This window comes from Pseudomonas sp. S2_E01 (assembly GCF_054668365.1).
In genome coordinates this window covers 56,619-169,516 of sequence record NZ_CP162762.1, presented here as the reverse complement: position 1 = coordinate 169,516, position 112,898 = coordinate 56,619, and the positions used below count along the sequence as shown (strand labels likewise).

Annotated in this window: 108 protein-coding genes, 4 tRNA genes and 1 pseudogene (2 of these 113 cut by a window edge); 50 read left to right on the top strand and 63 right to left on the bottom strand. The window is 59.5% G+C overall.

The window, feature by feature from the left end; genetic code table 11:
* The 6 genes from panD to AB4O36_RS00805 all read left to right on the top strand — a co-directional run.
* A protein-coding gene (gene panD, locus AB4O36_RS00830; protein ID WP_460120814.1) for an aspartate 1-decarboxylase crosses the window boundary here: on the top strand, window positions 1–248 show its 3' portion. 133 nt of this gene lie to the left of the window's left edge; the window shows 248 of its 381 coding nt (coding positions 134–381); the start codon falls outside the window, past its left edge; it ends in the stop codon at window positions 246–248.
* 217 nt (window positions 249–465) lie between these two features.
* Window positions 466–2,130, top strand: coding sequence for a glucose-6-phosphate isomerase (gene pgi, locus AB4O36_RS00825; protein WP_460140888.1), 1,665 nt, complete (start codon window positions 466–468; stop codon window positions 2,128–2,130).
* 228 nt (window positions 2,131–2,358) lie between these two features.
* Window positions 2,359–4,296, top strand: a complete 1,938-nt coding sequence (gene acs / locus AB4O36_RS00820) for an acetate--CoA ligase (protein ID WP_460120810.1) — start codon at window positions 2,359–2,361, stop codon at window positions 4,294–4,296.
* A 155-nt stretch (window positions 4,297–4,451) separates the two neighbouring features.
* Complete coding sequence (locus AB4O36_RS00815) at window positions 4,452–5,468, top strand: class I SAM-dependent rRNA methyltransferase (RefSeq protein WP_460120808.1); 1,017 nt, start codon at window positions 4,452–4,454, stop codon at window positions 5,466–5,468.
* Window positions 5,469–5,560: 92 nt separating this feature from the next.
* Entirely contained in the window at window positions 5,561–8,509 is a 2,949-nt protein-coding gene (locus AB4O36_RS00810; protein WP_460120806.1) for a DUF748 domain-containing protein, read from the top strand.
* Window positions 8,506–8,805 carry a DUF2845 domain-containing protein gene (locus AB4O36_RS00805; protein ID WP_460120804.1) on the top strand — a complete coding sequence of 100 codons (300 nt, stop codon included), beginning with the start codon at window positions 8,506–8,508 and terminating at the stop codon, window positions 8,803–8,805. The genes AB4O36_RS00810 and AB4O36_RS00805 overlap by 4 nt, the downstream gene beginning before the upstream one ends.
* Before the next feature lie 332 nt (window positions 8,806–9,137).
* On the opposite strand, the gene AB4O36_RS00800 is transcribed toward AB4O36_RS00805, so the two are convergent.
* Window positions 9,138–9,488: a BON domain-containing protein gene (locus AB4O36_RS00800; RefSeq protein WP_460120802.1), complete on the bottom strand. Its 351-nt coding sequence runs from the start codon at window positions 9,486–9,488 to the stop codon at window positions 9,138–9,140.
* A 321-nt stretch (window positions 9,489–9,809) separates the two neighbouring features.
* On the bottom strand, window positions 9,810–10,217 hold the full coding sequence (locus AB4O36_RS00795; RefSeq protein WP_460120800.1) for a pilin: 408 nt from the start codon (window positions 10,215–10,217) through the stop codon (window positions 9,810–9,812).
* A 225-nt stretch (window positions 10,218–10,442) separates the two neighbouring features.
* Here AB4O36_RS00795 and pilB point away from each other — a divergent pair, with 225 nt between their 5' ends.
* The 5 genes from pilB to yacG are packed head-to-tail and all read left to right on the top strand — an operon-like array spanning window position 10,443 to window position 15,051.
* Complete coding sequence (gene pilB, locus AB4O36_RS00790; RefSeq protein ID WP_460120798.1) at window positions 10,443–12,140, top strand: type IV-A pilus assembly ATPase PilB; 1,698 nt, start codon at window positions 10,443–10,445, stop codon at window positions 12,138–12,140.
* A 2-nt stretch (window positions 12,141–12,142) separates the two neighbouring features.
* On the top strand, window positions 12,143–13,360 hold the full coding sequence (locus AB4O36_RS00785; RefSeq protein ID WP_460120796.1) for a type II secretion system F family protein: 1,218 nt from the start codon (window positions 12,143–12,145) through the stop codon (window positions 13,358–13,360).
* 1 nt (window position 13,361) lies between these two features.
* Window positions 13,362–14,234, top strand: a complete 873-nt coding sequence (locus tag AB4O36_RS00780) for a prepilin peptidase (RefSeq protein WP_460120794.1) — start codon at window positions 13,362–13,364, stop codon at window positions 14,232–14,234.
* A complete protein-coding gene (gene coaE / locus AB4O36_RS00775; protein ID WP_460120792.1) occupies window positions 14,231–14,854 on the top strand; it encodes a dephospho-CoA kinase in 624 nt (207 codons plus the stop codon). Before AB4O36_RS00780 ends, coaE begins: the two co-directional genes overlap by 4 nt.
* The gene (gene yacG, locus AB4O36_RS00770; protein ID WP_460120790.1) at window positions 14,851–15,051 is read left to right on the top strand and encodes a DNA gyrase inhibitor YacG; all 201 of its coding nucleotides are present in this window, start codon (window positions 14,851–14,853) and stop codon (window positions 15,049–15,051) included. The genes coaE and yacG overlap by 4 nt, the downstream gene beginning before the upstream one ends.
* Window positions 15,052–15,060: 9 nt before the next feature.
* Here yacG and AB4O36_RS00765 read toward each other — a convergent pair whose 3' ends face one another.
* From AB4O36_RS00765 to AB4O36_RS00755, 3 genes are all read right to left on the bottom strand, one after another.
* Window positions 15,061–15,276 (bottom strand): hypothetical protein, encoded by a 216-nt coding sequence (locus tag AB4O36_RS00765; RefSeq protein WP_460120788.1) that lies wholly within the window; start codon window positions 15,274–15,276, stop codon window positions 15,061–15,063.
* Window positions 15,277–15,340: 64 nt separating this feature from the next.
* Window positions 15,341–16,030: an energy-coupling factor ABC transporter permease gene (locus AB4O36_RS00760; RefSeq protein ID WP_460120787.1), complete on the bottom strand. Its 690-nt coding sequence runs from the start codon at window positions 16,028–16,030 to the stop codon at window positions 15,341–15,343.
* Window positions 16,027–16,494 carry an FAD/FMN-containing dehydrogenase gene (locus AB4O36_RS00755; protein ID WP_460140887.1) on the bottom strand — a complete coding sequence of 156 codons (468 nt, stop codon included), beginning with the start codon at window positions 16,492–16,494 and terminating at the stop codon, window positions 16,027–16,029. The genes AB4O36_RS00760 and AB4O36_RS00755 overlap by 4 nt, the downstream gene beginning before the upstream one ends.
* A gap of 129 nt (window positions 16,495–16,623) precedes the next feature.
* Here AB4O36_RS00755 and AB4O36_RS00750 point away from each other — a divergent pair, with 129 nt between their 5' ends.
* The 5 genes from AB4O36_RS00750 to AB4O36_RS00730 all read left to right on the top strand — a co-directional run bounded on the left by AB4O36_RS00750 (window position 16,624) and on the right by AB4O36_RS00730 (window position 19,983).
* Entirely contained in the window at window positions 16,624–17,250 is a 627-nt protein-coding gene (locus AB4O36_RS00750; protein WP_460120784.1) for a DUF1780 domain-containing protein, read from the top strand.
* Complete coding sequence (locus AB4O36_RS00745; RefSeq protein ID WP_460120783.1) at window positions 17,247–17,774, top strand: MOSC domain-containing protein; 528 nt, start codon at window positions 17,247–17,249, stop codon at window positions 17,772–17,774. The genes AB4O36_RS00750 and AB4O36_RS00745 overlap by 4 nt, the downstream gene beginning before the upstream one ends.
* Window positions 17,775–17,842: 68 nt before the next feature.
* Window positions 17,843–18,016 (top strand): DUF3094 domain-containing protein, encoded by a 174-nt coding sequence (locus tag AB4O36_RS00740; protein WP_460120781.1) that lies wholly within the window; start codon window positions 17,843–17,845, stop codon window positions 18,014–18,016.
* 60 nt (window positions 18,017–18,076) lie between these two features.
* Window positions 18,077–19,375 (top strand): NAD(P)/FAD-dependent oxidoreductase, encoded by a 1,299-nt coding sequence (locus AB4O36_RS00735; RefSeq protein WP_460120779.1) that lies wholly within the window; start codon window positions 18,077–18,079, stop codon window positions 19,373–19,375.
* Window positions 19,376–19,584: 209 nt separating this feature from the next.
* Window positions 19,585–19,983, top strand: coding sequence for an HvfA family oxazolone/thioamide-modified RiPP metallophore (locus tag AB4O36_RS00730; protein ID WP_460120777.1), 399 nt, complete (start codon window positions 19,585–19,587; stop codon window positions 19,981–19,983).
* Between the two features lie 59 nt (window positions 19,984–20,042).
* Here the strand turns inward: AB4O36_RS00730 and AB4O36_RS00725 are convergent, their stop codons facing one another.
* The 8 genes from AB4O36_RS00725 to rluD all read right to left on the bottom strand — a co-directional run bounded on the left by AB4O36_RS00725 (window position 20,043) and on the right by rluD (window position 26,918).
* Window positions 20,043–21,668, bottom strand: a complete 1,626-nt coding sequence (locus AB4O36_RS00725) for a methyl-accepting chemotaxis protein (protein WP_460120775.1) — start codon at window positions 21,666–21,668, stop codon at window positions 20,043–20,045.
* Window positions 21,669–21,825: 157 nt separating this feature from the next.
* Window positions 21,826–21,902, bottom strand: a tRNA-Pro gene (locus AB4O36_RS00720).
* Between the two features lie 95 nt (window positions 21,903–21,997).
* Window positions 21,998–22,073 (bottom strand) — tRNA-Lys (locus AB4O36_RS00715).
* A 5-nt stretch (window positions 22,074–22,078) separates the two neighbouring features.
* Window positions 22,079–22,155, bottom strand: a tRNA-Pro gene (locus AB4O36_RS00710).
* A 9-nt stretch (window positions 22,156–22,164) separates the two neighbouring features.
* Window positions 22,165–22,240 (bottom strand) — tRNA-Asn (locus tag AB4O36_RS00705).
* A gap of 298 nt (window positions 22,241–22,538) precedes the next feature.
* On the bottom strand, window positions 22,539–25,103 hold the full coding sequence (gene clpB, locus AB4O36_RS00700) for an ATP-dependent chaperone ClpB (protein WP_460120774.1): 2,565 nt from the start codon (window positions 25,101–25,103) through the stop codon (window positions 22,539–22,541).
* Window positions 25,104–25,233: 130 nt separating this feature from the next.
* Window positions 25,234–25,959 carry a peptidoglycan editing factor PgeF gene (gene pgeF / locus AB4O36_RS00695; RefSeq protein WP_460120773.1) on the bottom strand — a complete coding sequence of 242 codons (726 nt, stop codon included), beginning with the start codon at window positions 25,957–25,959 and terminating at the stop codon, window positions 25,234–25,236.
* Window positions 25,956–26,918, bottom strand: coding sequence for a 23S rRNA pseudouridine(1911/1915/1917) synthase RluD (rluD, locus tag AB4O36_RS00690; protein WP_460120771.1), 963 nt, complete (start codon window positions 26,916–26,918; stop codon window positions 25,956–25,958). Before rluD ends, pgeF begins: the two co-directional genes overlap by 4 nt.
* 151 nt (window positions 26,919–27,069) lie before the next feature.
* Between rluD and AB4O36_RS00685 the strand changes: the two genes are divergently transcribed.
* The 4 genes from AB4O36_RS00685 to AB4O36_RS00670 all read left to right on the top strand — a co-directional run bounded on the left by AB4O36_RS00685 (window position 27,070) and on the right by AB4O36_RS00670 (window position 31,366).
* The gene (locus AB4O36_RS00685; protein ID WP_460120769.1) at window positions 27,070–28,092 is read left to right on the top strand and encodes an outer membrane protein assembly factor BamD; all 1,023 of its coding nucleotides are present in this window, start codon (window positions 27,070–27,072) and stop codon (window positions 28,090–28,092) included.
* Between the two features lie 127 nt (window positions 28,093–28,219).
* The gene (locus tag AB4O36_RS00680) at window positions 28,220–28,453 is read left to right on the top strand and encodes a PP0621 family protein (protein WP_460120767.1); all 234 of its coding nucleotides are present in this window, start codon (window positions 28,220–28,222) and stop codon (window positions 28,451–28,453) included.
* A complete protein-coding gene (locus AB4O36_RS00675) occupies window positions 28,443–30,032 on the top strand; it encodes a sensor histidine kinase (RefSeq protein ID WP_460120765.1) in 1,590 nt (529 codons plus the stop codon). The genes AB4O36_RS00680 and AB4O36_RS00675 overlap by 11 nt, the downstream gene beginning before the upstream one ends.
* A 2-nt stretch (window positions 30,033–30,034) precedes the next feature.
* On the top strand, window positions 30,035–31,366 hold the full coding sequence (locus tag AB4O36_RS00670; RefSeq protein WP_460120763.1) for a sigma-54-dependent transcriptional regulator: 1,332 nt from the start codon (window positions 30,035–30,037) through the stop codon (window positions 31,364–31,366).
* 528 nt (window positions 31,367–31,894) lie between these two features.
* Here AB4O36_RS00670 and thiO read toward each other — a convergent pair.
* From thiO to AB4O36_RS00635, 7 genes are read right to left on the bottom strand one after another with little or no spacing between them, the layout of a single operon-like run.
* Complete coding sequence (gene thiO, locus AB4O36_RS00665) at window positions 31,895–32,995, bottom strand: glycine oxidase ThiO (protein ID WP_460120761.1); 1,101 nt, start codon at window positions 32,993–32,995, stop codon at window positions 31,895–31,897.
* 57 nt (window positions 32,996–33,052) lie between these two features.
* Window positions 33,053–33,460: a type IV pilin protein gene (locus tag AB4O36_RS00660; RefSeq protein ID WP_460120759.1), complete on the bottom strand. Its 408-nt coding sequence runs from the start codon at window positions 33,458–33,460 to the stop codon at window positions 33,053–33,055.
* A 14-nt stretch (window positions 33,461–33,474) separates the two neighbouring features.
* Window positions 33,475–36,585, bottom strand: coding sequence for a pilus assembly protein (locus AB4O36_RS00655; RefSeq protein WP_460140886.1), 3,111 nt, complete (start codon window positions 36,583–36,585; stop codon window positions 33,475–33,477).
* Window positions 36,572–37,054 carry a pilus assembly PilX family protein gene (locus tag AB4O36_RS00650; protein ID WP_460120755.1) on the bottom strand — a complete coding sequence of 161 codons (483 nt, stop codon included), beginning with the start codon at window positions 37,052–37,054 and terminating at the stop codon, window positions 36,572–36,574. The genes AB4O36_RS00655 and AB4O36_RS00650 overlap by 14 nt, the downstream gene beginning before the upstream one ends.
* An 11-nt stretch (window positions 37,055–37,065) precedes the next feature.
* Window positions 37,066–37,791, bottom strand: coding sequence for a PilW family protein (locus AB4O36_RS00645; protein ID WP_460140885.1), 726 nt, complete (start codon window positions 37,789–37,791; stop codon window positions 37,066–37,068).
* Window positions 37,788–38,237, bottom strand: coding sequence for a type IV pilus modification protein PilV (gene pilV / locus AB4O36_RS00640; RefSeq protein ID WP_460140884.1), 450 nt, complete (start codon window positions 38,235–38,237; stop codon window positions 37,788–37,790). Before pilV ends, AB4O36_RS00645 begins: the two co-directional genes overlap by 4 nt.
* A complete protein-coding gene (locus tag AB4O36_RS00635; RefSeq protein WP_460140883.1) occupies window positions 38,234–38,707 on the bottom strand; it encodes a GspH/FimT family pseudopilin in 474 nt (157 codons plus the stop codon). Before AB4O36_RS00635 ends, pilV begins: the two co-directional genes overlap by 4 nt.
* A gap of 128 nt (window positions 38,708–38,835) precedes the next feature.
* Here AB4O36_RS00635 and AB4O36_RS00630 point away from each other — a divergent pair, with 128 nt between their 5' ends.
* Entirely contained in the window at window positions 38,836–39,354 is a 519-nt protein-coding gene (locus tag AB4O36_RS00630; protein WP_460140882.1) for a GspH/FimT family pseudopilin, read from the top strand.
* A gap of 1 nt (window position 39,355) precedes the next feature.
* On the opposite strand, the gene ispH is transcribed toward AB4O36_RS00630, so the two are convergent.
* The 5 genes from ispH to ribF are packed head-to-tail and all read right to left on the bottom strand — an operon-like array spanning window position 39,356 to window position 45,056.
* The gene (gene ispH, locus AB4O36_RS00625; RefSeq protein WP_460120746.1) at window positions 39,356–40,303 is read right to left on the bottom strand and encodes a 4-hydroxy-3-methylbut-2-enyl diphosphate reductase; all 948 of its coding nucleotides are present in this window, start codon (window positions 40,301–40,303) and stop codon (window positions 39,356–39,358) included.
* 19 nt (window positions 40,304–40,322) lie between these two features.
* Window positions 40,323–40,775 (bottom strand): FKBP-type peptidyl-prolyl cis-trans isomerase, encoded by a 453-nt coding sequence (fkpB, locus tag AB4O36_RS00620; RefSeq protein ID WP_460140881.1) that lies wholly within the window; start codon window positions 40,773–40,775, stop codon window positions 40,323–40,325.
* Window positions 40,768–41,280: a signal peptidase II gene (gene lspA, locus AB4O36_RS00615; RefSeq protein ID WP_460120744.1), complete on the bottom strand. Its 513-nt coding sequence runs from the start codon at window positions 41,278–41,280 to the stop codon at window positions 40,768–40,770. Before lspA ends, fkpB begins: the two co-directional genes overlap by 8 nt.
* A complete protein-coding gene (gene ileS, locus AB4O36_RS00610; protein ID WP_460120742.1) occupies window positions 41,273–44,104 on the bottom strand; it encodes an isoleucine--tRNA ligase in 2,832 nt (943 codons plus the stop codon). The genes lspA and ileS overlap by 8 nt, the downstream gene beginning before the upstream one ends.
* A gap of 13 nt (window positions 44,105–44,117) precedes the next feature.
* Entirely contained in the window at window positions 44,118–45,056 is a 939-nt protein-coding gene (gene ribF / locus AB4O36_RS00605; RefSeq protein WP_460120740.1) for a bifunctional riboflavin kinase/FAD synthetase, read from the bottom strand.
* On the opposite strand from ribF, the gene AB4O36_RS00600 reads away from it, so the two are divergent.
* Window positions 44,964–45,218, top strand: a complete 255-nt coding sequence (locus tag AB4O36_RS00600; protein ID WP_460126901.1) for a hypothetical protein — start codon at window positions 44,964–44,966, stop codon at window positions 45,216–45,218. The genes ribF and AB4O36_RS00600 overlap by 93 nt on opposite strands.
* Here the strand turns inward: AB4O36_RS00600 and murJ are convergent.
* Window positions 45,186–46,724, bottom strand: coding sequence for a murein biosynthesis integral membrane protein MurJ (gene murJ / locus AB4O36_RS00595; protein ID WP_460140880.1), 1,539 nt, complete (start codon window positions 46,722–46,724; stop codon window positions 45,186–45,188). The genes AB4O36_RS00600 and murJ overlap by 33 nt on opposite strands.
* A 252-nt stretch (window positions 46,725–46,976) precedes the next feature.
* Here murJ and rpsT point away from each other — a divergent pair, with 252 nt between their 5' ends.
* Together rpsT and AB4O36_RS00585 are read left to right on the top strand one after the other, a co-directional pair.
* On the top strand, window positions 46,977–47,255 hold the full coding sequence (gene rpsT / locus AB4O36_RS00590) for a 30S ribosomal protein S20 (protein ID WP_368555431.1): 279 nt from the start codon (window positions 46,977–46,979) through the stop codon (window positions 47,253–47,255).
* 296 nt (window positions 47,256–47,551) lie between these two features.
* Window positions 47,552–48,487 (top strand): IS110 family transposase, encoded by a 936-nt coding sequence (locus AB4O36_RS00585; protein WP_460121494.1) that lies wholly within the window; start codon window positions 47,552–47,554, stop codon window positions 48,485–48,487.
* A gap of 53 nt (window positions 48,488–48,540) precedes the next feature.
* Here the strand turns inward: AB4O36_RS00585 and AB4O36_RS00580 are convergent, their stop codons facing one another.
* The 5 genes from AB4O36_RS00580 to rplU all read right to left on the bottom strand — a co-directional run bounded on the left by AB4O36_RS00580 (window position 48,541) and on the right by rplU (window position 52,303).
* On the bottom strand, window positions 48,541–49,005 hold the full coding sequence (locus AB4O36_RS00580) for a CreA family protein (RefSeq protein WP_460120737.1): 465 nt from the start codon (window positions 49,003–49,005) through the stop codon (window positions 48,541–48,543).
* Between the two features lie 12 nt (window positions 49,006–49,017).
* Window positions 49,018–50,136, bottom strand: coding sequence for a glutamate 5-kinase (gene proB / locus AB4O36_RS00575; protein ID WP_460120735.1), 1,119 nt, complete (start codon window positions 50,134–50,136; stop codon window positions 49,018–49,020).
* A gap of 140 nt (window positions 50,137–50,276) precedes the next feature.
* Complete coding sequence (gene cgtA, locus AB4O36_RS00570; protein ID WP_460120733.1) at window positions 50,277–51,500, bottom strand: Obg family GTPase CgtA; 1,224 nt, start codon at window positions 51,498–51,500, stop codon at window positions 50,277–50,279.
* 195 nt (window positions 51,501–51,695) lie between these two features.
* Window positions 51,696–51,953 (bottom strand): 50S ribosomal protein L27, encoded by a 258-nt coding sequence (gene rpmA, locus AB4O36_RS00565; protein WP_003176049.1) that lies wholly within the window; start codon window positions 51,951–51,953, stop codon window positions 51,696–51,698.
* Between the two features lie 35 nt (window positions 51,954–51,988).
* Complete coding sequence (rplU, locus tag AB4O36_RS00560; RefSeq protein WP_003176051.1) at window positions 51,989–52,303, bottom strand: 50S ribosomal protein L21; 315 nt, start codon at window positions 52,301–52,303, stop codon at window positions 51,989–51,991.
* 239 nt (window positions 52,304–52,542) lie between these two features.
* Between rplU and AB4O36_RS00555 the strand changes: the two genes are divergently transcribed.
* From AB4O36_RS00555 to AB4O36_RS00545, 3 genes are all read left to right on the top strand, one after another.
* Window positions 52,543–53,511: a polyprenyl synthetase family protein gene (locus AB4O36_RS00555; RefSeq protein ID WP_460120731.1), complete on the top strand. Its 969-nt coding sequence runs from the start codon at window positions 52,543–52,545 to the stop codon at window positions 53,509–53,511.
* A gap of 102 nt (window positions 53,512–53,613) precedes the next feature.
* Window positions 53,614–53,955, top strand: coding sequence for a zinc ribbon domain-containing protein YjdM (locus AB4O36_RS00550; RefSeq protein WP_460120729.1), 342 nt, complete (start codon window positions 53,614–53,616; stop codon window positions 53,953–53,955).
* 205 nt (window positions 53,956–54,160) lie between these two features.
* Entirely contained in the window at window positions 54,161–54,418 is a 258-nt protein-coding gene (locus AB4O36_RS00545; protein WP_460120727.1) for a PA4570 family protein, read from the top strand.
* A 134-nt stretch (window positions 54,419–54,552) separates the two neighbouring features.
* On the opposite strand, the gene AB4O36_RS00540 is transcribed toward AB4O36_RS00545, so the two are convergent.
* The 3 genes from AB4O36_RS00540 to AB4O36_RS00530 all read right to left on the bottom strand — a co-directional run bounded on the left by AB4O36_RS00540 (window position 54,553) and on the right by AB4O36_RS00530 (window position 56,204).
* A complete protein-coding gene (locus tag AB4O36_RS00540; RefSeq protein WP_460120725.1) occupies window positions 54,553–55,170 on the bottom strand; it encodes an FKBP-type peptidyl-prolyl cis-trans isomerase in 618 nt (205 codons plus the stop codon).
* Window positions 55,171–55,290: 120 nt separating this feature from the next.
* Window positions 55,291–55,602, bottom strand: a complete 312-nt coding sequence (locus AB4O36_RS00535) for a DUF6482 family protein (protein WP_460140879.1) — start codon at window positions 55,600–55,602, stop codon at window positions 55,291–55,293.
* Window positions 55,603–55,715: 113 nt separating this feature from the next.
* Window positions 55,716–56,204, bottom strand: a complete 489-nt coding sequence (locus AB4O36_RS00530) for a TIGR00645 family protein (RefSeq protein ID WP_175378846.1) — start codon at window positions 56,202–56,204, stop codon at window positions 55,716–55,718.
* Window positions 56,205–56,361: 157 nt separating this feature from the next.
* Here AB4O36_RS00530 and AB4O36_RS00525 point away from each other — a divergent pair, with 157 nt between their 5' ends.
* Window positions 56,362–58,191: a hypothetical protein gene (locus AB4O36_RS00525; RefSeq protein WP_460140878.1), complete on the top strand. Its 1,830-nt coding sequence runs from the start codon at window positions 56,362–56,364 to the stop codon at window positions 58,189–58,191.
* Between the two features lie 12 nt (window positions 58,192–58,203).
* On the opposite strand, the gene AB4O36_RS00520 is transcribed toward AB4O36_RS00525, so the two are convergent.
* A complete protein-coding gene (locus tag AB4O36_RS00520; RefSeq protein WP_460120720.1) occupies window positions 58,204–58,533 on the bottom strand; it encodes a PA4575 family protein in 330 nt (109 codons plus the stop codon).
* A gap of 294 nt (window positions 58,534–58,827) precedes the next feature.
* A complete protein-coding gene (locus AB4O36_RS00515) occupies window positions 58,828–61,266 on the bottom strand; it encodes a Lon protease family protein (protein ID WP_460120718.1) in 2,439 nt (812 codons plus the stop codon).
* Window positions 61,267–61,540: 274 nt separating this feature from the next.
* Here AB4O36_RS00515 and AB4O36_RS00510 point away from each other — a divergent pair, with 274 nt between their 5' ends.
* The 4 genes from AB4O36_RS00510 (at window position 61,541) to AB4O36_RS00495 (ending at window position 65,106) form a co-directional block, all read left to right on the top strand.
* Entirely contained in the window at window positions 61,541–62,029 is a 489-nt protein-coding gene (locus AB4O36_RS00510; protein ID WP_192309054.1) for a DUF3015 domain-containing protein, read from the top strand.
* 92 nt (window positions 62,030–62,121) lie between these two features.
* Window positions 62,122–63,975, top strand: a complete 1,854-nt coding sequence (locus tag AB4O36_RS00505) for an Lnb N-terminal periplasmic domain-containing protein (RefSeq protein WP_460140877.1) — start codon at window positions 62,122–62,124, stop codon at window positions 63,973–63,975.
* Between the two features lie 209 nt (window positions 63,976–64,184).
* Entirely contained in the window at window positions 64,185–64,541 is a 357-nt protein-coding gene (locus AB4O36_RS00500) for a hypothetical protein (protein WP_460120715.1), read from the top strand.
* Between the two features lie 70 nt (window positions 64,542–64,611).
* Window positions 64,612–65,106 (top strand): GreA/GreB family elongation factor, encoded by a 495-nt coding sequence (locus AB4O36_RS00495; protein WP_460120713.1) that lies wholly within the window; start codon window positions 64,612–64,614, stop codon window positions 65,104–65,106.
* Here AB4O36_RS00495 and gdhA read toward each other — a convergent pair.
* Together gdhA and ettA are read right to left on the bottom strand one after the other, a co-directional pair.
* Window positions 65,103–66,440 (bottom strand): NADP-specific glutamate dehydrogenase, encoded by a 1,338-nt coding sequence (gene gdhA / locus AB4O36_RS00490; protein WP_460120711.1) that lies wholly within the window; start codon window positions 66,438–66,440, stop codon window positions 65,103–65,105. The two genes, AB4O36_RS00495 and gdhA, sit on opposite strands and share 4 nt — an antisense overlap.
* 287 nt (window positions 66,441–66,727) lie before the next feature.
* Entirely contained in the window at window positions 66,728–68,392 is a 1,665-nt protein-coding gene (gene ettA, locus AB4O36_RS00485) for an energy-dependent translational throttle protein EttA (RefSeq protein WP_460120709.1), read from the bottom strand.
* 281 nt (window positions 68,393–68,673) lie between these two features.
* Between ettA and AB4O36_RS00480 the strand changes: the two genes are divergently transcribed.
* The 4 genes from AB4O36_RS00480 (at window position 68,674) to AB4O36_RS00465 (ending at window position 75,275) form a co-directional block, all read left to right on the top strand.
* Window positions 68,674–72,522, top strand: a complete 3,849-nt coding sequence (locus tag AB4O36_RS00480; RefSeq protein WP_460140876.1) for a sensor domain-containing protein — start codon at window positions 68,674–68,676, stop codon at window positions 72,520–72,522.
* Between the two features lie 196 nt (window positions 72,523–72,718).
* Entirely contained in the window at window positions 72,719–73,972 is a 1,254-nt protein-coding gene (gene glyA, locus AB4O36_RS00475; RefSeq protein WP_460120705.1) for a serine hydroxymethyltransferase, read from the top strand.
* 189 nt (window positions 73,973–74,161) lie between these two features.
* Complete coding sequence (locus AB4O36_RS00470; protein WP_460140875.1) at window positions 74,162–74,689, top strand: hypothetical protein; 528 nt, start codon at window positions 74,162–74,164, stop codon at window positions 74,687–74,689.
* A 22-nt stretch (window positions 74,690–74,711) separates the two neighbouring features.
* Window positions 74,712–75,275, top strand: coding sequence for a hypothetical protein (locus tag AB4O36_RS00465; RefSeq protein WP_460140874.1), 564 nt, complete (start codon window positions 74,712–74,714; stop codon window positions 75,273–75,275).
* A gap of 66 nt (window positions 75,276–75,341) precedes the next feature.
* Here AB4O36_RS00465 and yjiA read toward each other — a convergent pair whose 3' ends face one another.
* The 3 genes from yjiA to AB4O36_RS00450 form a co-directional block, all read right to left on the bottom strand.
* Window positions 75,342–76,313, bottom strand: a complete 972-nt coding sequence (gene yjiA / locus AB4O36_RS00460; protein WP_460140873.1) for a GTPase — start codon at window positions 76,311–76,313, stop codon at window positions 75,342–75,344.
* Window positions 76,314–76,507: 194 nt separating this feature from the next.
* Entirely contained in the window at window positions 76,508–76,705 is a 198-nt protein-coding gene (locus tag AB4O36_RS00455; protein ID WP_460120698.1) for a YbdD/YjiX family protein, read from the bottom strand.
* Window positions 76,706–76,719: 14 nt separating this feature from the next.
* Entirely contained in the window at window positions 76,720–78,786 is a 2,067-nt protein-coding gene (locus tag AB4O36_RS00450) for a carbon starvation CstA family protein (protein WP_460120695.1), read from the bottom strand.
* A 159-nt stretch (window positions 78,787–78,945) separates the two neighbouring features.
* Between AB4O36_RS00450 and AB4O36_RS00445 the strand changes: the two genes are divergently transcribed.
* The gene (locus AB4O36_RS00445; protein ID WP_460140872.1) at window positions 78,946–79,314 is read left to right on the top strand and encodes a PilZ domain-containing protein; all 369 of its coding nucleotides are present in this window, start codon (window positions 78,946–78,948) and stop codon (window positions 79,312–79,314) included.
* Window positions 79,315–79,326: 12 nt separating this feature from the next.
* On the opposite strand, the gene radA is transcribed toward AB4O36_RS00445, so the two are convergent.
* Window positions 79,327–80,694, bottom strand: coding sequence for a DNA repair protein RadA (gene radA, locus AB4O36_RS00440; RefSeq protein ID WP_460120691.1), 1,368 nt, complete (start codon window positions 80,692–80,694; stop codon window positions 79,327–79,329).
* Window positions 80,695–81,297: 603 nt separating this feature from the next.
* Here radA and mscL point away from each other — a divergent pair.
* Entirely contained in the window at window positions 81,298–81,714 is a 417-nt protein-coding gene (gene mscL / locus AB4O36_RS00435; protein WP_460120689.1) for a large-conductance mechanosensitive channel protein MscL, read from the top strand.
* Window positions 81,715–81,756: 42 nt separating this feature from the next.
* On the opposite strand, the pseudogene AB4O36_RS00430 reads toward mscL, so the two are convergent.
* Window positions 81,757–82,532 (bottom strand): annotated as a pseudogene (locus AB4O36_RS00430) (ferredoxin--NADP reductase).
* Between the two features lie 317 nt (window positions 82,533–82,849).
* Between AB4O36_RS00430 and AB4O36_RS00425 the strand changes: the two are divergent.
* Both AB4O36_RS00425 and AB4O36_RS00420 read left to right on the top strand, forming a co-directional pair.
* Window positions 82,850–83,575 carry a LuxR family transcriptional regulator gene (locus AB4O36_RS00425; RefSeq protein WP_460120685.1) on the top strand — a complete coding sequence of 242 codons (726 nt, stop codon included), beginning with the start codon at window positions 82,850–82,852 and terminating at the stop codon, window positions 83,573–83,575.
* A 161-nt stretch (window positions 83,576–83,736) separates the two neighbouring features.
* Window positions 83,737–84,861, top strand: coding sequence for a methyltransferase (locus AB4O36_RS00420; RefSeq protein ID WP_460120683.1), 1,125 nt, complete (start codon window positions 83,737–83,739; stop codon window positions 84,859–84,861).
* Window positions 84,862–84,934: 73 nt separating this feature from the next.
* On the opposite strand, the gene AB4O36_RS00415 is transcribed toward AB4O36_RS00420, so the two are convergent.
* From AB4O36_RS00415 to AB4O36_RS00405, 3 genes are all read right to left on the bottom strand, one after another.
* Entirely contained in the window at window positions 84,935–85,102 is a 168-nt protein-coding gene (locus tag AB4O36_RS00415) for a DUF2474 domain-containing protein (RefSeq protein WP_460126889.1), read from the bottom strand.
* 63 nt (window positions 85,103–85,165) lie between these two features.
* The gene (cydB, locus tag AB4O36_RS00410; RefSeq protein WP_460120681.1) at window positions 85,166–86,173 is read right to left on the bottom strand and encodes a cytochrome d ubiquinol oxidase subunit II; all 1,008 of its coding nucleotides are present in this window, start codon (window positions 86,171–86,173) and stop codon (window positions 85,166–85,168) included.
* Between the two features lie 3 nt (window positions 86,174–86,176).
* Window positions 86,177–87,619, bottom strand: coding sequence for a cytochrome ubiquinol oxidase subunit I (locus tag AB4O36_RS00405; RefSeq protein ID WP_460140871.1), 1,443 nt, complete (start codon window positions 87,617–87,619; stop codon window positions 86,177–86,179).
* Between the two features lie 355 nt (window positions 87,620–87,974).
* Between AB4O36_RS00405 and AB4O36_RS00400 the strand changes: the two genes are divergently transcribed.
* A complete protein-coding gene (locus AB4O36_RS00400; protein WP_460120677.1) occupies window positions 87,975–89,213 on the top strand; it encodes an MFS transporter in 1,239 nt (412 codons plus the stop codon).
* Here the strand turns inward: AB4O36_RS00400 and AB4O36_RS00395 are convergent.
* The 5 genes from AB4O36_RS00395 to AB4O36_RS00375 form a co-directional block, all read right to left on the bottom strand.
* Complete coding sequence (locus AB4O36_RS00395) at window positions 89,210–91,411, bottom strand: xanthine dehydrogenase family protein molybdopterin-binding subunit (protein ID WP_460120675.1); 2,202 nt, start codon at window positions 91,409–91,411, stop codon at window positions 89,210–89,212. The genes AB4O36_RS00400 and AB4O36_RS00395 overlap by 4 nt on opposite strands.
* Window positions 91,411–92,397 carry an FAD binding domain-containing protein gene (locus tag AB4O36_RS00390; protein WP_460120673.1) on the bottom strand — a complete coding sequence of 329 codons (987 nt, stop codon included), beginning with the start codon at window positions 92,395–92,397 and terminating at the stop codon, window positions 91,411–91,413. The genes AB4O36_RS00395 and AB4O36_RS00390 overlap by 1 nt, the downstream gene beginning before the upstream one ends.
* Window positions 92,394–92,927: a (2Fe-2S)-binding protein gene (locus tag AB4O36_RS00385; RefSeq protein WP_460120671.1), complete on the bottom strand. Its 534-nt coding sequence runs from the start codon at window positions 92,925–92,927 to the stop codon at window positions 92,394–92,396. Before AB4O36_RS00385 ends, AB4O36_RS00390 begins: the two co-directional genes overlap by 4 nt.
* Window positions 92,928–93,177: 250 nt before the next feature.
* Window positions 93,178–93,729 carry a DJ-1 family glyoxalase III gene (locus AB4O36_RS00380; protein ID WP_460120669.1) on the bottom strand — a complete coding sequence of 184 codons (552 nt, stop codon included), beginning with the start codon at window positions 93,727–93,729 and terminating at the stop codon, window positions 93,178–93,180.
* Between the two features lie 66 nt (window positions 93,730–93,795).
* Window positions 93,796–94,242 (bottom strand): DUF4879 domain-containing protein, encoded by a 447-nt coding sequence (locus tag AB4O36_RS00375; protein WP_460140870.1) that lies wholly within the window; start codon window positions 94,240–94,242, stop codon window positions 93,796–93,798.
* A 220-nt stretch (window positions 94,243–94,462) separates the two neighbouring features.
* Between AB4O36_RS00375 and AB4O36_RS00370 the strand changes: the two genes are divergently transcribed.
* Window positions 94,463–95,758, top strand: a complete 1,296-nt coding sequence (locus tag AB4O36_RS00370; protein ID WP_460120666.1) for an NCS2 family permease — start codon at window positions 94,463–94,465, stop codon at window positions 95,756–95,758.
* Window positions 95,755–96,834: a tRNA (uridine(54)-C5)-methyltransferase TrmA gene (gene trmA / locus AB4O36_RS00365; protein WP_460120664.1), complete on the top strand. Its 1,080-nt coding sequence runs from the start codon at window positions 95,755–95,757 to the stop codon at window positions 96,832–96,834. Before AB4O36_RS00370 ends, trmA begins: the two co-directional genes overlap by 4 nt.
* Before the next feature lie 54 nt (window positions 96,835–96,888).
* On the opposite strand, the gene AB4O36_RS00360 is transcribed toward trmA, so the two are convergent.
* Window positions 96,889–97,335, bottom strand: coding sequence for a DUF2442 domain-containing protein (locus AB4O36_RS00360; protein WP_460120662.1), 447 nt, complete (start codon window positions 97,333–97,335; stop codon window positions 96,889–96,891).
* Entirely contained in the window at window positions 97,332–97,760 is a 429-nt protein-coding gene (locus tag AB4O36_RS00355) for a DUF4160 domain-containing protein (protein ID WP_460120660.1), read from the bottom strand. The genes AB4O36_RS00360 and AB4O36_RS00355 overlap by 4 nt, the downstream gene beginning before the upstream one ends.
* A 214-nt stretch (window positions 97,761–97,974) precedes the next feature.
* Here AB4O36_RS00355 and AB4O36_RS00350 point away from each other — a divergent pair, with 214 nt between their 5' ends.
* Entirely contained in the window at window positions 97,975–98,886 is a 912-nt protein-coding gene (locus AB4O36_RS00350; RefSeq protein WP_460120658.1) for a LysR family transcriptional regulator, read from the top strand.
* A gap of 11 nt (window positions 98,887–98,897) precedes the next feature.
* On the opposite strand, the gene AB4O36_RS00345 is transcribed toward AB4O36_RS00350, so the two are convergent.
* The gene (locus AB4O36_RS00345; RefSeq protein WP_460120656.1) at window positions 98,898–99,575 is read right to left on the bottom strand and encodes a TetR/AcrR family transcriptional regulator; all 678 of its coding nucleotides are present in this window, start codon (window positions 99,573–99,575) and stop codon (window positions 98,898–98,900) included.
* A gap of 184 nt (window positions 99,576–99,759) precedes the next feature.
* Entirely contained in the window at window positions 99,760–100,638 is an 879-nt protein-coding gene (locus tag AB4O36_RS00340) for a DMT family transporter (RefSeq protein WP_460120655.1), read from the bottom strand.
* Window positions 100,639–100,908: 270 nt separating this feature from the next.
* On the opposite strand from AB4O36_RS00340, the gene ypfJ reads away from it, so the two are divergent.
* Window positions 100,909–101,802 (top strand): KPN_02809 family neutral zinc metallopeptidase, encoded by an 894-nt coding sequence (ypfJ, locus tag AB4O36_RS00335; protein ID WP_460120653.1) that lies wholly within the window; start codon window positions 100,909–100,911, stop codon window positions 101,800–101,802.
* Window positions 101,803–102,762, top strand: a complete 960-nt coding sequence (locus AB4O36_RS00330) for an alpha/beta hydrolase (protein WP_460140869.1) — start codon at window positions 101,803–101,805, stop codon at window positions 102,760–102,762.
* 33 nt (window positions 102,763–102,795) lie between these two features.
* Here AB4O36_RS00330 and AB4O36_RS00325 read toward each other — a convergent pair whose 3' ends face one another.
* The 3 genes from AB4O36_RS00325 to AB4O36_RS00315 all read right to left on the bottom strand — a co-directional run bounded on the left by AB4O36_RS00325 (window position 102,796) and on the right by AB4O36_RS00315 (window position 104,946).
* The gene (locus AB4O36_RS00325) at window positions 102,796–103,404 is read right to left on the bottom strand and encodes an HAD family hydrolase (RefSeq protein ID WP_460120650.1); all 609 of its coding nucleotides are present in this window, start codon (window positions 103,402–103,404) and stop codon (window positions 102,796–102,798) included.
* Entirely contained in the window at window positions 103,401–104,270 is an 870-nt protein-coding gene (gene tesB, locus AB4O36_RS00320) for an acyl-CoA thioesterase II (protein WP_460120648.1), read from the bottom strand. Before tesB ends, AB4O36_RS00325 begins: the two co-directional genes overlap by 4 nt.
* Window positions 104,271–104,376: 106 nt before the next feature.
* Window positions 104,377–104,946, bottom strand: a complete 570-nt coding sequence (locus AB4O36_RS00315) for a GNAT family N-acetyltransferase (RefSeq protein ID WP_460120646.1) — start codon at window positions 104,944–104,946, stop codon at window positions 104,377–104,379.
* Window positions 104,947–105,032: 86 nt separating this feature from the next.
* Here AB4O36_RS00315 and AB4O36_RS00310 point away from each other — a divergent pair, with 86 nt between their 5' ends.
* Window positions 105,033–105,953, top strand: coding sequence for a histone deacetylase family protein (locus AB4O36_RS00310; RefSeq protein ID WP_460140868.1), 921 nt, complete (start codon window positions 105,033–105,035; stop codon window positions 105,951–105,953).
* 280 nt (window positions 105,954–106,233) lie between these two features.
* A complete protein-coding gene (locus tag AB4O36_RS00305; RefSeq protein WP_460126887.1) occupies window positions 106,234–107,478 on the top strand; it encodes a TIGR03862 family flavoprotein in 1,245 nt (414 codons plus the stop codon).
* Window positions 107,479–107,555: 77 nt separating this feature from the next.
* Here AB4O36_RS00305 and AB4O36_RS00300 read toward each other — a convergent pair whose 3' ends face one another.
* Together AB4O36_RS00300 and yedA are read right to left on the bottom strand one after the other, a co-directional pair.
* Window positions 107,556–108,893, bottom strand: coding sequence for a DEAD/DEAH box helicase (locus AB4O36_RS00300; RefSeq protein WP_460120642.1), 1,338 nt, complete (start codon window positions 108,891–108,893; stop codon window positions 107,556–107,558).
* A gap of 54 nt (window positions 108,894–108,947) precedes the next feature.
* Window positions 108,948–109,874 carry a drug/metabolite exporter YedA gene (yedA, locus tag AB4O36_RS00295; protein WP_460120641.1) on the bottom strand — a complete coding sequence of 309 codons (927 nt, stop codon included), beginning with the start codon at window positions 109,872–109,874 and terminating at the stop codon, window positions 108,948–108,950.
* 163 nt (window positions 109,875–110,037) lie between these two features.
* Here yedA and AB4O36_RS00290 point away from each other — a divergent pair, with 163 nt between their 5' ends.
* Window positions 110,038–110,493, top strand: coding sequence for an Lrp/AsnC family transcriptional regulator (locus tag AB4O36_RS00290; protein ID WP_460120639.1), 456 nt, complete (start codon window positions 110,038–110,040; stop codon window positions 110,491–110,493).
* Window positions 110,494–110,526: 33 nt separating this feature from the next.
* Here AB4O36_RS00290 and AB4O36_RS00285 read toward each other — a convergent pair whose 3' ends face one another.
* The 3 genes from AB4O36_RS00285 to AB4O36_RS00275 form a co-directional block, all read right to left on the bottom strand.
* The gene (locus tag AB4O36_RS00285; protein ID WP_460120637.1) at window positions 110,527–111,138 is read right to left on the bottom strand and encodes a 3'-5' exonuclease; all 612 of its coding nucleotides are present in this window, start codon (window positions 111,136–111,138) and stop codon (window positions 110,527–110,529) included.
* 21 nt (window positions 111,139–111,159) lie between these two features.
* Entirely contained in the window at window positions 111,160–111,639 is a 480-nt protein-coding gene (locus AB4O36_RS00280) for a LabA-like NYN domain-containing protein (protein WP_460140867.1), read from the bottom strand.
* Between the two features lie 120 nt (window positions 111,640–111,759).
* Entirely contained in the window at window positions 111,760–112,488 is a 729-nt protein-coding gene (locus AB4O36_RS00275; RefSeq protein WP_460140866.1) for a DUF2076 domain-containing protein, read from the bottom strand.
* Between the two features lie 179 nt (window positions 112,489–112,667).
* Between AB4O36_RS00275 and AB4O36_RS00270 the strand changes: the two genes are divergently transcribed.
* Window positions 112,668–112,898, top strand: the 5' portion of a protein-coding gene (locus AB4O36_RS00270; RefSeq protein ID WP_460120632.1) for a YciC family protein. 444 nt of this gene lie beyond the right edge of the window; the window shows 231 of its 675 coding nt (coding positions 1–231); its start codon is at window positions 112,668–112,670; its stop codon lies beyond the right edge, outside the window.

Genomic DNA, 112,898 nt, shown 5'->3' with positions numbered 1-112,898 from the left:
AGATCTACAACGTCGACAACGGCGAGCGCTTCACCACTTACGCGATTCGTGGCGAAGAAGGATCGCGCATCATTTCAGTCAACGGCGCCGCAGCCCACAAGGCCAAGGTCGGCGACCGCGTGATCATCTGCGCCTATGCGCAGTACAGCGAAGCCGAGCTCGCCCACTTCAAGCCGCGCATGCTCTATATGGCCCCAGGCAATGAGCTGAGCCACACCAGCAACGCCATCCCCGTCCAGGTCGCCTGAGCCAATTCCCCCGTTTGTCGGACCGTTCCCTATCCCATGTACAAAAAAGTACCGGGAACGGGTCAGACAAAGTCAAGACAGATCGCAGCGCGAGGTTTACTGTAGTCGCCCTGTGCCATGAAATCGTGTCGACGCAGTTTGACCGGGCGCCCACCCATGGCGCTCCGGGACTTTTAGTGTTCAAAAGGCCGTTCAAGTAAAAAGGAAACCCGCAGCGATGGCGTATTACCGTACTCCTCAAGACGTGACCGCACTGCCCGCTTGGCAGGCGCTGAAAGAACACCGCCAAGCCATGCAGGATTTCAGCATGCGCGAGGCCTTTAATGCCGATCCGCAGCGCTTTACTCAATTCACCCTCAGCAGCTGCGGCCTGTTTCTCGACTACTCGAAGAACCTGATCAACGCCCAGACGCGTGACCTCCTGGTCGGCCTGGCCAAGGAAGTCGACCTGCAAGGCGCGATCAAGGCGCTGTTCGAAGGCGAGATCGTCAACTCGTCCGAAGGCCGCCCGGCCCTGCACACCGCGCTGCGCCGCCCGGTCGGCGACAAGCTGTCGGTCAACGGCGTCAACGTCATGCCGGAAGTCCACAAGGTGCTGAACCAGATCACCGACCTCGTCGGCCGTATCCACGACGGGTTGTGGCGCGGTTACACGGAAAAGCCGATCACCGACGTGGTCAACATCGGCATCGGCGGGTCCTTCCTCGGCCCGGAGCTGGTATCCGAAGCGCTGCTTTCCTACGCGCAAAAAGGGGTGCGCTGCCACTACCTGGCGAACATCGACGGCAGCGAGTTCCATGAGCTGACCATGAAGCTGCGCGCCGAAACCACGCTGTTCATCGTCTCGTCGAAATCCTTCAACACGCTCGAAACGCTGAAAAATGCCCAGGCCGCTCGTGCCTGGTACTTGGCGCAGGGTGGTTCGGAAGCCGAGCTGTACCGTCACTTCATCGCCGTTTCCAGCAACAACGCGGCGGCGGTCGCCTTTGGTATTCGTGAAGAAAACATCTTCCCGATGTGGGACTGGGTCGGCGGGCGTTACTCGCTGTGGTCGGCCATCGGCTTGCCGATCGCCCTGGCCATCGGCATGTCGAACTTCAAGGAGCTGCTGTCCGGTGCCTACACCATGGACCAGCATTTCCAAAGCGCGCCGTTCGAACAGAACATGCCAGTGCTGCTGGCCCTGCTCGGCGTCTGGTACGGTAATTTCTGGGGTGCGCAAAGCCACGCGATCCTGCCGTACGATCACTACCTGCGTAACATCACCAAGCACTTGCAACAGCTGGACATGGAATCCAACGGCAAGAGCGTGCGCCAGGACGGGACCTCGGTGTCCACCGATACCGGTCCGGTGATCTGGGGCGGCGTCGGCTGCAACGGCCAGCACGCGTATCACCAGTTGCTGCACCAGGGCACTCAACTGATCCCGGCCGACTTCATTGTGCCGATCGTCAGCTTCAACCCAGTGTCCGATCACCACCAGTGGCTGTACGCCAACTGCCTGTCGCAAAGCCAGGCGTTGATGCTCGGCAAGACCCGCGCCGAGGCCGAGACCGAACTGCGCGACAAGGGCATGGCCGAAGCCGATGTACAGAGACTCGCGCCGCACAAGGTGATCCCGGGCAACCGTCCGAGCAACACTCTGGTGGTCGAACGCATCAGCCCGCGTCGTCTCGGCGCTCTGGTGGCGATGTACGAACACAAGGTCTTCGTGCAAAGCGTGGTCTGGGGCATCAATGCCTTCGATCAGTGGGGCGTGGAGCTGGGCAAGGAACTGGGCAAGGGCGTCTACAACCGCCTGGTCGGCAGCGAAGAAACCGCGGCCGAGGATGCGTCTACCCAGGGCCTGATCAACTACTTCCGCGGTCGTCACCGCGGCTGATCCTTAGCCCCACTGCTATGCCCCCTGTGGGAGTGGGCTTGCCCGCGATAGCGGTGTGTCATTCAGCGTCTATGTTGACTGACACACTGCAATCGCGAGCAAGCCCGCTCCCACAGTCGTTTTCCCTGGTTGTTTTGCTGTGAGTCCGGAATTCGGGCAACCCGGTTGAACCCTTCCCCATCTCGGTCCATCTTTACTCTTGTCGCAAAACAAGAATAAGGAACCGTCATGTTCGATATCAGCACGTTCCCCAAAGCCGATGCCGTCCGCCAGGCTGCACAGTTGAGTCAAGACGACTACAAGCGCCTTTACCGCCAATCGGTCGAACACCCCAGCGACTTCTGGGCCGAGCAAGCCCGGCACTTTCTGGACTGGAGCAAACCCTGGGACACCGTCCAGCGCTACAACCTGAAAACCGGTGAAGCCAGCTGGTTTGCCGGTGGCCAGTTGAACGTCAGCTACAACTGCATCGACCGCCACCTGGCAGAACGCGGCAATCAGGTCGCCATTGCCTGGGAAGGCGACGACCCGGCCGAATCCGCGCAAATCACCTACAAAAAACTCCACCATCACGTGTGCCGCCTCGCCAATGTGCTCAAAAGCCGAGGCGTCAAGAAAGGTGACCGCGTGTGCATCTACATGCCGATGATTCCCGAAGCGGCCTACGCGATGCTCGCCTGCACGCGCATTGGCGCGGTGCATTCGGTGGTGTTTGGCGGGTTTTCTCCCGACTCGGTGCGTGACCGGATTCTCGACGCCGACTGCCGCACCGTGATCACCGCCGATGAAGGCGTGCGCGGCGGCAAGTTCGTTTCACTCAAGGAAAAAGTCGACAAAGCCCTGCTCAGTTGCCCGAATGTCAGCACGGTGATCGTGGTGGAGCGCACCCAGGGCCAGGTGAACTGGGTAGAGGGCCGCGACCTGTGGTATCACCAGGCGCTGCGCGACGTCAGTGATGATTGCGCGCCGGAGCCGATGGATGCCGAAGATCCGCTGTTCATCCTCTACACCTCCGGCAGCACCGGCAAACCCAAAGGCGTGCTGCACACCACCGGCGGTTACCTGCTGCAAGCCGCCATGACCTTCAAGTACGTACTCGACTACCGCGACAAGGAAGTCTTCTGGTGCACCGCCGACGTTGGCTGGGTCACCGGTCACAGTTACATCGTCTACGGTCCACTGGCCAATGGCGCGACCACGCTGATCTTCGAAGGCGTCCCGAGCTACCCGACCAGCTCGCGCTTCTGGCAGGTCATCGACAAACACAAGGTGAACATTTTCTACACGGCTCCGACCGCCCTGCGCTCGCTGATGCGCGAAGGGGCCGAACCGTTGAAGGAAACTTCGCGGGCAAGCCTCAGACTGCTCGGCAGCGTCGGCGAGCCGATCAACCCGGAAGCGTGGGAGTGGTACTTCAATGCTGTCGGCGAACAGCGTTGCCCCATCGTCGATACCTGGTGGCAGACCGAAACCGGCGGCATCATGCTCAGCCCCCTGGTCAGCGCACAACGGATCAAACCCGGCTGCGCCACCCAACCGATGTTCGGCGTGCAACCGGTGTTGCTGGATGAAACCGGTAAGGAGATCAAAGGAGCCGGTAGCGGCGTGCTGGCGATCAAATCCAGTTGGCCGGCGCAGATCCGTAGCGTGTACGGCGACCCGCAGCGAATGGTCGACACCTACTTCAAGCCCTACCCCGGTTACTACTTCACCGGCGACGGTGCACGCCGCGATGAGGACGGCGACTACTGGATCACAGGACGTATCGACGACGTCATCAACGTGTCTGGCCACCGCATCGGCACCGCCGAAGTCGAAAGCGCCCTGGTGCTGCACGACAGCATTGCCGAGGCCGCCGTGGTCGGTTACCCCCACGATGTCAAAGGCCAGGGTATCTATGCGTTCGTTACCCCCATGAACGGTATCCAGCCCAGCGACGAGCTGAAAAGAGAGCTGCTGGCCCACGTCAGCGAGGAAATCGGCAGCTTCGCCAAGCCAGACCTGATCCAGTGGGCGCCGGCTTTGCCGAAAACCCGTTCGGGCAAGATCATGCGACGGATACTGCGCAAGATCGCCTGCAATGAACTGGACAGCCTGGGAGATACGTCGACGCTGGCGGACCCGAGCGTGGTGCAGGATCTGGTCGATAAGCGGCTAAACCAGTAAAAGCACCGCGAGCAAGCTCGCTCCTACAGGGAATCTGCGCACGCCCCCTGTAGGAGCGAGCTTGGCGAAACGTCGCACCGTCGCGATCGCTTCACCTCGGTCTGACGTCAAACTGCTAAACTTCCGCGCCCCATTCCTCCAGCAAGGCGCCCAGCATGTCTTCCTTGAACCAGGCGCTGCGCGCCGCCCTTGATCATCGCCAGGACCTGCTGGCCGAACTGCATCAGCAGGGCACCGACTGCTATCGCCTGTTCCACGGCAGCCAGGAAGGCGCCGGTGGCCTGACCATCGACCGCTACGGTCCGCAATTGCTGGTGCAGAGCTTTCACCAGACGCTGGAACGTGAAGACCTGCTGCACATCCACGCCGTCATCAATCAACATCTGGGGCTCGACACCTTGCTGGTCTACAACGACCGTTCGCGGGGCAATTCGCGGATTGATCGCGAGGACACGGTCTACAAGGCCGATGACGCCGCCCTGCAAGACCTGGTGGGTCATGAATGGGGTCTGAACTATCGGGTACGCGGCCGCCACGCCGGCCAGGACCCGCTGCTGTTTCTCGACCTGCGTAACGCCCGTGGCTGGGTCAAGGACCATAGTCGAAACAAAAGCGTGCTGAACCTGTTCGCCTACACCTGCGGCGTCGGCCTGAGCGCAGCGGCTGGCGGGGCGCGCGAGGTGTGCAACCTGGACTTCGCCGAGGGCAACCTGGCCGTCGGCCGGGAAAACGGCCTGCTCAACCCGGATCTGCCGACCATGCAATTTATCCAGTCCGATTATTTCCCGGCTATCCGCCAACTGGCCGGGCTGCCCGTCAGCCAGCGTCGCGGACAAAAGCTGCCGAGCTACCCACGCCTGGAACAACGCCAATACGACCTCGTATTGCTGGATCCACCGGCCTGGGCCAAGAGTGCATTCGGCACCGTCGACCTGCTGCGCGACTACCAGAGCCTGCTTAAACCTGCCCTGCTGACCACCGCAGAGGATGGCGTGCTGATCTGCTGCAACAACCTGGCAAAAGTCAGCATGGATGACTGGCGCGAACAGGTCTTGCGTTGTGCCGAGAAGGCCGGGCGTCCGGTACGCGAATGGACAGAGATGAAGCCGGCAAGGGATTTTCCGTCGATGGACCAACAGCCCCCTCTGAAAACCCTGATCCTGCAGCTCTGAAACACGTCAGACAAATCTGAAAGTGGTGTGCAGCTCATTTGCTTCGGAACCGCAAACGCGTGCCATACTCCAAGGCACTCCGATTCAGACAGATGAAGCTGCACATGCACAAAGGATTGATTCGCGCCGTCGGCGCCTTGTTGACTGCCCTGGCCCTCTACAGCCTGCTGGGGTTTCTGATTCTGCCGGGCATAGCCTTGCGTGTAGCCAATCAACAATTGGCCAATTATGCGACGACACCCGCCACGCTGCAGCGAATCGAACTCAATCCCTTCAGCCTTGAAGTGACGCTGTGGGGCCTGACCATTGGCGAGCCGGGCAAGGAACAGGTCGGCTTCGAGCGCTTGTACGCCAACCTGCAGCTCGACAGCCTGTGGACCAAGGCGCTACACCTGGCCGACATCGAACTGGACAAACCCAAGACGGAGATTCTTTTTGACAAGGACGGCAAGCTCAACTTGCTGGGCCTGTTCAAGTTGCCGGCGAGTGAGCCAACGCCAGCCAATCCCGACGCCAAGCCCTTTCCATTGCGCATCGAGCGCATCAACCTGGCCGGTGGCGCCGTGCACTTTCTGGACGAACGCCCCAGCGAGCCTATCGAATTCGTCTACGACAAACTGGACTTCGAGCTGAAAAACCTCAGCACCCTGCCCGAAGACAGCGCCGACATGACTCTGGTGGCTGTCGGGCCCAACGGCGGACAGATCGACTGGTCCGGTAACTTCAGCCTGATCCCGATTGCCTCCGAGGGCACGCTGAAAATTACTGACGGCAAGATGAAAGCCTTTTGGCCCTACGTGCGCGACGCCGTGCCGCTGGTGCTCGAAGACGGCGTTGTCAGCCTGAGCACCGACTACAAACTCAATCTGGCCAAGCAAACCGAACTGCTGCTCAGCAACGTCGCGGTCAGTGTGGCGCCGTTTGCCATCAAGGCCCCGGATGGCCGGCAACTGGCAAAACTCGAGCGACTGGATGTCACCGACACCACCGTGGACCTGGCCAGGCAACAAGTGGTGGTCGGCAAGATCCGCAGTCAGAAGCTCGAAACCTGGGCCGCCCTGGAAGCCGATGGCCAACTCGACTGGCAAAAACTGTTCGCCAGCCAACCGTCCAAAGCTGCCGTCAAGGCCAAGGCCGAACCCGCTGACACACCGGCGGCGGCCGACTCGCCGAAGGCGCCGCAAACGCCCGGCAAGCCGTGGCAAGTGTTGTTGAAGGACGTGCAGTTGCGCGACTACCAGGTGCATCTGGCTGATCGAAAGGCGCAACCCGCTGTCGAGCTGGATTTGAAACCGCTGAACCTGGACCTGCAGAACTTCGACAGCCTCAATGGTTCGCCCTTTACCCTCAAGCTCGACGCCGGCGTCGGCAAGCAAGGCAAAGTCAACGCTGAGGGCGAGGTCAACCTGGCGCCGGTGAGCGCCAGACTGAAGGTGCAAACCAAAGACATCGACCTGCGTGTTGCGCAGTCCTACATCAATCCGTTCATCCGCCTCGAACTGCGCAGCGGCATGCTCGGCAGCGATCTGGCGGTCGACCTGAAGAGCACCGAGCCGCTGGCACTCAGCGTCACCGGACGGGCGCAGATCGATCAGTTGCACACCCTCGATACCCTGAAAACCCGCGACTTCCTCAAGTGGCAGCAGGTGGTGGTCGAAGGCTTGAACTACCAGCATGGCGACAGCGTGTCGATCGACCGCATCAACCTGTTCCAGCCCTATGTGCGTTTCATGATCAACGACGACCGTACCACTAACGTCGATGACCTGCTGATTCCACAACCGGCCGATTCCGGCGGCAAAACCGCAGCGGCCAAACCGGCGAGCAAAGACAAACCGCTGGGCATCCACATCGGTGGCATTGCGATCAACGACGGCTCGGCCAACTTCGCCGACTTCAGCCTGACGCCGAATTTCGCCACTGCGGTTCAACAGCTCAACGGCCAGATCGGCACCATCGACAGCCGTCAGGCGAAACCGGCGACCGTAGACGTCAAGGGCAAGGTCGACCGCTACGCCCCGGTGACCATCAAGGGCGCGGTCAATCCGTTTGACCCGATGGCGAGCCTCGACATCGCCACCAGCTTCAAACGCGTAGAACTGACCACGCTGACGCCCTACTCCGGCAAGTTCGCCGGCTACCGCATCCGCAAGGGTCGGCTCAACCTCGACCTGCATTACCTGATCACCAAAGGCCAATTGAAGGCAGAAAACAAAGTGGTGGTCGAGCAGTTGCAGCTCGGTGAAAAGGTCGACAGCCCCGATGCGGTCAGCCTGCCATTGAAGCTGGCGATTGCCTTGCTCAAGGACGTCGACGGCAAGATTTCCATCGAACTGCCGGTGACCGGCGACCTGAACAATCCACAATTCAGCGTCATGCCAATTGTCTGGCAGACCCTGCGCAACCTGATCGTCAAGGCCGCCGCCGCACCGTTCAAGATGATCGGCGGGCTGATCAGTGGCGGTGGTTCCGAGGATCTGGGCACGGTGTCGTTCGCGCCGGGTTCCAGCGACCTGAGCAAGGATGCGGAGGGTTCACTGGTCAAACTGTCCCAGGCCCTGAAGGAACGTCCGGCGCTGCGCCTGGAGATCGAGGGCACGGCGGCCGCCAGCAGCGATGGCCCGCTGATTGCCGAGCAGCGCCTGGAACGCGAATACCAATACAACTACTACAAAATGCTCCAGCGTCGCGGCGACAAGGTGCCGGCGCAGGCGTCGCTGCTGCAAGTCCCGGAGGGCGAGAAAGGCCCGCTGCTCGAAGGCATCTACCGTACCCGCCTGAAAACCCAGCCACCGGCTGAATGGGCCGACCTTGGCAAGGAGGAGCGCACGGCGAAAATGCGCGCCGACGTCATCAAGTTCTGGAGCTCCAGCGACGTGCTGTTGCGCCAGTTGGGCCAGGACCGCGCCAGCAGCATCAAGGACTACCTGGTCGACAAGGGCCAACTGGCAGATGATCGTGTGTACTTCATCGACGCCAGCCTCGGCGAGGCTGAAAGTGACGGTCGGGTAGTGACACCGATGCACCTGGACGCCGAATGAGGGTCCGGGAGGTTCTGTTCGGCCTGACACTGGCATTGGGTACAACCCACGCCTGGGCTGCCGATACCCTGCGTTGCGGCAGCCAGTTGATCAGCGTCGGGGATCGGTCCAGCGAGGTGCTGCAAAAGTGCGGCGAGCCCGTCAGCCGCGATCTTTTGGGTTACAAGCGCAGCGCCAACCGGCGCGAAGAATTCCAGGTCGAGGAATGGACCTACGGGCCCAATGGCGGGATGTATCAGTACCTGCGGTTCGAGGGTAACCGGCTGAGGCAGATCACCAGCAAGCGTGGGAACTGATTGCGCTGAGTACTCGGCTTGACTCACTCATTTGTGGAGCTTGTCGAATCGTCGCACCGCCGCGATAGCGTCGTATCAGGCGCCATCCATGTGGCTGACACACCGTCATCGCGAGCAAGCCCACTCCCACAGTTTTGTTTTTGTGTAGCCAGACAGAACAAGCCCCCTACCCGCCTTTGTGCCCCCCAAAATAGAACAGGCCCCGAGCACGAATGCCCGAGGCCTGTAATGGCCACATCCTTATGGCCGTCGCATGAACTCCAAAGTGGCGGCAGACGTATGACTCGGCCCGTCTACCGCACCTTCTCCCGGTCCAGGCGAGAAGTCTTGCCTTACTCGGCTTTCAGGCCGTCAGCGGAGACCGCTTTGACGCCTTTGATTTTCTTGGCGATGGCCACGGCGGTGGCTTTCTGCGATTCAGTCACAGCAGTAGTGGACGACAGGGAAACCACGCCTTTGTTGGTTTCTACCTTGATGTCAGTACCAGGAATGCCTTTCTCGGTAACCAGGTCAGCTTTGACTTTGGTGGTGATCCAGGTATCGGAAGTGGCTTCCTTGGCTTCGGTAACTTCACCAGCGGCCAGCATCATTGGGGCCTGGGTAGCCTGAGCAGCGAAAGCGGCGTTGGCCATGGTCAGGGTCAGCGCGGTAGCAGCAGCGGAAGCGATTACGAACTTCTTCATACGAGTAACTCCTGTTTTTCTGGAAAATCTGCTGGATGTCTTGTCAGCAGGTTACCCAGTACATTGCGAACGCTGTGCCAGTTTTGAAACAAGAATAAAACCTATATATATCAATCACTTATAAATTTAGTAGATTTTCGAAATCATGCAATTTGCATGACTTGTCATTTATCGACTTGCAAGTTGCCGGTTTTCGCGTGGGCCTAAGGCCATGAATTTGCGAAGGTTTTGCAATTACGCAGGGGGCGCGGTGGAATTGAGCCTATACGGCAAAAAAAACCCGCCTCAGAAGGCGGGTTTCGGTCAGCAGACAGGGATCAATCATGTGCCTGTAGGGCAGCCCGCTGGAGCGTAATCGGCCGTTGCGCTGGTTTTGCACGACCATCCGCTGGTCGCATCACGAGTGAGCGTGATCGTCGCGTTGGCGACAACCGTCGGCGCCCCCTTGAGCGTGCAGACAATCCCGTTGCTTGGCGCTGCCAGGACACTGATAGTGCAGTGCTGCGACGTGGTACTGGCACCGATATCAGTGGTAGACGGCGCCGCCGTGCCCGAATTGAGCTTGTCTTCATAAGCCACTTTCAACGCCGAAATCTCCGCCAACCCCGCCGTCACCTTCGCCCGCGCCTGGTATTTGGAGTACGCCGGAATCGCGAACGTCGCCAGGATCCCGATGATCGCCACAACGATCAGCAGCTCGATAAGGGTAAAACCTTTTTGATTATTCATAGACAGGCTCCATGCATGAGTCGGAATCTCATGATCTGAATGGCCTTCAGCACAGCCCGTGCCAGATCTTTCAACCCCTGCAATGAAGGCCCCCCGCCCAAAACTCGCGATGGGCGCCCCCCGGAATCCGCACTAACTGACACTTTTTGTCACTTCAAAACCACTGGTTTGGCTCGACCGGTTGACTAGGCTATAAGTCATGAATTGTTCGCGTCCGGTACTCCCATGAATGACATCGCTCTAAGCGGCCTGGCCAAGCAATTGGTCCTCGCCGAACTGCTCACTGACAAAAGCGCGCAACAGGCCTATCAACAGGCGCAACGCCAAAAAATCTCGCTGGTCAGCTATCTGGTGCAGAACAAACTGGTCAAGAGCCGCCAGGTGGCCGAGATCGCTTCGGAGCACTTCGGGATGGCCCTGCTCGATCTTCATCGGCTCGACAAGGATTCCCAGCCCAAAGATCTGGTCAGCGAAAAACTGGTGCGCCTGCATCACGTGCTGCCTCTGTGGCGACGTGGCAACAAACTGTTCGTCGGGGTGTCCGACCCGACCAATCATCAGGCCATCAACGATATCCAGTTCAGCACCGGACTCACCACCGAAGCCATCCTGGTCGAGGAAGACAAACTCAGCGACGCCATCGACAAATTCTTCGACAACCACGCCACCGGTCTGGAGGAGATGGCTGACGTCGATCTTGATGGCGTGGACATCGAAGCAATCGACGAACGACAGGACGGCATCGCCGGTCAGGATGCCGACGACGCGCCGGTGGTGCGCTTCGTTCACAAGATGTTGCTCGACGCCATCCGCGGCGGCTCCTCCGACCTGCACTTCGAACCCTACGAAAAAACCTACCGCGTACGGGTGCGCACCGACGGCATGCTGCGCGAAGTGGCCAAGCCGCCGATCCAGTTGGCCAGCCGCATCGCTGCGCGCCTGAAGGTCATGGCCAGTCTCGACATCTCCGAACGGCGCAAGCCCCAGGATGGTCGCATCAAAATGCGCCTTTCCAAGAGCAAGTCCATCGATTTTCGGGTCAACACCCTGCCGACCCTGTGGGGTGAAAAGGTGGTGATCCGGATTCTCGATCCGTCCAGCGCGCAGATGGGCATCGACGCCCTGGGCTATGAGCAGGATCAGAAAGAACTGTACATGGAGGCCCTGAAACAACCGCAGGGGATGATTCTGGTAACCGGGCCCACCGGGTCGGGCAAGACCGTATCCCTTTACACCGGGCTGAACATTCTCAACACCGTGGACATCAACATCTCCACCGCCGAAGACCCGGTGGAAATCAACATGGAAGGGATCAACCAGGTCAACGTCAATGCCAAACAGGGGCTGGGGTTTCCCCAGGCCTTACGCTCTTTCCTGCGGCAGGACCCCGACGTGATCATGGTCGGCGAGATCCGCGACCTGGAAACCGCCGAAATCGCCATCAAGGCCGCCCAGACCGGTCACCTGGTGCTCTCGACCCTGCACACCAACAGCGCGGCCGAAACCCTGACCCGTCTGCACAACATGGGCATCCATGGGTTCAATATCGCCACCTCGGTGAGCCTGATCATCGCCCAGCGCCTGGCGCGCAAGTTGTGCAGCCACTGCAAGAAGCCCCTGGATGTTCCCCGCGAGGCGTTGCTCACGGAGGGCTTCCCCGAGGAACGCATCGGCCAGTTCACGATCTATGAACCGGTCGGTTGCGAGCATTGCAACGCAGGCTACAAGGGACGCGTGGGGATTTATGAGGTGGTGAAGAACACGCCAGCGCTGCAACGATTGATCATGGCCGACGGCAACGCGCTGGAAATTGATATCCAGATGCGCAAGGACGGGTTCAACGACCTGCGCACTTCGGGCCTGATCAAGGCCATGCAGGGCATTACCAGCCTTGAAGAAATCAATCGGGTGACCAAGGACTGATCATGGCGGCCAAGGCAGCAAAAATCAGCGTATATGCCTGGGAAGGCACCGATCGCAAAGGCACGAAAATGTCCGGCGAGCTCAGTGGCCAGAACCCGGCACTGGTCAAGGCTCAACTGCGCAAGCAAGGCATCAACCCCGGCAAGGTGCGCAAGAAGTCTGCCTCGATTCTCAGCTTCGGCAAGCGAATCAAGGCCCAGGACATCGCCCTGTTTACGCGGCAGATGGCGACCATGATGAAAGCCGGCGTGCCGCTGTTGCAGTCGTTCGACATCATCGGCGAAGGCTTCGATAACCCGGCCATGCGCAAGCTGGTGGACGAGGTGAAACAGGAGGTGGCAGCGGGTAACAGCTTCGCCGCCGCCCTGCGCAAGAAGCCGGAGTATTTCGACGAACTCTACTGCAACCTGGTAGACGCCGGTGAACAGGCTGGTGCGTTGGACACCCTGCTTGAGCGGGTCGCCACCTACAAGGAAAAGAGTGAAAGCCTCAAGGCCAAGATCAAGAAAGCCATGACCTACCCGACAGCGGTGGTGGTCGTCGCGATCATCGTCACCGGGATTCTGCTGGTCAAGGTGGTGCCGCAGTTCGAGTCGGTGTTCCAGAATTTTGGTGCTGAGCTGCCGGCGTTCACGGTCATGATCATCGGCCTTTCAAAGGTTTTGCAGGAATGGTGGTGGGTTGTCCTGGGCTTGATGATGGCGACCATCTTCGGCGTGCGTCGAGCGCTGAAAACATCCCAACGCTTTCGCGACACGATGGACACTTGGCTGCTGAAACTGCCATTGATTGGCACTTTGCTGTACAAATCCGCCGTGGCCCGTTTTGCCCGTACGCTGTCGACCACCTTCGCCGCCGGTGTGCCCCTGGTCGAAGCGCTGGATTCGGTGGCCGGCGCGACCGGCAATGTCGTATTCAAGCGTGCGGTGCAGCGGATCAAGCAGGATGTATCGACGGGAATGCAGCTGAATTTTTCCATGCGCACCTCCGGCATTTTTCCCAACATGGCCATTCAGATGACCGCCATTGGCGAAGAGTCCGGCGCCCTTGACGACATGCTCGACAAAGTCGCGAGTTTCTATGAGGCCGAAGTCGACAACATGGTCGATAACCTCACCAGCCTGATGGAACCGTTCATCATGGTGGTCCTGGGTGTTATCGTCGGCGGTTTGGTGGTGGCGATGTACCTGCCCATTTTCCAACTCGGCGCTGCGATCTGACATGCTCTGGAATGAAATTCTCACGATTTACCCGCTGGCATTCGTGGTCATGGCGCTGGTACTGGGCCTGCTGGTTGGCAGTTTTCTCAATGTGGTGGTCTGGCGCCTGCCGAAAATGCTCGCCCGTGAATGGCGATTGCAGGCCCAAGAGATCCTCGGTTTGCCGGATGAAACGCCCCTGCCCACCTACAACCTGCTGCTGCCCCACTCCCAGTGCCCGCGATGCGGGCACCGCATCCGGGCCTGGGAAAACATACCGCTGCTCAGTTATCTGCTCTTGCGCGGACGTTGCTCGCATTGTGCAACGCCGATCGGCAAGCGCTACCCCCTGACCGAACTGGCTTGTGGCCTGCTCTGGGCCTTCGTCGCCTGGCATTTCGGCTTCGGCTGGCAGGCGCTGCTGGTCATGGTGTTGAGCTGGGGTCTGCTGGCCATGAGCTTGATCGACGCCGAGCACCAACTGCTGCCGGACGCACTGGTGCTGCCGCTGCTGTGGCTGGGGCTGATCGTCAACAGCTTCGAGCTGTTCGTGCCGTTGCACGAGGCATTGTGGGGCGCGATCGCTGGCTACACGGCCCTGTGGACGGTGTTCTGGGTGTTCAAGCTGATCACCGGCAAGGACGGCATCGGTCACGGCGATTTCAAGCTGCTGGCCATGCTGGGCGCCTGGGGCGGCTGGCAGATTTTGCCGCTGACGATACTGTTGTCGTCGCTGGTGGGCGCGGTGGTGGGCGTGATCGTGCTCAACCTGCGCAACGCAAAAACATCAACGCCACTGCCCTTCGGACCCTATCTGGCAATTGCCGGCTGGATTGCCTTGCTCTGGGGTGGTCAAATAACCGACTTCTATTGGCAGTTTGTCGGTTTGAAATGAATACCCCTGTGGAAAAACCCTGGATTCTCGGCCTGACCGGCGGCATCGGCAGCGGCAAAAGCGCGGCGGCGCAGCACTTCATCGACCTCGGTGTTCACGTGGTCGATGCTGATCACGCGGCGCGCTGGGTCGTGGAACCGGGTCGTCCGGCGCTGGCGAAAATTGCCGAACATTTCGGTCCCGGCGTACTGCATGCCAACGGACAGCTCGATCGCACGGCGTTGCGCAAGCTGATTTTCGAAGACCCCAACCAGCGCCTGTGGCTTGAAGCGCTGCTACACCCACTGATCGCCGAGGAAATTGCCGAACACCTGGGCAAGGCACAATCGCCTTACGCGATTCTGGTATCGCCCTTGCTGATCGAGTCCGGGCAGTACGCCATGACCCAGCGCGTGCTGGTCATCGATGCGCCCGAACAGCTGCAGATCGAACGCACCCTGCAACGTGACCAGACCAGCGAGCAACAGGTCCAGGCGATCCTCAAGGCGCAATCCAGCCGTCAGGATCGCGTGAGCCATGCCGACGACGTGGTGGTCAACGACCGCGACCTCGCCTGGCTGCACAGCGAGGTCGAGCGCCTGCATCATTTTTACTTAACATTGCGTGGAGGCCAGTCATGAGCCAGACCCCAACCGTCAATTGCCCGACCTGCGGCGCTCCCGTCGAATGGGCACCCGATAGCCAATTCCGGCCGTTCTGCTCGGACCGCTGCAAATTGATCGATCTCGGTGCCTGGGCGTCGGAAGAACACAAGATCCCGGTCGGCCCCGACGCTGAGGACGATCTGTTCAGCGAAGACTTCGAACCCCGTCACTAAGGCCGAAGGTCAGGGCCGCATGAAACCGTAGTCCTGACCGTCATCGAGGTTCTCGGCGAGAAACTGCAACTCGTCCGCCAGGTCCTCGACACTGCGCACCGCCTTGCTCTGCTGAACAACCGCACTGAGCATGGCGCGCAGGCTCAATCCCGGATCAAACCCAACTTCCTGCGCTGCATCCAGACTGTGGCGCAGTTCCTGCCTTGCCCATTCGTAGACACTCATTTCGATGCTCCTGAAGGTTTTGCGCGAGCATGGATTCGTCCGGTTTTTTTGCCTTTGATGTGGATCAAGATTTGGGATCGTCATCCTTCCAGGGCGCCGAAAGGTAGCGAGTGCGGTTGAAGGTCTCCAGCCACTCGGGGCAAAACACCACCAGTGCGCTGATCACCATGCCGTTGATGAACGCCTCGGGAAAAATGATCAACCACAGGTAGCCGACAAAATCTTCGAGCCAGTAGGGCATGGCAAACACGGCGTCAAACCACAGTAACCACAGTGCCAGCAGCAGACATAGCAACGCCGACAGCGCAGCGGCGAAGAAACCGGAAACGAAGATGTACACGAAGAGATTACGCGGCTGCGCCCGTTCCACCAGAAGCGCGCAGCATTCAGTGACCAGCACCGGTAGCACGATCAACAGGGCGCCGTTGACGCCAACGGCAGCGAGGTCCTGTCGTCCGAGCAACACCAGGCCAAGTTGCGCGACCAACCCGCCGACGATCGCCAAAGGCCAATCCAGCAGCAGGGTCACGGCCGTCATGCCGAGGAAATGGTAGGACACACCCGTATCGAAATCGCGCCGCACCAGCCACAGCATGAACAGCGCGAACACGGTGCCAAACAGCAGGTGTTGGCGGCGACGGTCGCTGAACAACTCGACCCAGGGCGCGCGCCAGATGGCCCAGAGAATCACCGGCAGGTAAATCAGCCAGCCAGTCGTCAGGCTTTCGGGTGACAGCAACGGCGCGCCTATCATCGGCCGGCCTTCTCCAGGGCCTCACGCAATTGCTCCGCCGTGGCAAATTCCTGTTGGCCCACCAGTCGCCCCTTTTCGAGCGTCAACCACAGCACCTTATCCACCGCACCGGGATAGCGCGGAGCCACTCGACCGTCCCGGTCAAGCATGATCCGATAGTCATAGCTGCGCATGGCGGGCACCGCGAACATTTTCGCAATCAGTCGGGGCATGCGCTCGATGTCCGCGACAAACACCACGTGGCGCGCTTCCAGGTACCCTTTGGGCTGTCCTTGCAGCGCGGCGTCGACCACCTTGGCCCCATCCATGCTCCGGGCCACCAGCAACGTCTGCGCCTGATCGTCGAGGCTGTAGGCGTGATCGAACTGGTCAAGCAACGTCCAGGGCGCCAACCGGTCGCCGACTTCCAACGCATGGGCCCACAGGGGCAAGAGGCTGAGCAGCAACAACGGCCAACATTTCACGTCTGATCCCTCGTTTGATCGCTTGCGCGCAATGGCCATCAGTCTACACCGCAGGCTCCAACTGCCCAGTGATGTCCTTTGCGGTCAAACGCTTTCAGCTTGTCGCAATTGAACGCTAAGCTTGGGCCTATGGATGACTCAGATTACCTTCGCCTGCTGACCATCGCGGCCGAGCAAGCCAACGCGTTCCTGTCCAATGCCCGCAAATGGGAGCGTGAGCGTTGGGTCTGCCAGCGCCTGCTGCAAGGCTTGAACATCCCCTACCGCGTCGATGAGTTCGCCCCGGCTGGCGAGCCACCGGACGTGCTGTTTCGCGACGCCAACTTCGAAGTGTTTTTCGTGCTCGACGAAGGAAGACGCCTCAACGATGAATGGCGAGACGAGTTGCAACGCCGGCGCACGGCGTTTTCCTTGAGTTCCCTGGTGCGCCGCGAGGCCAAGCCCCGGCGCATTCCGGCCAATGAGTACCTGCAGAGGCTGGCGCCGACGCTGCGCAAGAAAGCCCACAACTACAAGGAACGCGGCATGGACCTGGGCGAACTGGACATCATCGCCTTCACCAGCCTCAAGCGCGAAGTGCTCGACCTCAATAGCCACTTCCCCCCGCCTACCGAGTACCTGCGCCAGGGCTGGCGCTCGCTGTCGCTGGTGGGCCCCACGTTTGCCCGCGTCCTGTTTGCCCATCCGGACGCGCCGGACTTTCTACGCAGCAACCTGGGACGCAGCATCGTGTTCGATGTCGGTATCAGTCTGTGAGCCCCTTGCAGGATTTACTCGCCCATGTGCCCCAGCAGGGCTGCGTTCGCTGGATCGGCGTGCGGCCAGAGCGCCACGCGCCGATGATCGAACTCGACGCGGTAGAGGCACGCCTGGAAGCCGGCCTGACGGGTGATCGCGCCCGCCCGGGTATCCGCAATGCGCGCCAGGTGACATTGATCCAGTCGGAACACCTGGCTGTGATCAGTGCGCTGATGGGCCGTGCGCACGATCAGCCGGTATTGCCTCAGGATTTGCGCCGCAACATCGTCGTCAGTGGCATCAACCTGTTCAGCCTCAAGGGCCGGCGCTTCAGGATCGGCCAGGCGATTTTCGAAACCACCGGCTGGTGCCAGCCATGCGCACGCCTGCAGGACAACCTCGGCCCAGGCACCTTCCAGGCGGTTCGGGGGCATGGCGGAATCACCGCCCGGGTGTTACAAAGTGGAATCATTCGCCTGGACGATGCGGTCACGGTCGAGCCGATACCGGCAAGCGGCTATGCTCCCTTCAATGCGGGCTGAAGTATTGCACCGCAACCGGCATGTAGCTTCTACACATTCAGCAACGTCTACCCCCTGACGAGGCCAATATGACCAGCCGCCTGAACCCTGACGACCAAAAGCATGTCGAAGAGTATCTGCAGTTGTCCCAGCACCAAGTCGAGCGCCGGCCTTTTCGGCCCTGGATGCTCCTGGTGATGGTGTTGGCCGTGACCATCAGCCTGGGCCTGTTGAGCCGCTTTATCAGTTACCTGACGCTATGAGCTGCCTGGCGCTCGCTCGGGTAACCGCACCCGTTTCCTTTAGCCTTGCGAGTTATCCCCATGTCCCATCGTATTGTGATTGTCGGCGGCGGCGCCGGCGGCCTGGAGTTGGCTACCCGTCTGGGTAAGACTCTGGGCAAGCGCGGCACGGCCAGCGTGATGCTGGTCGACGCGAACCTGACCCACATTTGGAAACCGTTGCTGCATGAAGTGGCCGCCGGTTCCCTGAATTCCTCCGAAGATGAACTCAATTATGTAGCCCAGGCAAAATGGAACCACTTCGAGTTCCAGCTGGGGCGCATGAGCGGGCTTGATCGCACGCAGAAAAAAATCCAGCTGGCGGCCACCTACGACGAAGCCGGGCTGGAGCTGGTGCCGGCGCGTGAAGTGCCTTATGACACGCTGGTGATTGCCGTCGGCAGCACCACCAACGATTTTGGCACCCAGGGCGCGGCGCAGCATTGCCTGTTCCTCGATACCCGCAAGCAGGCCGAACGCTTCCACCAGCAACTGCTCAACCATTACCTGCGCGCGCATGCCGGGCAAACCGATGCAGTGCAGCAGATCAGCGTCGCCATCGTCGGCGCCGGTGCCACGGGCGTGGAACTGGCGGCCGAGCTGCATAACGCCGCTCATGAGCTGGCGGCGTACGGCCTGGACCGGATCAAGCCGGAAAACATGCACATCACCCTGATCGAGGCCGGCCCACGAGTGCTGCCAGCGCTGCCGGAACGGATCGGGGGGCCTGTGCACAAGACCCTGGAGAAACTCGGCGTCAACGTCATGACCAATGCCGCCGTCAGTGAGGTGACCGCCGACAGCCTGATCACCGCCGACGGCAATGTGATCAACGCCGGGCTGAAGGTCTGGGCCGCCGGCATTCGTGCGCCGGGTTTCCTCAAGGACATTGATGGCCTGGAAACCAATCGCATCAATCAACTGCAGGTGCTCCCGACCCTGCAGACCACCCGTGACGAAAACATCTTCGCCTTCGGCGACTGCGCGGCCTGCCCTCAGCCGGGTACCGACCGCAATGTCCCGCCGCGTGCCCAGGCGGCGCATCAGCAAGCGTCGTTGTTAGCCAAATCCCTGAAGCTGCGCATCGAAGGTAAATCGCTGCCTGTGTATAAGTACACCGACTACGGCTCGCTGATTTCGCTGTCGCGTTTCTCCGCTGTGGGTAACTTGATGGGCAACCTCACCGGCAGTGTGATGCTCGAGGGCTGGTTGGCGCGGATGTTCTACGTGTCGCTGTACCGCATGCATCAAATGGCGCTGTATGGCGCGTTCCGAACAGCGATGTTGATGCTGGGCAGCAAGATCGGCCGCGGGACGGAGCCGCGCCTGAAGCTGCACTGATTTACACCCTATCCCTGTGGGAGCGAGCAGGCTCGCTCCCACAGTTTTTTCAGTACCAGGCACAGTGTTTCTCAGTGTATCTGCCCCCACCCTTTCGCCCCTTCGCTTACAAACTCCCCCCTTGCGCGACACAGTAGCGATACACCCCGCCTTTTAAATGACCACATCCGAGCAAGGCACCCCGCCCGCTCAGGTGTAGGAGAATTTAAATGACCCGTACCACTAAAAACACTATCGGTCTGCTCGGCGCTGTCTTGGCTGGCGGCATGATGTTGTCAGGCACCACGTTCGCTTCGCAGCCCTTGAGCCAGGGTTATCTTCTGGCGTCGGCCGACCAGGTGGTGAAAACCCCTGAAGGCAAATGTGGCGAAGGCAAGTGCGGCGATGCTTCGATGGCAAAAACCGACACCGACGGCGACGGCAAGGTTTCGCGCGCTGAATTCCAGAAAGTCGCACCAAACTCCAACTTCGACAAAATCGACACCAACCACGACGGTTTCATCGATGAGCAAGAGGCGTACGACAACGTCAAAGCCAACTTCGAAGCCAACGGCAAGAAAATGCCAAAAGGCCTGTTCGAACATTTGAAAGACCGCGACGGCGCCTGAGCCTGAAAACGAAAAAGCCGCGCTTTCTCCCCAGAAAGCGCGGCTTTTTTGTTTACGATTTACACCCGGAAGCGCTGGACCATGCCCTGCAAGGTGTTGGCCAATTTTGACAGCTCGTGGCTGGAGGTGCTGGTCTGATCGGCGCCTGTGGCAGAACGCACCGACAGGTCGCGGATGTTCACCAGGTTACGGTCCACTTCCCGTGCCACTTGTGCCTGCTCTTCGGCGGCGCTGGCGATCACCAGGTTACGCTCGTGGATCTCGTGCACCGACGATGTGATAGCGACCAACGCGTCACCCGCCCGTTCTGCCAGTTCCAGGGTGCTGGCGGCGCGCGAGGCACTGGCGTTCATCGATTCCAGCGCCAGGCTCGAACCGCTGCGCATGCCCTGGACCATTTGTTCGATTTCCAGGGTCGATTGCTGGGTACGATGCGCCAGGGCACGTACTTCATCGGCGACCACAGCAAATCCACGCCCGCTCTCCCCAGCTCGCGCCGCTTCAATGGCCGCGTTGAGCGCCAGCAGATTGGTTTGCTCGGCGATGGCCCGAATGACTTCCAGTACCTTGCCAATGTCTTGGGACTGGTTAGCCAGCGATTGCACCAATTCGCCGGTGTGTTGCACTTCACTGGCCAGGGCACTGATGGCGTTTGCCGTTTCGCTGACCCGTTCCTGCCCCAAATGCGCCGATTCACTCGACTGACGGGTCGCATCAGAGGTCGACACTGCATTGCGCGCCACCTCTTCCACCGCCGTGGTCATTTCATTGACCGCCGTGGCCGCCTGCTCGATCTCGTTGTTCTGCGCTTGCAGACCCTGTGTGCTGTCGAGGGTGACGGCGTTCAGTTCATCCGCCGCCGCGGCCAGTTGCGTGGCCGAACCGCTGATGGCTTGCAGGGTTTCGCGCAGGTTTTGCTGCATGGTTGCCAGGGCCTTGAGCAAGCGACTGACTTCATCGTTGCCATGCGTTGCAATCGGCTGGGTCAGGTCACCCTGGGCGACGCTTTCAGCGGCGCCCAGGGCTTCGCTCAATGGACGCACGATGCTGCGGGTCAACAACATGGCCAGCGCCACGGTCGCCAGCGCCGCGAGGGCAATGAACAAGCTGACAATGGTTCGCGACGTTTCGTAGTGCGCTGCAGACTTCTCGCTTTCCACGACGACCTGCTTGGCAAACAGTTCCGCCAGGTCATTGAGTTGCTTGCCGGAACCATCGACCACGGTCTTCATGTCGACCAGCAGCAATTTGGTCAACTCGTCACGGCGCCCCTGCTCGGCCAAGGTGAAAGACTGGGCAATGCCGGTGCGATAGGCCGCGAACGTGGTTTTGAACTGGTCATACAAGGCCCGGCCTTCAGGAGTGTCGACCAAATGGTCATAGGCCGCAATTTTCTCGCCCAGCTCTTTGTCGCGTGTGTCCATCTGGCCGCGGTAGACCGGGATGTTCTTGGGGTCCTGGTCCAGCGCCATGCGCAGGGAAATGGTGCGGATACGCAGCATCAATTCGCGAATTTCGTCACCGCCGCGAATGCTCGGCAACCATTGCTTTTCCACTGCCACCTCGCTTTCGCGGATGCTGGACATCTGCCCCAGGGCGAAGATACCGAGTAACGCCACCAGCACGGCGATCAAAGCGAACCCCAGAGCCGCCCGAGGAGCGATATTCAACTGACGAAGCAACATGACGAGCGACCTTTTTTCTTGTAATGACCAGGAGTTGGGGGTGTTGTTCGGCAGTCCCCCATTGCCTGTTTATCGGCAACTTGTATGACGACTTAAGTGATCACTTTGTCGCAGGCAAAAAAAATCCCCGTATCTTTCGATACGAGGATTTTTAATATGGTCGGGGTAAGGGGATTCGAACTCCTGACATCCTGCTCCCAAAGCAGGCGCGCTACCGGACTGCGCTATACCCCGGTAAAAAAAAGGCACCTTCAAAAGGCGCCTTCTTCGATCAGCGCTTTTGGCCTCTGATCTTAAGATTCGATTCCAGTGTTACCTGGTTTCAAAAATGGTGGGTCGTGTGGGATTCGAACCTACGACCAATTGGTTAAAAGCCAACTGCTCTACCAACTGAGCTAACGACCCAAATATGGTCGGGGTAAGGGGATTCGAACTCCTGACATCCTGCTCCCAAAGCAGGCGCGCTACCGGACTGCGCTATACCCCGGTTTGAAATTGGCTCCGTGACCAGGACTCGAACCTGGGACCCAATGATTAACAGTCATTTGCTCTACCGACTGAGCTATCACGGAACTGCATATTTCAAGTTACAACTTTACAGCTTGTTTCACCTCTTCGACCCGTTCGCATCGCTGCGTTCGTGTGTCTGAGGCGCGCTATTCTACAATCCTAAGCGCCTCTGTCAACCCCCTAAATTGCTTTCAAGTTAATGATTTGCAACTTAATTCAGATTTCTGCCCAGTGAGCTGAAACCCTTCGAGGTGACCTACTGCGGGGCGCACTTTACAAGCCTTTTCCTTTGAGTTCAACAACCTGACGAAAAAAAGGCCCCGCAATGCAGGGCCTTTTCATTTTTGCTACCAGCGGGAATCAGGCGAAGACAATCTCGTCGTTCTCCACCACCCCTTTGGCGACGTCGCCAGGCATGAAACGCCCCGACAGGATCAACTGCGCCAGCGGGTTTTCGATCCAGCGCTGGATCGCTCGTTTGAGCGGCCGTGCACCGTAGACCGGGTCGTAACCCACCGCAATCAGCTTGTCCATGGCCTCTGGGCTCAGTTCCAACTTCAACTCCCGCTCTGCCAGGCGACTGCGCAGACGACCCAGCTGGATCTCGGTGATGCCCGCGATCTGATCCCGCGCCAACGGCTCAAAGATCACCACTTCATCGACCCGGTTGATGAATTCAGGACGGAAGTGGACGGAAATCGCATCCATCACTGCCGCGCGCTGCGCTTCACGATCACCCACCAGCTCCTGGATCTGTGCCGAGCCCAGGTTGGAGGTCATGACGATCACGGTGTTCTTGAAGTCCACGGTGCGGCCATGGCTGTCGGTCAGACGGCCATCTTCCAGCACCTGCAACAGGATGTTGAACACATCCGGGTGGGCCTTCTCGACCTCATCCAGCAGAATCACCGAATAAGGCTTGCGACGTACCGCTTCGGTCAGGTAACCGCCCTCTTCATAGCCCACGTAGCCCGGTGGCGCACCGATCAGTCGAGCAACGGAGTGCTTCTCCATGAACTCGGACATGTCGATCCGCACCATCGCCTCTTCGGTATCGAAGAGGAATTCGGCCAGCGCCTTGCACAGCTCGGTTTTACCGACACCGGTCGGGCCGAGGAACATGAACGAGCCGCTTGGGCGATTGGGGTCGGACAGCCCCGCGCGTGAGCGCCGCACCGCATTGGACACCGCGACCACCGCCTCTTCCTGGCCGATGACGCGCTGGTGCAACAGACTTTCCATTTTCATCAGCTTGTCGCGCTCACCTTCGAGCATTTTCGACACCGGAATGCCGGTCCACTTCGACACGACTTCAGCGATCTCTTCCTCGGTGACCTTGCTGCGCAGCAACTGGTTCTCACTGTGACCATGCTGGTCGACCATTTGCAGGCTGCGCTCCAGGTCCGGGATGACCCCGTATTGCAGCTCGGCCATGCGGTTCAGGTCACCTTTGCGCCGGGCCGCTTCCAGTTCCTGGCGGGACTGCTCGATTTTCTGCTGGATCTGCGCGGAGCCTTGGACTTCGGCTTTCTCCGAGTTCCAGATTTCCTCCAGGTCCGAATACTCGCGCTCGTGACGAACGATTTCTTCCTGGAGCTTTTCCAGGCGCTTGATCGCCGCTTCGTCGCTTTCTTTCTTCAGTGCCTGGGACTCCACCTTCAACTGGATCAGCCGGCGTTCCAGACGGTCCAGCACTTCCGGCTTGGAGTCGATTTCCATGCGGATACGGCTCGCCGCTTCGTCGATCAGGTCGATGGCCTTGTCGGGCAACTGACGATCGGTGATGTAGCGATGGCTGAGCTTGGCCGCGGCAATGATCGCGCCGTCGGTAATCGCCACTTTATGGTGAACTTCGTAGCGCTCTTTGAGGCCACGCAGGATGGCGATGGTGTCTTCTTCGCTCGGTTCGTCCACCAGGACTTTCTGGAAGCGCCGCTCGAGGGCCGCATCTTTCTCTATATATTGGCGGTACTCGTTGAGCGTGGTCGCACCGACGCAATGCAGCTCGCCGCGTGCCAGTGCCGGCTTGAGCATGTTGCCGGCATCCATCGAGCCCTCGCCTTTGCCCGCACCCACCATGGTGTGCAGTTCGTCGATGAACAAGATGATCTGCCCTTCCTGCTTGGACAGCTCATTAAGCAGGGATTTGAGGCGCTCCTCGAACTCGCCACGGTACTTGGCACCGGCGATCAATGCCCCCATGTCCAGGGACAACAGGCGCTTGCCTTTGAGGCCGTCCGGCACTTCACCGTTGATGATGCGCTGGGCCAGGCCTTCGGCAATGGCGGTTTTACCCACGCCAGGCTCACCGATCAGCACCGGATTGTTCTTGGTGCGGCGTTGCAGCACCTGGATGGTACGGCGAATCTCGTCATCACGACCAATGACCGGGTCGAGCTTGCCGTCTTCCGCGCGCTTGGTCAGGTCGACGGTGTATTTATCCAGCGCCTGGCGCGATTCTTCGTGGTTGGCATCATTGACTGCTTCACCGCCACGCAGGTTGTTGATGGCATTTTCCAGGGCTTTCTTGCTCACACCCTGGCCAAGCAGCAATTTGCCCAGCTTGCTGTTTTCGTCCATCGCTGCCAGCAGCACCAGCTCGCTGGAGATGAACTGGTCGCCTTTCTGCTGCGCCAGGCGATCAGCCTGGTTGAGCAGGCGCGCCAGATCCTGCGACATGTTCACGTCGCCGGTCGGGTTCTGGATTTTCGGCAGTTGGTCGAGCTCTTTGGTCAGCTCTTTACGCAGGCTGTTGACGTCGAAACCGACCTGCATCAGCAGGGGTTTGATCGAACCACCCTGCTGTTCCAGCATGGCCTGCATCAAATGTGCGGGCTCGATGCCGGGATGATCATGGCCGACGGCCAGCGATTGGGCATCGGACAGGGCTAACTGCAATTTACTGGTTAAACGATCTATTCGCATGGTTCACCTTCCTATGGAGCAGGCCGGACCAATAAAACATCCTGAATGAAGAAGCCTGCCAGATACCGTTATAGATGCGGTCGATTCTGGGAGTTTCAAGCGTCCTGATGTTGATGCAGATCAGCCTAGTCTAGCGTTCGAGCCAGACCAGGGAGGCGAACCGACCGGTGCGCGGGTTGCGGCGGTAGGAAAAGAAGCGAGGATCGGTCACGGTGCAGAAACCGCCGCCGTATACAGCGCTGACGCCACGGGTCGCCAGGCGCAGGCGCGCCAGCTCGTAGATGTCAGCCATGAACTTGCCTTCGTTGCGACTGGGGATAAAGGCCTTGGTGGCATGCGGCATTTGATCGACAAAGGTTTGCCGTACTTCCGGGCCGACTTCGAAGGCTTGCGGGCCGATGGCGGGGCCGAGCCAGACCAACACGTTTTCGGGGGCAACGGCCAGGGCGTCGAGTGTCGCTTCCAGCACGCCAGCCGCCAACCCGCGCCAGCCGGCATGGGCCGCCGCAACCCGAGTACCGGCGCGATCGCAGAACAACGCTGGCAGGCAATCGGCCGTCATCGCCGCACAGGCTATGCCAGGGGTTGCCGACCAACTGGCGTCAGCGGTGGCGACCAGGCTGGGATCGGCGTGGGCCACGGCGATGCCGTGGACCTGCTTTAACCAGGCCGGCGCGATGGAAAAGTGATCGGTGAGGCGTCGACGGTTCTCGGCCACGGCTTCAGGCCTGTCCTCGACATGATCGCCAAGGTTAAGACTGTCGAACGGCGCCAGGCTGACGCCGCCCGTGCGGGTGGTCACACAGGCTTTTACCCCGGCAGGCGCTGGCCAGTCGGGAATCAGCCAGTCACTCATCCGACAAACGCCTCGCGATCCTGCTTGAGCAGGGTCAGCAGCCACACGAAGTCTTCCGGCAGAGGCGACTCCCAGCTCATGCGCTCGCCGGTAGTCGGATGCTCCAGCTCCAGGAACCGTGCATGCAGCGCCTGGCGGGGGAAAGTCTTCAATGACTCGACCATGGTCGGGTTCGCGGCCGGAGGAATGCGGAAACGACCACCGTAGGCCGGGTCGCCGACCAACGGGAAGTTAATGTGCGCCATGTGTACGCGAATCTGGTGGGTCCGACCCGTTTCCAGCTTGACCCTCACGTGGGTGTGGGAGCGGAACCGCTCGAGCACCCGGTAGTGGCTGACGGCTTGCTTGCCACCTTCCATCACGGCCATGCGTTGGCGCTGCTGGCCATGACGACCGATGGGCGCGTTGATCTTGCCGCCAGCGGTCACCACGCCGATCACGATGCATTCGTAGATACGGCTGACGCTGCGACTCTGCAGTTGTGCAACGAGCTTTGTCTGCGCCTGAATGGTCTTGGCCACCACCATCAATCCGGTGGTGTCCTTGTCCAGGCGATGCACGATACCGGCGCGCGGGACGTTGATGATGTCCGGCACATGGTGCAGCAAGGCGTTGAGCAAGGTGCCATCAGCATGGCCAGCGGCCGGGTGCACGACCAGGCCTGCGGGCTTGTTGATCACCAGGATGTCGTCATCTTCATAGACGATGTCCAGCTCGATGTCCTGAGCGACCCATTCGCCCTGGGCTTCCTGCTCGGCGGTCAACTCAAGGACGGCGCCACCGTGGACGATGTCTCGCGGGCGGATTACCGCCCCATCCACAGTCAGGCGGCCTTCTTTGATCCAGGCGGAAAGGCGCGAGCGCGAGTGCTCGGCGAAGAGTTGTGCGGCGACTTGATCGAGGCGTTGGCCGCCCAATTCGGACGGCACCTCTGCGCGAAGTTCAATTTTATCGGACATGCTCGGACTGGGCGTCGGCACAGCCTTTGGTTTCGGCTGCGCGCTTGTGGTTAAATACGGCGTCTTTTGCCCCGAGGCTATTCATCGGGGCGCTCATCATAACAGGACGGCCTCGCCCAAGACAGCGGCCGTCATAGGGACGCAAGCCGCCATGCAAGTGAAACACCTGCTGCTGATCGCCATCCTCGCATTGACCGCTGCTTGCTCATCGAAGGAAGTCGTAGACGAAAACCTCAGTGAAGTCGAGCTGTACCAGCAGGCTCAGCATGACCTGGACAACAACAGCTACACCGCTGCAACAGCCAAGCTGAAGGCGCTGGAGTCGCGTTATCCGTTCGGTCGTTATGCCGATCAGGCTCAACTCGAGCTGATCTATGCCAACTACAAGAACACTGAGCCAGAGGCTGCAAAATCAGCCGCCGAACGCTTCATTCGACTGCACCCGCAGCATCCCAACGTCGACTACGCCTACTACCTCAAAGGCCTGACCTCGTTCGACCAGGACGTCGGTCTTCTGTCGCGGTTCCTGCCGCTGGACATGACCAAGCGCGACCCGGGCGCTGCCCGCGACTCCTATAACGAGTTCGCCCAGCTGACCAGCCGTTTCCCGAACAGCCGTTACTCGCCTGATGCCAAGCAGCGCATGATCTACCTGCGCAACCTGCTGGCCGCCTACGAGATTCACGTGGCCGACTACTACCTGACCCGTCAGGCCTACGTCGCTGCCGCCAACCGTGGCCGTTACGTGGTGGAGAACTTCCAGGAAACCCCATCGGTCGGCGACGGCCTGGCGGTGATGACCGAAGCCTACCAGCGCCTTCACCTGGATGAACTGGCTGCCACCAGCCTGGAAACACTGAAGCTCAACTACCCGAACCATCCAAGCCTGGTGGACGGTCAGTTCGTACCGTCCATGGACGAAGCCGACAACCGTTCGTGGCTGAGCAAGGCGACTCTGGGCCTGATCGAGTCCCGTCCACCGCTGCCGCCGGGAGAAACCCGCGCCAACCAGGACGTGCAGAAGCAGTTCCAGGACGCCAAGGATGCGATTCCGAACGAGCTCAAGCCTAAAGATGAAAATGGCGACGTGATCGAAGAAGAAGAGCATGACGCGGCTGGCAACAACGAAGACCGCTCGTGGTTCAGCTACATGACCTTCGGCGTGTTCGACTAAGACCTGCGCGCAATACCGAAAAGGAGCCCTCGCCGGCTCCTTTTTTATTGTCTGTCGAGCGCTGTGGCTGTGCGCTGCCCATGTCCTTGGCTAAACTGCTGAATCTCTCGTCATAAAGCAGCTCATCATGCTTCGTTTATTGTTCTGGATCGCCCTGATTGCCGCTGCGGTATGGTTCTGGCGCAAGTTCAAGGGACCGACCGGCGTGCCAAAGTCCTCCGCCGAACTGGAAGCCGCACCGATGGTTCGCTGCGCCCACTGTGGTGTGCACCTGCCACGCGACCGCGCGCTGAATCTTCAACAACAGTGGTATTGCAGCCAGGCTCACCTTGAGCAAGGCCCGGGCTCCAGTGAGCGCTGAGGCTTCCAGCCCCGATAGCAAACAAGCCCAGCGACTGCTGCGCCTTTACCATCTCTACCGCTTGAGCATCGGCATCACGCTGGTGCTGCTGATTTCCAGCAACCTGGATAATCAGCTGCTGACCTCAACGAATGACAACCTGCTTCGCAATGGCAGCTGGTTGTACCTGGTGCTGAACATTCTGCTGGTCGTGTTCCTCGAGAACATCCGCCGCCCTGCTCAGCTTTTCAGCCTGGCACTGGTCGATGTCCTGCTGCTGTGCAGCCTGTTCTATGCCGCTGGCGGTGTCGCCAGCGCCTTCGGCAACCTGCTGGTGGTCACCGTGGCGATCGGTAACGCCCTGCTGCGGGGCCGCTTGGGCTTGCTGATAGCCGCTGTAGCCGCACTGGGCATTGTCGGACAGAGCTTCCTTCTGGGGCTCAGCCAACCCGCCAGCCCCAATGATTACTTGCAAGCCGCCACACTGGGCGCGCTGTGCTTTGCCGCGGCCCTGCTCGTGCAAGCGATGATGCAACGCGTGGAGGTGAGCGAGACCCTCGCTGAAAAGCGCGCCAGTGAAGTCGTGGAGCTTGAGGCTCTCAACGCGTTGATCTTACAGCGCATGCGCACCGGCATTCTGGTGCTCGATGATCAGCGACACGTGCAACTGGCCAACCACAGCGCCTTGGCCCTTTTGGGTCAAGACACGCTTGAAGGTCAATTGATCGACGACTGCTCCCCCACCCTGATCGAGCGCTTACACCTGTGGCAGAGCAACCCGACCCTGCGTCCCCAAAGCGTGAAAGTCGCCGGCAGCGGTCTGGAACTGCAACCGAGCTTCATTGCCCTGGACCAGAGCGCGAACCGCCAGACCCTGGTGTTTCTTGAGGACCTCGCGCACATCACCCAGCACGCGCAACAGCTCAAGCTCGTCGCCCTTGGGCGCCTGACCGCAGGGATCGCCCACGAGATACGCAACCCCTTGGGTGCCATCAGTCACGCCGCCCAGCTCTTGCAGGAATCGGAGGAACTCAACGGCGCGGATCGGCGTCTGACCCAGATCATCCAAGATCACTCCCAGCGCATGAACCGGATTATCGAAAACGTCCTGCAACTGTCACGCCGCCAGCAGACCGTGCCGCAACGGCTCGACCTGAAGCCGTGGCTGGAACGGTTCGTGGCCGAAAGCCGCGAGGGTGCGCTCGATAACCAGCAGATTCACCTGCGCATCGCAGAGGGTGATTTCAATACCCTGATGGACCCGAACCAACTCACCCAGATACTCGACAATCTGGTACGCAACGCCTGGCGCCACAGCGCTCAGCAGCACGAGCAGGCACAGGTCTGGCTCGATCTGTTCATCGATGCCGACACCCAACTGCCGATCATCGAGGTGCTGGACGACGGAGCCGGCGTGACCACCGAACAACAGGTCCATCTGTTCGAGCCGTTCTATACCACCAGCGCTCAAGGCACGGGGCTTGGGCTCTATCTGTCCCGTGAGCTGTGCGAAAGCAACCAGGCCCGCCTAGACTTCAAATCACGCCAAGGCGGCGGTTGCTTTCGCATCACCTTTGCTCACGGACGGAAACAAAGTTGAATATGAGCCCACAGCAAAAAGTCCTGATCGTCGACGATGAACCGGATATCCGCGAGCTGCTGGAAATCACCCTGGGACGCATGAAGCTTGACACTTTCAGTGCTCGCAACCTGGGTGAGGCGCAAGCGTTGCTCAAGCGCGAGACCTTCGACCTGTGTCTTACAGACATGCGCCTGCCGGACGGCACGGGCCTGGACCTGGTGCAACACATTCAGCGACGCTACCCGCAACTGCCAGTGGCCATGATCACCGCCTACGGCAACCTGGAGACGGCGATCAACGCGCTCAAGGCCGGGGCGTTCGATTTTTTGACCAAACCGGTGGATCTCTCCCGTCTACGCGAGCTGGTCAGCAGCGCGCTGCGCATGCCCGCACCAAGCAGCAGCGTCGATCGCCGCCTGCTGGGCGACTCACTGCCCATGCGCAGTTTGCGCAAACAGATCGACAAACTGGCGCGCAGCCAGGCACCGGTCTACATCAGCGGGGAGTCCGGCAGCGGCAAGGAGCTGGTGGCACGGCTGATCCACGAGCAAGGCGCGCGAGCCAATCAGCCGTTTGTCCCGGTTAACTGTGGGGCGATCCCGTCGGAGCTGGTGGAAAGCGAGTTCTTTGGCCATCGCAAAGGCAGCTTCAGCGGCGCCATTGAAGACAAACCCGGACTGTTCCAGGCGGCCCATGGCGGCACGCTGTTCCTCGATGAAGTGGCGGATCTGCCACTGTCGATGCAAGTCAAACTGCTGAGGGCGATTCAGGAAAAGGCTGTGCGCAGCGTAGGCGGCCAACAGGAAACCGTGGTCGATGTGCGTATCCTCTGCGCCACCCATAAAGACCTCGATGCCGAAGTGGCCGCTGGACGCTTCCGCCAGGACTTGTACTACCGGCTCAACGTCATCGAACTCAGGGTGCCGCCGTTACGCGAGCGCCGCGACGATATCGAATCGCTGGCCGGGCATGTTCTCAAGCGCCTCGCCGCAGTGACCGGCCAACCTGTGGCCAAACTCCATCCGAAGGCCCTCGACGCGCTCAAGGGCTATCGCTTTCCGGGCAACGTGCGGGAACTGGAAAATGTGCTCGAACGGGCGCATACCCTGTGCGAAAACAAACAGATCGAAACCGCAGACCTGCGCTTGGTCGAGGGCAACAGCAGCGCAGAAAACGGCGTGCCGGATCTGACGCAGATCGACAACCTGGAAGACTATCTGGAAAACGTCGAGCGCAAACTCATCCTCCAGGCCCTGGAGCAAACCCGCTGGAACCGCACGGCGGCGGCGCAGCGATTGAATCTGTCATTTCGGTCGATGCGTTACCGGTTGAAAAAACTCGGGTTGGATTGAGACTCGCTCCTACAGGAGGAGCTAGCTTGCTCGCGATGAATGCCCGGGCACCGCGGGCATTCAGACAGCCCGCGTCATCGTTAACGACCATCGCGAGCAAGCTCGCTCCTACAGACGTCTGTGTTCCCCTGTGGAGCGAGCTTGCTCGCGATGGGTGCCCGGGCAACGCGGGCATTCAGACGGCCCGCGTCATCGTTGACGACCATCGCGAGCCTGCTCGCTCCTACAGACGTCTGTGTTCCCCTGTAGGAGCGAGCTTGCTCGCGATGAGTGCCCGGGCAACGCGGGCATTCAGACGGCCCGCGTCATCGTTGACGACCATCGCGAGCCTGCTCGCTCCTACAGACGTCTGTGTTCCCCTGTGGAGCGAGCTTGCTCGCGATGAGTAACCGGGCAACGCGGGCATTCAGACAGCCCGCGTTATCGTTGACGACCATCGCGAGCAAGCTCGCTCCTACAGAGGTCTGTGTTCCCCTGTAGGAGCGAGCTTGCTCGCGATGAATGCCCGGGCACTACGGGCACTCGCTCCTACAGTCGTCCGATCGGGGCATAGGGGGCTGGATCGATGATGGGGGTGCGGCCCAGCATCACATCGGCGAACAACTGGCACGAAGCAGGCGCCAGCACGAGGCCGTTGCGGTAGTGCCCACAGTTGAGCCATAACCCGTCAAAACCCGGCACTGGGCCAATGTAGGGAATGCCCTCCGGCGAGCCCGGTCGCAATCCGGCCCAGTGCCCGACCACTTCTGCATCCGCCAGCGCCGGAATCAATTCCACGGCCGTTGCCTTCAGGCTCTCCAGCGCCGACTCGGTCGGCGTCTTGTCGTAACCTTCGTGCTCCAGCGTGCTACCGACCAGGATGTGCCCATCCCGACGCGGAATGGCGTAGCGGCGTTTGGCCAGGACCATGCTTGGCAGGAAGTCAGCCGCACACTTGTAGAGAATCATCTGACCTTTGACCGGCTCCACGGGAAGTTCCAGCCCCAGGCCCTTGAGCAAGTCACCGCTCCAGGCACCAGCGGTCAGGACCACCTGATCGCCGTGAACATCACCCTTCGACGTCTGCACACCAACGACCTTATCGCCTTCACGAATGAATCCGCCGACTTCACATTGCTCGTGGATCGTCACGTTCGGCAGCGCCTGCAAGGCTGCCTTGAGCGATTTGACCAGCCGCGGGTTGCGCACGTTGGCCACATCGGCCATGTAGATGGCCCGGGAAAATCCAGCGCCCAATACCGGGACGGCATCGTGCACAGCCGAGATATCCACAGCCCGTAACGGTCGACCTTCCCGCTCGGCCCATTCGAGGGCCAGGGCTTCATCTTCCAGGTCCAACCAGTACAGCCCAGTGACGTGTACCTCCGGGTCCACTCCGGTGGTGGCAAACAGCCGCTCACCCAGTTGTGGATAAAAATCCTGCGACCAATGCGCCAGTGCAGTGACCGCCGGGCTGTAACGCCATGGGTACAGCGGCGAAACAATGCCACCACCGGCCCAGGACGCCTCTTGCCCGACACTCGCTCGATCCAGCAGCACAACGCTGTGCACTTCGGAGGCGAGATTGAACGCCGTCATCAGGCCAATCACACCGCCGCCGACGATCACTACTTGCTGTTGCATGGTCATGTTTCGATCCAAACGTTAGATAGACAGAGGGCACACAAAGCGCCCGAACGATGAAACTCAGCGGCCCCAGCAATCCTTCGTGGTCAGCCCGGACGCTGCGTTAACCATGCTTCTGACGCCGGTGTTGGTGATGGTGAAATCGCCGCACTTGTCAGTGGCCATGGCGCTGCCGGCCTTGCGGGTGGCGGTCAGCAGGAACGTCTGGTCCGTCAGGGTCGGGGTGATGGTGTAGAAATCGTTGCCGGTGCTCAATCCAGTGGCACCGGTGTAGACGCTGGTGGTGTTCTTTGAATAAAAACGCTCAAGCAGTTGCGCCTGCTCGGACAGCAAACCGGTCACTTCTGCCCGCCGTCCTTTTTTCACGTATTCGGTAAGGCTCGGGTAGCCAATGGTGATGACGATACCAATGATCGCAATCACGATCATGATTTCGATCAGGGTAAAACCTCGGTTGGATCTGCGCATGCCTGAACTCTCACTCACTGAATTTGCCGCCACATGATGCGACGGCTACCGCCGCCGGCCTTCTCCACCAACGTAGTGGGTGTTCCACTGGAGTCGTTCACGACCTTGCGCGCTCCGCCGTTGACGATGGCATTCAACATCGGCATCCCCCCGGAGAACACCACCCCGCTGGATATCGTGTCCGCACTGTCGACTACCCCGTCGCCATTGGTGTCGAGCACGGCGTAGTTGAGCATCTTACCGCTGAACGCATCCAGTTCGATCAGCTTGCCGGTTCCGAAACTGGCGCAGGGGTCCGTGGTATCGACCGCCGCCGTGGTGAAGACGATCCGCCCCAGCACCAAAGCGGCCTGGTTGATGACTCGCTCGCCGGTCAAAAGGTTGTTGTAGACCAACGGCAGATACCAGCCCTTTTTCCCCGGATAAATCACTTCGTTCTGACTGGTGGTGACGAACTGTCCCGAACTTCCCGAAAACACGCCCGTGATCGACTGGGCCTGCAAACTGGACGTAGTGATCTGACCCGAGCCACCGTCCGCATCCCACACCGCATAAAACGCCTGTAGATCCTTGTTGGTCTTGTCCACGGCCTCGTTGAATTTGCCGGTGCCAAAAAACACCACCTTGCCGCCCAACGAGTTATCGGCCAGCAACGGCTGCGCCGTGATCGGCTGGGTAGTACCGCCCGCCGCCGTGAACAAAGGCTTGCCGGAAAACGCCACGCCCCAACTGTCAGGGCTGACACTGCTCAAATCGAATTTCCACAACTGCCCTTCCAGGTCACCGCCATAAGCGGCCTGCACCACATTCTGGGAGTTGACCTTGAGTTTCACCGAGGAGAGGCCGTTATTGGTGTCGCTCGGGTCGACGACGATCTTCCTGATCAGCGAGCCATCGCGAATATCCACCACATACAGCGCTGCTACACCGGAGTTACTGCCATAACCGTTGGCAATGAACGCCGCCCATCGACCATCGGCCAAGCGTGCCACGTCCGGGCGCGCATAGGCATAACCCAGATCATTGAAAGTGTTTGCGGTATTGGCTGTAGCCGGCGCACTGAGCTCCCACAGCGCCTTGATCGCGTTACCCGCCGACGCATCAAACAGCTGCAATGCGTAAAACGTCTTACCGCCCGCGCCGGTGCCTCCCAGTGCCAGGGTTTTCCAGGCGCCGGCCAGTTGCGCGTCGAATACGCCGACCTGTCCGTCGACCAGAAACTTGTGGCTCACACCGTTGATATAGGTGGTGTCAGCGATGTAACGCAGAGATGGCAACACACTGGAAGGCATATAGGCATAACGCCGGGCGCCGTTACCTGCATTGATCACACTGACAAAACCGTCGTTGCCATTGACCACCAGGTTGCTGTTCATGTTGCTGGCTTTGGTCGCCAGATAGTTGCTGTAGCTGGTGTCGTTCGCCAGGTCAGACGCGGTTTGTTCCGTGGGCGATGCCAGCACCAGGGGCGAGTTGATAATGTCACCGAGCAGAACGGTACGGGTTTTCAACCCGGTCTTGTTGGTGCCTTTGCTCCATTCCACCAGATCGCTGCCCGTGATGCCGGTGGGCAGGCCTTGATTCAGTACCGTCTGCTGCGCCGGAGCGAAATTGGCGAAAGCCAGAGCCACAGGGGCGTTGCTGGCGCTGTTCCAGGACTGATAAGTCGGCGCGGTGGCGCCGGGCATGATGGCGGTGTCGGTGGTCCAGAGCACCGAAGAGGTGTTCACCGAACCGGTAGCACTGAAACCATAGGATTTAATCGTGCCACGCCAATCCTTGGGGTCGTAGCTGGTTTGATAATAAGCAGATCCGACCCCGACAATGGCGCTGCTGGTAGTGCCGCTGCCTCCGGAACCGGCTTTGGAGGTGATATCGCTCAGCGCCGAGGCCAATGCCGTACTGAGCCCGGCACTGTCGGTTGCCTGATAATACTTACCCTGCCCGTAGCTCGCGGCATCCGACAACATCTGGTTCGCAGCGGTGAAGCCCACGGTGTAGGTGTTCATGTTCTGTTTGGGAAAATCCACCGCATTCCAGCTTTTGCCGGCGGCGTCGGTGCCAGTGCTGCGCATGTCGATGTCGAAAGCGAACTTGGCAATGTCGTCCAGGTACAGGGTGTCGCCCTCGCCGTCTCCATTGAGATTGTCGCCATCGTTCGCGCTGTTGCCGTCCCAGTTTGGCAGGCGGCTGCCCCCAAGCGGATCATTGGTCGCAAAGGTGCGGTCGTAAGTCGGCAAACCATCGGTGATCACCACGCCATAGTTTTTCTGGCAGCGATACTGGATCGGGCTGGTGTAGGTCGTGGGCGTCGAGTTGTAGTACGGCGCCATGCCGCGCATGTAGCGGGTGATCTCGTAGTAGGTTTCCGCCAACGGGGTATTGGCGATCGCGCTCAAACCATTGATCGAATTGATCAACGCGTTGTAGTTGGCGTCTGCCTGCGCTTGGGTGACGCTGCCACTGACAGGGGACAGGTCGCTGATGCCGCGGGCGATGAATCCACCGGGGCCTGGGTTGCCGCTGACGGGAGGGTTGAACGTCGACAGGCCGATCCGCAGCGAACGGTTGTTGCTGACCAGGCTGGTCGAGACATCCTGCGCAACGCTGATCCGGTAATCATTGGGAATGGCGCCGGTGGTGTAGTCCCGGTTCGCCCCGTTGGCCTGTGAAACCAGGTAAGACAGGTAGTTCGCCGTGTAACGGGTATTCTGATTCCCCACCGGGTCCGGCAGCTTCAGGCAAATTGACCCCAGCCCCAAGAGTCCTCGATAGAAGCCGAACCAGTTGCCGTTGGTCGAACAACCGCCACGGTTGAGGCTCGATAAAGCGATGTTGGTATCGCTCATGTCCAGGTTCTGGCCGCCAAAACACGAAAAACTGGAATTGCAGTTCGCAATTTGGGGACGGTTCGCCGTCGGATCAAAACCTGGCGCCCAAATGATGTTGTTCATGCTGCCCGAATCATCGATGAGCAACATCACGTTGGGCGGTACTGCCGCTGCACTCAGCAAAGGTGAGTCCGAAGGCGTGAACGCGTACACCGGGGCCGACAGGTACGCTCCCACCGCAACGCCACACAGCCATTGCCGCCACTTGTGCACGCGCGAGTCAGTACTTGGCATAAATGCTCTCCACCACGCTGCGCACGTTGTTGCCCACGATGGCCACTGCCGTGATGCGGTAGAGCGTCGCAGAGGTGTTGCTCGGCACGTTCACCGCGTTCAGCGAGGCGCCGATGTTTTGTACCCCATAGAAACCGTTGGCCACACCGACCCAGGTTACGCCCGACGTCGCGTTTACCCCGGCGGTGGTGAGCGTTGCCGATTCGGCAGGCGGTGCACATTGGGTGGTGCCGCTGCACACCGGCAGGGTGAAGGTGCTCATCTGCACCACACTTTCACCGATACGCAGCACGGCTTCGGCGTTCTGGAACGACTGGTTGCGCAAGGTCACACTGCTGGCCATCTTTTCTTGGAGCGTGGCGTTCTGCATCGACGAAATGCCGATAAGAGTCAGCAGTAAGAGGAATACCAAGCTGACCAGCAACGCCATGCCGCGTTGACCGCCAGGGTTCATGGATTGAACATTCATCAGTCGCCCCGTCATGGCAATCGGTTGCGCAGGGCCGCAACCACGCTGAAGGTCTGGTCGCGCACCTGTCGGTTGGGATCCGTGAGGGTCAACGTCAGGCGCACACTGCGGATCCGAGCCGCGTCCGAAGGGTTGCTGCTATAACTCGACGCGGCACCTTCGGATGCCGAACTGGCCATGCCGAAACTGACGTTGAAGGCGCTGACATTGTCGACCAGCACGGCCTGGGCGGGCGCACTCGGTATTCCGGAACCGACCCCCATGGTGAGCTGGTTGTTCTTGAGGCTGTAGATCAGGCGCCGGATGGGAAACGCCAATTGCCCCAAGGCAGGCGTTCGCGCTTCCGAGTACGCCGTGGCCGTGTTTCGACAGTCGGACACCACCGTCCAGGTCGGCGTGCCTCCACCGTTTCCGACATCGGCCGTCACCAGGGTCAGCCTGAGATTGGCGTTGTCCCAACTGATCGGGTTGGCCTGATTCGCACTGAAGCCAGCCCCCGAGCTGGCATCGGTGATGGTGGCCACGCAACCGAACATCCCCACCATTCGGATTTCCTGGATCATCTTGCTCAGCACGAAACGCGCATCTTCCTGCATGTTGGCAGCGGCGTTTTGGCTGACGTAAGTGTTCTTGGCCGCGATGAATACCTGCGCCACCCCGAGCACCACCACCAGGCTCAGCACCAGGGCGATCAGCAATTCGATCAGGCTGAAACCACGACTGTGCCCCCGGTTCATGGCGTCACCACCGGATCGACGGCGGCGCGACTGGTCAGCACAAGGCTGCGGCGGGAGTCGGCAGCCTTGGCGGCCCGCGAGTCGTCCCAGGTGATGGTGATGGTGTACACCCGTTGGTTCAGCGTGACAGTGCCGGTGGCCGTGCTGCCGAGGAAATTGCGGATATTGGAGGCGAAGTCGTACAGGTCCTGGTCCCGCGCAACACTGGGATTGCCCGAGGTCGGAGGCGTTACGGTGTAGTCGGCGCCGGAATTGGCTCGAATGCGGTCCAGCATGTCATAGGCGATGAAACTCGCCTGGCTGGTCATCCGCGAGCTGTCGGTGTACTTCAGTGCATTGAGCTGAAATGCCGCCGCGCCCAGCAACCCGACACTCAAAATCAACAAGGCGACCAGTACTTCGATCAGCGTGGTGCCTTCCTGTGCACGCTTGCTCCATCCCCTCATCCGCAACTTCCGCCCAATAGAATTCGTCCGTTCAAACACACTGTCAGCGTCCTGCTTTGCGCCCCCAGTACATAGTTGATCACCACCGCCGTGGAAGGTGCCGAGAGACCGCCCAGATTGTTGAAGTCGATGGCGGTCACTCCTGAGGTTAGCGTCAGAGTGGCGCCACTGCTCATCGCAGGAACAACCCGCAATACATTGGCCGGATTGCCAGTACCGTCATAAATCGACAGTTCTCCCGTCCAGGTGGTGCCGCCCGACGTCGGTCGCACGCGTGTGGTGATCCCCCGATCAATGGCCTCCAGCCTGGCGTAATTCAAACCGCGTTGCAGATCGCCCATCTCGGTATCGGCCCGGGTGCCTTGTATCGAACGGGTAAACATTGGCACTGCCAGAGTGATCAGCACCAGGAAAACAGCGAGTGCGACCAGCAACTCGATCAGCGTGAAACCTTTTGAACGATGATCCATCGATGCCCTCCGTTACCGTCGGCTATACCTGTAACACGCTAGAACATTCGACCGACAGGGGTACGGTTGTTTTGCCATTACTCGCGCAAGGATCGCGCGCGTCACCCCGCTCCAGGGAGGGAGATACCATGCACCAGCAAGGTTTCAGCCTGATCGAACTGCTTATGGGACTGACGATTGTCGGGATTGTTCTGTATTGGGTCAGCCCGGCGATGGCCGCGTTCACTGAGTCGATCCAGCGCAAGGAAGCCGCCAGTTCGCTGATCAGCGGCATCCGTCATGCCCGCACGCTGGCGATGACACGAAGTCAGGCCGTGGTGATCCATGGCATCGACGGAGATTGGGGCCAAGGCTGGCGCGTCATTCTCGATGTGAGCGGCAAAGGCGCGGATGACCGTGACAACCCGCTGATCTCAGAGCACGCGAATGGCAACAAACTGGCGATTGTCGGGAATGAAATGGTGACGAGCTACATACGCTTCAGTAGCTTGGGAATGCCGCTGATGACTCATCGCAGCTTTCAAAATGGGACGTTGCATTTTTGCGATGCTCGCAAACCGATCAGTCAGCTACAAGTCGTAGTGTCCCGCTCCGGCCGCGCCAGCCTGCGCAACCAAAAGGCCGAGCAGGCTCTATGCGAACGGTGAATCAGGTCAGCGAGCGAACCCGCAGCTCTTTGGGCATCGAGAACGTGATGTTCTCCTCGCGCCCGGCCAGTTCATCGGCGCCGGTGGCACCCCAGGCCTGCAATTGCTGGATCACGCCGCGCACCAGGACTTCCGGAGCGGAAGCACCGGCGGTGATGCCAATACGTTCGACGCCATCGAACCAGCTCTTTTGCAGGTCTTCGGCACCGTCGATCAGGTACGCCGGGGTGGCCATGCGCTCAGCCAGTTCACGCAGGCGGTTGGAGTTGGAGCTGTTCGGGCTACCGACCACCAACACCACATCACATTCGTCGGCCAGGGTCTTCACCGCATCCTGACGGTTTTGCGTGGCGTAGCAGATGTCGTCCTTGCGCGGGCCACCGATGGCCGGGAAGCGAGTACGCAGGGCATCAATGACACGGCTGGTATCGTCCATGGACAAGGTGGTCTGAGTGACGAACGCCAGTTTTTCCGGGTTGTTCACCTGCAATGCGGCGACGTCTTTCTCGTCTTCCACCAGGTAAATCGCCCCACCATTGCTGCCATCGTACTGGCCCATGGTGCCTTCGACTTCCGGGTGGCCGGCATGGCCAATCAGGATGCATTCACGACCGTCGCGGCTGTAGCGCGCAACCTCGATGTGCACTTTGGTCACCAACGGGCAGGTGGCATCGAACACCTTGAGGCCACGCCCGGCGGCTTCGGTTCGTACGGCCTGGGATACGCCATGGGCACTGAAGATCACGATGACGTCGTCCGGCACCTGATCCAGTTCTTCGACGAAGATTGCGCCGCGAGCACGCAGGTCTTCGACCACGAATTTGTTGTGGACCACTTCATGGCGCACATAGATCGGCGGACCGAAGACTTCCAGGGCGCGGTTGACGATTTCGATCGCCCGATCCACTCCGGCGCAGAAGCCACGGGGGTTGGCGAGTTTGATTTGCATGGTGTGCCTCGTGTGTCGCTTACAACGCCGTGACGGAAATGATTTCCACGTCAAAGGTCAATGTCTTGCCGGCCAGCGGATGGTTGAAGTCGATGGTCACTTGCTCGTCATCGAAGACTTTCACCACGCCAGGCAGTTCAGTATTGGCCGCATCGTTGAAGATCACCAGCAATCCCGGCGACAGCTCCATGTCCTTGAACTGCGAGCGCGGGATGACCTGGACGTTTTGCGGGTTGGGCTGGCCAAAGGCGTTTTCCGGCTGAATGGTCAGCGTGCGTTTGTCGCCGGCCTTGAAGCCAAACAGCGCGGCCTCGAAACCTGGCAGCAGGTTGCCATCACCGACCTTGAAGGTCGCCGGTGCCTTGTCGAAAGTGCTGTCGACCGTGTCGCCGTTCTCCAGGTTCAGTGCAAAGTGCAAAGTGACTTCGGTGTGCTCTCGGATGAGTTGTTCAGCCAATACCTGTTCAGTCATGAACGGCTTCTCCAGTTTTTTTGGATTTGAACATGTCCAGCGCCAGCATCACCGCACCCACAGTGATTGCACTGTCAGCGAAATTGAACGCCGGGAAATACCAGCGGTTCTGCCAATGCACCAGGATGAAATCGATCACATGGCCCAGGGCGATGCGGTCATACAGGTTGCCCAGCGCGCCACCCAGCACCAACGCCAGGGCGACCGCCAGCCAGGTTTCGTTACGCCCCAGGCGCTTGAGCCACACCACCAGTACCGCGCTGACGGCCACGGCGATCAGCGCGAACAACCAGCGCTGCCAGCCGGAGCTGTCAGCCAGGAAGCTGAACGCGGCGCCGGTGTTGTAGGCCAGGGTCCAACTGAAGTAATCGGGGATCACCACGATTTGCTGGTACATCTTCAGCGAGCCCTCGAAGTAGAACTTGCTGGCCTGGTCGATGACCAGGACCAGCAAACTCAGCCAGAGCCAACCCAGCCGTCCAAAACGACCAACGCCATTAGGCATAGTGACGAACCTCGCCAGCACCGCTGATGTTGTCCACGCAGCGGCCGCAGATTTCCGGATGTTCCGGATTCACGCCGACATCCTCACGGCAGTGCCAGCAACGGGCGCATTTGGCGTGAGCCGACTTGACGATCTTCAGCTTCAGGCCGCTCACTTCAGTGACCACGGCATCGGCCGGTGCCTGCGCCAATGGCGCAACGCTGGCGGTGGAGGTGATCAGCACGAAGCGCAGTTCGTTGCTCAGCTTGGCCAGGTCGGCACTCAGTGCGTCTTCGGCGAACAGCGTCACTTCGGCTTGCAGGTTGCCACCGACGGCCTTGGCCGCACGCTGGATTTCCATTTCCTTGTTGACCGCGACCTTGACCGCCATGACCCGGTCCCAGTACGCACGATCCAGCTCGAAGCCTTCCGGCAGTTCGGTCAGGCCTTCGTACCAGGTGTTGAGCATCACCGATTCGTTACGCTCGCCCGGCAGGTACTGCCACAGCTCGTCGGCGGTGAACGCCAGGATCGGCGCGATCCAGCGCACCAGCGCTTCGCTGATGTGGAACAGCGCAGTCTGGCACGAACGCCGGGCCTTGCTGTCGGCGCCGGTGGTGTACTGGCGATCCTTGATGATGTCGAGATAGAAACCACCCAACTCCTGCACGCAGAAGTTGTGGATCTTGGAGTAGACGTTCCAGAAGCGGTATTCGCCGTAATGCTCTTGCAGCTCGCGCTGCAGCAGCAGGGTGCGATCCACCGCCCAACGGTCCAGGGCCAGCATTTCTTCAGCGGGCAGCAGGTCGGTGGCCGGGTTGAAACCGGTCAGGTTGGAGAGCAGGAAGCGCGCCGTGTTACGGATACGCCGGTAGGCGTCCGCACTGCGTTGCAGGATCTGCTCGGACACTGCCATCTCACCGGAGTAGTCAGTCGAGGCGACCCACAGACGCATGATGTCGGCACCCAGGGTGTCGTTGACTTTTTGTGGTGCGATCACGTTGCCCAGCGATTTGGACATCTTGCGGCCAGACTCGTCGACGGTGAAGCCGTGGGTCAGCAGCTCGCGGTATGGCGCGTGGTTGTCGATGGCGCAACCGGTCAGCAAGGATGAGTGGAACCAGCCGCGGTGCTGGTCCGAACCTTCCAGATACAGATCGGCACGCGGGCCGTTTTCGTGGCCCATTGGGTGCGAACCGCGCAGAACGTGCCAGTGCGTGGTGCCCGAATCGAACCAGACGTCCAGGGTGTCGCTGATCTTGTCGTACTGCGGCGCTTCATCACCCAACAGTTCGGCGGCGTCCAGTTTGAACCAGGCCTCGATGCCTTCGACTTCGACGCGTTTGGCCACTTCTTCCATCAGCTCGACGGTACGTGGGTGCAGCTCGCCGCTTTCCTTGTTGAGGAAAAACGGGATCGGCACGCCCCAGTTACGTTGGCGAGAGATGCACCAGTCCGGACGGTTGGCGATCATCGAGTGCAGGCGCGCCTGGCCCCAGGCCGGCACGAACTTGGTGTCTTCGATGGCCTTGAGCGAACGCTGGCGCAGGGTCTCGCCAGTGGCTGGCTGCTTGTCCATGCCGATAAACCACTGCGCGGTGGCGCGGTAGATCAGCGGGGTCTTGTGGCGCCAGCAGTGCATGTAGCTGTGTTCGATGACAGCGGTGTGCATCAGCGCATCGACTTCGGTTAGTTTGTCGACGATGGCCGGGTTGGCCTTCCAGATGAACTGGCCGCCGAAAAACTCCAGCGACGGCACGTATACGCCGTTGCTTTGCACCGGGTTGAGGATGTCATCGTTGACCATGCCGTACTTCTTGCAGGTCACGAAGTCGTCCACGCCGTAGGCAGGAGCGGAGTGAACCACGCCGGTGCCGGCGCCCAGCTCGACGTAGTCGGCCAGGTAGACCGGCGACAGACGGTCGTAAAACGGGTGACGGAAGTTGATCAGTTCCAGCGCCGAGCCCGGTGCAGTGGCCAGTACCGAGCCTTCGACGCCGTAGCGCGACAGGCACGCCTCGACCAACTCTTCGGCCAACACCAGCAGCTTGCTGCCGATATCGACCAGGGCGTAGGTGAATTCCGGGTGGACGTTCAGCGCCTGGTTGGCCGGGATGGTCCACGGGGTGGTGGTCCAGATCACGATGGCAGTCGGCTTGGCCAGCGACGGCAGGCCGAACGCGGCAGCCAGTTTGCCTTCGTCGGCAATCGGGAATGCCACGTCGATGGTCGAGGACTTCTTGTTCTCGTACTCGACTTCCGCTTCGGCCAGTGCCGAACCGCAGTCGAAGCACCAGTTCACCGGCTTGAGGCCCTTGAACACGAAACCGCCCTTGACGATTTCGGCCAGGGCACGGATTTCACCGGCCTCGTTCTTGAAGTCCATGGTCTTGTAGGGGTTGGCAAAGTCGCCCAACACGCCCAGACGGATGAATTCGGATTTCTGCCCTTCGATCTGCTCGGTGGCATAGGCACGGCACAGTTCGCGGGTCTTGTCCGCGCCCAGGTTCTTGCCGTGGGTCACTTCGACCTTGTGCTCGATCGGCAGGCCGTGGCAGTCCCAGCCCGGAATGTACGGCGCATCGAAGCCCGACAGGGTCTTGGAGCGGATGATCATATCCTTGAGGATTTTGTTCAGCGCATGACCGATGTGAATCGTGCCGTTGGCGTACGGAGGACCGTCGTGAAGGACGAACTTCGGACGATCCTTGCCAATCTCGCGCAACTTTCCGTACAGGCCAATGCTGTCCCAGCGCTGCAGAATCTGCGGTTCGCGCTGAGGCAGGCCGGCCTTCATTGGGAAGGCGGTGTCCGGAAGGTTTAACGTGGCTTTATAGTCGGTCATTTAAGGCTCTTCATTAGCGATGGGCGCTAGGTGCGGCTAGTGCACGGGCGGCGGCGACATCCGCGTTGATCGCCGTTTTCAACGCCTCCAGAGAGGCGAAACGCTGCTCTTCACGCAGCTTGTGGTGGAAAACCACCGTCAGACGCCGGTCATACAGATCGCCGGCAAAATCCAGAAGATGGACTTCGAGATGGGCTTTGCCATCTCCCTGGACCGTGGGCCGTACGCCAATATTGGCGACGCCTGGCCAGGTCTTGCCGTCGATGTCGACATTGACCAGATACACCCCGGTCAGCGGCACTCGACGACGTTTGAGTTGAATGTTGGCAGTGGGCGTACCCAGTTGGCGCGCCAGTTTCTGTCCGTGCAATACCCTTCCGGTAATCTGGAATGGACGCCCGAGAAGGCGCTCGGCCAAGGCGAAGTCAGCGGCCGCCAGGGCATTACGCACCTGGGTACTGCTGACGCGAATGCCATCGAGCTCGACGGTTTGCGCGGCTTCGACGGTAAAGCCTTGCATGACACCAGCCTGTTGCAGGAACTCGAAATCGCCGACCCGGTCACAGCCGAAGCGAAAGTCGTCACCGACCTCAAGATGCTTGACGCCCAGGCCGTCGACCAGAATGGTATCGATGAATTCGCTGGCACTGAGCTTGCTCAGGCGCTGATTGAACGCCAGGCACAGTACGCGATCGACGCCCTCGCCCGCCATCAACTGCAGCTTGTCGCGCAATCGGGCCAGGCGCGCCGGCGCGGTGTCAGGAGCGAAGAACTCTCGCGGCTGCGGCTCGAAAATCACCACGCAGCTGGGTACGCCCAACTCGCGCGCACGCTCACGAAGTCTCGCCAGGATTGCCTGGTGACCACGGTGAACACCGTCAAAGTTGCCAATAGTGGCGACACAGCCCCGATGCTGGGGGCGCAGGTTTTGAAGGCCTCGAACCAGCTGCATAACGCGCTTCTTGCTCATAAAGTGGTCGATTATAACCACACCCGGCGGCCGACGACAGGCAGCACCGTAACCCAAAGTGATCGAGCCGACAAAACCGCCGGCCCGCCGATGATTTTCAAGGCAAAGTCTTCAGCTCAACGCCTTGCGATTGAAGTCGCGTAAACGGAAGCCCATTAACAGCAACATGCCGAAATACGAAACCACACCTGCCGCGACCAACGCGCCCAGGCGCAGGAAACGCTCGAGCATGTGCCCCTGATCCCACGCCGGCAGGAAGTGCATCCCGGCCAGCAATACCCCAGACATCACCAGCACGGCGATTACCAGCTTGGCGCCAAACTTCGCCCACCCCGGTTGCGGTTGGTACATCTGCTGCTTGCGCAGTTGGTAAAACAGCAACCCGGCATTGAGACAGGCACCCGCACTGATGGCCAGGGCCAGACCGGCATGGGCCAGCGGACCGATCAACATCAGGTTGAACAACTGCGTAACAATCAGCGTGAAAATCGCGATTTTCACCGGCGTGCGGATGTTCTGTTGCGCGTAAAAGCCCGGCGCCAGCACTTTGATCACGATAATACCGAGCAAACCGACCGAGTAGGCAATCAGCGCTCGCTGCGTCATGGCCGCATCGAAGGCACTGAACTGGCCGTACTGAAACAGCGAAACCGTCAGCGGCTCAGCCAGGATCCCCAATGCCAGGGCACAGGGCAGCACCAGCACAAAGCACAGGCGCAGGCCCCAGTCGAGTATGCGCGAATATTCGGTCCGGTCCTGACTCGCGTAGGTCTTGGCCAGGGTCGGCAGCAGAATCGTGCCCAAGGCCACGCCCAGCACGCCGGACGGCAATTCCATCAGACGGTCGGCGTAATACATCCATGACACGGAACCGGCCACCAGGAACGAGGCAAAAATCGTATTGATGATCAGTGAAATCTGGCTGACCGACACCCCGAGAATCGCCGGCAGCATCTGCTTCATGACCCGCCACACGCCACTGTCACGCAGATTCAGGCGCGGCAGCACCAGCATGCCGATCTTTTTCAGTGCCGGCAGTTGATACAACAGTTGCGCCAGGCCGCCGGCCAGCACCGCCCAGCCCAGGGCCATGACCGGCGGATCGAAATACGGCGTCAGGAACACCGCGAAGATGATCATGCTGACATTGAGCAGGGTCGGCACGAAGGCCGGCACCGAGAAACGGTTGTAGGTATTGAGGATGGCGCCTGCCAGTGAAGACAGGGAGATCAGCAATATATAAGGAAAGGTCACGCGCAGAAGACTGGAAGTGAGCTCGAATTTTTCCGGCGTGTCGGTAAAACCTGGCGCGGTCACCCAGATCACCCAGGGCGCGGCGAGCATGCCCAGCGCGGTCACCAGCGCCAGCACCAGCGTCAGCAGCCCGGATACGTAGGCAATGAAAGTGCGCGTTGCCTCCTCGCCTTTCTGGTTTTTGTATTCGGCGAGAATCGGCACAAACGCTTGGGAGAACGCTCCCTCAGCGAAGATTCGGCGTAACAGATTGGGCAGCTTGAACGCGATAAAGAAAGCATCCGTTGCCATCCCCGCACCGAAGGCGCGCGCGATGAGGGTGTCGCGTACGAACCCCAGAACTCGGGAAAGCATCGTGATAGAGCTGACGGCCGCCAATGATTTGAGCAGATTCATTAAAAGAGTTCGCGCCTGTCGATAAACAGCAGGCGAACAATGCGCCTACTTGTGCGATACTCCGCGCCGCAACAGCACAGAGCCAAAGCTCGCGAGTTTACAGGTCAAACGCCGGAAAGAAATCTCCCGCCTCTTTATACCTACCACTTAGCGGAACGTCTCAACCGCCCTTGACAAGACTTCAACTCATCGGCATGATTCGCGGCCTATTTTGTTTGCTATTTCCTAAAAAGTCTTTCGAGGAGCTCGACGGTGGCCAACTCACCTTCCGCCAAAAAACGTGCTAAACAGGCTGAGAAGCGTCGCAGCCACAACGCCAGCCTGCGTTCCATGGTTCGTACCTACATCAAGAATGTAGTTAAAGCCATCGACGCAAAAGACGCTGCAAAAGCTCAAGCCGCTTACACCCTGGCTGTGCCAGTTATCGACCGCATGGCCGATAAAGGCATCATCCACAAAAACAAGGCTGCTCGCCATAAGAGCCGCCTGAATGGCCACGTAAAGGCCCTGAACGTCGCCGCTGCTGCCTAAGCGACGCGTTCACTAAAAAACCGACCCAAGGGTCGGTTTTTTATTGTCTGTGATTTGATGATATAGAGAGCACCGTGGGAGCGAGCAGGCTCGCTTGTATGTTTAGACTTGAAGGGGTGGGGTGGGACTACAGACTCGATTCTGACTCTGACCAGTACAGACCGTGGGAGACTTCTCCTCCCACCCCTTCTACCCAAAGCGCCGATAAGGAATTCATCGGTTAACCGACGATAGAGACAAGCCAGCGCAACGGTAGACCCCAACAAGCACCTAAACCCTAGCTCCGAGGATTTGTTATGACAATCCTTACTTCGCAAACGGTTGTCGGTATCGATGTCGCCAAGGCCGAGATCGTTGTCTACCGCGCTGATCAGCAAACCCTTGAATCCATTAAAAACGAGCGAGCAGCCCTCAAACGTTGGCTTAAAACGCTGCCAGCTCAAAGTGCCATAGCACTTGAAGCCACCAACATTTACCACTTGGACACGGTCGAGCTGGCTCACGAAATGGGCCACCAGGTCTACGTAGTGGATGCTTATCGTGTGAGCCATTACCGCCGTGGAGTCGGTCAAAGAGCCAAGAATGATCCCTGCGATGCACGCTTGCTGGCGCGTTACCTGGAGAGCGAACAAAGCAAATTGCGGATCTGGACCCCGCCGCCCAAAGCCTACAGCACACTGAAGAGCCTTCTTCACAGGCGGGCAACGCTGATCAAGAACCATACTGGGCTGATGTTGAGTTGGACCAGTGAACCTCTGTTGAAAAAGCTACAAACCGCTCAACAGAAGGCATTCAAGCAGGCAGATCAGGCTATCCAGAAACTGCTGCGCAAGGTCAGTAAGGAGGCAGGAATTGAGGAAAATATCGAGCGCTGCAAAGCCATAGAAGGCGTTGGAGAGCTAACTGCAACGGGGTTGGCGGCGACCTATATACGGGGAGATTTTGCGAACGGCGATGCATTCATCGCGTTTCTAGGGATGGACTTGGCGGTCGATGACTCCGGCAAGAAAAATGGGCTGCGATCCCTGACCAAAAAAGGGGATCCGGAGGTGCGTCGTTTGGCTTACAACGCGGCAATGGCGGCGTGTCGCTCGGCCAAATGGAAGCCGTTTTACGAGGCATATCTGGTCAGAGGCTTCTCGAAAACCCAGGCCTTGGTAGCTTTGGCCCGAAAGCTCTGCCGAGTGGCATTCGCCCTGATGAAAAATCAGAGCGAATACCTGTCAGCTTGAGAATTCAAACTTGTCGGGCAACATAGAATCTCCCACAGTATTTTTCGTTCAGGTTACTGCGCGCTGGCCCACGGCAAGATCGGAATCGCCGTCACCGCATTCTGCGGACTGCCTTCGATCAGGCGATCGCTGTAGACCAGATACACCAGCGTATTACGTTTCTTGTCGAGGAAACGCACCACCTGCATGGTCTTGAAGACCAGCGAGGTGCGCTCCTTGAAAACCTCTTCGCCATCCTTCAACTGCCCCTTGAAGTTGATCGGCCCGACCTGGCGGCAAGCGATGGAGGCTTCGGCACGATCCTCGGCCAAACCCAGACCACCCTTCACACCCCCGGTCTTGGCGCGCGACAGGTAGCAGGTCACACCCTCGACCTTCGGATCATCAAACGCCTCGACGACGATACGGTCATTCGGACCGACGAACTTGAACACCGTCGACACCTGACCAATTTCTTCGGCCGAAGCCAGCAGCGGCATTGCCAACAGCATGCCCAACAATCCTTTTGCCACACGCATTCAGGTATTTCCTCAGACCAGAATCAGGTTATCGCGGTGAACCAGTTCCGGCTCAGCCATATACCCCAACAGACCGACAATCGCCTCAGACGACTGACCGATGATTTTTTGTGCCTCGAGCGCACTGTAGTTCGCCAGGCCACGGGCAATCTCACGCCCGTCCGGCGCCACGCACACCACCATTTCGCCGCGACGGAAACTGCCCTGGACCAGCTTGACGCCCACCGGCAGCAAACTTTTGTTGCCCTGGGACAATGCCGTTACCGCACCCGCATCCAGCACCAACGTGCCACGGGTCTGTAGATGCCCGGCCAGCCACTGCTTGCGTGCCGCCAGCATGCCGCGCTCAGGCGACAGCAAGGTGCCGATGCGTTCACCCGCCTTCAGGCGATCCAGCACACGCTCAAGGCGCCCGCCGACGATGATGGTGTGCGCACCGGAGCGCGCCGCCAAGCGTGCCGCACGCAATTTGGTCTGCATGCCACCACGACCCAGCGCCCCACCTGTACCGCCCGCCACCGCATCGAGCGCCGGATCATCGGCGCGCGCCTCGTAGATCAGTTGGGCGTCAGGATTGTTGCGCGGATCGGCGTCGAACATGCCATCGCGATCCGTGAGGATCACCAGCAGATCGGCTTCGACCAGGTTGGCCACCAGCGCCGCCAGGGTGTCGTTGTCGCCGAAGCGAATCTCATCGGTGACCACGGTGTCGTTTTCGTTGATCACCGGAATCACTTTCAATTCGACCAGGGCGCGCAGGGTGCTGCGGGCATTCAGGTAGCGCTTGCGATCAGACAAGTCGTCGTGGGTCAGGAGAATCTGCGCGGTGTGCCGATCATGCTCGGCAAAGCTCGACTCCCAAGCCTGCACCAACCCCATCTGACCGATTGCTGCAGCCGCCTGGAGCTCGTGCATCGCACTGGGTCGCGCGGTCCAGCCCAAACGGCTCATGCCCGCTGCTACCGCGCCAGAGGACACCAGCACCAACTCGACGCCCGCCTCGTGCAGGGCCACCATCTGCTCTACCCAGACACTCATTGCCGCGCGATCCAGACCCTTGCCGTCCGCCGTCAGCAAAGCGCTGCCGATTTTCACGACCCAACGCTGCGCACCTGTCACCTTGCTCCGCATCATCTTCAACCTTAGCCTGAGGGCAGCGCGACCTGGCGCTGCCCGTAACGTTATTCGTGTCTACCAGATCCCAGATACTGACGATTTCCAGATACTAAAACGCCGCTCGATTGAGCGGCGCTTCAGTTTATCGCAACGCGTCAGTCGCGCACGTAAATGATTTCCGGACCATCTTCATCATCCACGTCTTCCTCGTCCCAATCATCGTCGCCGATGTCATGGACCGACTTGACGCCACTGCGACGCAGCGCACGCTGGTCGTCCAGCGCCTGCAACTGGGCACGCGCCTCGTCTTCGATGCGCTGATCGAGGTCTGCCAATTCTTCCCGGTATGCAGGGTCGTTTGCCAGTCGGTCGGCACGATCTTCCATGTAACGCATGATGTCGTGGCACAGGCGCTCGGTGCCCAGCTTGGAGATCGCCGAAATGACGTAGACCGGACCGGTCCACTCCAGGCGATCAACGACTTCCTTGACGCGAGCGTCGTGCTCTTCATCCAGGATCTGGTCGCACTTGTTCAGTACCAGCCAACGATCACGCTCAGCCAGGGACGGGCTGAACTTGGTCAACTCACTGACGATGACTTCGGCCGCATCCGGGGCGCTGCTTTCATCCAGCGGCGCCATGTCCACGAGATGCAACAGCAGGCGAGTACGCGCCAAATGCTTGAGGAAGCGAATCCCCAGGCCTGCACCGTCGGAGGCACCTTCGATCAGACCCGGAATGTCCGCGATCACGAAACTTTTCCAGCGATCCACAGAGACCACACCCAGGTTCGGCACCAGCGTGGTGAACGGGTAGTCGGCCACTTTCGGCTTGGCGGCCGACACCGAACGAATGAAGGTACTTTTACCCGCATTCGGCAAACCCAACAGGCCCACGTCCGCCAGCACCTTCATTTCCAGCTTGAGGTCACGTTGCTCACCCGGCTTACCCGGCGTGGTCTGGCGTGGCGCGCGGTTGGTACTGGATTTAAAACGGGTGTTGCCCAGACCGTGCCAGCCACCATGGGCAACCAACAGCTTCTGGCCAGCCTTGGTCAGGTCGCCGATGACTTCCTGGGTAGCGGAATCGATCACCGTGGTGCCCACCGGCACGCGCAGCACCAGGTCCTCGCCTTTCTTGCCAGTGCAGTCTGTGCTGCCACCATTGGAGCCACGCTCGGCATCGAAGTGGCGGGTATAACGGTAATCCACCAGGGTATTGAGGTTTTCGTCGGCGATCATGTAGACCGAGCCACCGTCACCCCCGTCACCGCCGTTCGGACCACCGTTCTCAATGAACTTCTCGCGACGGAAGCTCATGCAACCGTTGCCACCGTCACCGGCCTTTACTCGAATGGATACTTCATCGACAAACTTCATAACAAAACGCCTCTCGCCGTACGGACGAGCCGAAAAAATCCAGATGTAAGACTCTTGCAAAAATGAGCGCAGCGACCTCAATCAACGACCGCGAATCCAGCGCGCCGACAGCCCATACAAACAGTTTTGCAAGAGACTCACCCCACAAACGAAAAAGCCCCGTCGCGAGACAGGGCTTTTCCAGCGAGTGCGCAATTAAGCTGCGACTACGCTCACGTAACGGCGGTTGAACGCGCCCTTTACTTCAAACTTGATCACGCCTTCGATTTTCGCGAAGAGGGTGTGATCTTTACCCATGCCTACACCGTAACCGGCGTGGAATTGGGTGCCGCGCTGACGCACGATGATGTTGCCCGGAATGATTTTCTGGCCGCCATACATCTTCACGCCAAGGCGTTTGGCTTCTGAGTCGCGACCGTTACGGGTACTACCACCAGCTTTTTTGTGTGCCATGAGTTCAATTCTCCTAGTGAGGAATTAGGCTGAAATTAAGCCTGAATACCGGTGATTTTGATCTCGGTGTACCACTGGCGGTGGCCCATACGCTTCATGTGGTGCTTACGGCGACGGAACTTGATGATGCGGACTTTATCGTGACGACCTTGGGAGATCACTTCAGCCACAACGGTAGCGCCGGCAACAACTGGAGCACCGATATTCACGTCGTCACCATTGGCAACCAACAGAACGCGATCAAAGGTAACGGATTCGCCGGTAGCGATTTCCAGTTTTTCGATCTTCAGGTATTCACCTGGGGCGACTTTGTACTGCTTGCCGCCAGTAACGATTACTGCATAAGACATGGTATTTCTCCGATAATCCTGCTCACCCAGCTCTTTATAGGAAGAGGTATTGGCTGGCATGGCTGCATTGGGCTGGAAGGCCCGTTGCAATTGCGTAAGGCAGGTGCTGCCCAGGAAGTTCAGGGTGCGCGATTGTACGCAAGGCACGAGCGCCTTGCAATAGGCCGTCCATCGCGCCTTGACAGGCCCGGACGTGGGTCCTAGCATGCCGCGCAACCCTTCTGGAGCGACTGTCGCTGATGCAACCCCAAGCTTTCTACCGCGCGGTGGCGGACGATTTTAGCGCCGTCGACGGCATCATCAAGAAGCAACTGACGTCCCGCGTGCCGCTGGTCTCGAAAATCGGCGACTACATTACCTCGGCGGGTGGTAAACGCTTGCGTCCTTTGTTGGTGCTGCTGTGTGGCAAGGCACTGGGCCGCGAAGGCGACGATCTGCGCTTGCTCGCCGCCACCATCGAGTTCCTGCACACCGCCACCTTGCTGCACGACGACGTGGTCGACATGTCCGGCATGCGCCGTGGTCGCTCGACCTCCAATGCCATCTGGGGCAACGCGCCGAGCGTACTGGTGGGCGACTTCCTGTATTCGCGCTCCTTCGAAATGATGGTCGAACTGGGCTCCATGCCCGTGATGAAGATTCTTTCGCAAGCCACGCGCATCATCGCCGAAGGCGAAGTGTTGCAGCTGTCGAAGGTTCGTGACGCCAGCACCACCGAAGAAACCTACATGGAGGTCATCCGCGGCAAAACCGCGATGCTCTTCGAAGCCTCCACCCACAGTGCTGCGGCCCTGTGCGAGGCAACGCCAGAACAGTCTGAAGCCTTGCGCACGTTCGGTGACCACCTGGGCGTGGCCTTCCAACTGGTCGACGACCTGCTGGACTACAAAGGTGACGCCGAGACCCTGGGCAAGAACGTCGGCGACGACCTGGCCGAAGGCAAGCCGACCCTGCCGCTGATCTACACCATGCGCGAAGGCACGCCGGAACAGGCAGCCCTGGTGCGTCAAGCCATTCAGAAAGGCGGGATCGAAGACCTGGAAAGCATCCGCGCAGCCGTGGAAGCCTCCGGTTCGCTGGACTACACCGCCCAACTCGCTCGTGATTACGTGGCCCGTGCAATCAAATGCCTCGAGGCCCTGCCAGCCAGCGAATATCGCGATGCGTTGGTAGAACTGAGCGAGTTTGCGGTCGCGCGTACGCATTGATCTTTTCTGTCCTGTAGGAGCGAGCATGCTCGCTCCTACAGGAATCACGAAAAACCCTATACAATGTGCGCTTTTTAGCGATCCTGAACCTAAGGAGCCTTAGTGAGCACGTTGCCACCCTGCCCGAAATGCAATTCCGAATACACCTACGAAGACGGCGCCCAACTGATCTGCCCGGAGTGCGCCCACGAGTGGTCCGCCAGTGGCGAAGCAGAAACGGTGTCCGATGACGCCGTGAAAAAGGATTCGGTAGGTAACATCCTGCAGGACGGCGACACCATCACCGTGATCAAGGACCTGAAGGTCAAAGGCACCTCTCTGGTGGTCAAGGTCGGTACCAAGGTCAAGAACATCCGCCTGTGCGATGGCGATCACGATATCGACTGCAAGATCGATGGCATCGGCCCGATGAAGCTCAAGTCCGAGTTCGTCAGAAAAGTCTGAACCTGCTGTATTCCATCCCGCGCCAGGCGTGGGATGGTGCTTCGCCCTCCCCCCCTCGCCCAGCCTTTGCTCGCAATAGCCAAACGCCAGCCGTGTTGACCTGACACAATCTTTACCCGCAAAAAAGCACAAACCGCCAATAGGCTCTTGCTATTTCTTGAATAAGAATTATTCTCATTGAAACCCATCAATGGAGATGAGCCCCATGACTTACTTGATCGATGCCTGGCTGGACCGTCCACACCCCTACCTGCGTATCCTGCATCGGGAAACCGGGGAAGTCTGTGCGGTGCTTGAAGAAGAAGCCTTGAACGAGCTGCAGGATCAGGGCGACCTGGACGTCAACGGCTTGAGTTCCAGCGAGCCGGTGGTGCTCAAGGAACTGGTGCGTAACCTGTTTCTGTTCTGCTATGCGCGGGCATTGCGCCCGGCGGGTGATCTCAGCGGCAGGTTTCATCCATGAGACACCTCGCTGAACGCTGTACCTGTAGGAGCGAGCTTGCTCGCGATGGTCGTCAACGATGACGAAGGACATCTGAAAGCAAGCGGTGCCTCGGCCAGCATCGCGAGCAAGCTCGCTCCTACAGTTAGCGGGTATTACAGAACGTCGAGCAGCTCGACGTCGAACACCAGTACGCTGTGCGGCGGAATGCTGCCAACGCCTTGAGCGCCGTAAGCCAGTTCGCTCGGCACGTACAGACGCCATTTGCTACCAGCGTTCATCAGTTGCAGCGCTTCGGTCCAGCCGGCGATGACGCCGCCTACCGGAAACTCTGCAGGCTGGCCACGATCGTAGGAGCTGTCGAACACAGTGCCGTCGATCAGGGTGCCGTGGTAGTGAGTACGCACGGTGTCTTCACGGGATGGCTTGGCGCCTTCACCTGCGGTCAGCACTTCAAATTGCAGACCGGAAGCCAGGGTGGTGATGCCATCACGCTTGGCGTTTTCAGCCAGGAAAGCCAGGCCTTCACCCGCCGCTGCCTCAGCCTTGGCGGCTGCTTCGGCTTGCATGATGTCACGGATCACCTTGAAGCTGGCGGACAGCTCTTCCTGACCTACTCGGCTTGGCTTACCGGCGAACGCGTCGGTCAGACCCGCCAGGATCGCGTCCAGGCTAACGCCCGGCGGCGGGTTGTCACGCAGTTGGTCGCCCAACTGACGGCCAATGCCGTAGCTGACGCGGGTTTCGTCGGTGGACAGATTTACTTCGGACATGACACTGCTCCGCTGTGCGGACGACCCGGAATCTGCCGCGCATGCACGGCCAACCCGGAGCGCCCGGAACCAAAAAGGGCCAGCAGACTAGCACAGATGTCGTTGCACGGATGAAGCGTGTCAGTGATGCCAGGCGGAACCGAAGCCCAGCGGCACCTTCAGGCATTCCTCCTCGCCGGGCGCCATGCCGCACATTTCATCCTGAACCGAAGTGTGCACCAGGTTGAGTGGCAGGTCGGGAAAGGAGCGAAGTACCTCACGCGCGTGCTCTATCGAGCGCAGGTGATACATCTGGCCACGTGCATCGCTCAGCGGGTACGCCGCACCGTGCATGCGCGCTTCGATCAGGTAGATCCCGCCTTCTAGCGAAAGCAGGTTCAGCTCTTGGACTTTTCCGACGATGGCATAAGCATGTAGCTCTTCAAAGTTCATGAATGCACCTCACGCACTGGCGAGACAATACTCATACAGGCATAGGCGTCAGAACATCAAAGTACAAGCCCAATGCGCCACCGCTTGTCCGGTTCGAGCGGTGGCGCTGGCAATCAATGCTTGGTGACCTTGTCCAGGTAGCCCATGGCGAACGCGGAGACCACGAAGGTCATGTGAATGATCACGTACCACATCAGATGCTCGGGATCGACGTTCTTGGCGTCCATGAAGATACGCAGCAGGTGGATCGAGGAAATCGCCACGATGGAAGCCGCGACCTTCATCTTCAACGAAGACGAGTCCATGGTGCCCAGCCAGTTGAGCTTTTCCTTGGTGTCGTCGATGTCCAGTTGGGAGACGAAGTTTTCGTAGCCGGAAATCATCACCATCACCAGCAAACCACCCACCAGCGCCATGTCGATCAGCGACAGCAACACCAGGATCAGGTCCGATTCGGCCATGGAGAACACGTTGGGAATGACGTGGAAGACTTCCTGGAAGAATTTCAGCGCGAGCGCCAGCAGACCGAGGGAAAGGCCGAAGTAGATCGGCGCCAGCAGCCAGCGGGAGGCGTACATTGCATTTTCGATAAAACGTTCCATTGAATCTCACACATGGGTTGGAAATGGCGGCGAGTATACCAGCCACCTGTTACACCCAGAAACCGTCGGTAAATCCGCGACCTGCACGTGTATGACAAGGTTTTTCTGCTAGTGTCCAAACCATGACAGCGCAGTGATATCAGACAGGAAGACTGGAATGGATGGGCGATTGCCGTTGAAGAGCCTCGGGATGTGTCTGGCCCTGCTGACGAGCGGATGCTCACCGGGCGAGGATAAATCCCAGGTCAGCCTCGAAGAAAAGACTGCACAGTTCGAAACGTCCCTGGAGGCGATTCAAGACCCCAAGCTCAAGGAGGCCGTGACCGAGCTGGGCAGCTCACTGTTGTTGCTTGAGCGGGCGCAGCTCAAGCTCGACAGCAAGCCCGTGGAAACCGAATACGGCGAAGACGTGCTGGCCGTGCTCAAGCACTATCCCACGCCCCAGGCCCTGGTCGACACGTACATTAACGGCTTGATCGTGCTGCACAAGGATTCCAGCTCCGATTACCTGACCGATCTGCAACCCCTGTTCCCCTTCAACTTCGACATTCCCGCCGGGTTTCTCTTTCCCCACACAACGCAATGGCAGTCGGTGACCCTGAGCAACAAGCGGGTCATCGCATTTCAACCGGAGTGGTCGGAAACCGACCCGGGTATTCAATTGAGCCCGTCGAGTTCAAACGTAACCAATCCCGACGACCTTACCGTCACCTACCCCTTCATCGATGGCCTTGAGGTGCAAAACAACCATCAGCCGCAGCCCGTGAGCCTGCAAGGCACAGTGGAAGTGATCGTACCTCGCCGCCTCTACAGTTTTGACCTGAGCAAAAAGGACATCGGCCAGACTCTCAACAACGACAATCTCCACGTCACGCTGCTGAAGTTGACCAACAATTACGCCGAAATCGAATACAGCAACAGCGCTCCACTGGCACCCGAGCTTGCCGAGATCCTGATCAACCCCTTGATCGTCCAGGCCCGGGACGCCAGCGGACAGTTTCTTTCACGAGCTGGCTCAATCAACCAGAGCGCCGCGCAAATTGCCTTCTACCAGAAACAACTGGCAAAAATGCAGCAGCAAAAAGCCTGGAGCGACGCCTTTGAAAAGCAACTCGAAGACGAGCAACACGCCTTTGAGAAGCAACAGAAAAACCTGTATTCCAGGGTGTATTTCAACGGGCCTGTGGAGCGCCTCGAAGTCAGCGTGCTCGACTTCTCGAAGGCCACGATCACCCGCAAGGAACTCGACCTGCCGATCCAGCGTTTCGATCCGCACACCACGGCCAAAGCTGTCCAGCCGTTGACGCCACCGGTCGTGGTCTATGACGATCACGCTCCTACCTGGCTCAAAGGCGCGACGCTGAGCGAGGATCAACTGAAGAAAAGTGTCACCATCCGGCAATCGGTCGACGACCCTGGCGCTGCTCGCATCGAGTTCGAGCACACCCCAAGTTTCAACGATGAGCTGTTGGGTGCGTCCTTCAACCCTGGCGACAGCCCTGTCACGTTTTTTACCGAGGACAGCAGTGGCAAACGCGACGAGCCGATCGAGCTACCGTCAGAGGCTTATCAGATCGACCCTCTGAGCGGCACCATTACTTATGACTTGAACCTGTTCGCGCAAACGCCCGCCTACGCGGTGGGCTCCATGCCACTGTTCCTGGCCACGATCGACAAACAGACCATCGACACTCAGGCGCTCCCCAAGGGCCTGGAGCTTAAAGGCAATGCACTGGTGGTGGACCTCAAGCAGTTTCCCGCTCAGGACTGGCGTTTTTTTGCCAAGGATGACACCGACCACTATCTCAAAGAAATTCTATCGGTCAGCCATGACGCGAGCGCGCAAGGCCCGGCGCTGTTTGGCGTGCATTATTTTTACGGCCAGCCGACGCGGCTGGAGACCTATCAGCGCACCGACCTCACCACCGTGCAATACGGCTTCGAGGTCAAGCTCGACAAGGCTGACACGTCCAACGCAGTCCAGTAGCCCTGCCGCCCTTCAGGACGGAAAGTGAGCGGGGCTGCGGCAACGACCGCCGTTGATTTCCCGAAGCTGGGCTTGCAAGTGCAGGCACCAGATCTGAGGGTCGTCCGCGAGTTCGTAGCCGTGCAGGGTCAGGCTTTCAACGATGGTGTCGAGGATCGATTCAGCTACGAAGGGGCCATGAAACGGACCCTGCGCCTTGATCGCCGAAGGTTGCTCGCCAGCCATGCCGGCGGCGAAGAGTAAGGTCCACATGCCGGTATCGCCCGCCAGCGGGCGAATGGCACATTCGATACGGGTCACAAGACCCAGACATTGACGGGTGAGGCAGAGGTTGCGCGACATGGCGGCGACCCTCGGTAGATCCGCTGTTCAGCCCCACTGGGAGCTGTCTCGATCCTTTTATGACTCTCCTTATCCTTGAGCTGAGGATAGAAGAAAAGTTCGCTGCGCATGCATATCGAGACCAGAAGGCGCCGAATGGTCACTGTGTGAATTTTGACGTCAGGGTGATGGCACTTTCAGGGGAACACTGGATGCAAATGTGGGAGCGGGCTTGCCCGCGAAAGCGGTGTATCAAATGACAAATATGTCGACTGATACGACGCTTTCGCGAGCAAGCCCGCTCCCACAGGGTATTTACGCCGGTTTCGCCTCGGCCAGCGCTTCCTGTGCCGCTTCCTTCTCAGCTTCCTTGATGTCTTCTTCGCTGATCATCTCGGCGATCACCCGCAGGCGCTCCACCACCCGTGCGTTGACGCTGCCTTCAGGGAATTCGCCGTTCTCGTCCGGCGCGCCAGCCGGCTCGCCCACCAATAGGCTCAGGGCTTCGTCCGCCTGGCGAACCGCGTAAACGTGGAATTGCCCCGCGCGCACCGCCGCCAGCACTTTCTCGTCGAGCATGAGCGTGGCCACGTTGGCGTGCGGAATGATCGCCCCTTGCTCTCCCGTCAGCCCACGGGCCTCACAGAGGCGGAAGAAGCCTTCGATCTTCTCGTTGACCCCACCCACCGCCTGCACTTCACCGAACTGATTGATGGAACCGGTGATGGCAAAACACTGCTTGAGCGGCGTTTTCGACAGGGCCGAAATCAACGTACACGCCTCGCCCAGCGACGCGCTGTCTCCATCAACGTAACCGTACGACTGCTCCAGCGCGATGCTGGCGGAAATCGCCAGCGGGAATTCCTGGGCATAACGGCTGCCCAGATACCCGGTGAGGATCATCACCCCTTTGGAGTGAATCGGCTGACCCAGGTTGACCTCGCGTTCGATATCGACGATGCCGCTGCCGCCCGGGTAAACCGTGGCGGAAATCCGCGCCGGCACACCGAATGCCGAGTCACCGACCTCCAGCACCGTCAGCCCGTTGCACTTGCCAACGGCTGCGCCATCGGTGTCGATCAGGATGATCCCGGCCAGCATGTCGTCGAGAATCCGCGCCGAGACGCGTCCGGTGCGGGTGGCCTTGGCCTTGAGCGCGCGTTCGATGTGCCCGGCATCGGTCATTTCGTCGCTCGCCAGGTGACGTATGAAGTCCGCCTCGCTGACCAACTGGAACAGATCACCGATGCGCGCCGACAGCCGCCCCTGGTGTTCGGCCAGACGCGCGCTGTAGGTAGCCAGGCGTGCCACCGCGTCGGCGGTCAGCGGCGCCATGCCTTCTTCGGAGGTGCGGGTTTTGAGTAGCTGCGCGAATTGCTCCAGGCTCTCGTCGACCATCGGAATGTCTTCGTCGAAGTCCACCAGGACGCGGAACATCTCCTGGAAGTCCGGATCGAGGTCCTGCAGCGTGTAATAAAGCTGGCGCGCCCCGATGATGACCACCTTGACCTGCAACGGAATGTGTTGCGGAGTCAGCGTCACGGTCGCCAGGCGGCCCAGTTCGCCCAAGGGCGATTCCATTTTCAACTTGCGCGATTGCAGGGCGCGCTTGAGCGCATCCCAGACGAACGGCTCGCCGAGCATTTTTTCCGCTTCGAGAATCAGGAAACCACCATTGGCACGGTGCAGCGCCCCGGGACGAAGCTGCCGATAGGTGGTGTAGAGCGCGCCCTGATCGGTGCTGTATTCGATGCGGCCGAACAGATTTTCGTAGGTCGGATGCGGCTCGAACACCACTGGTGCGCCGCCGCTGGCGGAATGCCCCACCACCAGGCTTGGTGCATATTGTTCTTCGAGCATCTTGCGGGCGACGGCGTCAGCCTTGCTGTCGTCAACCAATTGTTCCACTACGGTTTTCAGCAGGTAGACCTGCATCGCTTGCAGGTAACCGCAAACTGCCGCGTTCTCTGCGTACTTTTCCGACAACGGCGCCAGCAAAGGCTGCAGGGCCAGTGTGATGGTCTCTTCGTTGAGGTGACGCAACTGATTGCTCGATTCACGCTTCCATTGCGGCAGGCTCGCGAGCTCTTCGTTCAGCCGCTCTTCGAGCGCAGAGATGTCGTCGTGAAACCGCTCGCGATCAGCTTCCGGCAGTTGGGCGAATTCCGCTTCATCGAGGGCTTTGCCGTCCAGCATCGGGGTGAACGCAATATTGCTGGCATCGCGGTAGAGCGCGACGTCTTTCTCCAGCGCCAATCGCTCGATCACATCCAGCGCCTTGTCGTACCGCTGGTTGAAGGCGCGATCGATGGCACTTTTCTTCTGCTGATAGGACGGGTGCTCGAACACGGCGGGAAACGTCGCCAACAGGTTGTCGATCAAACCGTTGATGTCACCGATGAACGCACCGGCGCTGCCTGACGGCAATTCCAGTGCCCGGGGTTCGCGCGGCTCATCGAAATTATTGACGTAGACCCAGTCCGGCGGGGTCTGCAGTCGCTTGCCTTCGGCCTTCAGGTAGCGTTTGACGAACGAAAACCGGCCCGTGCCGGGCTCACCCATGACAAATACGTTGTAACCGGGGCGCGGCATGGCAACGCCGAACTGCAAGGCTTCGACCGCGCGTTCCTGGCCGAGCACTCCGCGAAAGGGCTCCAGATCATTGGTGGTAGAGAAGCTGAACTGTTCAGCGGAAAACGGACGAGTCAGCGCTTCGGGCGCTAGACGCAAGCTGGCAGCAACAGGATCAGGCATCGGGCTTCCTTACATCAGGCGGGGCAGATAGCGGCATTCTGGCGCTGCCCGTACCTCACTGGCAAGGCGCGCCTTGAGTCAAAGCATAGCCAAACGCTCAGCCCCAGGCAGGTCGTGCCTAAAACGAGCTTTTCAACGAATATTTCGCAAAATGTCACGGAACCCTTGGAACATGCCTAAACTCCAAACTGCGCGGCTGGAACAATAACCGGCCCACTGGCGCCAGTTCGGGCCAAACCCTGTCCATTGGTATGCACATAAAGAGAACAAAGCTATGAAACGGATTCTTCTCGGTACTCTCTTCACCGCTGTATCCATCAACGCCATGGCACAAGCGCCAGGCGGTCCGGATTGCGGTTGGGGCAACATGCTGTTCGAAGGTCAGCGTGGCACTCCGGCTCACTTCCTGGCATCCACCACCAACGGCACTTCCGGTAATGCAACCTTTGGTATGACTTCCGGCACCAACGGTTGCTCGACCAACGCGTCGCTGACCTATGGCGGCAAATCCTGGTTTGCCATGAATGGCATGATGAACGAGCTGTCCGAAGACATGGCCAAAGGCAACGGCGAAGCGCTGACGACTTACGCCGTGGTACTGGGCGTGGCGCCGGAAGACCGCGCGCACTTCGCAGCCGTGACCCACGAGCACTTCCAGCAGATCTTCAGCAAGGCTGACGTGACCGCAGAAGACGTGCATACCAACACTCTGGCTGTCCTGAAGAACGATCCGCGCCTGGCCAAATACGCTACCCAGGCTTAAGCTCGACTCGCCCGTTCCCTTCGGGGAGCGGGTTTTATTTTTTGGACCTGCCCCTCCTTGGGTCTTTGTTTTTTTAATTTAAGTTGCCCACTATGCTCAAACGCCTTTCCTGGCTGGCGCTGTGTGCCTGCGCCCCGCTGTCTGCCGCGCCTCACCTCGACAATCAACGTTTGCAGCAATTGGCCAATGATCCCTTCTGGATCTCCCTGGGCCACTACGAAACCGCCAAACTGGGCGGCTGGCGCAGTTATGTCAGCGACAGCAAATTCTTCCTTGCCCCTGATGGCAATGCACACCCGGACCGTGAACTGGCAGCCACCGTGCAAGCGCTGTATGCCCCGGCCAGTGCCGGCGAACAGCACGCCCAATGTGTCTACCCGTCCCGCACCCGCTGGCTGAAAGCGCAGCTCAACCTTACCGACTTGCCCGCCCCCGACTGCGCCGAGTTCAAACAATGGTTCAAGGATGTCTCGCCCCATAGCGCGGTGATGATTTTTCCAGCGGCCTACCTGAACAGCCCATCCTCGATGTTCGGTCACACCCTGTTGCGCATCGACCAGGCCGATGTGCAGACCGACAAGACCTCGCTGCTCAGTTACGCGATCAACTTCGGCGCTTATATCGAAGGTTCGGACAACAGCATCCTGTATGCCTGGAAAGGCTTGATGGGGGGTTACCCAGGCCTGTTTGCACTGGTGCCGTATCAGGAAAAACTTTCTGAGTACCGCAGCCTGGAAAACCGCGACCTGTGGGAATACCGCCTGAACCTGACGCCCGAAGAAACCCAACGCATGGTCGAGCACGTCTGGGAGCTGAAGCAGATCAAGTTCGATTACTTCTTTTTTGACGAAAACTGCTCTTATCGCCTGCTGGAACTGTTGCAGGTAGCTCGCCCGAGCCTGCGCCTGACGGAGCAATTCCCGCTGACCGCCATTCCGACAGACACCGTGAAAGCGGTGAAGGACGCCGGCCTGGTGGAGTCGACTCAATACCGGCCATCGCGCGAGCGCGAGTTGTTGAGCCGTGCCGAAACACTGGACCCTGAAGAACAGCAGTGGGTGCTCAAAGTCAGCGCCGATCAGCAGCAATTGCAGGACCCGGCATTCAAGGCGCAGCCCCGCGAGCGCCAGGCGCTGATCGTTGACGCCGCTTACCGCCTTGAGCGCTACCGCGCCAACGGTCAGGAACGCGATCCGCAACGCGCTCAACGCAGTTTCGAACTGCTGCGGGCGATCAACCAGAATCCGGCGCCAGAGCTGAATATTGCGCAACCCGGCCTGCCCGAAGACGGCCATGAATCCCGTACCTGGCAGGCCGGTATCGGTACTCGGGGCGACAAGGCCTTTGGCGAGTATGGCTTGCGCATGGCGTACCACGATCTCAACGACAACGCCGAGAGTTTCCCTCTGGGCGCACAGATCGAAATCCTGCAAATGAAACTGCGCCAGTACGAAGGCAATCAGTGGCAATTGCAGCAACTGGATCTGGCGACCATCCGCTCTCTGACGCCACGTAACGAGCTGCTCCAACCGCTGTCATGGCAGGTCACCGGAGGCCTCGAGCGCGTACCTGGCAAACATGACGATGAAACCCTGGTCAGCCACGTCAACGGCGGTGGTGGCGGCACTTGGCAACTGAGCGAGGACATGCTCGGGTTTGCCCTGGGTACCGTGCGCGTGGAACACAACAATGATTTCGCTGAATTCATCTCCCCCGCCGCCGGCTTCAACAGCGGCCTGCTGTGGAAAAACCCGCTGGGCAACTTCAGCGTGGAAGCCAAGGGAGATTTCTTCACCAATGGCGAAGTGCGTCGTAGCCTGAGCCTGAATCAGCAGTGGGAACTGTCGCGCAACCTCGGCCTGCGCCTGAGCGCGCAGCGGGAATTCAGTCATCTCGCCACACCAGAGAACGAGGTGATGCTTGAGGTGAAGTGGTATCACTATTAAGAATTTATCGAGGTCCTGTAGGAGCGAGCATGCTCGCGATGGACGTTAACGATAACGCGGGGCGCCTGATAGCCAACGTTGTCTGGACGACCATCGCGAGCGTGCTCGCTCCTACAGGGAAACAATGCATTCCACGGATCCATCACACCCCTTTCACGAACAGCTCACGAACCGGCGCCTAGAGTTGCTTCAGTAGCCGGGAGTCGATGATGTGGCGTTGTGTGGTGGTAGTGGGTTTATTGATGCTGACCACGGGTTGCGAGACGACCCACGAAAATCTGATTGCCAAAGGTTACCCGCCGGCGTTCGCCGACGGCTTCGATGACGGCTGCAGCAGCGGGCGACAGGCCGCCGGCGCGATCAGCGGGGAGTTTCGTAAAAATGTCCCGCGCTACCTCAAGGATCCGCAATACGCCGAAGGCTGGGGCGATGGCTTTCGCCAGTGCCAGGCCATGCGCGAGAGCCAGGACCGCGAGGACTACTACAGTCACCATTGGGAGGAGCGGGACAAGGCCTGGCAACAGCAGAAAGACCGGGACGCCGCCCATGCATTTCGCTCGCAATGAGTCGCTGACAGACATCCGTTGAAACCAAAAGCCTGTGACCATGGCCCAAACCCTATAACGGGAGAACACCATGAGTCGCGCTTTCGTCAATGAAGATAACGCCGCTGCGCAAGCCGACCAGCCCGTCGAACGGCAGGTGAGCGCTCAGCCCAATTATGTTACGCCGGCGGGCCTTGCTCAGTTGCAGGCAAAAGTCGCCGAACTGCAACAGCACCGCAGTCAACAGTCGGCCATGGGCGAACAGGCCGACAAGCAGCGCCTGGCCGATCTGGAGCGGGATTTGCGTTATTTCATGTCGCGTGCGCAAAGCGCCCAGGTGGTGGCAGCGCCCAGCTCACGACAAAAAGTGCAGATCGGCAGTCGGGTGACGTTCGCCGACGAACAAGACACCCAGCAGACGGTACAACTGGTTGGCGAAGATCAGGCCGACGCATCTGCGGGCCTGATCAATTGGGGCTCACCGCTGGGTCGGGCCTTGCTCGGCGCGCAGCTGGGCGACGAGGTGCTGTGGCAACGCCCGGCTGGCGATCAGACGATCGAGATCATCCGCATCGAACCGACTTAAACAACACCTTGGGCGAGCATCGCGTCGGCAACCTTGACGAAACCGGCGATGTTCGCACCCTTGACGTAGTTGATCCGGCCATTCTCCTCGCCGTACCGCACACAGGCGTGGTGGATCGACTGCATGATCGCGTGCAGCTTGCTATCCACTTCGCCCCCCGTCCAAAGCAGGCGCATGGCGTTCTGCGACATTTCCAGGCCACTGACCGCAACGCCTCCAGCGTTGGAAGCCTTGCCCGGCGCAAACAGGATGCCCGCCTCGATGAACAGGTCCACGGCTTCCAGGGTGGTCGGCATGTTCGCACCTTCGGCCACGCACACGCAGCCATTGCGCAACAGCGTTCGCGCAGCCTCGGCGTCGAGCTCGTTCTGGGTGGCGCACGGCAGCGCGATGTCGCATGCCAGGCCCCATGGGCATTGACCCGCGAGGAACTGCAGGCCGAATGCCGCTGCCAGTTCGCTGATGCGGCCGCGCTTGACGTTTTTCAACTCCAGCAGCGCCAGCCATTGCTCCTCGGTCAAACCCGCCTCGCAGTAAAGCGTGCCTTCCGAGTCGGACAGAGAAATCACTTTGCCACCCAGGTCCATGACCTTCCGAGCAGCGTATTGCGCTACGTTGCCCGAACCGGAGATCGCCACACGCTTGCCTTCAACGGTCTCACCGCTGCGCTTGAGCATTTCTTCCGCAAAGTACACGCAACCGAAACCGGTAGCTTCCGGGCGAATCAGACTGCCGCCGTAGCTGGGGCCCTTACCGGTGAGCACGCTGGTGAACTGGTTGCTCAGACGCTTGTACTGGCCAAACAGGAAACCGATCTCGCGGGCGCCGACACCGATGTCACCGGCCGGCACGTCAACGTCGGCACCGATGTGGCGATACAACTCAGTCATGAAGGCTTGGCAGAATCGCATGACTTCCGCGTCGCTTTTGCCTTTCGGGTCGAAGTCCGAACCACCCTTGCCGCCCCCCATTGGCAACGAGGTCAGCGAGTTCTTGAAGGTTTGTTCGAAGGCGAGGAACTTCAGCACGCCGAGGTTAACCGACGAATGGAAGCGCAAACCGCCCTTGTACGGACCGATGGCGCTGTTCATCTGTACGCGGAAACCGCGATTGACCTGCACCTTGCCCTGATCGTCTACCCAGGACACGCGAAACACGATGGCCCGCTCCGGCTCGCAGATCCGCTCCAGGATGCCGGAAGTCAGATAGTGCGGGTTAGCTTCCAGAAACGGCCACAGGCTGCGCAGGACTTCTTCCACCGCCTGGTGGAATTCCGGCTGGTCCGGGTCACGTTTTTTTAGTCGGGCAAGGAAGGAGTCGACGGATTCGATCATGGAAAATCTCGGCACAATTGTTGTCATTGCGCGGGACTGTACCAAAGGATTCGCGCACTGGAACAGCGCAAAATGTCGCAGTTATGAAATTAAATGGTGCATTTGTATAAATTAAATGGAGTTTTCAAAAGTTCTTGCACCAGAAAAGGGAGTACAAACTTCAGAACTGCACCAGCGGTGATACCGTCTTCGACTTGCTCGCGAAGGGCGCAACTCGGTCCCACTGAAAAAACACAGGCAAAAAAAACGGAGCCCGAAGGCTCCGCTTTTTATGCAACCAACCCGAGTCAGGCCAGTTTCTTGTGCCGTACACGGTGCGGCTGGGCAGCGGCTTCGCCAAGGCGTTTCTTGCGATCCGCTTCGTACTCGGTGTAGTTGCCTTCGAAGAACACCGCTTGCGAGTCGTCTTCGTACGCCAGGATGTGTGTGGCCACGCGGTCCAGGAACCACCGATCGTGAGAGATCACAATGGCGGCGCCCGGGAAGTCCAGCAGGGCTTCCTCCAGCGAACGCAGGGTTTCAACGTCGAGGTCGTTGGACGGTTCGTCGAGCAGCAGGACGTTGCCACCCTCCTTCAGGGTCAGGGCCAGGTGCAGGCGACCACGCTCACCACCGGACAGATCCTTGACGAACTTCTGCTGATCGCCGCCCTTGAAGTTGAAGCGACCAACGTAGGTACGCGACGGGATTTCGTAGTTGCCGATGCGGATCTGGTCCGAACCGTCGGAGATCTGCTGGAACACGGTCTTGCTGCCATCCAGGTCTTCGCGACTCTGGTCGACGCAAGCCAGTTGCACGGTTTCGCCGATTTCGATGCTGCCCGAATCCGGTGTTTCCTTGCCCATCAGCATGCGGAACAGGGTCGATTTACCGGCACCGTTACCGCCAATCACGCCAACGATGGCGCCTTTGGGCATGGCGAACGACAGGTTGTCGATCAGCACGCGATCGCCGTAGCCCTTGGTGACGTTCTTGAATTCGATGACCTTGTCGCCCAAGCGCGGGCCCGCCGGGATATAGATCTCGTTGGTTTCGCTGCGCTTCTGGAATTCCTGCGATTGCATTTCTTCGAAGCGTTGCAGACGAGCCTTGGATTTCGACTGGCGGGCCTTGGCGCCTTTGCGCACCCATTCCAGCTCTTCCTTCATGGCTTTTTCATGGGCCGACTGCTGCTTGGATTCCTGGGCCAGACGATCGGACTTGGCTTCCAGCCAACCCGAGTAGTTACCCTCGTAAGGAATACCCGCACCACGGTCGAGTTCCAGGATCCAGCCCGCAACGTTGTCCAGGAAGTAACGGTCGTGCGTGATCGCAACCACGGTGCCCGGGAAGTCGTGAAGGAAATGCTCCAGCCAGGCGACGGAATCGGCGTCCAGGTGGTTGGTTGGTTCGTCGAGCAGCAGCATGTCCGGTGCGGACAGCAGCAGGCGGCAGAGGGCTACACGACGTTTTTCACCACCGGACAGGTGTTCGACCTTGGCGTCCCACGCCGGCAGACGCAGCGCATCGGCGGCGACTTCCAGCTGGCGCTCCAAATTGTGACCGTCGCCCGCCTGCAGGATGGCCTCAAGTTTGGCTTGTTCAGCGGCCAGCTTGTCGAAGTCGGCATCCGGCTCGGCGTAAGCGGCGTAAACCTCGTCAAGGCGAGCCTGCGCGTCCTTGATCACACTCACCGCTTCCTCGACCACCTCACGCACGGTTTTGGTCGGGTCCAGAACGGGCTCCTGCGGCAGGTAACCGATGTTCAGCTCCGGCATCGGACGAGCTTCGCCTTCGAATTCGGTGTCGACGCCGGCCATGATTTTCAGCAACGTCGATTTACCCGAACCGTTGAGACCGAGCACGCCGATCTTGGCGCCCGGGAAGAAGGACAGCGAAATGTTTTTCAGGATTTCCCGCTTCGGCGGAACAACTTTGCCCAGCCGATGCATGGTGAATACGTATTGAGCCATGGAGAACCTAGGGTCAGTGACAAATGAATGATTGGAGCAGGCGATGCCTGGCCAGGCTGTGCGCGTCGTCGCTTGATGGCTATCAATGCTGCGCGCTGAAAAAACCTGATTTTAGGAGCTGGAACGCTCCCGCGTAACCGGCAAAGCTACCTGAATGACGAGAGGCAGTCCAGCCGAACGGGACTGGCACTTTGCCACAACTCAAGGCATGCTAGCCGCCCTTCGGGCGTCCGGCTTATAGTGCACGTCGCGCCAGTCCAGCCAAACCGCAGGATCACAGCTTGTCCAATGTCACGCCGCCCCTGATCAACCGCGCACCGACTGCTGCGTCCAGCTCGCCCCTGCGTGGAACCTTGAAGGGCGCTCTGGCGACTCTGGCTTTGCTGCTGCTCGCCCTGCTCTTCTGGCAGTTGCTGGATCAATTGCGGGAAACCCAGAAAAGTCAGCGTCAGTACACCATCGACTATACGGCCGACCTCGCCGCGCAGGTCAGTCTTAACATGTCGCTGAATGCGCAGATTGCGCTCAATCTGCTGCCGATCCTCGAGCAACCGCAAAGTGCGGATGAGCAGCAGGAGCTCTTGCGCAAACTGCAAAAAAGCCTACCCGATCTGATCAGCCTCGCGCTGTTGAGCCCCTCGGGCAAAATTCTCAGTGACAGCGCCGCTGACAGCGACGACGCCGACTACCTTGCCGAACTGGTGCGCCGCAGCCGCGCTCAGGTCCATTACTTCAGCAACGCCGATAATGGTTCAATGGTGCACCTGCTGTTGCACCAGTCCAGCGGCAGCAGTCGGGGTTACTGGGCGCTGCGGCTCAAACCGGGCTTTTTCTCGGTGCTGACCCAACAGAACGATGCCGGCGTGCGGCCGCTGTGGTTGGTCGAAAACCGCGTCAATCATCAGGTCATCAGCCGCGACGAATCGGGCCCCCTCGCCAAGCCGGGCGAATTGACCGAAGCCGATGTGGCCAACAGCGTGCTGACAGTGCCCCTGAGCTACAGCGACTGGCAATTGCGCGGCTTGTTCGACCGCCAACGGGTCATCGAAGAACTGCTGCCTGCCTTCGTCGGCAAATGCCTGCTGGGGTTGGCGTTCTCTTTGCTGCCGCTGATCGCCCTGCTTAACCTGCGACGCCGGCAACGCCAGGTCACTGAAGGCCGCCGCCGCTATCAGGACATTTTTGAGGGCACCGGCGTCGCGTTGTGTGTGCTTGACGTGTCCGGCCTCAAGAATGCGTTTGACAAGGCACACCTGCACGGCAGCAAGCAGTTGCAAACATGGCTGGCCGCTACCGAGCATCGGCGTCAATTGCTGCAAGAACTGCGTATCACCGAGGTCAACCAGGTGGCCTTGCAACTGCTCAACGTCAGCACTTGCGAGCAAGCCTGGAAACTGTTGATCGACGGCAATCCCCTGGACGGCACCGCCATCGGCAACCAAGTGATCGAAGCAGTGCTCAGCCAGCAAAAACAGCTGGAACTGGAGATTAAACTTCCGGACGCCAACGGCCGTGACCAGCACCTGTGGCTGGTGCTGCGACTACCGGAAGACCAGGCCGACTATAAGGCGGTGATCCTGAGCATCAACGACATCACCAGTCGCAAGCTCATCGAACTGTCCTTGCTCGAGCGTGAAGGGTTCTGGTCCGACGTGGTGCGCACCGTGCCCGATCACCTGTATGTGCAGGACGTGATCAGCCAGCGCATGATCTTCAGTAACCACCACCTGGGCCAGACACTGGGCTACAACCGTACCGAGCTGCACCAGATGGGTGAGTATTTCTGGGAAATCCTGCTGCACCCCGAAGACGCCGATCATTACCACCGTTCGCGCCAGTCCCAGCGCCACGGCGGTTATGTCCAGCTACTGCAATGTCAGTTGCGCTTCCGGCACCGGGACGGCAAGTGGCGGCGCTTCGATATTCGCGAGCAGGCCCTGGCGCGGGACAAATACGACCAGGTCACGCGAATCATCGGCGTGGCGAAGGACATCACCGAACAGATCGAGGCCAGCGAATCCCTGCGCGACAGCGAGCAGCGCTACCGGATGCTCGCTGAGAGCATCAGCGACGTGATTTTCTCCACCGACAGCCAACTCTCGCTCAACTATGTCAGCCCGTCAGTGCAAAGCGTGCTGGGCTACGACGTCGAGTGGATTTTCCAGAACGGTTGGCAAACGACCATCGCCAACCCCCAGCAACTGTCCGGCATCTTCAGCTTGATGGATCGCGTCAGTAAAGCGCTGGGAAAACCCGATCAACTGGCGCTGTTGCGCAACCAGGTACAGACCCAGCTGTTCGTGTTCGACTGTCTGCGCGGTGACGGACGCAAGATTCCCATCGAGTTGCGCCTGGTACTGGTGTGGGATGAACACGGCGCCTTCGAAGGCGTGCTTGGCGTTGGCCGGGACATCAGCCAGCAACGTCGGGCCGAGAAAGATCTGCGCATGGCGGCCACGGTATTCGAACACTCGACCTCGGCGATCTTGATCACCGACCCGGCGGGCTACATCGTCCAGGCCAACGAAGCGTTCAGCCGTGTCAGCGGATATGCCGTGGAACAGGTACTCGACCAGTTGCCGAACATCCTGACAGTGGACGAGCAACAGGAAGCGCACCTTCGCTATGTGCTCAAACAACTGAACCAGAACAGCACCTGGGAAGGCGAAGTGTGGCTCAAGCGACGCAACGGCGAGCACTACCCGGCATGGGTCGGTATCACGGCAGTGCTCGACGATGAAGGCGACCTGGCCAGTTACGTGTGCTTCTTCACCGACATCAGCGAGCGCAAGGCCAGCGAGCAACGCATCCACCGCCTGGCCTACTACGACGCCCTGACCCACCTGCCCAACCGCACCTTGTTCCAGGATCGCCTGCACACCGCACTTCAATCGGCGGAACGGCAGAAATCCTGGGTGGTGCTGATGTTCCTCGACCTCGACCGCTTCAAGCCGATCAATGACTCCCTGGGCCACGCGGCGGGTGATCGCATGCTCAAGGAAATGGCCACCCGCCTGCTCGGGTGCGTCGACGATGACGACACTGTGGCGCGCATGGGCGGCGACGAGTTCACACTGCTCCTGCAACCGCGTGCCACCCGGGAGACGGCGCTGAACCGGGCAATCCATGTGGCCGAGCAGATTCTCGCCAGCCTGGTGACACCGTTCGTGCTGGAAGGCCGTGAGTTTTTCGTCACCGCGAGTATCGGCATTGCCCTGAGTCCGCAGGATGGCAACGAACTCAGTCAGTTGATGAAGAACGCCGACACGGCGATGTACCACGCCAAAGAGCGCGGCAAGAATAACTTCCAGTTCTATCAGACCGACATGAACGCCAGTGCCCTGGAGCGCCTGGAGCTGGAAAGCGACCTGCGTCATGCCCTCGACCAGAACGAATTCATCCTGTACTACCAACCCCAGTTCAGTGGCGACGGCAAACGCCTGACCGGCGCCGAAGCCCTGTTGCGCTGGCGCCATCCGCGTCGCGGCCTGGTGCCGCCCGGGGATTTCATCCCGGTGCTCGAAGAACTTGGACTGGTGGTGGATGTCGGCGACTGGGTGATCAGCGAGGCGTGCCGTCAGCTCAAAACCTGGCATCAGGCCAAGGTTCGGGTGCCGAAGGTGTCGGTGAACATCTCTGCCCGCCAGTTCTCCGACGGCCAACTGGGTACGCGCATCGCCACTATCCTCAAGGAAACCGGCCTGCCACCGGCGTGCCTGGAGCTGGAGCTGACCGAAAGCATCCTGATGCGCGAGGTCAGCGAAGCGATGCAGATTCTCGACGGCCTTAAAAACCTCGGTTTGAGCATCGCCGTCGACGACTTCGGCACCGGTTATTCGTCGCTCAACTACCTCAAGCAGTTCCCGATCGATGTGTTGAAAATCGACCGCACCTTCGTCGATGGCCTGCCCTCGGGCGAACAGGATGCGCAGATCGCCCGGGCGATTATCGCCATGGCCCACAGCCTTAACCTGGCGGTTATCGCGGAAGGTGTGGAAACCCACGAACAGCTCGATTTCCTGCGTGAGCATGGTTGCGATGAGGTTCAGGGGTATCTGTTCGGGCGACCGATGGCGGCTGGGCAGTTCGAGGCGCAGTTCAGCAATGATGCACTTTTTGTGTTTGATTGAAGCTGACAGCTCCAATCAAACAAAAAAAGAGCTGCAAGCTGCAAGCTGCAAGCAACAGCGAATCAGCTTTTACTTGTTGCTTGCGGCTAACAGCTTGAAGCCCGCTTATCCACAACGTGATTGTGTTTCATAGCCCTTCCAAAAGCGGTTGGGTTAGAATGCCCCCCTTTTCTGCCCCCGATCCTTGAGGACCGCCATGTTCAGCCGTGATTTGACTATTGCCAAGTACGACGCCGATCTCTTTGCCGCCATGGAGCAAGAAGCTCAGCGCCAGGAAGAGCACATTGAGCTGATCGCTTCGGAAAACTACACCAGCCCTGCGGTGATGGAAGCTCAAGGCTCGGTGCTGACCAACAAATACGCCGAAGGCTACCCAGGCAAGCGCTACTACGGCGGTTGTGAGTACGTCGACGTGGTTGAGCAACTGGCCATCGACCGCGCCAAGCAGCTGTTCGGCGCCGACTACGCCAACGTTCAACCACACGCCGGATCGCAAGCCAACAGCGCCGTTTATCTGGCCCTGCTGTCGGCTGGCGACACCATCCTGGGCATGAGCCTGGCCCACGGCGGTCACCTGACCCATGGCGCCAGCGTTTCGTCCTCGGGCAAGCTGTACAACGCTATCCAGTACGGCATCGACGCCAACGGCCTGATCGACTACGACGAAGTCGAGCGCCTGGCGGTCGAGCATAAGCCGAAAATGATCGTGGCCGGTTTCTCCGCCTACTCGCAGATCCTCGACTTCCCGCGCTTCCGTGCAATCGCCGACAAGGTTGGCGCCTACCTGTTCGTTGACATGGCCCACGTGGCCGGCCTGGTTGCCGCAGGTGTCTACCCGAACCCGGTTCCATTCGCTGACGTGGTGACCACCACCACCCACAAGACCCTGCGCGGTCCACGTGGCGGCCTGATCCTGGCGCGTGCCAACGCCGACATCGAGAAGAAACTGAACTCCGCCGTATTCCCGGGCGCCCAGGGTGGCCCGCTGGAGCACGTCATCGCCGCCAAAGCGATCTGCTTCAAGGAAGCACTGCAGCCTGAGTTCAAGGCTTACCAGCAACAAGTGGTGAAAAACGCCCAGGCCATGGCCAGCGTATTCATCGAGCGCGGGTTCGACGTGGTTTCCGGCGGTACTGAGAACCACCTGTTCCTGCTGTCGCTGATCAAGCAGGAAATCTCCGGGAAAGATGCTGACGCCGCACTGGGCAAAGCTTTCATCACCGTGAACAAGAACTCCGTGCCAAACGACCCACGCTCCCCGTTCGTCACTTCCGGCCTGCGCTTCGGCACCCCGGCCGTGACCACTCGTGGTTTCAAGGAAGCCGAGTGCAAGGAGCTGGCGGGCTGGATCTGCGACATCCTGGCCGACCTGAACAACGAAGCGGTGATCGACGCCGTTCGTGAGAAAGTCAAAGCCATCTGCAAAAAGCTGCCCGTTTACGGCGCCTGATAGCAGGTCATTGAAAAATCCCGGCCCCGGTGGCCGGGATTTTTTTTGCCCGAGATTCGACCGTTGAAAGATGTACTTGAAACATCAGATCATCAAATGGGCGACTCACTCAAACTTCATTGCTGATAGTTTAATCATCACCGGATATACCCGGAACAATCAAACCCAATGCACAATGGAATGAATTGCATGAGTCAGAACAAAGAGCGCTCATTTGTAGCCTCGGCCACTACCCACCATGGAAACCTGCACCTACCCAAACTCACTTACGGTAGAACCGTGCACATTAAAAAACCGGATTACGACGCCTGGTCATTTGAAGCAAACATGGACGTTTCAAACTATCTTTGCGTACTAAAAGGTGCACCACAAAAAATCAATTTCTACTTCTATTGCATCGAAGACTACTACTCGATTTATCTTTTAACCAACGACATCTATCACCGTCAGGCCTTGAGCAACGAGGAAAAGGACTTCATCGCAGCCTTCGCGCCCAATAACGAGCAAACCACTTACAACCTGCTCGATGCACAGGGCCGCATCCTCACCCCTGAACAATTCAACAGTCACACCCCAACCGTCAGGATACAGACCCGGGGTGGCAAAACCCTGAGCGTGCGAGGCAACACCAAGGTCGGCGGCCTGGTCTGCACCGAATCACCACGCTCCAAGCCGTTGGATATCACGCTCAACATCATCAGTCGCGGCGCGGCTTGATCATCCAGGCAAGGAGCCGCTCATGACGACCGACCGACAGAAATCTTTCATTGCGACCTTGAATGTCGACGATAAGCAAATGCATTTTCTCGACATGTTTCACGGTGAGCCAGTCTACATCGTCAACCCAAACTTCAGTGGCGGCGTATTTACCGGTCGCCCGCGAAAACTTGACCACTCCCATTTCCTGGCATTGCGACCGAATACATCTGCACCACCAGATCTTTCATTAACACTCTATTTCAGACATGCGCACTATGGCTATACGCTTTATATCAGGACGCCTGGACAACACTTCGGAAAATGCCTGAGCCACGACAACAATCTGATTGGTGCATTCCCACCCGGCGAAGCATCTTTATTCCACTTGGTGGACACTCTGAATTCAACCATCAATCTGGATCATATACAGGCAGATGAAACTACGATTTTTCTACGACTCAAGAATTCAGGCCTGATTCATGCGCAGAGTTCTCATCACTCCAGGCATGTATTCATTGGTAATAAGGGTGGACTGCCGCTCCCCTTCAAATTGAAGATTCTCGAAAGAAACGCCCCTTACATCAACCATCCTGATGAAGTTTGATGCGCCAGGAGCGGGTTTCAGCGGGCGAGTCAGCTCGCCCGCTCGTTTCGCAAGCAACGCCCGAGGTCAATCCGCCGCCATCCTGGCGAACCCCGCCTGGATCTTCTCCTGCGGCAGATCATCGGCGATGAACACGATCACGCTTTCGCGCGGCTCATCGATGGCCCATTCGGTATCCCAGTCGAAGCCGTACAGCTTCAGCACACCCTGAAACACCATACGCCGCGGCTCGCCCTGAATGTTCAGCACGCCTTTGTAGCGAAGCAGTTGCTTACCATGGTCTTCCAGCAGTTCGTTCATGAACTCGCTGAGCTTGTCGATATCCAGCGGTTTGTCAGTGCGCAGCACCAAGCTGGAAATTCGATCAATAGAGGGCGCGACGCTCACCGGCCGCAAACTCAGGCCGCCACCGAGGTCGGCATTGAGATTGAAGCCGCGCACGTCGAGCAGTTCAGCCAGGTCGATATTCCCGTGGTCCACCAGACGAATCGGGGCGCGGCGATTGATGCGGGTCAGGCGCTCGCTCAAGGCGTTGAGGGTCACCTCGTCCACCAGATCGCGTTTGCTCACCAGCAAGCGGTCGGCGAAGCCGATCTGAGCCTGGGCGATGGTCTGTGTCAGATGTACCTCGGCATGCGCTGCGTCGACCAGAGTGATGATGCCGTCGAGGATGTAACGTTCGCGCAGTTCTTCATCGATGAAGAAGGTTTGCGCCACAGGCGCAGGGTCCGCCAGGCCGGTGCACTCGATCACCAGCCGGTCAAAAGCCAGCTCGCCGCTGTCCAGGCGCTCGAGCAGCAAGTACAGCGCCTTGGTCAGGTCAGTGTGGATGGTGCAGCAGACGCAGCCGTTGGACAGCGTCATCACTTGCACCGGCTCATCACCCAGCAGTTGGGTGTCGATACCGGCGTCACTGAATTCGTTCTCGATCACGGCGATTTTCAGGCCGTGCTCGGCCTTGAGCAAGTGGCGCAGCAACGTGGTCTTGCCGGCGCCGAGAAAGCCACTGAGGATCGTGACGGGCATGGGGGAGGACACACTGAATCTCCTGTCATATGAAATCTGAAGAAAAACACAAAACAAATGTGGGAGCGGCGGTGCGACGATTCGACTTGCTCGCGATTAGGCCGTGTCAGTCAACATCAATGTTGAATGACACACCGCTTTCGCGAGCAAGTCGAATCGTCGCAACGCCGCTCCCACAGGGGTATCGCGCTAACCAGGCCGTTAGCTCAACAACACTTCGGCCCACCCTTGCCACCGTAACGGGCTTCCTGGCGCTCCCGGAAGAACACCTCGTAGCTCATCACCGGTTTGTCCGGGTGTTTGGTCTGCATGTGCTCGACGTAGGTATCGTAGTCGGGCATGCCGACCATCAGGCGTGCAGCCTGACCGAGGTATTTACCGAGGCGACTCAGGTCATTGAACATGCTGCACTCCTCGATCAAGCGTCCGGCAATGCCTGGAACGGCGCTTCTTTATCCGTACGCTCTTTTTTGCCCCAGGCGGCAATGCCAACCTTGAGCGCATAGAACAGGATACTGAACACCACAAACAGGAACAGCGCCGTCAGCGTTGCGTTGGTGTAGGCATTGAAGATCACGTGCTGCATCTGCTCGACGCTCTTGGCTGGGGCCAGGACCTGACCATTAGCCAGCGCATCGCTGTACTTCTTCGCCAGGGACAGGAAGCCGATCGCCGGGTTGGCGTCGAACAGCTTGATGAAGCCGGCAGTGGAAGTGCAGATTAGCAACCAGACCGCAGGCAGCATGGTGACCCAGACGTAGCGCTGACGCTTCATTTTGATCAGCACGACCGTGCCGAGCATCAGTGCGATACCGGCCAGCATCTGGTTGGAAATACCGAACAGCGGCCACAGGGTATTGATGCCACCCAGCGGGTCGATCACGCCCTGATACAGCAGCCAGCCCCACATGGCCACACAACCGGCGGTGGCGATCAGGTTGGCGGTCCAGGATTCGGTGCGTTTGAGCGCAGGCACGAAGGAGCCCAGCAGGTCCTGCAGCATGAAACGCCCGGCACGAGTACCGGCATCCACGGCCGTCAGGATGAACAAGGCTTCGAACAGGATCGCGAAGTGATACCAGAACGCCATGGTGTTTTCACCCGGCAGGACACTGTGCAGGATCTGCGCGATGCCGACCGCCAGGGTCGGCGCACCGCCAGCACGGGCCAGGATGGTGGTTTCACCGATGTCCTTGGCCACCGCTTGCAGCGCCTCGGGGGTAATGGCAAAACCCCAGCTGCTGACGGTTTGCGCCACAGCCACCACGTCACCGCCAACGACGGCTGCGGGGCTGTTCATGGCGAAGTACACGCCCGGCTCGATCACCGACGCGGCAACCATGGCCATGATGGCCACGAAGGACTCCATGAGCATGCCACCGTACCCGATGTAACGGGCGTTGGTTTCGTTATCCAGCAGTTTCGGCGTGGTGCCCGACGAGATCAGCGCATGGAAGCCCGATACCGCGCCGCAGGCGATGGTGATGAACAGGAACGGGAACAGACCGCCCTTCCAGACCGGGCCAGTGCCGTCGACGAACTGGGTCAATGCCGGCATTTTCAGCTCGGGCATGGTCACCAGGATACCGATCGCCAAGGCGATGATGGTGCCGATTTTCAGGAAGGTGGAGAGGTAGTCACGCGGCGCCAGGATCAGCCACACCGGCAATACGGCGGCAACAAAACCGTAACCGATCAGCATCCACGTGATCTGGATCCCGGTGAAGGTGAAGGCCTTGGCCCAGACCGGATCGGCAGCGATCTGCCCGCCCAGCCAAATGGAACCCAGCAGCAACAACACGCCGATCACCGAGATTTCGCCGATGCGACCCGGACGGATGTAGCGCATGTAGACGCCCATGAACATCGCGATCGGGATGGTCGCGATCACCGTGAAAATGCCCCACGGACTCTCGGCCAGGGCCTTGACCACGATCAGCGCCAGCACCGCGAGGATGATGATCATGATCAGGAAGCAGCCAAACAGGGCGATAGTGCCGGGGATACGACCCATTTCCTCACGGACCATGTCGCCCAGGGAGCGACCGTTGCGGCGGGTGGAGAGGAACAGGACCATGAAGTCCTGCACCGCACCGGCCAGCACCACGCCGGCGATCAGCCACAACGTACCGGGCAGATAGCCCATCTGCGCAGCCAGGACCGGACCGACCAGTGGCCCCGCGCCCGCGATGGCGGCGAAGTGGTGACCGAACAGAATGTGCTTGTTGGTCGGCACATAGTCCAGACCGTCGTTATTGAGCACGGCAGGGGTAGCCCGACGTGGATCGAGTTGCATCACGTTGTTGGCGATGAACAGACTGTAATAGCGGTAGGCGACGAGATAGATGGCCACCGCAGCGACCACAATCCACAAGGCGTTGATCGCCTCGCCTCGACGCAATGCCACTACGCCAAGGGCGCACGCTCCCACGATTGCCAGCAGCAGCCAGGGTATGTGGCGTAGCAGGCTATTGTTATTTTTCATTTTATTATTCCAGCCAGGGTGGACAAGAAAGACAGCCACCCCGAGTTTAGCTCTCCTGACGGCAAAGACCATACCCGACATTCGTCTAGCCACCGACGCCGGCTGGCAGGCCTGGACAATCGGGGTCTATAGTCAGCGAACCCACTGGAGGATTGCGCCATGAGCGAGCACCCCGCCGATCGCCGCCGCTTCAAACGAATTGCGTTCGATGCCCAAACCGAGCTGATCCAGGGCGCGTTCATCTGGCCGGTGAAGCTGGTGGACCTGTCACTCAAGGGCTTGCTCATCGAGCGCCCCGATCCATGGCTGGGCAATCGCGATGAGGCGTTTTGCGTCGACATTCATTTGAGCGATGACGTCGAGATCACGATGGATGTGCAACTGACCCATGAAGAACGCGGACAACTGGGTTTCGTTTGCCGGCATATCAGCCTGGAATCCATCGAACGCCTGCGGCGCCTGATCGAACTCAATCTGGGCGATCCACAGGAACTCGAGCGGGAGTTGGGCGCCCTGATCGAAGTCTGAGCGCCCAGAGGCTTACTCGAACAACGCGTCGAGCGCCTGTTCCAGGCGCGTCACGGCGATGATCTTCAACCCGGCAGGCGCCTCTTTCGGCGCGTTGCCCTTGGGTACGATGGCGCGCTTGAAGCCATGTTTGGCGGCTTCTTTCAAACGTTCCTGGCCGCTCGGCACGGGCCGCACTTCGCCGGACAACCCCACTTCGCCAAACACCAGCAAATCATGGGGCAGTGGCCGGTTGCGCAGGCTGGACATGACAGCAGCCATCAAGGCCAGGTCGGACGCGGTTTCCAGGACTTTCACCCCGCCGACCACGTTGAGGAACACGTCCTGATCGTGGGTCGGAATGCCCCCATGGCGGTGCAGCACCGCCAGCAACATCGCCAGCCGATTCTGATCCAGACCCAGCGTGACCCTTCGCGGATTGGCCAGGTGGCTGTCATCCACCAGTGCCTGGACTTCCACCAGCATTGGCCGAGTGCCTTCCCACGTTGCCATGACCACACTGCCCGGCACTTCTTCCTGGGCTCGGGTCAGAAAGATCGCCGACGGGTTGGAGACCTCCTTCAAACCCTTGTCGGTCATGCCGAACACGCCCAGTTCATTGACTGCACCGAAGCGGTTTTTCACCGCACGCAGCAAACGCAAGCGTCCATCGGACTCGCCCTCGAAATACAGCACGGTGTCGACCATGTGCTCCAGCACTCGCGGGCCCGCCAGCGCGCCCTCCTTGGTCACGTGGCCCACCAGGAAAATCGCCGTACCGCTCTGTTTGGCATAACGTACCAGCAACGCCGCACTCTCGCGGACCTGGGACACGCCGCCTGGAGCCGATTGCAACTGTTCGGTGAAGATCGTCTGGATCGAATCGATCACCATCACCTTGGGCTTTTCCACCCGGGCGGTGGCAATGATGGTTTCGATGCAGGTTTCGGTCATGACCCTCAGTTGATCCTGCGGCAAACCCAGGCGCCGGGCACGCATGGCCACCTGTTGCTGGGACTCCTCTCCCGTGACGTACAGTGCCGACATCCCTTTGGCGATGTTGCACAGGGTCTGCAACAAAATGGTCGATTTGCCGATGCCGGGGTCGCCGCCGATGAGCACCACGGAGCCATCTACCAGACCGCCACCCAGCACCCGATCGAGTTCACTGGAAGCCGTGGAGAAACGCGGAATTTCCTCGACACTGACCTCCGCCAGCGTCTTGATCTGCGCCTGCTGGCCTGTCCAGCCTGTGCGACCACTGGGAGCAGCGGCACCACCACTCTCGACCATGGTTTCCGTCAGGGTATTCCAGGCACCGCATTCTGCGCATTGGCCGGCCCACTTTGGGAACGTTGCGCCACACTCGGTGCAGCCATACATGCGTTTGGCCTTGGCCATCTGAACTCCGGGGAAAATTGCGATGATAGCGCAGCTGGGCTGAATCGGCGCGTGCACTCCATAAATGAAACTTCACAGTAACGCCACGACTCTTTATTTGTGCATGTCACAGAGCAACAGCAAAAATTTGTACAACAGCCCGGTATACAGATCACCGCTGATTAACTACCTAAAGAAAAACTGTACAAAACTTCCGGAACACGAACAATAGATGTACAACATAAAAACCATAATAACCTTTCAATACATAAGGCTTATTTGATGGCACTTCAATATCGCCTTGATTATTTCAAGTAATCCCAACACACACGCCTGTCCTCCCCCACCATAAATGTAAAATAGTGTGAAGACAGGTTTTCAAACTTCACGAGTTCGTTGCGTCAGACTTATACAACCCAATGTTCGCCCGTGTATCAACGATGAACCAGTACAATGTCGAGAAAAGGACCGAGTGACAAGCAGGCCCGAGGCTGCCCTTTCTGTAAACTTTTTTCTGCCTGCCCGGTCGACTGCAGGCAAGACCTGCAAGCAGTTGTTTCGAGCGAGATGCCTTTGCCTGACTTACACTGCATTACCAACCTCATCTGTAACAAGGAAATACCTATGGGCGTAATAAGTGAGTTCAAGGCCTTCGCGGTCAAGGGAAACGTGGTCGACATGGCTGTCGGTATCATCATCGGTGCCGCGTTCGGCAAGATCGTTTCGTCGTTCGTCGGCGACGTGATCATGCCACCCCTGGGGCTGCTGATCGGCGGTGTGGACTTCAGCGACCTTGCCATAACGCTCAAGGCCGCCGACGGCGCCACCCCTGCGGTCATGCTGGCGTACGGCAAATTCATCCAGACGGTGATCGACTTCATCATTGTCGCCTTCGCCATCTTCATGGGCGTCAAAGCCATCAACCGTTTGAAGCGCGAAGAAGCTGTCGCGCCTAGCCTGCCTCCTGTTCCGACCAAGGAAGAGGAGTTGCTGGGGGAGATTCGCGACCTTCTCAAAGCCCAGAACCAAAGGCCTGAGTGACAGGATGCAAATAGTGACGGCGCCCTCCAGGCGCCGTTTTTTTTACCAGTAGGTTTCCACTGCCACTTGGCCGGGACGGCGGCTGAGGCTCAGGTTCATGTCGCGCTGTTTAAGCAGCTTGCGCGTGTCGTCGATCATCTGCGGATTGCCGCAAAGCATTACCCGGGAATGCTCGGCCGTCATGGGCACGCCCGCCACTCGCTCCAACTCGCCGTTATCCAGCAAGGTGGTGATCCGTCCGTTCAAGGCACCGGCGTGCGACTCACGTGTAACGGTGGGAATGAACTGCAATTTGTGCGCGTACTCGGCCAGGTAGTCTCGCTGCGCCAAGCCTGCAATCAAGTCCTGATAAGCCAACTCTGCCCCTTCACGCACGCTGTAGACCAGCAGGATTCGCTCGAACCGCTCCCACACCTCGAAATCCTGCAGGATCGACAGGAACGGCGCCACTCCAGTGCCCGTGGCCAACAACCAGAGGTCACGGCCGTCTACGAAACGATCGAGCGTGAGGTAACCAAAGGCCTGGCGCTCGACCAACAAGGTATCCCCCACGCCAAGGCGGCTAAGCTCACTGGTAAATTCCCCCCCGGAACCACGATGGAAAAGAACTCGAGGAACTCGTCAAAAGGCGAGGAAACCATGGAGTAAGCCCGCCATACCGTGCTGCCATCGGGCTTGCTGACCCCCAAACGCGCGAATTGCCCCGCACGAAAACGGAATCCCGGATCCCTCGTTGTGCGCAGCGTGAACAGGTTCGGGGTCAACGGGCAGACATCGAGCAGGGTCTGCTGGGTGAATTTTTCGGCGCTGGCAGTCATGGGGCGCTCCATTGGACAGGTAGTACCAGTGTCCCGCAAAGCAGATGAATTAAACACCTTCGTTTTGTAATGACTTTAAGGGTCGCGCCTGAAATATCACTGCTCTTTGAATAACCGTTAGAGTGGTTACTCGGTTAATGGAGGAACCCCTTAATATTAAAACCACCATAGAATGCAATAGAACTGGATAATTAATTTAAAGGGTTTCGGTAAACGAAAAAATCTCACCCAATTGTAAGAAGCATCCTACAATCCGACAACGTGCAGGATCTCGGATCCAAAGTGCACCCTATAAGAGAGATATCTGGAGAATCGTGATGGAACGATGGAAGGAGTACCAACTCACTCAACTGTCGTGCACGACGGATATAGATTCCGCATACCGCAGCGCACTCGGCTTTGCTCAGAATATCGGATTTAAATTTTTCGCCTTTTCAGCGACTTGGAAAACCAAACACAATCAGTCCAGTACTATTGGACGGCATAATTTCCCGCCAGGATGGAGCACCGAGTATGCGAACGAAACCTTCAGCTCGATTGATCCGGTAATAGCACATTGCAACCACTCAATGTTGCCCGTGTTGTGGACAGAGCAACTGTTTGCCAACACGCCAACACTTTGGGAAGCGCTTGAAGCGCACGGCATCCAGCACGGTTGGTCCCAAGCGTTGCATGACGAAGAAAGCGGCCTGTGCAGTATCTTCAGTCTGTCGAGGAGCGATTGCCCGATCACCCCTCTGGAACTCTACGAAAACCTTGGATTTTCAGTATTCATGGGGCGCCACCTGCACCAATTGGCGTTGCAATCGTTGCCCATGAAACCACCAGCACCCCACCTGTCCGTTCGGGAAGTCGATGTGCTGAAATTGGCGGCAGCGGGCAAGACCGCAGATGAGAGCGCCAGAATCCTCAATTTGAGCCCGCGCACGATCCATTTCCATATTCAGAGCGCCATCGAGAAACTCGGTGTCAACAATAAGATCTCCGCGATCATAGCGGCCATCAAGGCGGGTTACCTCAACAGTCCGTCGATCCCAAGCTGATGAAAACCTGCAAGTAATCCAGAAGAAAAAAACGTACCATTTGCGACGCCTCCAGAGTGTTGAACGTGTGACTTTTCACGGCGCTGTACACTCGGACGGTTTCGCCCGCTCCGACGCCCCTGGGCCGCGGGATACCCGTTGATCACCCAGAGCCCCGCCCCATGCCCTTGCTCGAAACGCCTTTCGCCCGACTTGACCTGATCCGCCAGCCGGAGCAGCAGAATGAACCGCTGCAAGCATTTGATGCGGCAGACGAATACCTGCTCAATTTCCTGGCGGAGCAACAACCCTCGCTGGACACTCGCGTTCTGGTGCTCAACGATAGCTTTGGTGCATTGGCCGCAAGCCTTGTGGGCAACGTTCAGGTCACCAGCAGCGGCGACTCGTTTCTGGCATTTCAGGGGCTGGAAAAAAACCTGGCCCGTAACGACCTGGCGTTCGATGCCGTGCCGAAGGTTCCTGCCAGTGAAAGCTTCACCGGGCCGTTCGACCGGGTATTGATCCGAGTTCCCAAGACGCTGGCTCTGCTGGAAGAACAATTGATCCGCCTGCAAGCACAACTGGCGCCCGGGGCCCAGGTCATTGCCGCCGCCATGATCAAGCATTTGCCACGTGCCGCCGGGGATCTGCTCGAACGCTACATCGGCCCGGTGCAAGCCTCGCTGGCGGTGAAAAAAGCGCGACTGTTGATCGCTACGGCCGAAGCCAAACCCACGTCAGACTCGCCCTATCCGACACGCTATCGACTCGACACGCCAGCGATCGAACTGCTCAACCATGCCAACGTGTTTTGCCGGGAAGGCCTGGACATCGGCACCCGGGCATTTTTGCCGCACTTGCCCAACGATCTCGGCAGTGCACGGGTGGCTGATCTCGGTTGCGGTAATGGCGTACTGGCCATTGCCAGCGCGTTACAGAACCCGCAAGCGCACTACACGCTGGTGGATGAATCGTTCATGGCCGTGCAATCAGCCGTCGAGAACTGGCGCGCTGCGCTGGGTGATCGAGAAGCGGTCATGCGTGCCGGCGATGGCCTCGCGGGCCAGGAGCCGCAATCGCTGGACGTGGTGTTGTGCAACCCACCTTTCCACCAGCAGCAAGTGGTGGGCGACTTCCTCGCCTGGCGTATGTTCCAGCAGGCGCGCGAAGCGCTGGTGGTGGGCGGAGCCTTGTACATCGTCGGCAATCGCCATCTGGGGTATCACAGCAAGTTGGCGCGCCTGTTCCGCGGTGTCGAGCAAGTGGCGGCCACCCCCAAGTTTGTGATCCTCAAGGCCCGAAAATAATCCCGCGCAAAAAAAACCCTCCAATGTTGGAGGGTTGAAAATCCGTGCCATAAGGCATCGGGATGGGATGAATTCAATGGGTTGAAAGGCCCGCAGCATTCATGAACAGGCGCATCAGGCTCGCGACGACGAACAGCGCCAGCACGCTGCCAGCCCAGATCATCGCCAACCAACCCAGGCGCTTCCACAGCGGCTTTTTCTCGGCGGCCTCGATTTCCTGCAAGGTGTGTTTACCGGTCATGGCGTTGCGCTCCCCTGTCTTGGAGGTGGATGGCGTCTGCATGACGCCATCTCGAACAGCTGGCTAGTGATACCCATCTTCATGGGTGACCTTGCCGCGGAACACGTAATAGCTCCAGAAGGTGTAACCCAGGATGAACGGAATGATGAATAACGTGCCAACCAGCATGAAGCCCTGGCTTTGTGGTGGCGCAGCCGCGTCCCAGATCGAGATCGACGGCGGTACGATGTTCGGCCAGAGACTGATGCCCAGCCCGCTGTAACCCAGGAAGATCAGCACCAGGGTCAACAGGAACGGCGTGTAATGTGCGTTGCGAGCCACGGCTCGGATCAGCCCGTACATCGTCACCAGCACCAGAATCGGCACGGGCAGGAACCAGAACAGGTTCGGCAATGTGAACCAGCGCGCAGCGATTTCGGTATGGGCCAGCGGCGTCCAGACGCTGACGATGCCAATCACCGCCAACAGCACGAAGGCCAACGGCCGCGCCAGATCATGCATTTGCTCCTGTAACTTGCCTTCGGTCTTCATGATCAACCAGGTGCAACCGAGCAACGCATAAGCCACCACCAGTGCTGCCCCACAGAACATCGTGAACGGCGTCAGCCAGTCCAGTGAGCCACCGGCAAACTGACGGTTGACCACCGGTAACCCGTCGATGAATGCACCCAGGGCAACACCCTGGAAAAACGTCGCCGCTACCGAACCGCCAATGAAGGCCTTGTCCCAAAGATGACGTTTCTCATCCTTGGCCTTGAATCGGAACTCAAACGCCACCCCCCGAAAGATGAGCCCGATCAGCATGAAGATCAGCGGCAGGTACAACGCTGAGAGCACCACCGAATAAGCCAGTGGAAACGCTCCGAACAACGCTGCGCCGCCCAGGACCAGCCAGGTTTCATTACCGTCCCAGACCGGCGCAACAGTGTTCATCATCACGTCGCGGTCGGTCTTGCCTGGGATGAACGGGAAAAGAATCCCGATGCCCAGGTCAAAGCCGTCCATGACCACGTACATCATGATGCCGAAGATGATGATCACGGCCCAGATCAGCGGAAGATCAATACCCATGATTCAAATCTCCTTGTTCAGGCTGCGAGGGTCATCACCATCAAGGCCGTCATCGTCAGCGGCGGACAGCGGACGAGCCGGCGTGCGTTTTTTGCCTGGACCACCGTCTTTGGTTTCCTTGCCTTCATCCGTGGTCGGCCCCTTGCGTACCAACCGCATCATGTAGCTCAAACCGGCACCGAACAGCGCGAAATACACCACCACGAACAACACCAGGGTGATGCTCATCTGTATGACGCTGTGATTGGACGACGCATCCGCCGTGCGCATCAGGCCGTAGACCACCCACGGCTGTCGCCCGATTTCAGTGGTGAACCAGCCCGCAAGAATCGCAATCAGGCCGGACGGCCCCATCCATAGCGCCAGATAAAGGAATGGTCGGGACGTGTACAACTTGTCGCTTTTGCGCAGCCAAAGGCTCCAGAGCCCCGTGAAGATCATCAGAAGCCCCAGGCCGACCATGACCCGGAACGACCAGAACACGATCGTCGAATTCGGCCGGTCTTCAGGCGGAAACTCTTTGAGGGCCGGCACCTGCTTGTCCAGGGAGTGCGTGAGTATCAGGCTGCCCAGGTATGGAATTTCGACGGCGAATTTGGTTTTTTCCTCTTTCATGTCCGGCCAGCCGAACAGGATCAGAGGGGTCGCTTCGTCGCCCTTGTTCTCCCAATGGCCCTCGATTGCGGCGATTTTCGCTGGCTGGTGTTCAAGCGTGTTGAGCCCGTGGAAGTCGCCGATGACAGCCTGGATGGGGGCGACGATCAACGCCATCCACATCGCCATCGACAGCATCTTGCGAATCGCCGGGTTGTCCTTGCCGCGCAGCAAGTGCCAGGCCGCCGAGGAGCCGACGAAGAACGCCGTGGCAACGAATGCCGCCGTGGCCATGTGCATCAGGCGGTAGGGGAAAGACGGGTTGAAGATAACCGCGAACCAATCAGTCGGGATCACTTGGCCGTTGACGATTTCAAAGCCCTGGGGCGTTTGCATCCAGCTGTTGGACGCAAGAATCCAGAAGGTCGAGATCAGCGTACCGATAGCAACCATGACCGTGGAGAAAAAGTGCAGATTGCGTCCCACCTTGTTCCACCCGAACAGCATCACCCCCAGGAAACCGGCTTCGAGGAAGAAGGCCGTGAGCACCTCGTAGGTCAGCAATGGGCCAGTCACCGATCCGGCGAAGTCCGAAAACCGGCTCCAGTTGGTACCGAACTGATAGGCCATCACCAACCCGGACACCACGCCCATGCCAAAATTGACGGCAAATATTTTCGACCAGAAGTGGTAAAGGTCCCGGTAGGTATCGTTGTTGGTCTTCAGCCACAGGCCTTCGAGCACCGCCAGGTAACTCGCCAGGCCGATGGTGATGGCCGGGAACAGGATGTGAAACGAGATGGTGAACGCAAACTGAATCCGGGCGAGTTCAAGCGCCTCCAAACCGAACATAAGTCTTCCTCTGTCAGGTAATACGGGCTGAAGGCTTGCGGCCTACATCCACTGCCCCCACGGATATGGAGTGTGGCGAATTTCAATTCGTTCTTTTTTTAGCTGCATCACAACGTGGGGATTCTGGCCATCCGGCCGCCGGACCAATTCCGGAAAAGGCATTGATCTGGATCAAGCTTGTATCAAAGAGTAGTCCGATTTTCGGCGATGGACGGTGTGGTCTTTTGCCGCGTGACAGGTTGCCTCATAGGATTTGAAGAGATAGATGTCTTGCTAACAAATTTTTCACAGCGGCAACTTTTGGTTACAGGTAGGTGATAATCTCGCCGTTCCCTTTGCTCAAGATCTGCCTCTGATGCCCAGCCAAGCGCCTTTGCTGTTACGTCATCATCGTCCTTTCATTGCGTTCTGGCTGGCCCGGGTTTTTACCGCCAGCGGCTTCCAGATGCTCACCGTGGCCATCGGCTGGAACCTTTATCAGCTGACCGGCAACGTGCTGGACCTGGGCTTGGTCGGCCTGGTGGAGTTCGCTCCCCGGGTTCTGTTCATGCTGCACACCGGGCATGTCGCGGACCGATATGACCGACGCAAGGTCGCGGCGATCTGCCAGTCGCTGCAAGCGCTGATCGCATTGACCTTGGCCATTGGTGGGGCCACGGGCCACGTCACCCGGGAAATGATCTTCATCCTCGCGTTCCTGCTCGGTGCGGCCCGCTCGTTCGAGATGCCGACGACCCAGGCGCTACTGCCGAGCATCGTGCCCCCCGCGTTGTTCCCCCGAGCCGTCGCCGCGGCGCAGTCGGCGCAACAATCGGCGACCATCGTCGCCCCGGCTCTCGGCGGCTTGCTCTACGCCTTTGGCAGCGTCTGGGTGTATGGGCCGACCGTTGTTCTGTACGTCATCGCCTGCGCGTTGATGCTTAACCTGCCGGCTCGGCAGACACCGCTGAACAAGGGCAAGGCGACCCTGGACTCTCTGCTGGCCGGCATTCGCTTCATCCGCAGCCGTCCGGACATTCTCGGCGCGATTTCCCTGGACCTCTTTGCCGTGCTGCTGGGCGGAGCAACCGCGCTGCTGCCCGTGTTCGCCAAGGACATCCTGCTGACAGGGGCGTGGGGGCTAGGTCTGCTGCGCTCGGCTCCTGCGGTGGGGGCATTGTTGATGTCGCTGTGGCTGGCGCGGTTCTCCGTGGATCGCCATGTCGGTCGGGTGATGTTTACCGCTGTCGGCGTGTTCGGGGTCGCGACCATCGCCTTCGGCCTCTCGACTTCGTTCTGGTTTTCCCTGGCGGTCCTGGTCGTACTGGGCGCGGCTGACATGATCAGCATGGTGATCCGGGCCTCCTTCGTGCAACTGGAAACACCGGACGAGATGCGCGGCCGGGTCAGCGCCGTGAATGGCCTGTTCATCGGCGCCTCCAACCAGTTGGGCGAGTTCGAATCCGGCGTCACGGCCCATTGGTTCGGCACCGTGCCGGCGGTGGTCATGGGCGGACTTGGTACATTGGTAGTGACCGGGGTCTGGATCAAGCTGTTCCCGACCCTGGCCAATCGTGACCGCATGCATGTGCCGGCTGAAGAAGCCAAGGTCTAGAGCAGCTTGTCGAGGGTGATGGGGAAGTCCCGCACCCGCCTGCCGGTGGCGTGGTAGATGGCGTTGGCGACCGCCGCCGCCACCCCGACAATGCCGATCTCGCCAACGCCCTTTGAACCCAGCGCATTGACAATTTTGTCGTGTTCTTCGACGAACAGCACGTCAATGTCGCCGATATCGGCGTTCACCGGGATGTGATACTCGGCCAGGCTGTGGTTCATGTGCCGCCCCAATGCATGGTCGGTTTGTGTTTCCTCGTGCAACGCCATGCCGATACCCCACACTACCCCGCCCAGGATCTGGCTACGCGCCATTTTCGGATTGACCACCCGACCTGCGGCGATGGCGCTGACCACGCGATTGACCTTCACCGAACCCAAATCCTCGTCCACCAGCACTTCCACAAACACGGCGGAATGGGTTGCAGTGGCGTAGGCTTCACGTTGTTGATCAGGTTCGGCATCTACCTGGACCTCAATCAGCGCTTCACCGCTGCTTCGGACCAGCTCGGCAAGATCGATTTGTGCTTCACCAAACGACAAGTGGCCCGCTTCGAAAACAGCCTGCTCAGCTGTTACGCTGGTGAATTGCGCCGACGTCTGACGCGCCACGGCCAGCAGTTTTTCCTTCAACGCCTCACAGGCCTGCTGCACGGCCGTGCCGACCGACGATACGGTGAACGAGCCACCCTGCAAGGGTGCCTTCGGCAATGAAGAGTCGCCGAGGACAAAGGTGACATTTTTCAAAGAGACGCCTGACGCTTGCGCCGCGATTTGCGTCATCACCGTGTAGGTTCCGGTGCCGATGTCAGTGGTCGCGCTGCTGACCGTCAGCTTGCCCTGTTGATCGAGCGATGCCTTCGCACTGGCCTTCTGCTGCATCGCCTCCCAGACGCCACCGGCCATGCCCCAACCTACCAACTGCTGGCCCTGACGCATGCTGCGTGGCTCAGGATTGCGCTGGTCCCAGCCAAAACGCTGGGCACCCTGGGCATAACATTGACGCAACGCCTTGCTGGAGTAAGGTTTGTCCTCGTTCTGGTTGCGCTCGGCGTAATTGAGCAAGCGCAATTGCACGGGATCAATCGCCAATGCGCAGGCCATTTCATCCATCGCACACTCCAGGCCGATGAGCCCCAGCGCCGCACCGGGAGCGCGCATGTCCAGTGGCGTATAAACGTCGAGTGGCAGCAGCTTGTAGTCCAGCTGCACATGGTCGCAGTGATAAAGCATGCCGCTCCACTCAACCACATGTTCAGTGAAGTCTTCGAACCGCGAAGTCTGGCCAATGGCGGTGTGCGCCAGGGCGAGCAAACGCCCGTTCGCAGCTACGCCCAATTGCAGGCGTTGCAGGGTGCGCGGGCGATAGCCGAAGGTGAACATCTGCTGGCGAGTGAGGGTCACGCGGACGGAACGCTTGAGATGTAACGCCGCCATCACCGCCAACGGAAGCTGGTATTGCGGACGCAGGCCGGACCCGAACGCCCCGCCGACATAAGCTGCGAATACTCTGACCTGATCCTTCTCCAGGCCAAATACCTTCTGCACATACGACTGACAGTTCTGCGTGCCTTGCGTCTTGTCGTGAATGTGCAGGCTGCCATCGGCCTGGTAAAGCACCGTACTGGCATGCGGTTCCATCGGATTGTGGTGTTCGATCGGCGTGCTGTAGTTAAGGTCCAGACTCAAGGCGGCACCGGCAAACTCAGCCTGAAAATTCCCACGAGGTTTTGGCAGTTCGGCTGGCGCCGGATAGGCTTGGCCTCGCAGGCTCAACAGATCGGTCTGGTGTGGTTCGGCTTCGTATTCAACGGTGATCAATGAGCCGGCATGCCGAGCCAGTTCCAGGTTATCCGCGACTACCAACGCCAGGGGCTGTCCGCTGTACAACACTTTGTCGTTGTACAGCGGGCGAAACGGAGATCCTTCGGCCGAATCCGCGTCTTCGTAAGGCTCGTCGTAGCCGGCGACGCCTGGCCGATTGGTGTGGTCGATCACCGCGACCACGCCGGGCAACGCCAAGGCTTTCGACGCATCGATGCGGATCACGCGGCCGCAGGCGATATTGCTGGAAACGACACTGCCGTGTAGCAACCCCTCTTCGGGAAACTCCCCGGCATAACGTGCCTGGCCGGTGACCTTGAGGCGTCCTTCGACGCGATCCACCGGTTGCCCCACAGGTTGGGTAGAAGTCTTCATCAGGCGTGCCCTCCCTTCGCGGCAGTGCTCAGGGCGCGAATGATGGCTCGGCGCGCCAGTGCCACTTTAAAAGCGTTGTGATCCAGAGGTTCGGCGTTCTGCAGCAAGGCATTGGCCGCAACGCTGAAGGTTTCCTGCGTGGCTGCCTTGCCCACCAGGGCGGTCTCTACCGCTTCATCGCGCCAGGGTTTATGCGCCACACCGCCGACCGCCAGGCGTGCCTCACGAATGACCGGCCCAGATAAATCAAGTGCCGCCGCGACTGATACCAGGGCAAAGGCATAGGACGCACGATCCCGGATTTTCAGGTAATGGCTGTGCTCGGCAAAACCTGCCGCTGGCAGCTCGATTGCCGTCACCAGCTCGTCATCCGCCAGTTGGTTATCCCGCTCAGGGGTATCGCCTGGCAGGCGGTGGAAATCGGCGAACTCAATGCTGCGTACACCGCTGCGCCCCTGGACGTGGACCGTCGCGCACAAGGCGGCGAGTGCAACACACATGTCCGAAGGATGCGTAGCCACACACTGCGAACTGGCGCCCAGAATCGCGTGAATACGGTTGAGTCCTGCCCGCGCCGGACAGCCACTACCCGGCTCGCGCTTGTTACACGGCACACTGGCGTCATAGAAGTAATAGCAGCGCGTACGCTGCAACAAATTGCCGCCCGTGCTGGCCATGTTGCGCAATTGCGGGGAGGCGCCCGCAAGTATTGCCTGCGACAGCATTGGGTAACGTTGTTCTATCAAGGGGTGCCACGCCAGGTCGGCGTTGCTGACCAACGCGCCGATCATCACCCCGCCCGTGGCTGTTTCACTGACTTCGTTGAGTGCAAGCCCGGTGATGTCGATCAGTTGCGCCGGGCGCGCGACGTTTTCCTTCATCAAGTCCAGCAGGTTCGTACCGCCTGCGATGAAGCGCGACGCCGGACCGGCGAGTTGAACGGCCTCTTGCACTGAGGCGGGCTTGCTGTAATGGAAAGGGTTCATTGGCCACCTCCCTGCCCGGCGCGTTGACGGCAGGCTGGCAGCGCTTCCTCAATCGCTGCACGGATGTTGCTATAGGCGCCACACCGGCAGAGGTTCCCACTCATCATTTCGGCAATCTGCGCACTGGATTGCGCCCGTCCTTCAGTGGCCAGGCCCACCGCCGAGCAGATTTGCCCTGGCGTGCAATAACCGCATTGAAAGGCGTCGTGCTTGATAAAGGCTTGCTGCATGGGGTGCAACTCGTCACCGCTGGCCAGGCCTTCAATGGTGGTGACTTCGGCCCCCTCGCACATCACTGCCAACGTCAGGCAGGCATTTACGCGCTTGCCATCGCGCAGCACCGTGCAGGCGCCGCATTGGCCGTGATCGCAGCCCTTTTTCGTGCCGATCAAGTCCAGTTGCTCGCGCAGCATATCCAGCAGTGTGATCCAGGGCAGGACTTCAAGCCGGACCTCCTTGCCGTTGAGTATCAGCGCCAACGGATGACGGACAAACGACGGCGGCGTCGCGTCAGGAAGGGTCGCGTTCATATACACCTCACGGTTGGTCGTACGTTCGCGGCGTTTTCGCAAACCGCCGTCATAAGGGGTACGACTTCGGGGGTGTTTGAGCGTTCAAGGAGATTGATCAGAGGATAACCAGCCCGCCACCTGGGCTTCGCACGCCCGCACCTTTCGCGGGTACTGCATGGTCATGCACGGTCAGCACGGACCCTGTGATCTCTGGCAAGCAGAGCAGCGGGAGCAGCCGGTCATCGAACGGCTCGCTGTTCACGCCTGTCTACACCACCAATTCCCCCGCCACCGCCGCTCTTATGGCTTTGCCGCAAAGTTGTTCCACCAGTGTCAGGGCAAACTCCAGAGCGCTCCCCGAGCCCTGGGCCGTTACGCAGTTGCCATCGACCACCACCGGTTGATCGACGAAGTTGCAGCCTGACAATTGGTGGCTGATTGACGGCAGGCAGGTCATGCGGCGCTGGCGCAAGGCGCCGCTCGCTTGCAACGCCAAGGCCGGAGCTTCGCCGATACCGGCGAACAGTCGACCCGCCTTCACCTGATCCTTGATCAATTGTTGCAAGGGTTGATGGGCTGATAGATGTTGCGCACCTACCGCTCCCCCAGGCAATGCGATCAGGTCGAAAGGCTGGGCCAGTACATCGACCAGCATCGCATCAGCTGTGATGCGGGTGCCGCGGGCACAGGTGAGCATGCGTCGCCCTTCGATACTGGCGACTACCACTTCTACCTTTGCGCGGCGCAAGACGTCGACCAGGGTCACGGCTTGCAGGTCGTCGATGCCCTCGGCGAGGGGAATCAAAGCTCTATAGGTCATGGGCGAAATCCGCAGGATGATCCTTAAAGCGTAGCCAGCTTTGCTGACCCTTGTTCAAGCGCGCCGTTACTTGATGTAAAGCTGCGTCGACATCGTGTTGCCCGGCGCGTTGATGGAGGTGTTGCTGAAGGTGAAGGTGCCTTCCTGCTTGCCGGCCAGATCAAAGACGTACAGGTAGCCGACAGTTCTTCTGCCAACCGTGCATTCGGTCAGGTTGCCGTTATCGAAGGCGCAGACCGGCGTGCGCGTACCATTGACCGTAAAACCGTCGAGCCCGACCTGGGCTGCGCGCCCGTAACCGACCTCCAGCACATAGACCTTGATGTTCGGCCCACTGTGATCGCAGCGAGTCCGTTCCTGCCTTGGATCGATGCTCTCGAAACCACAGGCCGGCGATTCGACCTTGAGCACCTTGACCTGGCTCAACGGCGCAGCCGAAGCAGCCATAGCGGCCTGCCCTCCCAGCGAGAAGGCCGCGAAAGCGCCGAACAAGGTGATCCAACTCTTTTTCATGTCATTCCCGCCCCCAAAATCCAGCGCGCAGTATGGCGCACTTGGCTTTAACGCAAAACATCGACGACGATCACCGCCTTAAGCAGCCACAACGCTACGCTGCTGGTATGATGCGCGGCTTTTTCCGACCCGCAGAAAAATCCCAGGCATCTGGAACGGTCTGTGCTTTGCTGTTGAGGTCGATACATTCACGGCGCCGGGCGCGCCACGGGGAGCAGACATGCTGGAAAGGCTGTTTCAACTCAAGGCACACAACACCAATGTGCGCACCGAAATACTGGCGGGCATCACAACCTTCCTGGCCATGGCCTACATTCTGTTCGTCAACCCGAGCATCCTCGGCGAGACCGGCATGGACAAGGGCGCCGTCTTTGTCGCGACCTGCCTGGCAGCCGCCATCGGCTCCACGGTCATGGGCCTGATCGCCAACTACCCGATCGCCCTCGCGCCGGGCATGGGCCTCAATGCCTTCTTTACCTACACCGTGGTCCTGCACATGGGTCATACCTGGCAAGTGGCGCTGGGGGCGGTGTTCATTTCCGCGGTGCTGTTCTTTCTGCTGTCGATCTTCCGCATCCGCGAATGGATCATCAACAGCATCCCGCTGCCGCTGCGCTCGGCGATCGCCGCCGGTATCGGCCTGTTCCTGGCGCTGATTGCCCTGCACAACGCCGGCATCGTCGTCAGCAACCCGGCAACCATGGTGGGCCTGGGTGACCTGAAACAACCGGCACCGATCCTCGCGACGCTCGGCTTTGCCTTGATCGTTGCTCTCGAAGCCCTGGCCGTTCGCGGCGCCGTGTTGATCGGCATTTTGACCGTGACCATCGTTTCGATCCTGATGGGTTTTACCGAGTTTGGCGGCGTGACGTCGATGCCGCCGTCGCTGGCGCCGACCTTCCTGCAACTGGACATCAAGGGCGCACTGGACATCGGCTTGGTCAGCGTGATCTTCGCCTTCCTGTTCGTCGACCTGTTCGACAACTCCGGCACCCTGATCGGCGTTGCCAAGCGTGCCGGCCTGATGGGCAAGGACGGCCACATGCCAAAAATGGGCCGCGCGCTGATCGCCGACAGCACCGCGGCCATGGCCGGCTCGCTGCTGGGCACGTCGACCACCACCAGTTACATCGAATCGGCCGCCGGCGTCAGTGCCGGGGGCCGCACCGGCCTGACCGCTATCGTGGTTGCGATCCTGTTCCTGCTGGCGCTGTTCTTCTCGCCGCTGGCCGCCAGCGTCCCCGCTTTCGCCACTGCACCGGCGCTGCTGTTCGTCGCCGTACTGATGACGTCCGGCCTGGCCGAAATAGACTGGGAAGACATCACGGTAGCCGCGCCAGTGGTAGTGACCGCCCTGGCCATGCCATTCACGTACTCCATCGCCAATGGCATCGCTTTCGGCTTTATTTCGTGGACCGCGATCAAGTTGCTTTCCGGTCGTGGTCGTGAGCTGAACCCGGCGCTGGTGATCCTGTCGATTCTGTTCGTGATCAAGTTGGGTTGGTTCAACGCATGACTTTTGATTCCCAGGCTTACGCCGTCCAGCTCGAAGAAAAAGCCACGCGTCTGCGTGGCCTGCTGGCACCTTTCGATGCGCCCGCGCCTGCGGTGTTCGACTCACCGCTGAAGAACTTCCGCCTGCGCGCCGAGTTCCGCCTGTGGCGTGAAGCCGGCGAACGCCATTACGCAATGTTCTCCCAGGAAGACAAACGCACGCCGATCCTGATCGAAGAATTCCCGATTGCCAGCCTGCGCATCAACCAATTGATGCCCCAGCTCAAGGCCGCCTGGCAAGCCAGTTCGGCCCTGAGCCACAAGCTGTTTCAGGTGGAGTTCCTAACCACCCTGGCCGGCGACGCGATGATCACCTTGTGCTATCACCGCCCTCTGGATGAGCATTGGCATGCAGCAGCATCGAAGCTGGCGGCCGACCTGAACGTCAGTGTAATCGGTCGTTCCAAGGGCAAACGCGAAGTGATCGGTCACGACTACGTGGTCGAACAGCTCGAGGCCGGTGGCCGCACATTCAGCTACCGCCAACCGGAAGGTGCATTCACGCAGCCCAATGGCACGGTCAACCAGAAGATGCTCAATTGGGCCTACGATGCATTGGGCGAGCGCACTGACGATTTGCTGGAGCTGTATTGCGGCAATGGCAACTTCACCCTGCCCCTCGCGACTCGCGTGCGCAAAGTGCTGGCCACCGAGATCAGCAAGACCTCGGTCAACGCAGCCCTGAGCAACCTCAGCGACAATGCTGTGGATAACGTCACGCTCGTGCGCCTTTCCGCCGAAGAGCTGACCGAAGCGCTTAACGAAGTCCGTCCGTTCCGTCGACTGCACGGCATCGACCTCAAGAGCTACGAGTTCGGCAGCGTCTTCGTCGACCCGCCACGTGCCGGCATGGACCCGGACACTTGCGAACTGACCCGACGCTTCGACAATATTCTGTACATTTCCTGCAACCCGCAGACCCTGGCGGACAACATCGCCCAGTTGCACGACACCCATCGCATCACCCGCTGCGCGATGTTCGACCAGTTTCCGTGGACCCACCACATGGAATCCGGGGTGTTGTTGACCCGACGTTGATTGCCACCGTGCACTACAAACCAGCCGTCATTGCGACGGCTTTTTTGTGCGCGCTCATTCGGTGACTTCTGTCTTTCGCGGACGCCCGCCCTTGCGACCGTTGGCCCGGGCGGCCTCGGCCTTGGCAGCGCTGCTCTGGCGCCCATTGCGCGAGGCGACCACTGAGGCCGCCATGTCCATCAACGGCTTGCTCGCCGAGATCAACCCGGCGATGGACACCTGCAGATCCTTGCCTTCATGACACAAGGCAGTCCCGGAAAAACCGACGGTCAACCCCGCGAAATCATCGACCTCGAAATCATCGAATTCCACATAATTGCGCACGGGCAGCAGTACGCCACTGCCATCGATGAAACCGAGCACCAGGCACGGTTCTGCAAACGTCACCGACGTGACTTGCAAACTGTTTTTGCGGCGCATTTGCCCACGCTGAATGGCCTCATCCAGCAAGGACTCGGTGACGGGTCGATCAACCAGCGTCCCGGCTTCTATTGTTTTCATAGTTGGATCTCCACCCCTTGCGCAGCGCCCAACAGCGCCAGCAGGGTCTTGTTTGTCTCGGGCTCATAGCAGGCCGAGTCAATCATGTAGGTCGTGGTGGCAATGCGTTTCACCACCACGACTTCGCTGGTCTGCCAGTCCCACACCTGATGGTCGAGGCAGACCGTTTGCAACTTGTCCCACCAGACCGAACGGGCACGTCGCAAATGGGCCGGCTGCCCGAGTGCGAGACGCAAGCCTTCCAGAACAGCTACAGGCGGCCGGTTGTACACGGGAACCACATCCCACAGTTCGACGCTGTTATGCCAGTAGCTGAACTTGAAGCGTGCGCTCCAGGCACCGGCGTCCACATGTGCATGGGGCGGACAATGTTCATCGCGCAACATGATCACGACCGAAAGGCCTTTGTAGCTGAACAATTTCATACTAACCCATCCGTTAGGTTATTGAGTCCGGAGACTGATCTTTCCATGAGAAATCCGATAATCGGCGTCGATCTGCGCTCGTCGATCGTCATTCAGGCTAGCTGTCGATGCCCTGGTGAGCCGGACGATTGCACGCAAAAATGGTAAGCAATCCTTTCGGTTATTTGATAAACACTGCGTCAGGTTCCCAATTTGATCCCCGGTGTAATCAATCATGCAGCGCACATTCGACGATCTTCAGCTAGGTAGCATCGAACTGTTTTGCCTGGCCGCCGAGGCCGGCAGCTTTACCGCTGCGGCGCTGGTGGCAGGCGTTACGCCGGCAGCGGTGAGCCGCTCGGTATCGCGCATGGAGGAACGGCTGGGGGTCCGCTTATTCGCACGCACCACCCGCAGCGTGAAAATGACAGACAGCGGCCGCCGGTATTACGAGGAGTGTCGTCAGGCATTGGCACAACTGGTCGAGGCTCAACGCGAGGTGATGGGCCAACAGCAGGAGCCTTCAGGCACCTTGCGCATCAGCATCCCCACCACCTATGCCCATCACCGCATCCTGCCGTTGCTCCCGGCCTTTCGAGAACGTTTTCCCCAGGTCAAAGTCGAGTCGCACATCAGCAACCGCAACATAGACTTTGTCGGCGAAGGCTATGACATGGTCATCCGCGTGCGGGCGATTCCAGACTCCGGCCTGATCGCCCGCCAACTGGAAGATGCAGAACTGGTGATGATCGCCGCCCCCGCCTACTTGGCGCGCGCGGGCACGCCGCAGACCCTGGATGACCTCAAGCAGCACGAGTGCATTCAATTCGAGCTACCCAGCAGCGGACGGCGCATCGCTTGGTTATTCAATGAAAACGGGGGGCAGCGCGAGATTCTCGCCGAGGGCAATCTCAGTTGTTCCGACGACGTTCTGGGCGGGGTAACCCTGGCAAAACACGGGGCAGGCCTGTTTCAGACCTATCGGTTTATTGTCGAGAAGGAATTGGCCGACGGGTCTCTGGTGGAAGTTCTCAAAGCCTACGGCGGCCGTTCGCGTCCTTTCACCCTGCTCTACCCGCAAAGCCGTCATATGCCTTTGCGGCTCAGGGCATTTATCGACTTTCTCCTCGAACAACTGCCACGCTGAACGAAAAATCTTCAGGCTTGCAGATAGCGCAACACAGACTCGCAAATCATCTGCCGATGACGCTGCTTGATGCGCTCGTCCGGCAACTCGATCTCGAAGATCTCACCGACCGTGTGCCGGTTCGACACACGATAGAAACAGAACGAGCTGATCAACAAATGCACATCCAGCGGCTCGAGCCCCGAGCGGAACACACCTTCCAGCGCGCCTCGCTGCAGAACCTCACCCAGTGAATCGAGGATAGTGCTGTTCATCGCCTTGATCGCATCGGAGCGTTTCACATACTCGGCGTTGTGAATGTTCTCGATGCTGACGATGCGCACGAAATCGACATTGCGATCATGGTGATCGAAGGTGAATTCGACCAATCGCCGAATCGCGTCGACCGGCGCCAGTTCGGCCAGGTGCAGGCGATTTTCGGTGCTGCGAATGTCGCCGTAGAGTTTCTCCAGCACCTCAAGATACAACTGCTCCTTGCTGCCGAAGTAGTAATAGATCATGCGCTTTGAGGTGTGGATACGCTCGGCGATCGCGTCGACACGGGCTCCGGAAAGGCCCTGCTGGACGAACTCGACAATGGCTTCCTGAAGAATGTTCTCGCGGGTCTTTTCCGGGTTGTTCTTGCGACTTTTGCGAGGCTCGGCCAAAGGTTCGTCCGGCGCTGCGGAAAGATCTGAAATCACGGTCATCGCGGGCTCACGGCCATCACTGTACAAGCTGGCGATTATGAGCCGCGTCGCAAAGCGAAGGAAGCTGCGCGGCGCGGGTTTAGCCTCACGCTTACCAATTTCCTACAACTTCGCCTGACGAATCGCACCGTGAGCGTCGACCGGCTGCTCCCATAAGGGTCAATACGGCCCGCAAGCCATCTTTCTACCGCCGACTCTGCTGCCACGCTGCCGCCAACCCACTGCAACAGATCACCGCAATCCCGATCACCGTGGTCAGGGTCGGGGTGTGGGAGAACAGCAGCCAACCCAGCAAACCGGCGAAGATGATCTGGCAATAGCCGAACGGCGCCAGCAGCGCGGGCGCGGCGAAGCGAAACGCCTGGGTCAGAAACAGATGCGCCGTCATCCCGCAGGCCCCCAGCGCCACCATCATCAAGCCATGCGTCACGCTGGGCACTTGCCAGAAGAACGGCACCAGCGCGCTCATCACCAGGGTGTTGCACAACCCGGCAAAGAAGTTGCTGGTTGTCGGGCTGTCGACGCTGCTGAGCTTGCGGGTCAGCAACTGATAGAAGCAGAAAAACATCGCCGAGCAGAACGGCAGCAACACCGCCGGCGTGAACAGATCACCGCCAGGGTGAACAATGATCAGCACCCCGATAAATCCACAGATGACGGCGATCCACTGTCCCCGGGTGACACGCTCCTTCAGTAACGGCACCGACAGGGCCGTTACCAGTACCGGCGCAAGAAAGTTGACCGCCGTGGCTTCCGCCAATGGGATGTACAGCAGTCCAGTGGTGAAGAACAGACTGGTGCCCAGCAGGCATAACGCCCGTATCAACTGCAGCATCGGCCGTTTTGTGCGCAGGACTCGCAGCCCGGACTGTGGCAGGAAAATGCCAGCCATCAATAAGGTGTGAACCACATAACGCGCCCAGACCACCATGACGATGGGATAGAACCCGGACAGGTATTTCGAGAAGGCGTCATGACTGGAGAAGAGGAAGGTAGCGAAGACTATCAGCAGAATCCCTTTGAAGGGCTGGTTTACACCGGAAAGCGGGGTGCTGACGGTCATCAGGTATTCCTTGTGTTCCACAGATCATAAAGACATTGCGAACCCGCGACGTCGTACGCATACCGTAACCGTGACGGGGCCGCTTTGGCCAGATGTTCCAGCCGATTATCAAACGAAGATAAAAACCCCGCGCTTAAGGGAATTTGAGGGGCGATCCATGTTCCTACAAGTCGACGATGCGCACCGGTGCGGTAAAAGCCGGACGACCGGACTGGCGCCACTCCCACACAGCAGCAACACTCATCCCACGGACCAGCAGAGGATTCCCACATGCTATGGAGAAAAGGCAGGCGCAGCGACAACGTGGTCGACGCCCGTGGCGATAACATCGGCAGTGGTGGGGGCGGCATGCGCTTCGGTGGTGGCAAGGGGCTGAGCCTGACGGCAATCCTGCTGATTGTCGGGATCGGCTGGATCACTGGCCAGGACCCGCTGCAGATCCTCGGACAACTCACCGGCCAGATGAGCGAGCAATCGGCACCCACCTCGACGCAAACTCGCCAGGCGCCACCGGCCAACGATGAAGGCGCGGAGTTCGTGCGATCGATCCTGGGTGACACCGAAGACACCTGGCGCGATATCTTCCAGCAAGCTGGTCGTCAGTATAAAGACCCGACCCTTGTGCTGTTCAGCAGCCGGGTGAACTCGGCGTGCGGTCTTGCCACGTCGGCGACCGGCCCGTTCTATTGCCCGGCAGACCAGAAGGTGTACCTGGACACGTCATTCTTCCAGGAAATGTCGCAACGCTTTGCCGCCGCAGGCGACTTCGCCCAAGCCTACGTGATTGCCCACGAAGTCGGACATCACGTTCAGACCTTGCTCGGTGTTTCGGCGAAAATTCAGGCCGCCCGCCAACAGGGCCGGCAAATGGAAGGCGATGGTGGTTTGCTGGTGCGTCAGGAGTTACAGGCGGATTGCCTGGCCGGCGTGTGGGCCAATCATGCACAGAAACGCCTCAACTGGCTGGAGCCGGGTGACATCGAGGAAGCCTTGAACGCCGCCAACGCCATCGGCGACGACCGTTTGCAGCAGCAGGGCCAGGGCCGCGTGGTACCGGACTCCTTCACCCATGGCACATCAGCGCAAAGAGTGCGCTGGTTCAAAACCGGATTTGCGCAAGGCCAGGTGGGCCAGTGCGATACCTTTGCGGCGAAAAATCTGTAGATGAAAAAGTGGCTGTTGATCCTGTTGTTGACCACTGCAAGTACCCAGGCTGTCGGGCAGGGAGTCAAGGAAATCAGCCCCGGACGCTTGTTGTTGAAAGAAGGCGAGATGGCAGTGGGCATCGGTCCGGCGCCCGGGAAAATCGAGCGCGTGCTGATCGTCCTCCATGGGCGATTGCGCAATGCCGAAACCTATCGCCAGAACGCCGAGCGCGCGACGGAGCAGGCGGGACAAAGTGCCAATACCCTGGTCATCGCCCCGCAGTTTCTCAATGAAACCGACGTGGAACGCCATCCTGTGGCCGACACCGTTCTGCGCTGGCAGGGCAATGACTGGATGGCCGGCGGCTCATCCACCGCACCTTTCGCCCTGAGTTCCTATGCTGCGCTGGATCAGATCATCGCCCGGCTCGGCGATCGCCGGCAGTTTCCCGATGTGAAGGATGTCGTGATTGTCGGCCACTCCGGCGGCGCCCAGGTGGTCCAGCGCTATGCATTGCTCAGTCATGACCAGCCAGAACTTCAGGCGGCGGGTGTGCACGTGCGCTACGTCATTGCCAACCCGTCTTCCTATGCTTATTTCGATGAACGACGGCCCGTAGCCTTCAGCCATGCCGGTTGCCCGGCGTTCAATCGCTGGAAGTATGGCCTGTCGGATTTACCGGCCTATGCCGAAGGACAAACGCCTGCGCAACTGGAGGAAAACTACGTTCAGCGCGACATCGTTTATCTGCTGGGCCAGCAGGACATCGATCCGAATCATCCGGCACTGGACAAGGGTTGCGAAGCCAGGGCCCAGGGCGCCAACCGACTGGCCCGTGGACGCAACTACTTTGAATACCTCAAGCGCCGTCATCCCCAGGGGTTGAATCAACAACTGGTGGAAGTGCCTGGGGTTGGTCACAACGGTGGAGAGATGTTGATGTCGGTGGAAGGGCAAAAAGCCTTGTTCGATCAGTGAAAAAGCTCGCGAGCCTGCTCGCGATGGGACCTCTCAGACACCACAATCTCGAGCCAACAACATCCGCCGCAACTCGACACAATCCGCCGCGTGCCAATCGGTCAATTGAGGCCACGGGTTATCCGGCAAATTCACCAGTACCGTGTGCGCTCCCGCCGCCCGGCCGCAATCCAGATCAAAGCGGTAATCACCGACCATCACCATCTCGCTAGCTGGCACCTGCCAGGCCGCAGCCAGCTTCAACAAGCCGCCCGGATGCGGTTTGGGCGGCGCTTCGTCACGGCCCAGCACATCCTCCACGGCAAAACAGTCGGCCAGGCCGATGGCTTCCAGCGTCACATGCGCCAGCTCCCGCGCGTTGCGCGTGAGAATTCCCAGTCGATAGCCGCGCCCCGCCAGCTCGCGCACCAGCTCCACGGCACCCGGCGCCGGCTTCGAACCCAATGCCAAATCCCGCTCATGCTCCAGCAACCAGGCGTGCTTGGCTGCCGCTTCGTCGGCGGGCAATGCCGCCAGGTGTGTGAGAATGTCGTCCGCAGCCGGGATCGCCAACGCCACGCGGATGGCCGCAAAATCGTGGACGGCCACCGTCAGGGTTCCGTCCATGTCGAACACCCAGTGGCGTACGTCGGTCAGGCTCATGCCCAATCCTTGCGGTGGCGGATCAAGCCTTCCTGCGTAACCGACGCCACCAGTTGCCCGGCACGGTTGAACACGCTGCCCCGGGAGAAACCGCGAGAATTGCCGGCCCAAGGGCTGTCCATCGCGTACAGCAGCCAGTCATCGGCACGCAGGTCCGCATGGAACCACAAGGCGTGATCGAGACTGGCGACCTGCATGTCCTTGTGCCACACGGACTTGCCATGGGGCAGCAGCGAAGTGGTCAGCAGACCAAAATCCGAAGCGTAGGCCAGCAGGTATTTGTGCAGCGCCGGGGTATCGGCCAATGCACCGTCGGCGCGGAACCACACGTACTTGACCGGATCGGCAGGTTTGGGGTTGTAGGGATCTTCTCCGGTCACCGGTCGGAATTCGATCGGCTTGGGACACAGGAATTTTTCACGCATGTGCTCGGGGATCAGGTGAGCACGCTGCTGGGTCAATTCCAGTTCCGAAGGCAGGTTTTCCGGGCCAACCACCACTGGCATTTCGCGCTGGTGCTCGAAGCCTTTCTCGTCGTACTGGAACGAGGCGCTGCACGTGAAAATAGGGTGGCCCTTCTGGATCGCCGTGACCCGACGCGTACTGAAACTGCCGCCGTCGCGCACCCGATCCACCTGATAGACCACTGGCAATCCGGCATCCCCCGGACGCAGGAAATAACCGTGCATCGAATGCACATGCCGTGCTTCTTCAACTGTCTGACTGGCGGCAGACAGGGACTGACCGAGCACCTGGCCACCGAACAGCTGGCGGAAGCCCAGGTCCTGGCTACGGCCACGGAACAGGTTTTCCTCGATCGGTTCCAGGGTCAGCAAGTCGACCAGATCTTCCAACACGTGGCTCATTCAGACTCTCCTCACACAACGCAATGCCGCGCAGTCTCGGCTGCAACGGCCCATTCAGGTTCTGGCCGGGGCCATCATGGGTGCCATTGTAAACGTCCGGGCCGGCTTAGCCATGCAAGGTTTGCAGCCATTGCTCACGGCTGATGCGGTACAACACATGGTGGCGCAGAGGATGGCCCGCCGCGAGTTTTGGGTGCTCGAAGTCATCTGCCGGATCATGCCGCATACCGATCGCCTGCATGACTTTTTCCGAGGGCGTGTTGGTCGCGCTGGTAAACGACACCACCTCGTCCAGCGCGAGACGGTCAAAACCGCAGCGCAGAGCGGTCCAGGCCGCTTCACTGGCGTACCCCAGGCCCCAGTGTTCACGGGCCAGGCGCCAGCCGATTTCGATGGCGGGAGTGAATGGCGCATCGAAACCCACCACGCCCAAACCGGTAAATCCGATGAATGCTCCGGTGTCCTTGCGCTCCAGCGCCCAAAGACCAAAACCGTGCTCGGCAAAATGCCCCCGCACCCGGCCAATCAGCGAAGCGCTTTCCAATCGACTCAGGGGAGCGGGAAAATAGCGCATCACTTGAGGATCGGCGCACATCGCCGCAAACGCCGGCAAATCCTCGTCACGCCACTGGCGCAGCAACAATCGCGCGCTCTCAAGTTCCAGTATTGGCTCCAATCGTGTTCTCCCCTTCCCATGTCACCAGTCTACAACGCTGGTAGGATCCTTCCTGCATTCCTGCCCGCCGTTCTGAAAATCCTGCTATGCCGATGCCGTTGATCTACCACGAAGACTACAGCCCCGAGTTCCCGGCGGAACACCGCTTCCCGATGGACAAGTTCCGCCTGCTGCGCGATCACCTGGTGGACAGCGGGTTGACCCGGGACGAAGACCTGCTGCGTCCGGAACTCTGTCCACCCGAGATTCTCGCCCTCGCACATGACGCTGCCTATATCGAACGCTACATGAGCGGCGAGTTGTCCCGAGAGGACCAGCGGCGCCTCGGCCTGCCCTGGACCGAAGCCCTGGCCAGGCGCACGGTGCGTGCGGTCGGCGGCTCGGTGCTGGCCGCTGAGCAGGCGCTGGAGCATGGCCTGGCCTGCCACTTGGCTGGCGGCACGCACCATGCGCATTACGACTACCCGGCGGGGTTTTGTATCTTCAATGACCTCGCTGTGATCAGCCATTACCTGCTGGAAAGCGGCCGAGTGAACCGGGTGCTGATCTTCGACTGTGATGTGCATCAAGGCGACGGAACCGCACGCATCCTGCACAACACCCCGGACGCGATCACCGTCTCCCTGCATTGCGAAAAAAACTTTCCTGCACGCAAGGCCGAAAGCGACTGGGACATCCCACTGCCCAAGGGAATGGGCGATGCTGACTACCTGAAAATTGTCGATGACACGCTTAATTATCTGCTGCCGTTGTATCAACCGGATCTGGTGCTGTACGACGCCGGTGTCGACGTGCACAAGGATGACGCGCTCGGTTACTTGAAGCTGACAGACGAAGGCGTGGCTGCACGGGATGAAAGCGTGATGCGTCATTGCCTGGGAAGGGATATCCCGGTGATGGGGGTTATCGGCGGTGGCTACAGTCAGGATCGCAAGGCGCTGGCGCGGCGTCACGGCATTCTCCACCACAGCGCACAGCGGGTTTGGACGTCATCAGGTTGTCACTGAGTTGTGGATGCGTTACCCACAATGGCTGTGGAGCTGCCTGTGGATAAGCTGAGAGAAAGGTCATCCAGACCCTATGAATCAAGGCCTCCACTGCAGCGATCATTTTTTGATCACCTCATGTAATCCACTGATTCCTGTGGGAGCGGGCTTGCCCGCGATGAGGCCATCCCATACAACATCTCCGCTGTGCGACAGGCCGCTATCGCGAGCAAGCTCGCTCCTACAGGGTTTATGTGCTGCTAGAATGCCCGGCTTATTCCGCCAGACCGCAGCACTGCCCATGACCCTCCCCCACACGCCCCTCTCCCAGGTCGCCATCATCGGCGGCGGTCCCGCTGGCCTCATGGCCGCAGAGGTGCTGAGCCAGGCTGGAATCAAGGTCGATCTGTACGACGGCATGCCTTCTGTGGGGCGAAAATTCCTGTTGGCCGGGGTCGGCGGCATGAACATCACCCATTCCGAAGCCTATCCGGCGTTTCTCTCGCGATACGCCGAGCGTGCACCGCAGATTGCCCCGCTGCTGCGCGCCTTTGGCGCCGAGGCGCTGTGCCAGTGGATTCACGACCTGGGTATCGAAACCTTTGTCGGCAGCTCCGGCAGGGTGTTTCCGACCGACATGAAAGCCGCCCCGCTGCTGCGCGCCTGGCTCAAACGCCTGCGCGACAGCGGCGTAGTTATCCACACCCGCCACCGTTGGCTCGGGTGGGACGAGCACGGGAGCTTGCTTATCCACAGCCCCAACGGCGAAACAACCGTCCAGGCTGACGCCACCCTGCTCGCTCTTGGCGGCGGGAGTTGGGCACGCCTGGGCTCGGATGGCGCCTGGATGCTGCAACTGGAGAAGCACGGCGTAGGACTGGCGCCCCTGCAGCCGAGCAACTGCGGGTTCGAAGTGCAGGCTTGGAGCGAGTTGATGGTCAGCAAATTCGCCGGCGCTCCACTGAAAAACATCGCCATTGGGCTGAACGACGACATTCCTCGGCTTGGCGAATGCGTGATCACGGCCACCGGCATCGAAGGCAGCCTGATCTACGCGCTGTCGGCACCGATCCGCGAAGCCATCAACCATCACGGGTCGGCAACCATTCACCTGGACCTGTTGCCGAATCGACCTGTGGATAAAGTCATCGCAGCCCTCAGCAAACCACGCGGCTCCCGCTCGATGTCCAAGCATCTGCACAGTCAACTGGGCATCGACGGCGTGAAAGCGGCGCTGCTTCGGGAACTGACTGGCGCCGAATGTTTTGCCGATCCAGCCTTGCTGGCCAGGGCGATCAAGGCGCTGCCGCTGACGCTGGTGAAAACCCGTCCGCTGGACGAAGCCATCAGCAGCGCCGGTGGCGTGCAATTCGAGTCGATGGATGAGCGATTGATGCTCAAGCAGTTGCCGGGCGTGTTCTGCGCCGGGGAAATGCTCGACTGGGAAGCGCCGACGGGGGGGTATCTGTTGACCGCCTGTTTCGCCAGTGGGCGTGCAGCAGGGTTGGGGATGGTGGAGTGGGTGAGGAGCAGCTGCAAGCTATAAGCTATAAGCTGCAAGCTGCAAGCTGCAAGCTGCAAGCGGAGCGCACTTGTCTTGCAGCTTGCAGCTTGTAGCTGCCGTCAAGGCTTCCTCTTACGCGGCCCCGTATTGAACACCGGCACTTTGCGCACAGGCTTGATCGAAGGTTCCACCGGTGCGGCGTCTCCGCTGTCCACCCACTTACCCAGATTGCGCTTGCCGCCACCACCGGAAACCTTCGGCTTCTTCGGTTTTTTCGGCTTTTTGATCACCTGGCCGCTCGCATCGGTGTCCGGCACCCGATGCTCTGGTTCGAACTCCGGTTCGTTCTGACGCTTCAAGGTCTGACGGGTCAACATCTCGATAGCCGACAGCAGATTCACTTCATCGGCGCACACCAGCGAAATCGCCTCGCCGGTCGAGCCCGCACGGCCGGTGCGGCCAATTCGATGGATGTAATCCTCGGCCACGATCGGCAGGTCAAAATTGACCACCAACGGCAGGTCTTCGATATCCAGCCCCCGGGCGGCGACGTCAGTGGCCACCAGGATCTGCACTTCGCTGGCCTTGAACCGGTCCAGTGCGCGCTGGCGGGTCGCCTGCGGCTTGTCGCCATGGATGCCGTCGGCGTTAACGCCAAGGCCCTGGAGTTTTTCCACCAATGCGTCCACACCATTGCGAGTCTTGGCAAACACCAGCACCTGCTTCCATTTGCCCTTGCGCATCAAATGCACAAACAGCTCCGGCTTGCGCTTTTTGTCTACCGTCACCACCCACTGCTTGACGGTGTTGGCCGCGACGTTGCGCGGGCTCACTTCAATGCTCAGCGGGTCATTGAGCATTTGCCCGGCGAGCAGGCGAATGGCATCGGAGAAGGTCGCGGAGAACAGCAGGGTCTGACGTTTTTTCGGCAGCGCCCTGTAAATGTTCGCCAGTTCCTCGGAAAAGCCCAGGTCGAGCATGCGGTCGGCTTCGTCCAGGACCAGGGTTTGCAGCTGGTTGAATTTCAGCGCGTTCTGGCGGAACAGATCGAGCAAACGGCCCGGGGTCGCGACCAGGAGGTCGACGCCGCCGCGCAGTTTCATCATTTGCGGGTTGATGCTGACACCGCCGTACACCGCATAGGTGCGCAACGGCAGGTTCTCGGCGTACTGGCGCACGGCTTCGTGAACCTGTTCTGCCAGTTCACGGGTCGGCACCAGGATCAGCGCACGGACCGAGTTCGCGGTGACTTTCGGACCTTCCATGGCCAGCAATTGCAGGAGCGGCAAGGCGAAACCGGCGGTCTTGCCGGTGCCGGTCTGGGCCGCGGCCATCAGGTCACGACCGGCCAGCACCGCCGGAATGGCTTGCGCCTGGACCGGCGTCGGAGTCTGGTAGCCAAGCGTCTCGAGAGAGCGCAACAAGGGTTCGATCAGGCCAAGGTTGGCGAAAGTCATGGGATTACCGTAGGAAAATTCAGCGCGCGAGTGTGCAATGCCGCGCAGTTTACCCTAATTCACACTCGATTCTGTCTGCGCCACCGCAGCCGGTCGCTGCGGAGCCCGGCGCCACTGCGGCAAACCGATCAATACCACGGCGCTGATGATCACCAGCATGGCCAACGCCTCCTCGATGCCGATGCTTTCGCCGGCGAATACGATCCCCAGCAACACCGCCACCGCCGGGTTGACGTAGGCATAACTGGTGGCCGCTGCCGGACGCACATTTTTCAGCAGGTACATGTAGGCGTTGAAGGCGATGATCGAGCCGAAGACGGTGAGGTAGGCCAGTGCCGCCCACCCTTCGATCGGCGGCATGGCAGGCAGGTGCTCACCGCTCACAGCGCTGCCGATCAGCAGTACCAGGCCGCCCACCAGCATTTCCACGGCACTGGCCATCGCCCCTTGAGGCAGCGGCAGGTGCTTGCTCCAGACCGAACCGAAGGCCCAGGTGGCCGCCGCAAAGATCAGCAACATCGCGCCCAGCGGGCTCGATTGCAGGTTGGAACCCAGGTTCAACATCGCGATGCCGATCAGGCCAAGCACAATTCCGGCCCATTCCAGACGAGTGTTACGGGCGCCCCAGAAATATCCGCACAGCAAAGTGAACAGCGGCACCGTGGCCACCGCCAATGCGGCAACGCCTGACGCGACGCCGGTATGCTCGGCCACGCTCACCGCGCCGTTACCGCAACTGAGCAGCAACACCCCGATGATCCCTGCCGCTTTCCACTGCGCCCAGGTGGGCGCCGGCACCCCGCGCCAGCGCAAGTAGCCATACATCAAAGTCCCGGCAATCACGAAACGAATCCCGGCAAGCAGCAGCGGTGGCCAATATTCAATACCGATGCGGATCACCAGGTAAGTCGAGCCCCAAATCACGTACAGCGCGAAAAAGGCGGCGATCAATGGTAGGGGGAAGCGACGCGGGGCAGACATGGGAGTAGCTCGCAGGCAAGACAGGTGAATGGCTATTCTAGAAAGGCCAACGAGTAAAAATAAGTTACAAAACCTGTTTATAGCGCCGGTACACTTTTCAAATCACGGAGATCAACGCTATAAACCGTGCTTTCGAAAGTCAGTCACTTTCTGGAGTTCCACCATGGACAAATACGACCGCATGCTGCTCGGCGCCCTGCTGGAAAACGGTCGTGCGTCCTACGCCGACCTCGCGCGCAAGGTGAACCTGTCCGCCCCCGCCGTCGCCGAGCGTGTGGCCAAACTCGAGGCCTGCGGGGTCATCACCGGCTATCAGGCGAAAGTCGACATGGCCAAGCTCGGGCTGCCGATCCAGTGCGTCATCGAACTGCGCCTGAACCAGCACGGCAATCAAAAAGCCTACGACGACCTGATCAAAATCCCACAACTGACCGAATGCCACCGGGTCACCGGCGATCCGTGCGTGATCATGCAGGCAGCGGTGGGTTCGATGCCGGAACTGGAGGAGTTGATCAACAGGATCGCCAAGTTCGGGTTCAGCAAGACGTCAATCGTGCTGTCCAGCGCCATCGAGAAGCGTGTGCCGTTGGGGCATATCGAAGGCAACGGCAAAGCCTGAAGCGACACAGTAACGGTGGGAGCCGTGTTGCGGTCAGAAACCCCGGTGCCGCTTCAGATGCTCATTGATCTTCGCCGCCGGCACTTTCTGCAATTTGCACAGCAAATCGTGGGACAGTTCGCGCAGCCCATGCTTGCCCCGCAACTCATCCGCCAGGTGCGCAGTGAGGTTCGCCGCCATCTCGGCGTCGGCCATCGCCCGGTGGGCCTTGCCGGTGTGGGGCAGGTTGGCGTAGGCGTTGAGGGTCCCGAGCTTGTGGTTGGGCGCCGCGGGCATCAGGCGGCGGGCCAGCAGCAGCGAGCAGGCAAAGTTCTGCAACCGGGTGCGTTTGATCCGCCCCAGTTCAAAGTCCCAGAACTTCTGGTCGAACGCGGCGTTGTGCGCCAGCAGCGGTGTGATGCCAACAAACTCGTTGACCTCGTTCATCACCTGTTCCGCCGACGGTGCGCTGCGCAGCATGGCATTGCTGATTCCGGTGAGTTGTTCGATGAAGGCCGGGACGCGCACGCCGGCATTCATCAGGCTTTGGTAACGCTCGACGATACGCCCCCGTTCAAGGATAACCACGGCAATTTCCGTGGCCCGGCAACTGCTGCTCGGGGAGATACCCGTGGTTTCAAAGTCGATGACTGCGATGCGTTCCAACCTGTTTCAGCTCCGTATTGATCAATTCTTGAGCAGCAAGGCGCCTTCGATGGGCACGTAGCGGGTGGCGGCGCGAATCAGCGAGTTGGCCGTCAGGCCCGGTACGCCATAAGCCACCGCCTGCACCCCGTGCTTGCTGATGATGCGCTCGAGCAGCATGTCGAAATCACCGTCACCGGAAGCCAGCACCACTTCGTCAACGTGATCGGACGCGTCCATGATGTCCAGCGTGATGCCCACGTCCCAGTCGCCCTTGGCCGAGCCGTCGCTGCGCTGGATGTAGGGTTTGAGCTTCACGGTGAAACCGAGATTGCGCAGGATCTGCTGGAATTGCTGCTGCTTGCTGTCGCCCCGGTCGATCGCATAGGCATAGGCCTCGACGATCTCACCCTGTTTGCTGACATCAGCCCACAGCGCGGCGTAGTTGAAGTGGCAACCATAGGCCTGACGCACGGTGTAATAGAGGTTTTGAACGTCGGCGAACACCGCAATTTTTTTCACCGGTTGTCCTCAAGGCTGAACCAGCCACCTGGCACTAAAAGTTGCCCAGTATGCCAGCCTGAAGGAATGTTCCGCGAATAATCAGCCTGGAGCGCCGCAGCGCTCCAGACGAATGGCGTGTCAGACGTAGGAATCGTCGTCGCCAAAAGAATCGTCACCGCTGTAATCAGCGTCGGAATAACCACCCTGATCGTAGGCATTGTCAGCCACACGCTGATCATCGCCCCAACCCCCGCTGTCGCGCTGGTCGTTGACCTGAGCGGGCTCCTCGCGGATCACTTCGACCACGTCCGGCTGCTGGTTGTGGTGGAAAAGGCTGCTGATGCCCTGCGCCAGCATTACACCACCCGCGACACCGGCGGCCGTTTTAAGCGCGCCACCGAGAAAACCACTGCCCGCGGGCGCTTGCGGCGCGTAGTTGGAGGGCGGAGCTGCGTAGGCCTGTTGAGGCGGTGGCGGGTTGAACGACGAACGCCCTGGCTCACGCCAGCCGCCGCTGGAGGGCGGAGCACTGGGTGCCGGTGCTTCCCGGGAGCTGCCCCCAAAGATACTCGACAGGAAGCCTCCCCCACTCGACGGCGTAGCAGGTGCCTGCGCCTTGGCCGATTGCAGCTCAGCTTGCAATTGCCGGACTTGTTCCTCGAGTTGCTTGTTCTGCCCGTCGAGGCTTTTGATCGCCGCTTCCTGCACCAGGATCGCCTGGGTCATGAAATAACCCGCCGTCGGTTGGCGAGTCAGGTGCTCCTTGATCCGCGCCTCGGCCTGAGCATCGCGCGGGGCTGCGTCCGCTTCGGCTTGTTGCAGCCGGGAAAACAGTCCATCGATCAGGGTTTGTTCTTCGCTGTTCATGGCGACCTCTTAGATTGCCTGGGAAATCAGTGCCCTTCTCCTGAGAGGATACGGTGCCTGACCTTAATGGAGGCTGAAACAACTTGATTCAATATCCTTTACCGAACGTTTACGTATGCGCCCCCAAGCGCTCGCATCGGTTAAAGTGGGCCACTGCTTCCCACCTGCGATACCGACTGATGAATCCGTTCGACGTACTGCGCGACTCTTTGTATTTCTTCAAACGCAATCTGAAACAGATCGTGCAGCTGTGCCTGCCACTGGTGATTTTCGAGGCACTGCTGCAACAGGTGGTTGATCGCTCCACCGAGCCAGACAGCTTCCCGGGCATCAGCGTGATCGTTGGCTTGCTGGTGTATCCGCTGTACACCGCCGCACTGATCCTGTTTCTCGATGCTCGCAGCCGTGGT

Bases quoted from the DNA above. Each gene is read 5' to 3' on its own strand.
- yedA (WP_460120641.1), bottom strand. From the start codon at position 109,874: ATGTCTGCCCCGCGTCGCTTCCCCCTACCATTGATCGCCGCCTTTTTC.
- AB4O36_RS00760 (WP_460120787.1), bottom strand. From the start codon at position 16,030: ATGATAGGCGCGCCGTTGCTGTCACCCGAAAGCCTGACGACTGGCTGG.
- AB4O36_RS00800 (WP_460120802.1), bottom strand. From the start codon at position 9,488: ATGAAGAAGTTCGTAATCGCTTCCGCTGCTGCTACCGCGCTGACCCTG.
- AB4O36_RS00415 (WP_460126889.1), bottom strand. From the start codon at position 85,102: ATGACCGGTAAACACACCTTGCAGGAAATCGAGGCCGCCGAGAAAAAG.
- pgi (WP_460140888.1), top strand. From the start codon at position 466: ATGGCGTATTACCGTACTCCTCAAGACGTGACCGCACTGCCCGCTTGG.
- AB4O36_RS00400 (WP_460120677.1), top strand. From the start codon at position 87,975: ATGCCCAGCCAAGCGCCTTTGCTGTTACGTCATCATCGTCCTTTCATT.
- AB4O36_RS00655 (WP_460140886.1), bottom strand. From the start codon at position 36,585: ATGCCAAGTACTGACTCGCGCGTGCACAAGTGGCGGCAATGGCTGTGT.
- trmA (WP_460120664.1), top strand. From the start codon at position 95,755: ATGACTTTTGATTCCCAGGCTTACGCCGTCCAGCTCGAAGAAAAAGCC.
- AB4O36_RS00355 (WP_460120660.1), bottom strand. From the start codon at position 97,760: ATGAAATTGTTCAGCTACAAAGGCCTTTCGGTCGTGATCATGTTGCGC.
- thiO (WP_460120761.1), bottom strand. From the start codon at position 32,995: ATGACCATGCAACAGCAAGTAGTGATCGTCGGCGGCGGTGTGATTGGC.
- AB4O36_RS00765 (WP_460120788.1), bottom strand. From the start codon at position 15,276: ATGAGTGTCTACGAATGGGCAAGGCAGGAACTGCGCCACAGTCTGGAT.
- AB4O36_RS00375 (WP_460140870.1), bottom strand. From the start codon at position 94,242: ATGAAAAAGAGTTGGATCACCTTGTTCGGCGCTTTCGCGGCCTTCTCG.
- AB4O36_RS00370 (WP_460120666.1), top strand. From the start codon at position 94,463: ATGCTGGAAAGGCTGTTTCAACTCAAGGCACACAACACCAATGTGCGC.
- AB4O36_RS00345 (WP_460120656.1), bottom strand. From the start codon at position 99,575: ATGACCGTGATTTCAGATCTTTCCGCAGCGCCGGACGAACCTTTGGCC.
- fkpB (WP_460140881.1), bottom strand. From the start codon at position 40,775: ATGACTGAACAGGTATTGGCTGAACAACTCATCCGAGAGCACACCGAA.
- AB4O36_RS00635 (WP_460140883.1), bottom strand. From the start codon at position 38,707: ATGGATCATCGTTCAAAAGGTTTCACGCTGATCGAGTTGCTGGTCGCA.
- AB4O36_RS00540 (WP_460120725.1), bottom strand. From the start codon at position 55,170: ATGTCCGAAGTAAATCTGTCCACCGACGAAACCCGCGTCAGCTACGGC.
- pgeF (WP_460120773.1), bottom strand. From the start codon at position 25,959: ATGAGTGACTGGCTGATTCCCGACTGGCCAGCGCCTGCCGGGGTAAAA.
- AB4O36_RS00465 (WP_460140874.1), top strand. From the start codon at position 74,712: ATGACGACCGACCGACAGAAATCTTTCATTGCGACCTTGAATGTCGAC.
- AB4O36_RS00780 (WP_460120794.1), top strand. From the start codon at position 13,362: ATGCTCTGGAATGAAATTCTCACGATTTACCCGCTGGCATTCGTGGTC.
- AB4O36_RS00545 (WP_460120727.1), top strand. From the start codon at position 54,161: ATGACTTACTTGATCGATGCCTGGCTGGACCGTCCACACCCCTACCTG.
- AB4O36_RS00500 (WP_460120715.1), top strand. From the start codon at position 64,185: ATGTGGCGTTGTGTGGTGGTAGTGGGTTTATTGATGCTGACCACGGGT.
- ribF (WP_460120740.1), bottom strand. From the start codon at position 45,056: ATGCAGCTGGTTCGAGGCCTTCAAAACCTGCGCCCCCAGCATCGGGGC.
- cgtA (WP_460120733.1), bottom strand. From the start codon at position 51,500: ATGAAGTTTGTCGATGAAGTATCCATTCGAGTAAAGGCCGGTGACGGT.
- proB (WP_460120735.1), bottom strand. From the start codon at position 50,136: ATGCGGAGCAAGGTGACAGGTGCGCAGCGTTGGGTCGTGAAAATCGGC.
- glyA (WP_460120705.1), top strand. From the start codon at position 72,719: ATGTTCAGCCGTGATTTGACTATTGCCAAGTACGACGCCGATCTCTTT.
- AB4O36_RS00630 (WP_460140882.1), top strand. From the start codon at position 38,836: ATGCACCAGCAAGGTTTCAGCCTGATCGAACTGCTTATGGGACTGACG.
- ispH (WP_460120746.1), bottom strand. From the start codon at position 40,303: ATGCAAATCAAACTCGCCAACCCCCGTGGCTTCTGCGCCGGAGTGGAT.
- clpB (WP_460120774.1), bottom strand. From the start codon at position 25,103: ATGCGAATAGATCGTTTAACCAGTAAATTGCAGTTAGCCCTGTCCGAT.
- rplU (WP_003176051.1), bottom strand. From the start codon at position 52,303: ATGTCTTATGCAGTAATCGTTACTGGCGGCAAGCAGTACAAAGTCGCC.
- AB4O36_RS00645 (WP_460140885.1), bottom strand. From the start codon at position 37,791: ATGAACCGGGGGCACAGTCGTGGTTTCAGCCTGATCGAATTGCTGATC.
- cydB (WP_460120681.1), bottom strand. From the start codon at position 86,173: ATGGGTATTGATCTTCCGCTGATCTGGGCCGTGATCATCATCTTCGGC.
- AB4O36_RS00350 (WP_460120658.1), top strand. From the start codon at position 97,975: ATGCAGCGCACATTCGACGATCTTCAGCTAGGTAGCATCGAACTGTTT.
- AB4O36_RS00725 (WP_460120775.1), bottom strand. From the start codon at position 21,668: ATGTTGCTTCGTCAGTTGAATATCGCTCCTCGGGCGGCTCTGGGGTTC.
- AB4O36_RS00515 (WP_460120718.1), bottom strand. From the start codon at position 61,266: ATGCCTGATCCTGTTGCTGCCAGCTTGCGTCTAGCGCCCGAAGCGCTG.
- AB4O36_RS00275 (WP_460140866.1), bottom strand. From the start codon at position 112,488: ATGAACAGCGAAGAACAAACCCTGATCGATGGACTGTTTTCCCGGCTG.
- AB4O36_RS00305 (WP_460126887.1), top strand. From the start codon at position 106,234: ATGACCCTCCCCCACACGCCCCTCTCCCAGGTCGCCATCATCGGCGGC.
- AB4O36_RS00340 (WP_460120655.1), bottom strand. From the start codon at position 100,638: ATGACCGTCAGCACCCCGCTTTCCGGTGTAAACCAGCCCTTCAAAGGG.
- AB4O36_RS00810 (WP_460120806.1), top strand. From the start codon at position 5,561: ATGAAGCTGCACATGCACAAAGGATTGATTCGCGCCGTCGGCGCCTTG.
- acs (WP_460120810.1), top strand. From the start codon at position 2,359: ATGTTCGATATCAGCACGTTCCCCAAAGCCGATGCCGTCCGCCAGGCT.
- AB4O36_RS00785 (WP_460120796.1), top strand. From the start codon at position 12,143: ATGGCGGCCAAGGCAGCAAAAATCAGCGTATATGCCTGGGAAGGCACC.
- AB4O36_RS00470 (WP_460140875.1), top strand. From the start codon at position 74,162: ATGAGTCAGAACAAAGAGCGCTCATTTGTAGCCTCGGCCACTACCCAC.
- ypfJ (WP_460120653.1), top strand. From the start codon at position 100,909: ATGCTATGGAGAAAAGGCAGGCGCAGCGACAACGTGGTCGACGCCCGT.
- AB4O36_RS00425 (WP_460120685.1), top strand. From the start codon at position 82,850: ATGGAACGATGGAAGGAGTACCAACTCACTCAACTGTCGTGCACGACG.
- mscL (WP_460120689.1), top strand. From the start codon at position 81,298: ATGGGCGTAATAAGTGAGTTCAAGGCCTTCGCGGTCAAGGGAAACGTG.
- AB4O36_RS00380 (WP_460120669.1), bottom strand. From the start codon at position 93,729: ATGACCTATAGAGCTTTGATTCCCCTCGCCGAGGGCATCGACGACCTG.
- AB4O36_RS00505 (WP_460140877.1), top strand. From the start codon at position 62,122: ATGCTCAAACGCCTTTCCTGGCTGGCGCTGTGTGCCTGCGCCCCGCTG.
- AB4O36_RS00330 (WP_460140869.1), top strand. From the start codon at position 101,803: ATGAAAAAGTGGCTGTTGATCCTGTTGTTGACCACTGCAAGTACCCAG.
- AB4O36_RS00495 (WP_460120713.1), top strand. From the start codon at position 64,612: ATGAGTCGCGCTTTCGTCAATGAAGATAACGCCGCTGCGCAAGCCGAC.
- AB4O36_RS00660 (WP_460120759.1), bottom strand. From the start codon at position 33,460: ATGCGCAGATCCAACCGAGGTTTTACCCTGATCGAAATCATGATCGTG.
- AB4O36_RS00360 (WP_460120662.1), bottom strand. From the start codon at position 97,335: ATGAAAACAATAGAAGCCGGGACGCTGGTTGATCGACCCGTCACCGAG.
- AB4O36_RS00680 (WP_460120767.1), top strand. From the start codon at position 28,220: ATGCTTCGTTTATTGTTCTGGATCGCCCTGATTGCCGCTGCGGTATGG.
- AB4O36_RS00585 (WP_460121494.1), top strand. From the start codon at position 47,552: ATGACAATCCTTACTTCGCAAACGGTTGTCGGTATCGATGTCGCCAAG.
- lspA (WP_460120744.1), bottom strand. From the start codon at position 41,280: ATGCCTAATGGCGTTGGTCGTTTTGGACGGCTGGGTTGGCTCTGGCTG.
- rluD (WP_460120771.1), bottom strand. From the start codon at position 26,918: ATGTCCGATAAAATTGAACTTCGCGCAGAGGTGCCGTCCGAATTGGGC.
- murJ (WP_460140880.1), bottom strand. From the start codon at position 46,724: ATGAATCTGCTCAAATCATTGGCGGCCGTCAGCTCTATCACGATGCTT.
- pilV (WP_460140884.1), bottom strand. From the start codon at position 38,237: ATGAGGGGATGGAGCAAGCGTGCACAGGAAGGCACCACGCTGATCGAA.
- AB4O36_RS00445 (WP_460140872.1), top strand. From the start codon at position 78,946: ATGAGCGAGCACCCCGCCGATCGCCGCCGCTTCAAACGAATTGCGTTC.
- coaE (WP_460120792.1), top strand. From the start codon at position 14,231: ATGAATACCCCTGTGGAAAAACCCTGGATTCTCGGCCTGACCGGCGGC.
- AB4O36_RS00455 (WP_460120698.1), bottom strand. From the start codon at position 76,705: ATGTTCAATGACCTGAGTCGCCTCGGTAAATACCTCGGTCAGGCTGCA.
- AB4O36_RS00735 (WP_460120779.1), top strand. From the start codon at position 18,077: ATGTCCCATCGTATTGTGATTGTCGGCGGCGGCGCCGGCGGCCTGGAG.
- AB4O36_RS00650 (WP_460120755.1), bottom strand. From the start codon at position 37,054: ATGAATGTTCAATCCATGAACCCTGGCGGTCAACGCGGCATGGCGTTG.
- AB4O36_RS00510 (WP_192309054.1), top strand. From the start codon at position 61,541: ATGAAACGGATTCTTCTCGGTACTCTCTTCACCGCTGTATCCATCAAC.
- AB4O36_RS00525 (WP_460140878.1), top strand. From the start codon at position 56,362: ATGGATGGGCGATTGCCGTTGAAGAGCCTCGGGATGTGTCTGGCCCTG.
- ileS (WP_460120742.1), bottom strand. From the start codon at position 44,104: ATGACCGACTATAAAGCCACGTTAAACCTTCCGGACACCGCCTTCCCA.
- tesB (WP_460120648.1), bottom strand. From the start codon at position 104,270: ATGAGCCACGTGTTGGAAGATCTGGTCGACTTGCTGACCCTGGAACCG.
- AB4O36_RS00390 (WP_460120673.1), bottom strand. From the start codon at position 92,397: ATGAACCCTTTCCATTACAGCAAGCCCGCCTCAGTGCAAGAGGCCGTT.
- AB4O36_RS00520 (WP_460120720.1), bottom strand. From the start codon at position 58,533: ATGTCGCGCAACCTCTGCCTCACCCGTCAATGTCTGGGTCTTGTGACC.
- AB4O36_RS00795 (WP_460120800.1), bottom strand. From the start codon at position 10,217: ATGAATAATCAAAAAGGTTTTACCCTTATCGAGCTGCTGATCGTTGTG.
- AB4O36_RS00535 (WP_460140879.1), bottom strand. From the start codon at position 55,602: ATGAACTTTGAAGAGCTACATGCTTATGCCATCGTCGGAAAAGTCCAA.
- pilB (WP_460120798.1), top strand. From the start codon at position 10,443: ATGAATGACATCGCTCTAAGCGGCCTGGCCAAGCAATTGGTCCTCGCC.
- AB4O36_RS00580 (WP_460120737.1), bottom strand. From the start codon at position 49,005: ATGCGTGTGGCAAAAGGATTGTTGGGCATGCTGTTGGCAATGCCGCTG.
- AB4O36_RS00325 (WP_460120650.1), bottom strand. From the start codon at position 103,404: ATGAGCCTGACCGACGTACGCCACTGGGTGTTCGACATGGACGGAACC.
- AB4O36_RS00395 (WP_460120675.1), bottom strand. From the start codon at position 91,411: ATGAAGACTTCTACCCAACCTGTGGGGCAACCGGTGGATCGCGTCGAA.
- AB4O36_RS00300 (WP_460120642.1), bottom strand. From the start codon at position 108,893: ATGACTTTCGCCAACCTTGGCCTGATCGAACCCTTGTTGCGCTCTCTC.
- AB4O36_RS00670 (WP_460120763.1), top strand. From the start codon at position 30,035: ATGAGCCCACAGCAAAAAGTCCTGATCGTCGACGATGAACCGGATATC.
- AB4O36_RS00815 (WP_460120808.1), top strand. From the start codon at position 4,452: ATGTCTTCCTTGAACCAGGCGCTGCGCGCCGCCCTTGATCATCGCCAG.
- AB4O36_RS00685 (WP_460120769.1), top strand. From the start codon at position 27,070: ATGCAAGTGAAACACCTGCTGCTGATCGCCATCCTCGCATTGACCGCT.
- AB4O36_RS00450 (WP_460120695.1), bottom strand. From the start codon at position 78,786: ATGAAAAATAACAATAGCCTGCTACGCCACATACCCTGGCTGCTGCTG.
- AB4O36_RS00420 (WP_460120683.1), top strand. From the start codon at position 83,737: ATGCCCTTGCTCGAAACGCCTTTCGCCCGACTTGACCTGATCCGCCAG.
- ettA (WP_460120709.1), bottom strand. From the start codon at position 68,392: ATGGCTCAATACGTATTCACCATGCATCGGCTGGGCAAAGTTGTTCCG.
- AB4O36_RS00405 (WP_460140871.1), bottom strand. From the start codon at position 87,619: ATGTTCGGTTTGGAGGCGCTTGAACTCGCCCGGATTCAGTTTGCGTTC.
- AB4O36_RS00730 (WP_460120777.1), top strand. From the start codon at position 19,585: ATGACCCGTACCACTAAAAACACTATCGGTCTGCTCGGCGCTGTCTTG.
- rpmA (WP_003176049.1), bottom strand. From the start codon at position 51,953: ATGGCACACAAAAAAGCTGGTGGTAGTACCCGTAACGGTCGCGACTCA.
- gdhA (WP_460120711.1), bottom strand. From the start codon at position 66,440: ATGATCGAATCCGTCGACTCCTTCCTTGCCCGACTAAAAAAACGTGAC.
- AB4O36_RS00740 (WP_460120781.1), top strand. From the start codon at position 17,843: ATGACCAGCCGCCTGAACCCTGACGACCAAAAGCATGTCGAAGAGTAT.
- AB4O36_RS00805 (WP_460120804.1), top strand. From the start codon at position 8,506: ATGAGGGTCCGGGAGGTTCTGTTCGGCCTGACACTGGCATTGGGTACA.
- AB4O36_RS00290 (WP_460120639.1), top strand. From the start codon at position 110,038: ATGGACAAATACGACCGCATGCTGCTCGGCGCCCTGCTGGAAAACGGT.
- radA (WP_460120691.1), bottom strand. From the start codon at position 80,694: ATGGCCAAGGCCAAACGCATGTATGGCTGCACCGAGTGTGGCGCAACG.
- AB4O36_RS00530 (WP_175378846.1), bottom strand. From the start codon at position 56,204: ATGGAACGTTTTATCGAAAATGCAATGTACGCCTCCCGCTGGCTGCTG.
- yacG (WP_460120790.1), top strand. From the start codon at position 14,851: ATGAGCCAGACCCCAACCGTCAATTGCCCGACCTGCGGCGCTCCCGTC.
- AB4O36_RS00385 (WP_460120671.1), bottom strand. From the start codon at position 92,927: ATGAACGCGACCCTTCCTGACGCGACGCCGCCGTCGTTTGTCCGTCAT.
- AB4O36_RS00750 (WP_460120784.1), top strand. From the start codon at position 16,624: ATGGATGACTCAGATTACCTTCGCCTGCTGACCATCGCGGCCGAGCAA.
- AB4O36_RS00310 (WP_460140868.1), top strand. From the start codon at position 105,033: ATGCCGATGCCGTTGATCTACCACGAAGACTACAGCCCCGAGTTCCCG.
- AB4O36_RS00555 (WP_460120731.1), top strand. From the start codon at position 52,543: ATGCAACCCCAAGCTTTCTACCGCGCGGTGGCGGACGATTTTAGCGCC.